This window comes from Oricola indica (assembly GCF_019966595.1).
Classification (GTDB): domain Bacteria; phylum Pseudomonadota; class Alphaproteobacteria; order Rhizobiales; family Rhizobiaceae; genus Oricola; species Oricola indica.
Window position 1 is genome coordinate 192,402 of the sequence record NZ_JAINFJ010000002.1, and the last position, 115,343, is coordinate 307,744.

Here is a 115,343-nt window from a genome sequence, read left to right on the forward strand (position 1 = left end):
TTTCTCCACCGCCACGTCGACCTTGGTGCGCAGCAGCGTGGCGGCACGCGCCAGCTTGAGTGACAGATTGGCCAGCCGATCCTCGACGGAACGGCATGTTCGCATGGCCGGCGCGATACGGCGGCCGAGAAATCCCCGCCAGGTCTCGAAACCGGTCACCGGCTCCTCGGAGAGCGCATCGAGCCGGTCTTGCACGATTTCGTCATAGGCGCGGCTGGCGCCGAAACGGTAGAGGCTCGACGCGGCGTCGGCCTCGAGGTCGGCCGCGAGCGAGGTGATGTCGTCGAGCAGCGGTTCCGCGTCCCCCGCCTCGACCGAGCGCATGCGATCGGTCAGGGCGGCAAGCTGATCCTCCGCCTTGCGCATGCGCGGCGAAAGCCGCTGCGCCAGCGGCAGGCCGAGCATGGCCAGTGTTCGATAGATTTCGATGTCGAACAGCCGTTGAGCGAGCGCGCCCGTGCGCTGCGGTGTCATGCCCTTGTCGAGAACCAGTATTCGCGTCAGCCCGGAGGCATCCTGCCAGAAATCAGTAACGACGGTCGCCAGCCCGCCCTCCACGGAGGAACAGCAGATCGTCGCCTGGTCGAAATGGGCGATCAGATCCAGCGACGCCTGCGAATGCTCGCGGATTTCCATGCGCACACCGGCGATCAGCGTTCCCGGCGCCGGAAACTCCTCACCGAAGGGATGCCCCATGAGCGGCGCGCCGAATTCCGCGGGCAGCGGTCCCTGCCACAGATAGGTCGAGGCCTCGGTATGGCGCTCCCATTGCAGCGTGCCGTTTCCGGTCACGATCGTGTGGTGGCGCGCCGATTTTTCGGGCGGCGCTGCGCCGTGTCGGCGTGACAATTCCGACAAAACGGCATGATCGACGGTGGATCCGCCCTCGGTCATGAAACACAGCTTGACCAGCGCGCGCGGCGCGGAGACCGACGGTGCGGGGCGGGAATGGATTTCCCCGAGCGCGGCGGAACGGTTCACATGCAGCGGAAAACCGAATGCGCCGCGCCGTTCGACTCGCTGCGTTACATCGTCTCTTTCGGGTGTGGAGGAAGGCATGGTGGGGTCGTTCATAAGCAAGCCGTGACAAAATCGATCCGACTATACCGCGAGAACTTGCGAATGATACTGACGCAATGGCCGCACCCGGGACTTGCCGCGCGTTCCGCGGTTCATTCATCGGGATATCTGGCAGCGACATAATCCTTCAGGCCGGGTCGCGCTTCGTCGAGCGAGCCGAAAATCTCCGTTTCCGGCCAGCGGGCGTCCGTTTCCTTCTGCCATGTCATGTGAACCCATGCGACGCGCCCGTCACGCGCCAAGAACAGCACGTCATCCAACCCGTCGACACGTCCTATGGCGCGCCAGCGGCCGGGCCGAAGCCGGTGTTTCGGGGGAAGCTGGTCCTTGAGTGCGCCTGTAAAGATGGCCCCGGTCCAGGCGTCGATACCGATCCAGCCCTCGGCGGGATTCCGGTCGAAATCCTCGCGCGCACGGCGAACCCAGCGCGGCTCCATCCATGCCGCCAGCCTTTGCGTGAAACCCATCATTGCCTCGCCATTTGCCGCCCAGCGATTGTCATGACGCATGCCCGACATGCAAGTCCGCACATTGCTCACGCGGATTGGACAAGAAAATTGACCAATTAGCCCCACCCCCGCTACTTTGGTGGCCGTTGAGGAGCGCAGAGAATGTCCGAGGGCTTTTATTCGCCGATCGATCACGTGCGCACGGCTGACGAAGTCTGCGCCCAGATCGAAACGCTCGTGCTCGAAGGGGTGCTGCGCGTCGGCGACAAGCTGCCGGGAGAACGCGAATTGTCGCGCCGGTTCGACGTCTCCCGCCCGGTCCTGCGCGAGGCGATCAAGCAACTGGAAACGCGTGGCCTCGTCGTCACCCGCCACGGCGGCGGCACCTTCGTCGCCGACGTCATCGGCGACGTCTTCTCGCCGGTGATGCTCGAACTGATCGCGCGCCACCCCAAGGCGACACATGACTATCTCGAATATCGCCGCGACGTGGAGGGCATCGCCGCCGCATATGCGGCCGAACGCGCGACCGAACACGACAAGGCGCTGCTGGCCGACATCATGAGACGCATGGAGGCAGCCCACGCCGATGACGATACGCGCGAAGAAGCCGAGATCGACATCGAGTTCCACAACGCGATCTGCGAGAGCGCACATAACCTGCTTTTGATGCACGCGCTCCGGTCCTGCTATCGCGTGCTCGCGAACGGCGTGTTCTTCTCGCGCGCCCTCGTCTACGGCCTGCCGGGTGCGCGCGACGAACTGCTCAAACAGCATCGCGCCGTGCATGACGCGATCATGGCCGGCGATCCCGCCGCCGCGAAACGGGCGGCGGAGGCGCACATGGAATTCGTCGAGAAATACAGCCTCGAAGCCGAGCGCGCGAAATCGCGCGAGGCAGTCTCCCGCCTCCGCCGCGCGCAGCGGCTGGAGGGGGCGGACTAGCTCTCGGTTTTCTTGCTTGCCGGTTTGCGCCGCGCGGTTGTCCGTTTCGCGGTCGTTTTCGCGGCCGCGGCGGTTTTCGACTTCGCGGCAGCCGGCTTGGCCGCTGCTGGCTTGGCGCGCGGCTTTGCCGGTGCTTTCGCTTCCGGCTTGGCTTTCGGCACGAAGACCTTGCGGGCGGTTGCCGGCGGCGTCAGCAGGTTCTGGTAGCCGACTTCGTTGATGTCGGTCTCACCGGCCAGCGCCATGGTCAGGTCGAGTTCCTTCTTCAGCAACTGGAGCGCCTTGGTCACGCCGGCCTCGCCGGCAGCGCCGAGGCCATAGACGAAGGCGCGACCGATGAAGGTCGACTTCGCGCCGAGCGCGATTGCCTTGAAGATGTCCTGGCCCGACCGAATGCCCGAATCGAGATGGATTTCGATCTGGTCGCCGACCGCATCGACGATAGGCGGCAGCATGTCGATGGTCGCCGCCGCGCCGTCGAGCTGGCGTCCGCCGTGGTTCGACACGATTATCGCATCGGCGCCCAGCTTGGCGGCGATCTTCGCGTCCTCGACGTCGTTGACGCCTTTCAGGATCAGCTTGCCGTCCCAGTGCTTCTTGATCCACTCGACCGATTCCCAGTCGAGTGTCGGGTCGAACTGGCTGTTGGTCCAGTCGCCGAGCGAGGACATGTCCTCGACGCCCTTCACATGGCCGACGATGTTGCCGAAGCTGCGATTCTGCGTCTGCAGCATGCCGAGGCACCATGCCGGCTTGAAGGCCAGGTTGATCAGGTTCGCGATGGTGGGCTTGGGCGGCGCCGACAGGCCGTTCTTCACGTCCTTGTGGCGCTGGGCGAGAATCTGCAGGTCAAGCGTCAGCACCAGCGCGGAGCAGCCCGCCGCCTTGGCGCGGCCGATCAGATCGGCGGCGAAACCGCGATCGCGCATCACGTAGAGCTGGAACCAGAACGGCTTCGACGTCGCCTTGGCGACTTCCTCGATGGAGCAGATGCTCATGGTCGACAGGGTGAAGGGCACGCCGAATTTCTCGGCGGCGCGCGCGGCGTGGATTTCGCCGTCCGGATGCTGCATGCCGGTCATGCCCACCGGCGCGAGCGCGGTCGGGATCGAAACATCATGACCGATCATGGTGGTCGATACCGAGCGGTTGTCGATGTTGCGCGCAACACGCTGGCGCAGCTTGATCTTTTCGAACGCGTCGGTGTTGTCGCGATAGGTCGATTCGGTCCATGCACCGGAATCCGCGTAGTCATAGAACATGCGCGGCACGCGCCTGCGCGCGATCTTCTGCAGATCGTAGATGTCGGTAACCTTGTCGAGGGTCATGCGTGCGTGTCTCCAGCCTGGATGTTCGCACGGTCATAGCCGCAACGCGGCGCGAGGAAAAGACATCGCCCGGTCCGCGGATTGCGAAACGGGCGTAAAAGGAAACGAAATTTTGCGGAGGATGGCGTCAGTTGACGGAAACGAGTTCGCCCATCGAAACGCCGTAGCCATCGCTCGGAACCTTGCCGGCAAGCGCACCGTCCGTATAGACCGCGAGGCCCCAGAAAGAGATTGCAAGCAGCGTGGCCGCCGACAGGAATGCAGCGCGGACGGACATGTCGAACTCCTGAAAGTCTAATTTTCCTGGGGGCATGTAACCATGCCGGTCGGATAGGATCAGTGCTGTCCGTCACACATCAGAACCGCACGTGACTGCCTATAGGGATTACGTCGGGAAAACGCCATAGGCTTTTCAGCGTTCCATAAAAATTTCACAAAGGAAAAAACGAACGGTTAAGGGCCGCCTCATGCCACTGCAAAATCGTGTCACGCCCTTCGGCGAGATCGTCGCGCACCCCGCGCGCGGGCTCTTCACGGGCAATCGCGGCATCCTGCATGACGCCACCACCCGCACGCTTCATCCGCGCCGACGCTGGACGAACAAGGCGTGGATTTGCTGCTTGTGCGATTTTCGCGAGATCCGCCGCGACGTGATGGGGTTCAACGGACCGAACGGGCGTGAGGGATGGACGGAACTGTTCTTCCTCGATGAGGCGACCGCGCTGGCCGCCGGGCACCGCCCCTGTTTCTATTGCCGCCGCGCCGACGCGCTTCGCTTCCAGGCGGCGTGGGCCGCAGGCAATGGCGAGGATGCGCCGAAGGCCGTCCATATCGACGCCGTGCTGCACGCCGAGCGGCTCGACGGCCGCGCCAAGCGTCTGCATGACCTGTCGGTCCCCGCCGAATCGCTCCCGGACGGTGCGATGATCACCGATGGCGGTGATCCTTTCCTGCTCGCCGGGGGCAAGGCACGGCGCTGGTCGTTCGACGGCTATGGTCCGCCGGTTCGGCCGCCACGCTCCGGCCTGTCGCTCCTGACGCCGCCCTCGACCGTCGCGGCGCTCGGCGCCGGCTACAGGCCGGTGCTGCATCCATCGGCGCGCGACGATTGACCTTTCGGGCCTGTCGGGCCATGCCTTCGCCATGCGCGCCAACTACCGAATGCAACGCCTTTTCATTGACGCCCCGCTCGCCGCGGGCGCCACCGTCGAGCCCGACAAGGCACAGTCGAACTATCTTCTCAACGTCCTGCGCCTGTCCGAAGGCGCGGAACTGCTGATCTTCAACGGACGCGACGGCGAATGGCGCGCGACCCTGCGCCAGCCCGGCAAGAAACAGGCGGCGCTCGATCTCGCCGAACAGGTGCGCCCGCAGCCCGAACCGTCCGGTCTCGTCTACTGTTTCGCGCCGCTGAAATCCGGTCGGCTCGACTACATGGTCCAGAAGGCCGTCGAGATGGGCGCGGGCGTGCTGCAGCCGGTAATGACGCATCACACCCAGGTGCCGAAGATCAATGTCGAGCGCATGGCCGCCAATGCGCGCGAGGCCGCCGAGCAATGCGGCATCCTGTCGATCCCCGAATGCCGCGAGCCGCAGAAGCTGGACCGCCTCCTCGCCGACTGGGACCCGGAGCGCCGGCTGATCTTCTGCGACGAGGACGCCGCGACGAACAATCCGCTGGCGACCCTGCAAGGCATTCCCGACGCGCCGCTTGGCGTCATCATTGGCCCGGAGGGCGGTTTTTCGGATACCGAACGCGAGCAGCTGCATGCCCTGCCCTTTGTGACGGCGATTCCGCTCGGCCCGCGCATCCTGCGTGCCGACACCGCCGCCGTCGCCGCGCTCGCGGTCATACAGGCGACGGCGGGAGACTGGGATTGATTCAATATATCTTGACGCTGGATGCGAAAAAACGCGCTTGCCCGGAGCAGCGCGAATGTCCATCTAGGCGACCGGACCAATGCGAGGGGCGGCCCGATGGCGCGTGATACCACAGACGAAACACCGATTTCCTCCGTCGAGGAACTGGCCGACTATCTGGCTTCGGGCTGCAAGCCGAAGGACGATTGGCGTATCGGGACCGAGCACGAAAAATTTCCCTTTTTCGTCGAGGACAACAGCCCGGTTCCCTATGACGGCGAGCGCTCGATCCGCGCCCTGCTGGAGGGCATGAAGGAGACGCTCGGCTGGACGCCGATCATGGATGAGGGCCGCATCATCGGGCTCTACGAGCCGACCGGCATGGGTGCGATCAGCCTCGAACCCGGCGGCCAGTTCGAACTGTCGGGCGCACCGCTGGAGACGATCCACCAGACCTGTCGCGAGTCCAACGCGCATCTCGCCCAGCTTCGCCAGATCGCCGATCCGCTCGGCATCAAGTTCCTCGGCCTCGGCGCCAGCCCGAAATGGACGCTCGCCGAAACACCACGCATGCCCAAGTCGCGCTACGACATCATGCGCAACTACATGCCCAAGGTCGGCAAGGACGGCCTCGACATGATGCACCGGACCTCGACGATCCAGGTCAATCTCGACTTCGCGTCGGAAGCCGACATGCGCAAGAAGATGCAGGTCTCCTACCGGTTGCAGCCGATCGCCACCGCATTGTTCGCCAATTCGCCCTTCACCGAGGGCAAGCCGAACGGCCTCCTCTCCTGGCGCGCCGACATCTGGCGCGACACGGATAACGACCGGGCCGGTGTGCTGCCATTCGTCTTTTCCGACGATTTCGGCTTCATGGACTACACCCAGTGGGTGCTCGACGTGCCGATGTATTTCGTGCTGCGCGAAGGCAAGTACCGCGACTGCACCCATGTCACGTTCCGCCAGTTCATGGACGGCGCGCTGGAGGGCGAGATCCCGGATGCGCGGCCCAATCTTGGCGACTGGACCAACCATCTTTCCACCGTCTTCCCGGAAGTGCGGCTGAAGAAATTCATGGAGATGCGCGGCGCCGATGGCGGCCCCTGGCGCAAGATCTGTGCCCTGCCCGCGCTTTGGGTCGGGCTGACCTATGACGAGAATGCGCTGGAGGCGGCCGACGCGCTGACCCGCGACTGGACCTTCGAGGACGTCGTCGCCGCGCGTGACGCCGTGCCCCGCGAAGGGCTGAACGCCAGGATCAGAAACCGCACCGTGCGCGAGATCGGCTATGATGTCCTGCGCATAGCCCGCAACGGCCTGCAGTCGCGCGCACGGCCGAATTCCGAAGGGTTCGACGAGACGCATTTCCTCGCGCCGCTGGAGGAAATCGTCGCGCGCGGCACCACCACCGCCGAACAGATGGTCACCGAATACCACTCGGTGTGGGGCGGCTCCATCGAGCCCGTGTTCATGGAATACGCCTACTGAAGGCATCGGGAACCGGCCGACGCTTTCACGATCGCGCCAGGCCAGCGGCGTCCTTGCCGGATTGCCGCAAGCGCGCCGCGTGTTATGCTCGCCCCATAGCCACGGAGGAATGCCCATGCTGCCGCTGTTCGATATGTTCGCCAATGCCCAGAATGGCGATGCGATCAACCAGATGGCCCGCCAGTTCGGCCTGACGCAGAAACAGACCGAGGATGCGCTTGCCGCGTTGATGCCGGCCTTTTCGACCGGCCTGAAACGCAACGCTTCCGACCCGATGGGCGTCGGCAATTTCCTGCAGGCGGTGGCCGGCGGCGACCACGCGAAATATTTCGAGGACATGACCCGCGCCTTCTCGCCGACGGGCATCGACGAGGGTAACGGCATTCTCGGCCATCTGTTCGGATCCAAGGAGGTCAGCCGCGCCGTCGCGGCCCAGGCCGCGCAGGCCACGGGCATCGGGCAGGAAATCCTCAAGCAGATGCTGCCCGTTATCGCTTCGACCATGATGGGCGGGCTGTTCAAGCAGTCGACGGGCCAGATGAACGCCATGTCCGGCTACGGAGCGGCGCAGGGCAATGTCATCGGTCAGGTGATCGAGCAGATGATGCGCCAGCAGGCGGAGATGGCGGAACGCATGCAGCCGCGCCGGCAGGAGCCGGAACCGGCGGCAAACCCGTTCGAGAACCCCTTCGGCAAGGCGCTGGAACAGATGTTCGGCGGCGCGACGCAATCGAAACCGGAGCCGCAAAAGCGTGCGGAGCCGGATTTCGATCCGATGAACCCGATGAACAATCCGCTCGGCCGTATCTTCCAGGACATGATGAAGGGCGGTTTCGCACAGCCGCAGGCGCGGCAACCCGAACCGGAGCCGGAGCCTGAACCCGAAACGACATCAGGCAATCCCTATGGCGACCTGTTCGGCGAGATGTTCGAGGCCGGACGCAAGACGCAGTCGCAGTACCAGAAGTCGATGGAACAAATCTTCGACAGCTATCTGGACGGCATGAAACGGCGGTCGTGATCGCTCGCGACCGCCGCAAGTCGAGGCGTTACGGCTGACGCGGTTCCGGTGCGCCGGTCGCCATGTTGGTGCCGATATAGGGCAGGCCCGCAGCCTTCCAGCCGCCGAATCCGCCTTCCATGTGGGCGATATTGGAGAAGCCCGCCTCCAGGCACATCGTGGCGATTTTCTTCGAGCGCACGCCCGACCCGCAATAGAAGACCACCGGGCGCTTTTCGTTGTCGGGAATGTTCTTGACCTTCAGGAAGGACATCGGCGCAAGCATCGCGCCATCGACATGTTCGAACATGTACTCGGCCGGCGTGCGCACGTCGATCAGGACGATCTCGCCCTTGTCGTAGGCGTCCGCCACCTCGTTTGCGGTCCATGTGTCGAGCGTGCCATTGGCGAGTTTTTCGGTCTGCATGATGTCTTCCTCGGTTGGGGTCATATGTTGAAAACGACATATTCAAGAATGTTTATATAAAGAAGCTGCGCACGGTTTCCAGTCCCGCCGAAGGGAAAATCCGCAATCACGGCCGACCTTGACCGCGCGGCATCCGTCGGCGTTATTGGCGTCATGAACGATCAACCGGCACCCACCGATTCCCCACGCTCGAATGTCGCCGAATTTTCGGTCTCGGAAATCTCCTTCGCGGTCAAGCGGACGATCGAGGACCGGTTTGACCGCGTGCGGATTCGCGGCGAGGTGTCCGGCTGGCGCGGGCCGCATTCGTCGGGCCACGCCTATTTCACGCTCAAGGACGAAAAGGCGCGGATCGACGCGGTGATCTGGCGCGGCGCGTTTTCCAAGCTTTCCTTCCTGCCCGAGGAAGGGCTGGAGGTCATCGCCACCGGCAAGCTGACGACCTATCCGGGGTCCTCGAAATACCAGGTTGTCATCGACAATATCGAACCGGCCGGCGCCGGCGCGCTGATGGCGCTACTGGAGGAGCGGCGCAGGAAGCTCGCGGCCGAAGGCCTCTTCGCCGAGGAACGCAAACAGCTTCTGCCCTACATGCCGCGTGTCATCGGCGTCGTCACCTCGCCGACCGGCGCGGTGATCCGCGACATCATGCACCGGATCAACGACCGCTTTCCGCTGCATGTGATCGTCTGGCCCGTGCGCGTCCAGGGCGATACCTGCGGCGCGGAAGTCGCCAATGCGATCCGAGGCTTCAACGCGCTCGACGGCAGCCAGGGCATCGCGCGCCCGGATGTCCTGATCGTGGCGCGGGGTGGCGGAAGCCTGGAGGACCTCTGGGGGTTCAACGAGGAAGCCGTGGTGCGCGCGGCGGCGGAATCGATGATTCCGCTCGTCTCGGCTGTCGGCCACGAGACCGACTGGACCCTGATCGACCATGCGGCCGATGTCCGTGCGCCGACACCGACGGGCGCGGCCGAGATCGCCGTGCCGGTCAGGGCGGAACTCGAGGCCCACGTCGCCCAGCTCGGCGCGCGGCTCAAATCCGGGATCGGGCGTCTTGCAGACCGCAAGCGCGACGCACTGCGCGCGGCTTCGCGCGCCCTGCCCGCGCCGGACGGCCTGCTGGCGATGCCACGGCAGAATTTCGACAATCTGGAGCGCCGGCTCGCTCAGGGGCTCGGCACCAACGTTACCGCCAAGCGCAGCGCCTATGCGTTGGCCGCCGGACGGCTCAATCCGAACCGGCTCGCCGCGCTCGCCGATCGCGACCGGCGCTCGCTCGAGCGCTTCGAGCGCGACCTGCCGCGTGCTCTGCGCCGCGTCGCCGACCGCAAGGGCGAGGCGCTCAAGCTGCGCGCGTCGCGGCTGACCATATCGGGGATCGACAGGCAGCGGCGCCTGGGTTCCGACCGGCTGGGCGAGCTCTCCGCCCGGCTGTTCCGGGCGCTAGACCTGCGCCTGACGGACGCCCGCAACACGCTCGATCAGAAGGGGCGGCTGTTAAAAACGCTGTCCTACGAATCCGTTCTCGATCGCGGCTTCTCACTGGTGCGCGACGACAAGGACCAGCCGGTCAAACGGGCGTCGGGCGTGAAGAAAGGCGCGACGCTCACGATCGAATTCGCTGGCCGCGAGCGCGTCGGCGTTGTGGCAACGGAGGGGTCCGGATCGACGCCGCCGAAACCGAAGAAGAAACCGCCGCAGCAAGGCGACCTCTTCTGAACGCGAAAGTGTCCCGGTACACTTCAGGTCTTGATTGAATCATCACCAGAGACATGCGCGCTCGAGGCGGAGGCGAGTGGCAGTGCATTTCGATTCCACCGCAACCGGAAATGCACTCAGACAATCTGCCCGACATTGGCGATCGGCGCACCCGCGCGGGACACCTTTGTCGCAAGATCCTTCGAGATAGCCGCGTCGAGCGCCAGATTGAAACGCGGGCTGCGTTTTGCCTTGCGCCGGAGGGTATCGACATCCCACTCCAGGACATCGCTTCCGGCGGCGAGCTTCGTGGTCGCCGATGCGGCGTTGCTCGTCAGGTAGCCGATCTCGCCGACGAATATCCCGTCGGACAGCGAGAAACTCTGGCCGCGCTTGCAAGCCTCGACCTTGCCTTCGACCACGAAATAGAGCTTTCGGACCGGCGCGTCCTCCGCGGTCATCTCGATTTCGCTGTCCGCGACATACCGTTTCGACAGTCGCATCAGGGTGCGAAAGTCGCCGGGCTGGAGAACGGAAAATAGCGGATAAATGTCCCGGTATTGCTGCGGGATGATCAGCTTCGAGCCGCGCAGCAACAGCATTGCGAGACCGGTCGAATTCGCGAGAAAGATGGCAAAATTGCTGAAAATCGCCGCCCAGAGCGGCACGTCCGCGACGATGAAGTAGTACCAGACGTAGAAGACTGATCCCACCAGCAGGGTGATACGAAGGAAGATCTGGTTGATGATCAGGAAAGCGCATACGTAGATCACGCCGGCGCATGCAACCAAGTACTCGGGCGCTATTTCCACTCTGCCTCCAACACTCGGCAACCGCTGTTACGCTTCGCCCATGGCAGTCGCCGGGTTTCCGCGTGACGCGAATCCTTACCGTTTGGTCAATCCGCGCTCAACCATGCCGAGGGAAAAAATTGTATCGCCAGCATTGCCGCCGGGACGCGAAAAGCTCGAATTCGGGACGAGGGAGGAGATGGTACGAACGGGTGGATTTGAACCACCGACCTCTGGAGCCACAATCCAGCGCTCTAACCAACTGAGCTACGTTCGCATGGGATCAGCGATACCGGCGCGTCGAATACGCGTTCATCGGCCGTTTTGCAAGACCGGATCGTCCGGCGGGCACGCAATTGCCAAAAGAAAAAGGCCGGACGAATCCGGCCTTTCTCTTATGCACTGGCCGCCGGGAGGAGATGGCGGCGATGTGCGATGCCTCAGGCAGCCTTGATGGACGCCATGGCCTTTTCAGTCGCGGCCTTGACCGGCGCGGACATCGCATCGACGGCTTCCTTGGAAACGGTCTGCATTTCCTTGGCCTGGTCGACGGCCATCTCGGCCTGCTTGCGAACGAAGGCGGTCTGGATCTCGAAAGCTTCGGCAAGCGTCTTCACGCCGAAGAGCTTTTCGAGATGCGCGAAACCGGCTTCGGTGTTGGCGCGCATCGCGTTGAGAGCGGTGAGCGAAACCTTGGTGCCCTGCGTCTGGGCGGTTTCCATCGAGGTCTCGACAGCCTTCTGGGCCTCTTCCACGGATGTCTTCATGTTGTCGTAGGCTTCCTTGGATTTCGACATGCCCTGCTCAGCGAAGGTGCGGAACTGGTCGGCGAACGGAGCGGAGTCGATACCCGGAAAGGCAAAGACGTCGGCGGTTTCGGTTTTCGGAGCGGCTTTGGCCATAATCATAATTCCTTCGAATTCGTGTGACTTGAACTGTGAGGCGTATATAGCACTTTTTTTGTGCATTGCAACATTATATTGCACTGCACAATAAGCATGGCTGCCCTGCGCTTTCATGTTAACTACATATGGAACTTGAAACGGCCGACCTGCCCGGTGCGCTGGACGCGCCGGGGCCGAAATGGCAATTAATCTTTCATTAACCGGAGCCTTCCGGGCATTTGCCGAGAGTGACACCATGGCCGACGCCAGCACCCGCTATTCCTTTATCGACATCGCCACATGGGACGGCGTGAGAGAAAACTTCCTGTCCGGCAAACCGATCGCCGTCTTCTCCGGCGACATGGAAGACCTCCTGTGGGCGAATGGAAGCGCGGCATCGCTGTTCGGCTTTTCCTCCATCGGCGAATTCGAGGCGGAGGGGCCGTCCGGGCTCGGCACGGCGTTGCGCCAGATCAGGACCGCGGCATCCCGCGCCGCGGGAAATAGCGAGATTACAACGCATATTCGCGTGACATCGGGCATCAAGAGCAAGCTGCTTCCCGCGAAGGTCCGCCAGAGCCGCGGCAATGACGGCTCATCCTGCATCGTCACCGTCATCGAGACAGGCGAAACGGAAAGCGACGCGGACGATACAGCGCTTGCCGCGATTTCCGGTCTGGCGACGGAGGGCGCGGGCGCTGCCATCGTGGATGCCAATGGCATGCTCGTGGCCGCCGATCCGCTGTTCTCCGGCATTTCCTTTCCCGCCGATGCGATCAGCGCGCTCGTTCACGACGTGCGCGATGAGAAGGACCGGCTGGTCAAGCGTCTCGTCACGCCGCGGCCTGCCGTCCCGGTCGCCGTGGCGATCGCCCGCCTGACCGACACGCCACCGTTTCATCTGATCATGGCCGTCACCTCTGGCGATGCCGTCGACCAGCCTGAAAAAACGGCAATCGCTGCTCCCGAAACCAGTAACATCATCGACGAGGCTCCGGAACCGGCCGCTCCGGTTACGATCGAGGCACCCGTCGCACCGGACGAGGCGGAAGCCATTCCGGAAGCCGTCGCCGAGCCGGAAGTCGTGGAGATCGAGACGGAGACGGAAGAAACATCCCGTTTCGAAGAAGAGGCCACGGGTGCGGACGAGGCGGACGCCCATGCGGCCGCTGCGGAGGAACCGGAAATCGAAACGGCGCCGGCTCCGGCATTCGTTGCCGACTTCGAAAACGCCCATGGGCCTGTCCGCTTCGTCTGGAAGACCGACAGCGACGGCACCTTCAGCGACATCTCGCCCGAATTCGCCTCGGCGGTGGGGCCGCATGCGGCCGACATCGCCGGCCGGACTTTCGAGGAGGTTGCGCGCGTGTTCGAACTCGATCCCTCGGGTGAAATCAGCGCCTCGCTGAAACGCCACGACACCTGGTCCGGCAAGAGCGTGTTGTGGCCCGTCGAAGGGACCGCCTACCGCGTACCGGTCGATCTCGCCGCCCTGCCTTCCTACAACCGCCAGCGCGAATTCGAGGGCTATCGCGGCTTCGGTATCGTGCGCATGGGCGAACGCAAGCCGGATCCCGAGAAGCTCGGCCTGGCGCTCGTCGCTCAGGGCATGCCCGCCGCCCCCGAAGACCAGCCCGAGCCCGTGAACGACGACACCGTGAGCCCGGAAATCGAACAGGGACCCGATTCCGCGCCGACATCCGAAGCGGGCGAGACGACTCCGCCGGCCGATCCGTTCGGCGGCGAAGTCCCCGCCCTTTCCTCGGTCGCGCCCGTTCCCCTCCGGCGCGAAAGCGACAAGATCATCGATCTCCAAAGCAAGCGCCGCAGCCAGACGTCGATCGATGCGCTCAACGCCAACGAACAGGCCGCGTTCCGCCAGATCGGCGACGTTTTGGGATGGGCACGCAAGCAGGAGGGCGACGCGGAAGCTCCGGCCGGCCGTGAAATGCCGTCCGAAATCCGCGACGACCACATCAGCGAGGACGTTCCGGCCGAAAGCGCCATCGAAACGGATACGGTGGACGAACCGATCGCGGAACCGGAAAGCCCGGTCGAAAACATGATTGAAGAAGCCGACGCGGTTTCCGAAATCGATGAGGATACCGAAGCCGTTTCCGAGGACGAGAGCGAGACGGAGACGCTCCACGACTACATGCCCTCCGCCTTCGCGACCGGGCCGCATGACGAGCAGGATCGCGACGGACTGACGCCGGGCTTCCTCGACGCCCTGCCCCTGCCGATTCTCATACACCGCGACGACGTGGCGCTGTTCGCCAACGAGGCCTTCGTGGAGATGACCGGCTATCGCGATGCGGGCACGTTGAACGAAGCCGGCGGAATCGACGCGTTGTTCATGGGCGAGGCATCGGAAGACGGTGTGCTGGCGCTGCGCACCGCCAATGACGCCACCGTGTCGGCGCGGGCGCATATGCAGGCGGTGCCATGGCATGGCCGCACCGCGCTGATGTTCGCCTTCGAACCGCAGACCGATACGGACGACGACGCTGCGGATGCGACCGACAGCACCGTGTCGGAAGCCGAGGAACTGCGCGCCATACTCGACACCGCGACGGACGGCGTGGTGGTGCTCGCCAAGGATGGCGTCATCCGCTCGCTGAACGGCTCGGCGTCCGCCCTGTTCGGCTATTCGGGCGAGGAAATCGAAGGCAAGAGTTTCGGCACGCTGTTTGCCCAGGAGAGCCAGGCAGCGGCACTCGATTACATCAGCGGACTCGCCAATAACGGCGTGGCCAGCGTTCTCAACGAGGGGCTGGAAGTGCTCGGCCGCGAGAAGAATGGCGGCTTCCTGCCGCTGTTCATGACCATTGGTCGGCTGGAGACCTCGAACGGCTTCTGCGCGGTGGTACGCGACATCACCGCCTGGAAACAGACAGAGCAGGCGCTTCGCGACGCACAGCGCGAAGCCGAGAGTGCATCGAGCCACAAGAGCGAGTTCCTCGCCAAGATCAGCCACGAGATCCGGACCCCGCTCAACGCGATCATCGGCTTTTCGGAACTGATGGCCGAGGAGCGTTTCGGCCCGATCGGCAACGAGCGCTACAAGAGCTATCTCGTCGACATCAACAAGAGCGGCAAGCATGTGCTCGACCTGGTCAACGACCTGCTCGACATCTCCAAGATCGAGGCCGGCAAGCAGGAGCTCGAATTCGAGAGTGTGCCGCTCAACGAGGCGGTCAACGAGGCGATTGCGATGATCCAGCCGCAGGCCAACCGCAACAGGGTCATCATCCGCTCCTCGCTGGACGAGGATCTGCCGGATGTCGTCGCCGACATGCGCAGCCTCAAGCAGATTGTCCTGAACGTGCTGTCGAACTCGGTCCGGTTCACCCATTCGGGCGGACAGGTCATCGTCTCCACGACCTACAATGCGCGGGGCGAAGTGGTCCTGCGCATCAAGGACACCGGGATCGGCATGTCGACCAAGGAAATCGAGACGGCGCTACAACCGTTCCAGCAGGTCGCATCGCTCGGCCGGGCGCGCGGCGATGGCACCGGTCTCGGGCTGCCGCTGACCAAGGCGCTCGTCGAAGCGAACCGCGCGGAATTCGCGATCCAGTCGGAGCCGGGCCGCGGCACGGCAGTGGAAATCGTCTTCCCGCCTTCGCGCGTCCTCGCCAGCTGAACCGGCCAAAAAGAAAGGCGCCTCGCGGCGCCATAAAAGTTGTCTGCTGGAATTTCGAGCGGCTCAATCTGGAACGCGGACGTCTCCAAATCTGTTAGGAGACCATTAACGACCGCTCCTTAACAGACCGTTAACGGCCGCCCCGCCTGTCCGATACCGGAACGAAACATTTGCGTTTGGTTAACGCGCGAGGCCGGCCCATTCACGATACCGCTCAGCCCTGAAGTTCCGGCAAATCCGCGAACAGGGCCAGCGCTTCCGGGTTGGCCAGCGCCTCCTTGTTCTTGACCGGCCGGCCGTGAACCACCTCGCGCACGGCGAGTTCCACGATCTTGCCGGACTTGGTGCGCGGGATGTCCGTCACCGCCACGATGCGCGCCGGCACGTGGCGCGGCGAGGCGCCGGTGCGAACCCTTGTGCGGATCGCCTTTTGAAGATCGTCATCGAGCACGACGCCCTCGGCGAGGCGCACGAACAGGACGACGCGCACATCATTGTCCCAGTCCTGGCCGATGCAGAGCGCCTCCAGCACTTCCGGCATCTGTTCGACCTGATTGTAGATTTCCGCCGTCCCGATGCGTACGCCGCCGGGATTGAGCGTCGCGTCGGAGCGGCCATGGATGATCATGCCACCGCGCTCCGTCCACTCGGCGAAATCGCCATGGCACCAGACATTGTCGAAACGCTCGAAATAGGCGGCGCGGTATTTGGCGCCGTCCGGATCGTTCCAGAAACCGACGGGCATCGAGGTGAACGCCTTCGTGCAGACCAGTTCGCCCTTTTCGCCGACGACCGGCTTGCCTTCATCGTTCCAGACCTCGACTGCCATGCCGAGGCCGGGGCCCTGGATCTCTCCGGTGTAGACCGGCAGGATCGGCACGCCGAGAACGAAGCAGGAGACGATATCGGTGCCGCCGGAAATCGAGGCGAGGTGCACGTCTTTCTTGATCGCGTCGTAGACGAAGGCGAAGCATTCGGGCGACAGCGGCGAACCGGTGGAGGAAATGACGCGCACCTTCGACAGGTCATGCGTCTCCATCGGCCGCAGCCCCTCCTTGCGGACGGCGTCGATATATTTCGCCGAGGTGCCGAAATAGGTCATGCCTTCGTCGCGCGCGTAATCGAACAGCACATTGCCGTCCGGCGCGAAGGGCGAGCCGTCGAAGAGAAGCAGCGTCGCGCCGCTGGCGAGCGCGGAGACGAGCCAGTTCCACATCATCCAGCCGCAGGTGGTGAAGTAGAACACGCGGTCGCCCGCCTCGACGCCGGCATGGTAGCGGTGTTCCTTGAGATGCTGCAGAAGCGTTCCACCGGCCGAATGGACGATGCATTTCGGGATTCCGGTCGTGCCGGAGGAGAACAGGATATAGAGCGGGTGCTCGAAAGACAGACGCTCGAATTCCAGCGGCTTTTTCTCGTAGCTGCCGAGGACGGCGGCAAGCGGCTCGGCGTTGTCGAGGTCGGCCGCCAGGGCTTCCGCATTGCCAAGATAATCGACGATGATGGCGTTCTTCACGGTCGGCAGGCCCGGCAGGATCTCCGCCAGCTTGCCTGAAATGTCCTGCTTCTTGCCGTTGTACCAATAGCCGTCGCAGGCGATGAAAATCACCGGCTCGATCTGCGAGAACCGGTCCAGCACACCCTTCGGTCCGAAATCCGGCGAGCAGGACGACCAGACCGCGCCGATCGATGTCGCCGCCAGCATCGCGGCGACCGTTTCGGGCATGTTCGGCATCATCGCGGCGATCCGGTCGCCCTTGCCGATACCGAGCGCCCGGAAATGCTGCTGCAGGCGCGAGACCATCGCGTGCAGCTCCGCCCAGGAAACCCGCTTTTCGTGCTTGTCCTCGCCACGAAAGACCATGGCATCGCCCTCGCCCGCCTTGGCGAGCAGGTTTTCGGCGAAGTTCAGCCGCGCATCGGGAAAGAACCGCGCGCCGGGCATCCGATCACCATCGACCAGCACCCGGTCTCCCTTGTCGCCCACGACGCCGCAATCGTCCCAGACGAGCGACCAGAACGGCTCGCGGTTTTCGACGCTCCATTTGTGAAAGGACTGATAGTCACCCGACGGCGCGCCGTAGCGGGCCTCGGCCGCTTGCATCAGCCGCATCATCGCGGACGCGCGCACGGCGTCTTCGCTTGGCGTCCAAAGGGGGGCTGGCGTGGTCATTCGGGCCTCTTTCGATCTTTCAGTGGGCGCTCTCTGGTAAAATGTCCGTTTGCGGGCAGCAAGCCTTGAATTGACCTCACTTCCGTATAGGCTCCGGCGCAAAAAGGAAAACCGGGCGGTTTCGCACCGGCAGGATGGCGAATCAGGCATGACGGCAAGAGCGACGCGGATCGGTGTTTGGCTTGTCGGCCTTTCTGCACTCGGCTTTGTCGCGTTCTGGATGCTTCTGCCGGTCTTCGTCTCCAGCGAATTTGTCCGGACCGGCATCGAGCGGGAACTCGCCGACATCACCGGCCAGGAAATCCGTGTCGAAGGCCGCGTCGATATCGACCTTTTTCCCAATCCGGTCGCGCGCCTCAATGATTTGCGCATTCCGAGCGACACCCGACAACAAGGCGAAACCCCGTCCGATTTCCTCGTCGTCGACAGTGTCGAGGTGTCCATCCCCGTAACGAGCCTTTTGGCGCGCAAGCCGGAATTCACCCAGTTTCATTTCATTCGACCGGTCATGCGCGTGCTGGTGGACGATCACGGCCGGATCGATCTCGGCGCGATCGGGGGCCGGCTCGGCCGGGAAATAACGCGCGTGCGTGAAGAAATCAGCGAAGCGGAAGACGCCGGTGAAACCCCGCCGCCGCAATCCACGGCATCCGCGCGCCAACACCTCGGAACAGTGACCATCGACAACGGCATCGTGGAGTTCGTGACGCCCGCCGGCGAACAGCCGGAACGCATCACGGCCGTCAATGGCGTGGTCTCGTGGCCACGCCTCGACGACCGGCTGACCGCCACGCTGCAGGGCATCTGGCGCGGCGCGGCTTTCCAGCAGAAAGCCGAAATCGACAACGCCCTGATGTTCTTGTCCCGCCGGATCAGCGGCGTCCGGCAATCCATTACAAGCGATATCCTGACCTACTCCTTCGACGGCAGGCTCGGCATCGGCGAGGCTCCCTTCGCCGAAGGCGAGGTGTCGGTGAAAACGCCTTCGCTGCGGCAATTGCTCGAATGGGTCGGCGCGGACATCACCACGGGCGGTGCGGTCGGCAGTCTGGCGCTGACCGGCGCCATTCGCGGCGACGCCAAGAAGATCCGGTTCGAAAACCTCAGCGTCACCATGCAGGAAAGCACCGGCACAGGCGTTCTGGAACTCGCGCAGACGGAAACCGGCAAGCCTTTCGTCACCGCCACGCTGGATTTCGAGCAGATCGACATTCTCGCTTTCCTGTCCGCGTTCTCCGGGTTGCCGCGCACGCCGGAATCGATGGCGGAACCGGTCTACAAGGAAATCCTCGAACAGATGGATGTCGACTTGCGGCTGTCGGCGAAAAGCGCGGCGGCGGGCGCCCTGCAATTCACCGACATCGCGGCGGTGACCCAGATCCGAAATGGCGGCGCCGTCTTCGAACTGCCCGACGCGACGGCCTATGGCGGCCGGCTGCAGGCGCATCTCAAGCTCATGCCGGACGATGGGCAACTCGTCGGCATGCTCGGCGCGACCTTGACCGACGTGAATGGCGGCGCGGCTGCCGACGCGCTTCAACTCAACGGCCTGTTCCCGCGCGGCACGACATCGGGCAACGTGACTATCCAGTCGCCCATTTCGCACTGGAGCGACCTGTTCAGGCGCGCCAATGGCGAGATGTCGCTCGTCGTGACCGGCGGGCAGTTGAACGGCGTCGCGTTCCGCACTTTCGGCGGTGAGGGAGAGCGCCAGACCTTTTTCCGCCTTCAGGACAACACCGTGACGAGCGAGGTTTTCGACCGCCTCGAAATCAACGCCGCGATCCAGGAAGGCGTCATCATCGTCGATAAGGGTGCCATCGATTACCCCAGCGGAACGGTGCAGTTGAACGGCGTCATTCCCTACGGCACTGCGAGCCTGGCGCTCACAACCATCGCCGAGCCGCGCAGCGAGGCCGAAACCCGGATACCGCCCGTGCAGCATTTCATCGGCGGATCGTGGGACAACCCCTATGCGACGCCGGTTCTGATACCGCACGAGCCCTGATCGCGTGCTTAACGGGCGGTTAACGCGACGCGACGATTTTTAAACAGTTTTTAGGCGTTTGGCCTTTAGGTTGCCCCGGGGTTTTTCAGGGGCTCGGAGCTTCGTGTTTCATATTCTGTCGATGTCGATCAAGATCGCGCTCGCGTCGCTATTGTGCGGCGCGTTGCTGTCGGCCTTCGACATGTCGGCTGCCGAGATGCTCGCCAAGGTGGGCATGACACCCGAACACATCGCCGAACTCGCGCAGAAGGCGATAGCCTGGGCGCTTCCGAACATGGTCCTCGGATCGATGATCATTATCCCGCTTTGGGCGATCGCCTACATGCTGCGCCCGCCACGCGGCTAGCGCCGCCCTACTCGTTGTTGCCGAGAAACGCCCGGCGCTTTTGCAGGAGCGCCGCGATCAGCACGCCGGTCGTCACGATGGCAATCAGGATCGTACAGACCGCGTTGATCTCCGGGGTCACGCCAAGCCGGACCTGGCTGTAGATCTTCATCGGAAGCGTCGTCGCGCCCGGGCCCGAGGTGAAGGATGCGATCACCAGATCGTCCAGCGACAGGGTGAAGGCGAGCATCCAGCCGGAAATGACAGCCGGGAAGATCACCGGCAATGTGACCTTCATGAAGGCCTGGAAGGGCGGACAACCGAGATCCATCGCCGCCTCCTCCAGCGACTTGTCGAAACTGACCAGCCGCGACTGCACGACCACCGCGACGAAACACAGCGAGAAGGTGATGTGCGCCAGCGTGACGGTCCAGAAGCCGCGGGCGAAGTTGATCGCCACGAAGAGCAGCAGCAGCGACAGGCCGGTAATGACCTCCGGCATGACCAGCGGCGCATAGACCATGCCGGTGAAGACGGTGCGGCCGCGAAAACGCGTGTAGCGGACCAGCGCAACGGCGGCCAGCGTTCCGAGAACCGTCGCGACACTCGCCGAGATGAAGGCGACGCGCACGGTCACCCAGGCAGCATCGAGAATGCCCTGGTTCTGGAACAGCTCGCTATACCACTTGGTGGAAAAGCCGGCCCAGACCGTGACCAGCCGGGATTCATTGAAGGAATAGACGATCAGCAGGACGATCGGCAGGTAGAGGAAGGCAAAGCCGACGACGACCGACGATATGTTGAACCATGACCAGCGTGCCGTCATCCGCCCGCCTCCGTTGCTTTCGCCTGCGCGTTCTGGAACCAGACGATCGGCACGACCAGGACAATCAGCAGGATGATCGCGATGGCCGACGCCACGGTCCAGTCGCTGTTGTTGAAGAACTCGGTCCACAGGGTCTTGCCGATCATCAGCGTGCCGGACCCGCCGAGCAGATCGGGGATCACGAACTCGCCGACCGCCGGAATGAACACCAGGAGGCAGCCGGCCATGATACCGGGAACCGCAAGCCGGGCGGTCACCTTCCAGAAGGCGCCGATGCGCGTGCAGCCGAGATCGCGCGCCGCCTCGACAAGCGATTCATCCAGCTTCTCCAGCGTCGAATAGATCGGCAGCACCATGAAAGGCAGGTAGGAATAGACGATACCGATATAGACCGCCTTGTTGGTCGAGAGGATCTCAAGCGGCGCGTCGATGACGCCCAGCCAGAGCAGAAGCTGGTTGAGCAGGCCCTCCTGCTTGAGGATACCGATCCAGGCGTAGACGCGGATCAGGAAAGAGGTCCAGAACGGCAGGATCACCAACATCAGCAGGATCGGCCGCACTCCATCCGGCGCGCGCGCCATGCCATAGGCCAGCGGAAAACCGAGCAGAAGCGTGAGGAACGTGGAGACCAAAGCGATCTGCAGGCTCGACAGGTAGGAGTTGATGTAAAGCGAGTCGCTGGCGAGAAAGGAGAAATTCTCGAAATCGAGAGCGGACAGCTTCTCCCAGATCACGCTCCAGCCGTCGGAGAAGCTGAATTGCGGTGTATATGGCGGCGCGCCGTATTCGAGATCGGACAGCGATATGCGCAGCACGATCAGGAACGGCAGCAGGAAGAAGAACAGCAGCCAGACATAGGGGATCAGGATGACCAGCCGGTTGGTGAGCGCGCGCATCATGGTGCTCAGCGCTCCAGCATGATGCCGGAATCGGCGCTGAAGGAGAGCCAGATCCGCTCGTCATAGCCGATCGGGTCGTCGACGAGGCGCGACCGGTTGATCATCGCGGCCTGCACCACATTGCCGGATTCGAGCTTGACGTTGATGATCGTCATGTCGCCGAGATAGGCGACATCCCAGACCTCGCCTTCCAGCGCATTGGCGGCCTCCGCCGGCTTCTCCCGGCTGACCTGCATCTTCTCCGGCCGGATCGCGAACCATACGGTCTGGCCGTCGGCGGGGGCCTTGCTCCCCCTCAGCCCCCCAACGATCCGGCCGTCGGGCCCTTCGATGGTGACATGCGACTCATCCGAGGAAACGACCTTGCCCTCAAGGGTGTTCACCGACCCGATGAAGTCGGCGACGTAACGCGTATCCGGGGCCTCGTAGATTTCCGCCGGCGTGCCGATCTGCGCGATGATGCCCTTGTCCATCACCGCGATGCGGTCGGACATGGTCATCGCCTCTTCCTGGTCGTGGGTCACGATCATGAAGGTCAGGCCCAGTTCCTGCTGCAGGTCCATCAGTTCGAACTGGGTTTCCTCGCGCAGTTTCTTGTCGAGTGCACCGAGCGGCTCGTCGAGGATCAGGAGTTTCGGGCGCTTCGCGACAGCGCGGGCAAGCGCGACGCGCTGGCGCTGGCCGCCGGACAATTGATGTGGCTTGCGGCGGGCGAATTCCTCCAGCTTCACGAGCTTGAGCATCTGCGCCACGCGCTCGTCGCGGGCGCCTTTTTCCATGCCGTCCTGCTTCAGGCCGAAGGCGATGTTGTCGGCCACGCTCATATGCGGGAACAGCGCATAGGACTGGAACATCATGTTGACCGGCCGCTTGTGCGGCGGCACGCCCTTCAGCGGCTGGCCGTCGAGATAGAGTTCGCCCTCGGTCGGCTCCTCGAAGCCCGCCAGCATCCGCAGCAGCGTGGTCTTGCCGCAGCCGGACGGACCGAGCAGCGAGAAGAACTCGCGCTCGTAGACATCGAGCGAGAGATTGTCGACGGCGACGAAATCGCCGAACCGCTTGGTGACGTTCTTGAAGGAAATATACGGCTTCGCCGCGGGATCGTCCCAGGGCGCGAAAGAGCGCCGAATGCTTCCAAGCGATGGCATGATGTCCCCAATCCGCCGTTGAAGGAAAACGGCTCCGGCGCATGCGCCGGAGCCGATGAGGATTACTGGCCCGACTTCACCGCGGTCCAGGTCCGGTTGAGCATGCGCTTCTCGCGGGCGTTTTCCGGAGAAACCGTGTAGAGACGGTCGATCGTCTCGTCGCTCGGATAGATCGCCGGGTCGCCAATGACGTCCTCGGCGAGGAATTCCTTCGAGGCCGCATTGCCGTTGGCGTAGTAGACATAGTTCGACGCCTTCGCCATGACCTCCGGACGCATGATGTAGTTCAGGAACTCATGCGCTTCCTCGACATGCTGCGCATCGGACGGAATCGCCATGTTGTCGAACCACATCAGGGCGCCCTCTTTCGGGATGATGTATTCGACCGTCACGCCGGCATCGGCTTCGGCCGCACGATCGCGCGCCTGAAGGATATCGCCCGACCAGCCCATCGCCATGCAGATGTCGCCATTGGCGAGAGCGTTGATGTATTCCGATGAGTGGAACTTGCGGATGTCGGGCCGGATCTCGCTCAGCTTTTCCTTGGCCGCGTCGTAGCCTTCCTGCGTCTTCAGGTCCGGGTCCATGCCGAGATAATTCAACGTCGCCGGGATCGTTTCGGTCGGCGCGTCCAGCATGAAGATGCCGCAATCGGCCAGCTTGTCGGCCGTCTCCTTGTCGAACATCAGGTCCCATGTGTTCAGGACGGCGTCCTCGCCGAGGCGCTCCTTGACCATGTCGACATTGATGCCGAGACCTGTCGTGCCCCACATGTAGTTGATGGCATACTCGTTGCCCGGATCGTATTTCTCCAGGCGCTCGGAGATCGCCGGGTCCATGTTTTCCAGATTCGGCAGCTTCGACTTGTCGAGCTTCTGGAACACGCCCGCCTTGATCTGGTTGGCGAGGAAGGTCCCGGTCGGCACGACGATGTCGTAGCCGGTCGAGCCGGCGAGAAGCTTGGTTTCCAGGACCTCGTTGGAATCGAAAACGTCGTAGACGACCTTGATGCCGGTCTCTTCCGTGAACTCCTCGAGGATGGATTCATCGATGTAATCGGACCAGTTGTAGATGTTCACGACGCGGTCCTGAGCGTCGGCCGTCACGGCCATCGTCGCAATGGCGGCAACGGTCGCAAGTAGCATTTTCGAACGGATCATCTCATACTCCCTGATGTTCGAGACGGAGCGGCGTGGTGACTGCCCCATGATAGTCCCGCCGAAAGACTATTGGGGATTTCGCGGACGCACAAGGAATTTCCAATCTTCGAAACTGCCGTAAAAACAGGCATTTTTCAGAGAAGATCAGAGATAGGTGGTGCGTTCGAGAGGCGTGATCTCGGCCCAGAACGCGAGGATTTCCGCACGTTTGAGGTCCTTGTAGATCTTCGACAGTTCCGGCCCGAGCGCGCGGTCGCAAAACGCGCCCGCCTGGGTCAGCTGCAGCGCCTCGTCCATGTCGTCGGGCAACTGCTCCGCCTCCAGATTGTCGTAGGCGTTGCCCGTCACCGGAGGCGGCGGGGGAGCCAGTTTTTCCAGCCCGTCCATCATCGCCTGCAGGATCGCGCAGAGCACGATATACGGGTTGGCGTCGGCGCCGGCGATGCGGTGCTCGACCCGCCGGTTCGCATCCGTCGAGGCAGGAATGCGCAGCGCGACGGAGCGGTTGTTCTCCGCCCAGACCGCGCGTGTCGGCGCATAGGACCCCGGCTGGATGCGCCGGAAACCGTTCCACGTGTTGATGAACAGCAGCAAGGCCTGCGGCATGGTGCGGATCAGTTCGGAAATCACGCCACCGAGGTTCTTCTCACCCGCCTCACCCGAAAAGACGTTGTTGCCCTCGGCGTCCAGCACCGAAGCATGCACATGCATGCCGTTGCCCGCATATTCGATGAAGGGCTTGGCCATGAAGGTCGCCTGCAACCCGTGCTTTCGGGCGCAACCGAAGACGATGCGGCGCAGCATGATCACGTCGTCGGCCGCGCGCAGCGGGTCGTTACGATGCTTCAGATTGACCTCGAACTGGCCGGGAGCCGCCTCCTTGACGAGGGTGTCGATCGGCAGGTTCTGGTCCTCGGCCGCATTGCGGATATCTTCGAACAGCGCGCCATATTCGGCGAGATCGTCGAGACCGTACATGCGCTGGCGGTCCGGGCCGGAATTCGCGCCGACGGGTGCCGGCATGCCATCGTCCCAGTCGGTGCCCGGCTCCAGCAGGTAGAATTCCAGTTCGAAGGCGACGACCGGATAGAAGCCCCGCTTGGCGAGCGCCTTGGTGATGCGCCCCAGCGTGTTGCGGCAATCGAAGCGCAGCGGTTCGCCTTCCGGCGTGAAACCGCGCAGCAGCACCTGCGCCGTCGGGCGACCGGCCCAGGGCACGAGGCTCAATGTTCCCGGCACGGCGCGGAAATAGCCGTCGCGGTCGCCGCTTTCGATATGCAGCCCGGTCTCCGAGACCTCGCGGCCCCAGATGTCCAGCCCGTGGATCGACATCGGGAAGTTGACGCCCTCCTCGAAGGCCTTCTTCAGGCTGTCGGCGGGCGCCCATTTGCCGCGCATGACGCCGTTCGGGTCGACGAGCAGAAACTCGACAGCCTGCAAATCGGGATTTGCGGCCATGAAGGTCTCGTATTCTTCGATTGTCGGAGGTTGGTCGAAAGAGATGAGATCGGCGGGATCGAACGACGGCAATTTTGCACCGGCTGCTGTTGAAGTCGCGCCAAATTGGCGCGCCGTGTCGCGCAATGTCAACGTGGAGATGCGCGAAACATCCGACGGCTTAAGTCAATGTGCACCATTTCGTTAGAGCGGATCTTAACGCTGCGGGTGCTAGCGCTGTCGCGGGCCGCATGCAGGCCGGGCTCCCCGGTCATGAGGCCCGGCGCGTATAAAATCGAGAGCAAGCCGCATGACCGCTTCACCGGCCCATATCGATCCACGAAAGCTCAAGGCGCTTTCCCGCCTCTCACCATGGCGCACGGCGCTGGCGCTGGCGGCGGACTGGTCGGTCATCGCGCTTGCAATCGCCATCGCCGAATGGAGCGGCAGCTGGCTCGTCTATATCGCCATGATACCGGTCATCGCGGGCGGCATGCACGGCCTCGGCGCACTGATGCACGAATTTGCGCATTTCCGGTTCGTTGCGAACAAACGGTGGAGCGACGCGATCGGCGACGTCTTCGTCGCATGGCCACTCCTCGCGACGACGGCGGGCTACAGACGCAACCATCTCGACCACCATCGCTACACCAGCACCGACAAGGATCCGGACTGGATCCTCAAGGTCGGGACGCGGCAATTCACCTTTCCGCAGGAAATGCGCTTCGCAGTGCTGAACTTCCTCGGCTATTTCGTCGGCGTCAGCTCGGTACGCGACATGCGCGCGGCGCTGCACCGCATCCAGGCGGACAACCCCGCCAATCGCGGCTACAAGATCGCACGGCTGTCCTATTATCTCTGCCTGATCGCGGCATTTTTCGCGCTAGGCTGGTGGCAGGAGGCCCTGCTCTACTGGCTCGTCCCCTATTCCACCCTGTTCTTCCTGTTCCTCTATATCCGGGTCGTGGCGGAGCATTTCGGCCCGGGCCTGACCGGCGAAGGCGAACTGGGCAAGACACGCACGGTCATCCCGAATTTTCTCGAAGCCTGGTTCCTCGCCCCGCACGGGCTCAACTATCACATCGAGCACCACCTCTATCCGAGCGTACCGTTCTACCGGCTGGGCGACCTGCACCGGACCCTGATGCAGGACGAACACTTCGCCGCACGCGCCCACATCACACGCGGCTATCTGACAGGGCTGCTCGGCGAGATCTGGCTGGACGGCTGGAGACGCCAATCCGGGCAAACCGGCCGGGCGATCCCGGCGGAGTGAAGCCGGGCTCGGCGTGGCATATCCGCCACACACGATTGTTACCTTACGTAAGTTTCTTGCAGCAAATCCCCGTTCATGCTGTCTTGAACCAGATATGACGCTATGGAATATTTCGGGCGAAGGCTTGTTACTGTCAGGATGCAGTCACCCGTTTGCCTGTGTGCCGCCCGGTTGCGATCACGCGCCGGGCGGTTTTATTTGCCGCCGTGACAGCATCACGAAATCAACAGAAAAATATCTGCGGCACCGCCAAACTTGTTTAAATGGCTGCTGTCATCTACGGTCAGGTACCAAGGTTGTGCTTCAGGGGGAACTGATCTTTTGGTGAGCAATGCGAGACGGGTTACTTTTCGCGCACGGATCTGGCCTCTTATCAGCCGATGCTTTCTCCAATTCCTGCTCATCGTCGCCATCTCGCTCTCGGCAACAGCGACAATCAGGGCGGCTTTGTCTGAGCAATTAAGTGGACAATTGTCGCCGGCTACGATCCAGCAAGTTGAAGGCGGCACGGTCAACGTGACCATCGATTTCACCGACATGGGGGGTAACGCAGACTATTACGAGGTGTCGGACCAACTCCTCGGTGTGGCCCCCGGATCATCGATCAGCAATGTCTCGCAAAATTGCGTAGCTGATGCCGATTTTGATTCAAGCACATCATCGTGGCCGGCCATCTTTATCTTCAGGACCGGCTCTTTTTTGAGCGCTTCCTGCAGCATCACATACACGCTTACCGTTCCTGCGAACCAGTCGTTCTACGGAACCTATGATTGGACGGTCGATCTCTTTGGATGGCGGTCCGATCCTTACGAAAGAACCGTTGATACGATCTCGTCTCCCGTTCCGTTCGAGGTTGTCGAAAGTCCGTCGATTGCTGTGACCGTGTCCGCCGACCCGACCGAGTTTGCTCCGTCGGGTACCAGCATTGAGCGCACAGTGAAGGTCGAAAATACCGGTGGCTCGGAAATTTCCCTCACGTCTCTCACGAGTGACCTTATCGGTGACGTCACCACAGCCGATTCAAGCACGTGTTCGCTTCCGCAGACGATCAGTGTGGGCGCCAGTTACCAATGTTCGTACTCCAGGTCGGAAAGCGGCACGAGCACGATCGAAGAAGAGATTACGGCATCTGGAAACAACCCGGGCAATTTTCCGGTCGAAGACAGTGATGTCGTGACGCTGACGGTTCAGGAGACCGACCTTTCCGTCTCCCTCGTCGCCAATCCGACCGAAGCCATCCCGGGCGACACCGTGGAGTTCATCGCGACGGTGTCCAATGACGGCGAAGTCGACGCGGCCAATGTCGTCGTCGATATCCCGACGCCTGCCGGCTACACGGTGACCGCCGTCAGCACCGACAAGCCGTCCGGCGCATCCGACTCGATCGTCAGCGGCGACGCGCAGGCGACCATCGACGAGATGGCGCCGGACGAGGTCGTGACAGTGACGGTGACGGCGACTATCGACAACGACGCCGGCGGGCCGATTACCGCCACCGTCGAGGTGACGTCCGACAACGAAGACCGGAACATCAACAACAATACAGACAGCGCGACCGTCACCGTGCTGGGCGCTGTCGATGCAGCGACGGGTTTGATCGGCGCGATGCAGGAGCTTCGGGCGAAGCTGATCCTGCAGCACGGTCCGGACGCGCAGCGGAGGCTGAACAGGCTGAAGGGCATCTACTCCAACAATGGCGGCGTCAGCGGCTTCGGGCTCGCCTATCGCAACGAGACCCTGCCCTTCGCCGTCACGCTCGGCAGGGACAACGCCGCTTTCGCCTACAGCCTGCGCAATTCGCGCGCCGAAGCCGCAAAGCAGGGCATGTCCGGCACTGTCGGCAGCGTCGCGACCAGCCTTCTCGGCGCGCCAGAGGATTACCGCTCGGCATCGGCGAATGGCTCCAATCCGGGCGGGACGCAGGCGCTGGCCTATTCGGGTGCGCTGTCGGCCTCGGAGAAGCGTGAACTCGGCGTGGATGCCGATGTCGCGCCCCTCGCCATGTTCGGTGAAGACGACGATACGGCCGCGGCCGATCCGATGGACCAACGCTACGACATCTGGGCCGAAGGCCAGTATTCGAAGTTCGATGCGACCGCAGGCGACGGCACCTTCGCCATCCTGCATGCCGGCGCCGACTATCTCGTGACGAAGGACCTGCTGGTGGGTCTCGGAACCCAGTTCGACTGGATCGACATGGACGCGGCGTCCGGCCCCGGCACGGCGGACGGATGGGGCTTCATGGTCGGACCCTATATGACGGCGAAGCTGACCGACGGGCTTTACCTCGACGCGCGCGGCGCCTGGGGGCAGTCCTACAACCATGTCAGCCCGTTCGGCACCTACGAGGATCCGTTCGACGGCACGCGCTGGCTGGCAACCGCGGCGCTGATCGGCGACTTCGAGGCGGGCGACTTCAGCATCAGCCCGACGGCGCGGCTGTCATGGTTCCGCGAGCGGTCGGAGGCCTATGTCGACAGCCTGCTGGTCCCGATCCCGTCGGTGACGACGGAGACCGGGATATTCGAGTTCGGCCCGACCATCAGCCGCAAGATGGTGATGGAGGACGGTACAGTGTTCATGCCGTTCACGACGGTCACCGGCATCTGGACCTTCGAGCAGACGAACACGGCGACGGCGCTCTCGAGCCAGCCGGGTCTCGCCGAGGAAGGCATCCGCGCCCGTGTCGAGGCAGGCTTCGACGTCGCCAACGACAAAGGTCTCAGCCTGTCGCTGTCCGGACATTATGACGGTATCGGCGATGAGGGCTTCGAGTCCTATGGCGGAAGGGCCAGGATCGGACAGAAGTTCTGACAGGAAGGCTCGGCGCGCCCGGCCTCCCGCCCTTCACGATCCGAAAAACCCGAACGCCGATTAGAAACGGCGCGCGGATCCAGCGCGGCAGCGGCTCGGCGTGGCCCTCGTAAAAAGCTTCTTCCTCTCGCCGGGTCATTGTCGTGGTCTGTCTCGCGGGTCGGATCAGGACGGGCATCGGATAGGTCATTTCCGCCTCCAGGGCTTTCACTGCTTCAGAAATGAACTATAATTCGGCACAATCCGCATTTATTCCGTCCAAGAACGCAATTTGAATTTCAGAAATGAAAAACCTTCGATGGGATGACCTGCAGGTTTTCGCGCGAGTCGCACAGAGTGGCGGACTCTCCGGCGCGGCCGACGCGCTGGACATGAGCGCTCCGACCGTCGGTCGCCGCATGCTGGCTCTCGAGCAGGCGACCGGAAAGTCACTCTTCGTGCGATCGCGGACAGGCTACGAACTGACCGACGACGGCCGCGCGTTGCTGCGCAAGGTGCGGACCATGGAAGCCGGCGCCAGACCGATCGAGGAATGGATCTCGGCCGATGGCGAACGACCGATCATCCGCCTGTCGGCGGGGACATGGACCGCCAATTTCATGGCGGAGAACATCCCGCGCATCTGGACGCCGGATGATCCCTACCGGATATGCTTCAAGACAACCGAGGCGCGGCTGGACATCTCGCACCGCGAAATCGAGATCGGGGTGCGCAACCGCCCAGCGGAAAGCGGCAACCTGGCCTCGCGGCGAACGGTTGATCTCGGCTTTGCGCCGTATATCGTGCGCAGTCACCCGAACCCGCGGGAAAGCGAATGGGTCGCCATCGATCCCGACGAAGCAATCACGCGGTCGGCGCGCTGGCTGTCGGCGCAGGATAGCGCGTCCGTTTGCGCCTGGGCGAACACACCCTACACGCTGCGGGATCTCGTAAGGGCCGGCGCCGGCAAGGGCGTGATGCCGTGTTTCGCGGGCGACCGCGACCCACGCCTTATGCGCGCCGGACCGCTGATTACGGACCTCGCCGAAACGCAATATCTCGTCATGCACAATGACGATCGGCACCGGCCGGAAGTTCGCCTCGCGATCGACCGTCTCCACACTCTTTTCCGTGACCATGCCGCACTTTTTCGCGGCGACCGGCCAATCGGCTCGTCGGAGATGGCGGAGGAGCCGATTGCTTAACCGAAATCGAAGGCGCTCAAGCCGGTCACCATCTCGTCGAGGCCGAGGGGGCGTGTGATCGGGGGTTCAGCGCGGGCAAGGCAACCCGCCCTCTCGCAGACCCGGCAGGCGGGCCCGACCGGCACCGTGACAGGCTCGTCGGTTGGGCCGGCCAGCGCCGTTCCGTAGATCACCCGATCGCGGTGGGCGATATCGCAGCCGAGCAGCATCGCAGTGCGCCGCGGCCGCTCGTGAAACGCGCCCTGCGGGCCTTCCAGCGTGCGCGCGATCACGAGGAAGCGGGCTCCGTCCGGCATCTCCACTGCGTCAACGGCGATATGGCCGGGTTGCGAGAAAACCGAATGGACCGGCAGCTTCGGGCAGCCACCGCCGAAGCGCGCCTGCGGGTAGCCGGTCGCGCCCGCCCGGCGGAAGCGGTTTCCGGCATGATCGACCTCCAGCATGAAGAACGGGATGCCGGCCGCGCCCTGGCGCTGCATCATGGTCAGGCGGTTCGCCGCCTGTTCGAAGGACACGTTGAACCGCGAGCGCAGGACATCGACGTCATATTGCGTGCGCTCGCAGGCCGTCAGGAAAGGCTGGTAGGGCATCATCAGCGCATGCGCCGCATAGCGGGCGAGTTCGAAGCGGGCGATACGGCGCGCCTCGTCGCCGGAGAGTTTCAGCGCGGCCACCTCGGCATCGATGGCGACGCGCATGCGCAGCAGCGCGGCTTCCATGGCGACCTCGCGCAACTGGTCGTGCGAGGACAGCCGCTCGGAGATGAAAAGGCGGTTGGAATGGCGGTCGTAGCGGCGGCGCCATTGCGGCATGGTGGCGACCGGCAGAACCTTGACCGCGATGCCGTGATCGGCGCGCAGCCAGGACTTCAGCGCGCCGAGAAGGTCGTCGCCCGGCGAAAGCAGCTTGACGAAGGCCTCAGCCTCTTCCTCGATCCCGGCGAAATGATTGGCGCGTTTCTCGAACGCCTCCCGCGCCTCGTCCACTGGCAGCCGCGCGCCCGACAGGCGGGTCTCGTGCCCTTCCCGCGCCAGCAGGTCGGAAAGGTCCGTCAGCCGATCCTGTCCTTCCCGATAGGCGCGGTAGAGCTTCAGCATCGCGGAGGCCACATTGGGCGCGGCGTCGGTGACTTCGACGAGCTCCTGATCGCCGGGCAGTTCGCCGACGAGAAGCGGATCGGCAAACATCTCCTTGAGCTGCGGCAGATGCGAATCGCCGCCGGCCTGCAGTTCCTCGAGATCGATCTTGTAGACCGAGGCCAGCTTGAGAAGGAGTTGCACCGTCAGCGGGCGCTGGTTGCGCTCGATCAGGTTCAGGTAAGACGGCGATATGCCGAGATCGGCTGCCATCGCGGTCTGGGTGAGCCCGGCCTGATTGCGAATCCGGCGCACGCGCGGCCCGGCGAATATCTTCTGTTCACTCATGAATTTGTCGTATTTTTTACACGTTTTTCCCAGTTCCGGCGATTAGCCCGTTTTTACAAGATTTACAATCTCACAAGCCAAACCTGTGGCCGCATTGACAAGAATACCTCGTTTTTCGGGCTGAATCGCGCTTTGCGGTGGATTTTCCGCAGCGCAATGTCAAAGTCGTTAAAGACTGAGGAAGGAATACGCCCTTCACAGCATCGTCGGAAACCGGATCGGGAGAAGCAGGATACTGAGCATGACAGGGATTTACAAACCCGCATGGCGACAGTGCGTCGCTGACATGCTCGACATATCCCCGGCGCATGATCCGGCGCAGGCGTGAACAAACGAAAACAGGCGCGAACGGCCATTGGCCCAAGCGAAGAAAACAAAGCGGAGAAGACCATGACGGCGCATGAAAGACCCAAAACCCATGTCAAGGAACGCGCCGAGGAGCAGTCCTCGGCGATGAGCACCGACCAGCAGGCCGCGATCCGGATGCTGGCCAACGATCTGCACCGGCTCAACCAGTCGGTCATGCGCGCGGTCGAGGCCGGGGTGTCGGTGGAACTGATCCGCTCCGCGCGCCATCACGGCGGCGACGGGACATGGGGCGACCTGCTGATCCCGGTCATCGTCACCAAGGGCGACTGATTGCGACAGAAACTCGCGGCGCATTTGCCGGACACCGATCCTCTCCCGTTCGCGGGGGAGGATTTTTTTGTCCATCTTCCGGCGGCGACGCGCATATCCCCAACAAAACACAGGCAAACAATCAGTCGGATAATCCATTGAAAAGCTAAATTTTTCGGGATTTTTCCAACCGCGCGCACACCCTCGGCGAACCATTGTCCTGCGAATTTGCACTCCAACATCCTTTAGGCTTCCAAATAATTGGGTAAGCGTTACAATCCCCCCATATGAGGGGGTTGGACGGATTTCGCCCATTTGGGGTTCACGTTCGACATGGACGCCCAAGTAATAAGAACGAAAACCGGCTTTCGATGGAAGATAAACCAGATTTGCTGAAGTCCGCCTACACGATCGTGGAGGACACGGAAGATGTCCAAAGCGTCATCGACCAGATTCGCGCCTTGTACGGACTTCATCACTGCGTGTTTCATCTCGGGCAGACACAGATCGACACGCTCGATCGCCCGTTCGTCAAAACGACCTATCCCGACAGCTGGATATCGCGCTATCTCCTCAAGGGTTACGTGAATGTCGATCCGGTCGCCAAGGAAGGCTTCCTGCGGATGCTGCCCTTCGAATGGCAGGATCTCGAAATCGACGAGTCGGCCATCGAAATGATGATGGACGCCGCGCAGCACGATGTCGGCCGGAGCGGCTATTCCATTCCCATCATCGACCGGCAGGCACGGCGATCGCTGTTTTCCGTCACCTCCAACATTGCCGGCGAAGAATGGCGCGAGTTCATCGAGGAACGCGGCGCCGACCTGCAGGAAATCGCGCACCGGGTCCACCGCAAGGCGCTGGCCGAGATCTTCGGCGAGATCGATCCGATGCCGCCGCTGGGGCCGCGCGAAATCGAGTGCCTGACATGGACGGCGCGCGGCAAGGACTACGCCGTCATCGCGGAAATCCTCAACCTTTCCGGGCATACGGTGCGCGGCTACCTGAAGAGCGCGCGCTTCAAGCTGGAGTGCGCAACGCTGCCCCAGGCGGTGGCGAAGGCGGTATCGCTGAAGATCATTTCCCCTTGATTTTCATCGGCTTTTTTACACTTCGATAAGGTTATCGATCCCCACCCCCCCAGATGGGCCGGCCCATCTGGCGGAATTGTCCGGATTGTCTGCTCGAACATACTGAACCCCGCACACACAACCACAAGCGGGGTACCCAGATGTTCTTTCTCGTACAGGCAACCGACTATCACCGTCATCGGAATCTGCTCGATCGCATGTACCGTCTGCGCAAGCGGGTCTTCCACGACGAGCTCGAATGGGACGTGCCGGTCATCGGCGAATTCGAGCGCGACGCCTATGACGATCTGAGCCCGGCCTACCTGCTGTGGACGGACGAGGAGCGCACGACGGTATACGGTTCGCTGCGGCTGCTGCCGACGACGGGGCCGACGCTTCTCAACGACGTGTTCCGCAGGACCTATCCAAAGGACCTCGATCTCTGCCACCCGACGATCTGGGAAGGCACGCGGATGTGCATCGACGCCGACGAAATCGCGCAGGACATGCCCGAGATCGACCCGCAGCAGGCGATGTGCATGATGCTGCTGGCGCTGGCCGAATGCGGACTGGACAACGGCATCCATACGCTGATCTCCAATTACGAACCGCATATGAAGCGCATCTACAAGCGGGCCGGCGCGCCGCTGACGGAAGTCGGCAAGGCCGACGGCTACGGACGCCGCCCGGTGTGCTGCGGCCTGTTCGAGGTCAGCCGCCGGACGATTGCGCAGATGCGCGAGAAGATGGAGTTGTCGGGCCTTTACGTGCGTGACGGCGCCAAGCGGCCGTCGGGCGCGGCGAATGCGGCCTGGATGTCGGGCGGCGCGGGGGACCAGCGCTCCAGCTGGATCAATGCGGCATGACTTTCGCGGTTAGACCCATGTCCAATCCCGTCCAGATGCGGGACATCGCCCCGCAGTGGATGGTCGAGGCGCCCGACCGGGACGCCGTGACCGCTTCCATCGAGACCCTGTGCGAGCAATTCGGCGGAAGCAGCGCGGTCCTGTTCAGGATCAACATCGACCAGGCCGCGCCGAAAACCAAGCTGATCGCATCGACCGGCATCGAGGACCAGTTCCGCGACGCCTTCATCGACAGGGCGGCCGGTTCGGTCGCCGGTGGCGGCTACACCGAGATCCTCCCGCTGATGATCCCGGCCTGGAAAGTCGGCGGCGCGTCGGCCTTCATCTACGCCTTTCCGGGGTTCCCGCGCGCCCATGGACAGCTGGTCACGGCCATCCTGTCCATCGAGCAGAAGGGCTTCCAGAGCATAGCCACCACGGATCTCGCGTGCCGGTGCATCATGGAAGGGCTCGACCGCAAGCCCGTCGGCGAAATGGCCCCGCAGGACCAGCCGCGCATCACGGCGCGCGAACAATCCTGCCTGGCATGGACGGCGGAGGGAAAGACCTCGGACGAGATCGGGATCATTCTCGACCTGTCGCCGCACACGGTGAACCACTATCTGGGCAGCGCGGCGCGCAAGCTCGGGGCGACCAACAGGATGCATGCCGTCGCCAAGGCGCTGCGCATGGGCCTGATCGAGCGCCCGGTCTGACCCCGACCGGGCGGAGACGGCAAGGCCGCCTCCCCACATACCGACCGGCGGGCAGGCCACGCATGCCCGCGCAACGCGATATCGCCGGCAAGCGCCGGTTGATCGCGGTCAATGAAAGCCCGCCGCCGACCCGCAGAATGGCCCCGGACGCAAGGCGCGAGCGCGCTGCGAAAGGGAGGCGACATTGGCGATATCGGACCGGCTCTTCATCCTGCTGTTCTTTCCCTCCCTGTTCATCAGCCTCGGGGTGTTCTTCTGGGGCGTCGGGCAGGTGTGGCGGGTCTCTATCGAGGACCGCGAATTGAAGAAGAAGCGAAGCTAGTGCATTTCAGGTTGCAATAGCGCATGCGTCACCGCTTCCGCGCTTCACCGCGAAACCGGCGTTTCAGAACGTTTCTGGCTTCGTTCAAGAGGTGTCGGCGCAGGCCATGGCGTGACGCGCCAGGGCGTGGCACTCTTCCAGCACCCTATCGACCTCGAAACGCGGCCGCTTGCGGCGGCCGGGCGGACGGCCGGGCCGCATCGCCGAGAGGCGGATCGTCTTTCCCTGCGAGCGTCCTTCCCGCAATGCCTCGAGGGCCAGATCGCGCCGCGCCCGCCAGCGGGCAAGACGACGCGCCTGCGCGTCGAGATCGTCCAGCACCCGCTTCAGGACAGCCATGCGGCGGCAAAGGCCGGCCGCATCGACCGTGTCGTCGGGCAGCGCGGGGTCGGGAACGGGACAGGGTTCGGAAAATCCGATCGCGGTGATGCGCGGAAAGGACCGCGAATAGCGCCGGACCGGCCCGAGCGGGATCGCGGGCATCGGGTCGATCACCGGAAATGACGGCATCCGCGCGGCTTCGCCGTTACGGCCCCGCGCCTTTCCGGCACGCGCCGGCGCATCGCTGCGCGCCGCCGGCAGCGCATATTTCAGGTTCCGCGCGACGATCACGACCAGCCGCCGGACGGCGGATTCGGCGGGACGCAGCATGCGCAACAGATGATTGCGCATGTGGCGCGGCAGCGTGGCGACCGCCCCGTTTCCGTCGATCCCGGCCAGGGTGAACAGCATCGCGACAATGCGCAGCAACGCATCACGATTCCGCTCGATCGCCAGTGGCCAGTTCATGGTCGATTGTGCCACCCGTTCGTTCCTTGCCGAGACCCCTTGACGCGTTTGCGAGGATGGTAAGGGCGGTGGCAGCAACGGTGGATAAAAATTGCGACCTATACTCGCATTTGCGATAGAGATCGGAAAAGGCGATCGGGGGCGATGAGCGAATTACCTCAGGAAAACAGGGAAAAGCTTGAGAAGCTGATTGCCGATGCGACGGCGTCGGGCGGTTCCGAACTCGCCAATTACGGGATTTTCATCGAGCGGCTCTGTATCGCGCTGGACCTGCCGGCGCCGGAATTCGCCACTGCCGAGAACCAGTTCAACGACTATGTGTTCGAACGCCGGGTCGACTTCAAGCATCCGGACGGCTCGCGCACGGCGGGGCGGATCGACTGCTACAAGCGCGGCTGTTTCGTTCTCGAAGCCAAGCAATCGGTCAAACGCGGCGCGAAGAAACCGAGTGCGGACCAGCTTCACCTGCTGCCGGAGGATGCGCTCCAGCACAAGGCCGGGCATGCCAGGCAGGGCACCAAGCAATGGGACCAGATCATGCTGGCCGCCCGCAAGCAGGCCGAGGACTATGCGCGCGCCCTGCCCGTCGAACACGGCTATCCGCCCTTCCTGCTGATCGCCGATATCGGCAATGTGATCGAGGTCTATGCGGATTTTTCCGGACAGGGAAAGAACTATGCCCATTTCCCCGACCGGCGGTCCTATCGGATCGCGATGGAGGATTTGCGGCAGGAGGAAATCCAGAAACGCCTGAGGGCGATCTGGACCGACCCGCATTCACTCGATCCGGCGAAACGGTCGGCGGAAGTGACGCGCGATATCGCAGAGCGGCTGGCGCGGATCGCCAAGCGGCTGGAGGGCAAGCACGACCCGAGGGACGTGGCCGAGTTTCTGATGCGTTGCCTTTTCACCATGTTCGCCGAGGATGTGGAACTGATCCCGAAACATTCCTTCGAAGAGCTGCTGGAAGGACTCAAGGACAGGCCGGATGCTTTCGTTCCGGCGCTGGAAAACCTCTGGAAGGTGATGGACGAAGGCGGCTACGAGCCGCGCATGATGACGCCGCTGAAGCGGTTCAACGGCTCGCTGTTCAAACGGCGCACGGCCCTGCCCCTCGATGCGGAAGGCATTCACGAATTGCGCGTGGCGGCGTCACGCGACTGGTCGGACGTGGAACCGGCGATCTTCGGCACGCTGCTGGAGCGCGCGCTCGACCCGCGCGAACGCTCCAAGCTCGGCGCGCATTACACACCGCGCGCCTATGTCGAGCGGCTCGTCGTGCCAACGATCATCGAGCCGCTGCGTGAAGAATGGGAGACCGTGCAGGAAACTGCTCAGGAGAAGCTGGCGGCGAAGAAGTTCAACGATGCCCGGCAACTGATCGACGATTTCCATCACAAGCTCTGCACGATCCGCGTGCTGGACCCGGCCTGCGAACCGGAAACTTCCTCTATGTCTCGCTGGAACTGCTGAAGAAGCTGGAAGGCGAGACGCTGGAGGCGCTGGAAAACATCGAGGGCGATGTGGGCCTCGGCTTTCAGGGCGAAACCGTCAATCCGAGCCAGTTTTTCGGGCTGGAGATCAATCCGCGTGCCGTGGCAATTGCCGATCTCGTGCTGTGGATCGGCTTCATCAAGTGGCAGTTGAAGACAAGCGGGCTGAACGCGATCTCGGAGCCGATCCTGCACGCCTACGGGACGATCCGGCACCAGGACGCTATCCTCGCCTATGACAAGAAGGCGTTGCGGCGCGACGCGCAAGGCAAGCCGCTTTCGCGCTGGGACGGAGTGACGAGGAAGCTTCACCCGATCACCGGCGAGGACATTCCCGATCCGGATGCGACGGTAGAACTCTACGATTACGTCAATCCGCGCATCGCCGACTGGCCGGAGGCGGAATTCATCGTCGGCAACCCGCCCTTTATCGGCGGCAAGGACATGCGCGCCGAACTCGGCGACGGTTACGCGGAAGCCTGCTGGAAGGCGCGGCCGCACATGCCGGGCGGCGCGGATTTCGTCATGCATTTCTGGGACGAGGCCGCACGCAGGCTGGCGCGCAAGGGCACGGCGAAGCAGCCGAACCCGCTCAAGCGCTTCGGCTTCATCACCACCAACTCGATCACGCAGACCTTCTCGCGCCGGGTGATCGAGAAATACCTTTCGGCGAAAGAACCGATCTCGCTCGTCTTCGCCGTGCCGGACCATCCGTGGATGAAAGCCGCCGACAAGGCGGCGGTGCGCATCGCGATGACGGTGGCGGAAAAGGGCGAGCATGAGGGCGTGCTGGCAGAGACGGTGCGCGAGGACGGGCTGAACACGGATACGCCGCGCGTCGATCTGGAAAAGCGTGCAGGGAAGATCACGGCGAAGCTGACGGTTGGGGCGGATTTGGCGCTTGCGCGTCCATTGTTTGCAAATGACATGATCTCAAGCAGGGGCGTCGTTTTGCACGGTGCGGGTTTCTTGATCGCACAGTCCAAAGCAAAGACACTAGGCCTTGGTTCGGTACTAGGTATCGAGAAGGTTATTCGAGAATACCGAAACGGACGTGATATCGCTCAACGTCCGCGTGGGGTTATGGCCATCGACCTTTTTGGGCTCGAATCCAAGGAGGTTTTAAACCAGTTTCCCGCTGTTTATCAGCATGTTTTGGAACACGTTAAACCTGAAAGGGATCAAAACAAGCGTCCATCGCGGCGCGATAAGTGGTGGCTATACGGCGAGAACATACCCACAATGCGCCCAGTTCTATTCTCACAAGAGAAATATATTTCAACTATTGAAACATCACGTCATCGATTTTTCCTTTTTCTCAAATCCTCTATATTACCCGACAATAAACTCGTAAATATCGGTCTAGATGACGACGGTATTATTGCCGTTCTATCTTCTCGCTTGCACGTTACTTGGTCCATCTCCAAAGGCGGCTGGATGGGTGTGGGAAATGACCCGACATACCTGAAAACCCAAACGTTCGACCCCTTCCCCTTCCCGGCCTGCGTCACCGACGACAGCAATCCGGCGCTAAGAAAGAGGCTCGCCGAGCTCGGCGAGCGGCTCGACGCGTTCCGAAAGGAACGGCTGGAAAAGCATGATTTCCTGACCATGACCGGGATTTACAATGTGCTGGAGCGGGTGCGCGAGCTGGAATGGGCCGATGCGGCGCGGCGGATGCCGGAGACAGTCGCACATGATGACGAGGACCGGGCTGGAGAGAGTACCCCCACCCTTCATCCCTCCCCTCAAGGGGGAGGGAAGACAGCGGCATCACCCGAAAGCGTTGAGACCGAACCGCGCGTGCCGCCGCTGACGGCTTCCGAGCGGGACATCTACGATGCCGGGCTGATCGCGGTGCTGAAGGATATTCACGACGAGATCGACCGCGCGGTGTTCGAGGCCTATGGCTGGAGCGATCTCGGCCAAAGGCTGATCGGCCGGCCCGGCGCGACCCTGCCCTCGCCGCACAAGAGCGAAGACCAGGAAGCAGCGGAGGAAGAGCTTCTGTCGCGGCTGGTGGCGCTCAACCTCGAACGCCAGGCGGAGGAACGGCGCGGACAGGTGCGCTGGCTGCGGCCCGACTACCAGATCGCCAAGCTCGGTCACAAGGTTTCGAAGGCGGAAGAGCAGATCGAGGCCGATATCGCCATCGCGGCGGCGGCCGCCGAGAAGCCGAAATGGCCTTCGCAGCCCTTCGACCAGATCCGCATCGTCAAGGACGTGCTGGCCAAGGCCGCCGCGCCCGCCTCGCCCGCCGAAGTGGCGGCGACTTTCGACGGGCGCAACACGCCCAAGCGCAAAGGCCGCGTCGACGAGGTGTTGAAGCTGCTCGCCGAAACAGGCGGCGCGCGAACCGGCGAACTGGACGGCGAGACGCGTTATTTCGTGGCGCGGTGAGGCGCATGCGGGGCGAAAGCCTTGTGCGCAAAGCCTCACATTCCTTCCCCGTCCTTCGGTAACCCCCAAATCCCCCCGATTTAATTCAAATGCGTTGAATGCGGGAAGCACTGCTTAACCACGGATTCGGATTTCCCTTACGTCAGGCTGAAGATTCAGACTTTGTTCGCCAAGTGACGGCAAGATTTTGCAGAACAAGAACTAGGGGGCAGACCATGCGTCTCGTCAAAATGATCGCAGCGATGGCGTTCTTCGCCGTCATTTTCGCTTTCGGCCCGGCTTCGGCCGCCGATTGGACCGTTAACCGCGTAAGCCAGCCGGCCAAATATACCGCTGACGGCAATACGTGGCATTTCATCAAGCGCGGAACGACGATTCCGAACGCGTCATGGATCAGCACAGGCAGGGGCGGGCGCGTGGCGCTGCAGCGCGGCGACGATACCATGATGATCACCGGCTATTCGCTGATCGCCGCCGTGGAGCGGGGCACCGACGCCCGCCCGAAGACGACGCTGATCCAGCGTTACGGCAAGATGACCGTGGATGTCGAGAAACGCGGCTATGACCAGATGACGGTCAAGACGCCCTTCATGGCCGCCGTGGTCAAGGGCACCAAGTTCACCGTGACCGGCACCAAGCTGGCCTCCGACATCCGCGTCGCGCGCGGCCTTGTCGAGGTCGCCAACGTCAAGAGCGGGCACAAGGCCTATGTGGGCGCGGGCGGCAAGGCCGAGATCGGCGAAGACGATCAGTCCATCGAGATCTCCGGTCGCAACACCGAGATGCTCACCTCCTCGATCGCGGGCAGCAAGAACAATGCCGCCGAAGGCGCAGGCGCGAACGGTGCCGCCAATTCCGGCAATGCCAATGCGGGCCCGGGCAACAACAATGCCGGCGGGAACGGCAAAGGCAACGGCAACGGCAACAACTAGCCGGCGCCACGCCTGACGAACCGCGAAAAGCCGGGGCGCCTGCCGATGCGGTGGACAGCAATCAGACGACGTGACCTGGTCTGCGCGGCGATGCTCGCGCTGATCCTCGCAGCCCAGGCACTGTCCCTGCTGGCCCCGCTCGACCGGTTCCTCGCGGACAAGCGGTTCGGCTTTTCCGACCGCCCGGTCTCGGGCGAGATCGCCTTCGTGGCGATCGACAAGAAGAGCCTCGACGCCGTCGGTGTCTGGCCGTGGCCGCGCAGCATCCATGCCGACATGACCGACCGGCTGCGGTCGCTCGGCGCGCGCGACATCGTTTTCGACATCGACTTCTCGACACCCTCGACGCCGGAAAACGACGCCGCATTCGCGGCCGCCATAAAGCGCGCCGGCGGCACGGTGACGCTGCCGGTCTTCCTGCAGCATGACGACGCGGCATCGCACGAGGCGGGCGGGCTGATCACAGCGCCGATCCCCGAACTGGCGGAATATGCCTGGCTCGCATCGGTGAATGTGTTTCCGGATGCGGACGGCAGGGTGCGGCAGTTCCCGACCGGACTGCAGCTCGGCGAGGACCGTATCGACTCCATCCCCGCGAGCATCGCCGGGACGGCGGCAATCGACGACCCGGTCATCACCATCGATTTCGGCATCGACGCGGCCGGTTTCGACACGATCAGCGCGATCGACCTGCTGAACGGCACGATCGACAAGACGCGGATCGAGGGGCGAACGGTGGTGATCGGCGCGTTCGCGACCGAGTTGCGCGACTTCTACGCCGTTCCGAAATCCGAATTCATCGCCGGGGCGGTGTTGCAGGGCGTGGCGGCGGAGACATTGCTGGCGGGCCGCAACCTGACATCGCTCCACCCGATGGCCATCGCGCTGCCGGTGTTCCTGCTGTTGCTCGCGCTGCAATTCGGCCTGCCGCGCATGACGCCGGTGCAGGCCGTGCTCGCCTATGCCGCGCTTCCGCTGATCGCGGAGCCGACGGCGGTCGGCTTCTATCTTCTCCAGGGCCTGATGGTGCCGACGGCCTTCGTGCATGTCTCCGCGCTGACGGCGCTCGGCATGCGCTCGCTGGCGATGACGGCCTTCTTCCGCAGGCTGTCGAACGAGGCGAGGACGGACGCCGGCAATATGCGGCAGGTGCTGCAGCACGTCGTGCGCGAGAATTTCGACGCGATCATCGTCACCGACGAAAACGGGCGGGCGCTGCAGGTCAGCGACGCGGTGCAAGGGGTCTTCGGCCTCGACGACTTGCCAAGGAACGGCGCGGCGATGTCGGATTTCCTGCCGCCGGAGCTTTGCCGGGCCATCGGCAGGGCGATCGCGCGGGCGCGCGAGGATGACAGCCACCGGGCGGAGACCAGGACGCTTACCATGCCGATGGCGGGCGACGGATCGCTGCGCACCATCGAATACACGATCGGCATCTCGGAACTGCGCAAGGCGACCGAGGGCCGCCGCAAGGCGAACAGCGCGGGGCGCGGCCCGATTGTCGCCTGCCTGACGGCGCGCGACATCTCCGAGCGCCTCTCCTACGAGGAGAAACTGCGCTGGCTGTCCGACCGCGACGACCTGACCGGCGTATGGCGCCGCCACGCCTTTCTGCGGATCATCGACAGTGAGACGGCCAACACCGCGAAGGGCGGGTTCGCGATCGTCGCGTTCAACCTCCACCGGTTCAAGACGATCAATGTCACGCTCGGGCGCAATACCGGCAATGCCGTGCTGCGCAGCTTCGCGGAACGGCTGCAGGCAGCGGGTGGCCATGTGCTGGGCACGGCGCGCCTCGGCGGCGACACGTTCGCGGTTCTTCTCGGCGGCATCGAGAACGAGGCGGCGGCCTACGCCGCGGCGGAGACACTCGCCGATGCGGTCAACGCGCCCTACCCCGTCGACCGCGGCAACGCCCGCATCGGCGTGCAGGGCGGCGTCGTCCTGTGCGATGTCGGGCATGGCGAACCGGTCGCGGCGGAAATCCTGCTCGACCGTGCCGAGATCGCGCTCGACAAGGCGCGCATGACGGGCGGCTCGCGGATCGTCGCGTTCGACGAGGCGCTCGCGGCGCAGCGCATGCGCAGCCGGATCATCGAGCGCGACCTCTGGCATGCGATCGACCGCGGCCAGATCCACATCGCCTACCAGTTGCAGGTCGGGCTCTCCACCGGAGCGCCGCACGGCGCGGAGGCGCTGGCGCGCTGGACACATCCGCATCTCGGCAACGTGGCGCCGGACGAGTTCATCGCGGTCGCGGAGGCGAACGGCTTCATCGGCGAACTCGGGCGCTGGATCCTGTTCACGGCCTGCCGCGAGGCGGCATCGTGGCCGGTCGGGATTCCGATCTCGATCAACGTCGCGCCGCAGCAGATCGCGAACGATGCCTTTCTCGACCATGTGCGCGCGGCCCTGGACGAAACGGGGCTGGCGCCGGAACGCCTGACCATCGAACTAATCGAAAGCGAGATGCTGGAAGGCGACGCCGGCCTGCTCGACCGCATCAAGACGCTGAAAGCGCTCGGCGTTTCGATCTCGCTCGACGATTTCGGCACCGGCTATTCGGGCATCGGCTATCTCTCCTGGCTGCGCTTCGACGAAATCAAGATCGACAAGCAGTTCATCAAGAACCTGACGACCAGCGTCGAGGCGCAGGGCATCGTCCGCGCTGTCGCCATGCTCGGCGACGCCTTCAACCTGAAGATCGTGTGCGAAGGCGTGGAGACCTACGAGCAGGAGGCATTCCTGCGGCTGATCGGATGCGATGTCGGCCAGGGCTATTACTATTCCCGCCCGGTCGATGCGGACACGTTCCGCGCATTGCTGGAAAAGAAGGACGGCCACGCGGCGATCGCCGTACCGGCCTGACAGCTCGGCGGGGCAAAACGCCCCCTTTCCCGCTCCGTTCGCCCGGCTTATAAGCAAACATCCGCAACCAACCGGTGATTGATGGCCAAGGACACGACGAAGACCGGCGGAGCAAAGCGCTCGGCCAAGGTGAAGACCACGCGCGCGAAGCTGCCCGCATTTATCGACAACAAATACGGCGTCGCCAACTGGAAGCAGGCCGAGGAATGGCTTTCCTGGCGCTCCATCGAGGATATCGAGTGCATTACGCCCGACCTCGCCGGCGTGCCGCGCGGCAAGATGATGCCGTCGAAGAAATTCACCTCTCAGACCTCGCTGGCGCTGCCCTCGGCGCTGTTCCGGCAGACGATCTCGGGCGAGTATCCCGAGGAAACGGGCGATTTCCGCTACGATCCGCATGACGGCGACCTGAAGCTGATGCCGGATCTCTCGACGCTTTCGGCCGTGCCTTGGGAGAGCGACCCGACGGCGCAGGTGATCTGCGACCTCGTGGGCGCCGACGGCAAGGACATCGCCTATACGCCGCGCAACGTGCTGAAACGCGTCGTCGCGGCCTATGCGGAGAAGGGCTGGAGGCCGGTCGTGGCGCCGGAGGTCGAGTTCTATCTCGTCGCGCGCAACAACGATCCGGACTACCAGTTGCAGCCGCCGGTCGGACGCTCCGGCCGGCCGATCGCCGGCGGGCAGGCCTATTCGATCGCCGGGGTCAACGAATTCGACGAGCTGATCGACGACATCTACCATTTCTGCGAGGCGCAGGGGCTGGAGATCGACACGCTGATCCACGAGGAAGGCCCGTCGCAGCTCGAGATCAATCTGCGTCACGGCGACCCGGTTCAACTTGCCGACCAGGTGTTCCTGATGAAACGCGCCATCCGCGAGGCGGCGCTGAAATCCGACATGTTCGCCACCTTCATGGCAAAGCCGATGCAGGGCGAATCCGGCAGCGCGATGCATATCCACCAGTCGGTGGTCGATGCGAAGACCGGCGCGAACATCTTCTCCGCCGAGGACGGCTCGGAAACGGAACTGTTCCGCGCCTTCATCGGCGGCATGCAGCACTATGTGCCCAAGGCGCTGGTGATGATGGCGCCCTATGTGAACTCCTACCGGCGGCTGACGCCGGAGATGGCCGCCCCGGTCAACACCGCATGGGGCTATGACAACCGCACCACCGCCTTCCGCATTCCGACCTCGAACGCCGCCGGGCGGCGCGTGGAGAACCGGCTGCCGTCATCGGACGCAAACCCCTATCTGGCGCTAGCCGCCTCGCTTGCCTGCGGCTATCTCGGCATGGTCAACGGCATCGTGCCGACAAGCCCGACGGCGGAAACGGCGAATGAAGGGGCGATCTCGCTGCCGCGCGACCTGCTGTCGGCGGTGTCGCTGATGGAGGCGGAACGCGATTTCGACGATATCCTTGGCCGCGAATTCACCGCGACGCTGGCCGGCGTGAAACGCGGCGAGTTCGAGACCTTCATGCGGGTGATCAGCCCGTGGGAGCGGGAATTTCTGCTTCTGAACGTGTGAGTGAGTAGCGAGTATGCTGATTCCGATATTCTGAGCAGAACAAGCCTGGACCACCCCTGTCTACAACACCCCATATGCCATTCGCCGGACTGCCATGACCTACCAATCTCCTATCTCTCCCGGCATTTCCTGGTACGAGGCGACGGCCGGCGAGCGGCCGGAATACCCGGCGCTCGACGGTGACCGCGCCTGCGACGTCGTCGTCATCGGCGGCGGGTTCACCGGCCTTTCGGCGGCGGCGCATTTGGCGAAGGCCGGCGTCAACGTGGTGCTGATCGAGCAGGCGCGCTTCGGCGACGGCGCGTCGGGACGCAATGGCGGGCAGATGGGGACCGGCCTGCGCGCATGGCCGGAGGACCAGGAAGGCGAGATCGGCTTCGAGCGCGCGAAGGCCCTGTTCGATATCGCCGAGGACGCCAAGCGGCACATGCACGATTTCGCGGCCGAACACGGCATCGATATCGGCTACAGCGCCGGCCAGATATCGGCGGTCCACAAGAAGCGCTATGTCTCGGAGTATCACCGCCATGCCGAGATCATGGCGGAACGCTACGACTATCCGCACCTGACCTATATGGAGCGCGACGAGACCGCACAAAGCGTCGGCTCGACATTCTTTCATGGCGCGCTGCGCGACACGCATACGGGCCATATCCACCCGCTGCGGCTGGTCATCGGCACGGCGCGTGTGGCGGCGGAAGCCGGCGCACAGCTTTTCGAGACGACGCCGGCCACGGCGCTCGGCCAATCCGGCGGCAAGGTGACCGTGACAACGCCGCGCGGCACGATCACCGCCGACCGCGCGCTGATCGCCGTCAACGCCTATGGCAATGCCGGGCTGGAGCCGGTGTCGGCGGCGCATGTGATGCCGATCCGCTCCTTCATCGGTGCGACGGCGCCGCTTGGCGCGCTTTCGCGCAAGATCATTCCGGGTGGCGAGTCGATCGACGATTCGCGCTTCGTGGTGCGCTATTTCCGCAAATATGGCGACGACCGGCTGCTGTTCGGCGGGCGCGAGGCCTATACGGCGGACAATCCGCGCGACATCAGCACGCATATCCGCAAGCAGATCGCGGAGATTTATCCGGAACTGGCCGAGGTGGAGATCACCCATGCCTGGGGCGGGTCGGTCGGCATCACCATGCCGCGCGAGCCCTTTGTGCGCGACGTGAAGCCCGGCGTGACCGCGATCGGCGGCTTTTCCGGGCACGGGGTGATGCTGTCCAACTTCACCGGGAAGCTCTATGCCGAAGCGGTCACGGGCAATCGCGACCGGCTGCAGTATTTCCGCGATCTCAAGGTTCCCGCCTTCCCCGGCGGACGGCGTTTCCGCAAGCCGATGCTGACGCTGGCGCTGACCTGGTACGCCATGCTGGACAAGCTCTGACGCGTCCGGCCGGTATCTCGCCACGAGACGATTCGTGATCGGCCGGCGGAACGATTGCCGCAATTGCGCATTCTGATCGACCAGACCCGCGCATCCGCGCGGGGCGCGAAGGGACGCGCTAACAGAGAAAAATGATGACCAAGAAACGATTCTACCAGAATTCCACGGCCATCGCGCTTGCGTTGGCCATCACGCTGCCGGCACCGGCGCAGATCGCTTTCGCACAGGACGGCACGCCGCCGGTCAATTGCGAGGAGACCCCCGATCACCCGGACTGCGCGGTAGCACCCGAGGCCCCCGCGGAGGAACCGGCGGCGGAGGAACCGGCGGCGGAAGAACCCGCGCCCGAGCAACCCGCAGCAGAGGAAGCGCAGCCCGCGCCTGAACCGGAGCAGCCGGCCGCCGAGGAGCCCGCACCGGAACAGCCGGCCGCAGAAGAGCCCGCGCCCGAGCAGCCCGCTGCCGAAGAGGTTCCGCAGGAGGCCCCAGAGCAGCCGGCGGCGGAGGAACCGCAAGCAGAACAACCCGCAGCGGAACAGCCTGCCGCCGAGGAGCCGGCCGCAGCGGAGCCCGCTGCCGAGGAACCGGCACCGGAAGAGCCCACCGTGGAAGAAGAGCCCGCCATGGAGGAGGCACAGCCGGAAGAACCGGCCGCCGAGCAACCCATGGAAGAGCCGAAGGCCATGGAACCGTCAGCCGAGCCCGAGCAGCCGGCGATGGAGGAAGGCGCGGCCGAGCAGCCTGAAATGCAGGACATGCAGTCCGGCGAGCGCAAGCGTCGCGGCGACGATCAAGACGAGACACGCCGCAAGGGCGACCGTCGCGACGGCAAGAAGCGCGACCGCGCCGATGCCGAGCAGGTCGAGGAGCCCACGATCGTCGTGCCCGACGATGTGACCGAGGAACAGCGGGGCCGTATTCGCGCCGACGAAAAAGAACGACGCGAGGAAGCGCGCCGCAATCGCGGCGAAACAATCGGCGCGGCCGCCGTCGGCGCCATTCTGGGCGCTGTCATTCCCGCTCTCGGCGGACGTGTGATCCAGGACGAAGGCGACCGCATCATCGTCGAGCGTGACGGCGAATATTACGTTCGCAAGGACGAGAGCAGCTTGCTGCGCGATGGCGACGCCGAAGTGACCGTGCAGCGGCTTCGCGGCGGACGGACGCTGGAAACCGTCACGCGGCGCAACGGCGTGCGCATCGAGACCGTCCGCGACGAGGGTGGTTACATCCTCAAGCGGACCCGTATCCTGCCGAACGGGCGCGAAATTGTGCTGATCGACAATCGCGGCCGCGACGACCGCCGTCGGGTGGATTACGAGCGCAGGCTGCCGCCGATCCGCGTCGATATCCCGCGCGACCGCTACATCATGCCGGCGCGCCGGGCGAGCCGCCAGGATATCTTCGACACGATCACCGCGCCGCCGGTCGAGCGGGTCGAGAACGACTACACGCTGCGCGAGGTCCGCGAGAGCGAACGTCTGCGCGCCAAGGTCCGGCGTGTCGATCTCGACACGATCACCTTCGAGACCGGGTCGGCGATCGTGCGCGAAAGCCAGGTCCCGCTTCTCGAGGATATGGCGCGTGCCGTTCTTGCCCTGATCGAGCAGGATCCTTCAACCGTGATCCTCGTCGAAGGACACACCGACGCGATCGGATCGGATGTTTCGAACCTGGCGCTGTCGGACCGTCGCGCGGAAACGGTGGCGCGCATCATGGTCGACCGCTACGGCGTGCCGCCCGAGAACCTGGTGACGCAGGGCTATGGCGAGCAGTTCCTGAAGATCGACACCGAGCGGGCCGAGGCGCAGAACAGGCGGGCAACGATCCGAAACATCACGCCTCTTCTCACGGCCAATAATCGCTAAGGCCCCGGACCGGAAACAACCATCCCGCGCGGCCTCGCGCGGGATGTGCCATGCGCAAAAGAACCGGATTTCCCGAACGTAAGAGAAGTCAAATGCGGCGCGGGTGACGGCGTTTACTTGAAAATTATTGCCGGCCGACCGAGAACCGGGTTAAATCGCCTTTTTAATGGCGGATATAACAGGTATGGTCCCCCTGCTTGAACAGGGGCGCGCAAGCAAAAATGGATCTCTCGTCACTCATCGACGATTATCGGCACTGTGAAACCGCGCTCTCGCGCGCCATTCAGGTCGAGGACAGCGCGGCAATTCGCGAACTCGATATCCGTATGCGGTGGTTTCGCAATTCGATTCGCGATGCGTCCTCCAAATGCATGTTCGAACGGCGCATGCAGATCGACTTCTTCATGGATCTCGTCTCCAAGACGACAGACCATTCGGCCGACAAGCCGCCGCTTTCAGACCTGCACGCCGTGATCGACCGCTATGTCGCAGACGGTGCGAAATCCCGAGGCAACGATCGGAACGCGACGCCCGCGCTCGATGCAGAGCTTGGACGCCGCATCTTCGAAGACGGACTGCCGGACCGGGAGGCGATGAGCATGATCGAGTTGACCAACCTTCGGATATCGACGGTCGGAACGGATTGGCGCATCGGCTACACCTCGCCGGCCAACGGGCGCTTCCACGGAAAGCCGCCGGACGCGATCCACGACCGGCACATCGTCGAGCTGATCGGCGACCGGCGTTTCGAAAAGCGTGCCAGAGCCTATCTCGAACGCTGTTTCGGCGGCGAAGACCTGAGCTATTGCTATTATCTCGACACCGAGGATCACGGCAGGCTTCTGCTCGAATGCCAGATGCTGACGCAGCGCAGGAGCGATGACGCGGTCGGCGGCGCGATCATCGTGATGCGCGACCTGACCGAGGATTTTCGCGATCCGATCCGTTCCGCCGAGGAAAACCGCGTCTAGCGCCGGTCTCCACGCAAAATCTCGAGCATTTCTACCCGCAAGAGGTTCCGGCGGCTTTCCGGGCGCTTCGCAGGGTTCTCGGCGAAGACGGCTTCGCGGCGATCACCTGCCATAAGCTGAGGCGCACCCGCTCAGGCAGCCTTGCGGACGATCACGCTGCCTGCCGAATAGCCCGCGCCGAAGGAGCAGATGACGCCGAGCGCGCCCGGTTCTAGATCGTCGGAATATTTCGAGAAGGCGATGATCGAGCCGGCGGAGGAGGTGTTGGCGTAGTCCTGCAGGATGTTGGGCTGCTCGCCCTTTTCCGGTGTCCGGCCGAGCACGCGCGCGCCGATCATGTCATTCATGCCCTTGTTGGCCTGATGCAGCCACAGCCGTTCGAGATCGCCCGGTTTCAAATCCTCGTCGGCGAGATGGCCGAGGATCAGGTCGATGACGATGGGCACGACCTGCTTGAAGACCTTGCGGCCCTCCTGGCGAAACAGCATGTCGCGGCGGTCCTGCATGTGGCCTTCGCGGGTGCGGCGCAGGAAGCCGTTGTTGTTTCGGATGTTGTTGGAAAATTGCGTCAGGCAGCGCGTCGAGACGATTTCGAACCGGCCCGGCGCGGTGGCGAGGTCCGCGCGTTCGAGGACTACGGCGGTGCAGACATCGCCGAAAATGAAATGGCAGTCGCGGTCGCGCCATTCCAGATGCGCGGAGCAGATCTCCGGGTTGACCATCAGGATGGCGCGCGCGGAACCGGAGCGGATCATGTCGGCGGCGGCCTGGATGCCGAAGGTCGCCGAGGAACAGGCGACATTCATGTCGAAGGCGAAACCGTTAATGCCAAGCGCCTGCTGGACCTCGATGGCGATGGCCGGATAGGCGCGCTCGTGGTTCGACGCGGCGCAGATGACGGCGTCGATATCGGCGGCGGTGCGGCCGGATTTTTCCAGCGCGACCGTCGCGGCCTTCAGCGCCATCTCGGCCATGACCGAGAGTTCGTCGTCGGACCGTTCGGGCAGCACGGGGTGCATGATTTCCGGATCGAGCGTGCCCGTCTTGTCTAGGACGTAGCGGCTTTCGATGCCCGACGCCTTGACGATGAAGCCCTCGTCGGACTGCGGGATCGGCTCGCGCTCGCCGCGTTCGATCTCGTCGGCGTGCAGCGCGTTCTGCCGGTCGGCATAGGCGTTGAAGGCGGCGACGAGCTCGGCGTTGGAAATCGTCTGTTCCGGTGTGAAGACGCCGGTTCCGGATATCGAGACTGCGTGCATTCGAAATGCCCTGGAAAATTCGAGGTGGCGAGGGCATAAGCCTTCCGACCCGGCAATTCAATGATGAGCGTCGCCGAAGCCGCGGACCGGTCTGCCGGGCAAACGTCCGCGCATTACTTCAGCGAGGCGAGAAAATAGTCGACCATGGCGTCGAGCGATTCCGGACTTCGCTTCAAACGGCTGCGCAGCGCAGCGCCTTCCCAGCAATCGACCAGCAATTCCGCCATCTGCTGCGTATCGCAACCGCCGCGGATATCACCTTCGCGCTGTGCTTCGTCCAGGCAGATGGCAAGCCGTTCGGCAATCGAGGAGAAGCAGGCGTCGATCTTGCGGCGAAACGGCTCGCTCATGCCCGACAATTCCTGACCGAGTGCGCCCATGAGGCAGCCCAGATATCCGTCGGACTTGTAGCTTTCCTGTACGAGACCGAAGAAATGGCGAACACGATCCAGCGGGGGGAGTTCCTTCGCCTCGACGCACTGGTCGAGAACGGTGTGGACATTCGCCAGATAGGTGTCGATCACCGTGAGCGCGAAATCCTCCTTGTCGCGGAAGTGATGGTAGAAGGATCCCTTCGGGATGCCCGTCTCGTCCAGAAGCTCCTTGATGCCAAGGCTGCCATAGCCCTGCTCCAGCAACATCCGCAAACCCGCTTCTATCAGGCGTTGCTTGGTCGAATGCACGTTCTGGCTTCTCGCGACTGGCGGGGTGATCAGCCGCCGGGAGGCGTGTCCTCCCCGCGACAGAGCGGATTGTTACCGGGTTTTCTCGATCATGTGATCGATGACCTCGGTATGTTCATGCTGCGGACTGAACATAACGATCTCGGCATCGTCGTCCACATGGACATTGTGACCGGGCGGCCAGTGGAAAAGGTCATTGGCGCTGACGGTTTCCTGTAATCCGTCGACATCCGTGGTCGTGATCCTGCCGCTCAGCACGTAACCCCAATGGGGGCATTGGCAGAGGTTGCCCTCCAGTCCCTGGAAGAGCGGCGTGGTGTCGACGCCGGCCGCCAGGGTGAAATACTCACCGCTGATCCGTCCGTATCCTCCCACATCACCGAAGTCCCGGTGCTGGCGCACGACCACGCCCGGCAGTTCCAGCTTGATCTCGACATCTTCCTTGGCGACACGCATGACGTCCTCCTTGCTTTAAACTAGACCGATCAGTCTAATCGGAGGGTATGCCTAATCCCCGGACAGTCAAGCTGTTTATGGACGCGCCCTTTCCAGGGCTGTTGGCGGGAGATGTCGCGCCGCCCTGGGGCAGCGCGACAGGATCAGAACGGATTGACCGCGTCGGCGACGCGCTTGACGCCGACGATGACCGCGCCGCCGACCTTGGCGGCACCGTCGGCGGCGACATCGATGGGCTTGGTCAGGGTTTCCTTGTCGGGCGTAAGCGCGCCGATCGCCGTGGCGACGCGGGCGAGCAGACCCGGTTCCTTTTCGGGCTCCGCCGGCGGCTCGGGATAGGGCTGGGCGAGATCCCCGGCCGGCAAGGCTTCGTCACCGACTTCGGCGGGCGTTTCCGGAGGAATCGGAACGGGAACCGGTTCGCCGGTTTCGGCGGTCTGCTGCATCGGCACGGAGCTTTGCGGCGAGCACACGGCGACGACCGTCGGATAATCGGCCTCGACGCTCGCCTGCAAGAGCGGCTCGGAGGCGGCGCGACAGGCTTCGACGGTCTCGAAATGCTCGGTGCCGACGCGCACGAAATCGCATTGCGTGCCGCTGTCGTCGCAGCCGAGTAGGCTCAGAACTATAAGGGCTTCAGCGCCAGCCATGGATTACACTCCTTTTCGGGTGGCCGGACAGGCCACGATGTTGCGTGCTTGCGACGGCAATCCGACGAAGATGGGGCAATAACGGAGAATTCGGCAAGCGGCCATCACGCGGGGGCGAAATAACCGTGTACGCGGAATTTGCCGCGCAGAGTTTTCATGTTACGTTACGTAATGTAACGAGAAGCACCCAACCCCCATCCCGATGCGGACCGTTACCAAGGCCGGGCTTTCGAGGGGGAGCCCGGCCGTTTTTCAGGCCTGCCGAAAAGCCCGTCTTCCCGTTTCAGAAGACTATAACGGCCACACCAGCAGAATCGTCGGGATCGCAACGACCAGCACGAGCACTTCCAGGAAAATGCCCATGCGCCAGTAGTCGCCGAAGGCGTAGCCGCCCGGCCCCATGATGATGGTGTTGTTCTTGTGGCCGATGGGCGTGAGGAAGGCGCAGGAGGCAGCCACCGCGACGCCGATCAGGAAGGGATCGGGATTGACGTTGAAGGAATTGGCGACGCCGACGGCAATGGGGGCGGCGATCAGCGTGGTCGCGACGTTGTTGAGGAAGTCAGACAGCGTCATGGTGACGACCATCAGCACGGCGAGCACGACCCAGACCGGCGCGCCGCTGGTGGCCGACACGATGGTCTCGGCGATCAGTTGCGTTCCGCCGCTGTCTTCCAGAGCGAGGCCGAGCGGGATCAGCGAGCCGAGCAGGACGATCACCCGCCAATCGACGGCCTCGTAGACCTCGGTGCCGTTCAGAAGGCCCATCAGCACATAGGATACGACGACGAGGCCAAGCGCGATGTCGAGCGTGACGAACCCCATAACGGAGGCTGCGATGGCGGCGGCGAAGGCGCCGATCGCCATGGTCGCCTTGCCGCGCTGGAGCATTTGCGTCTTGCCCTCGGCGAGCGGCAGGACATTGAGCCAGCCGGCGATCTCGCTGATGCGTTCCTCCGCGCCGAGCAGGAGCAGCACGTCGCCCGGCTGGATCTTGACGTGACGCACGCGCTCGCGGAACCGCTTGCCGTTGCGCGAGACGCCGAGAAGCGTGATCGCGTGACGGTATTGCAGCCGCAAATCCATCGCGGAACGGCCGACGATGCGCGAGCCGTCCGGAACGATGGCCTCGATAAGGGTCAGCGACGGGCCGGCGACGCCGCCCTCGTGTTTCTCGGAGCCGGAGAAATCGAACTCGGCGGCGCCCATGAAGGTCTCGATCGACTTCGGATCGCCCTCGAGGACCACGAAATCGCCCTTGGTGAGCGTCTCGTTGCGCGAGAAGCCCGGCAGGCGGCGGCCCCGGCGGACAAGGCCGATGACGGCGATGTCGTTGTCATTGGCGAGCGGGTAGAGCTCGTGCACCTTCATGTCGATGAATTTCGAGCCCTCCTTGACGCGAGCCTCGGCGACGTAGAGCCCGGCCTCCTCGCCGCTCTTGACCTGGGACGGCCTGTCGCGCGCCGGGATCAGCCGCCAGCCGACAAGCGCGACGAAGGCGATGCCGGCGATCGACACGGCCAGGCCGACCGGCGCGAAATCGAACATCGAGAACGGTTCGCCGAGCGCGCGGTCGCGATATTGCGCGATGACGATGTTGGGCGGCGTGCCGATCAGCGTGATCATGCCGCCGAGGATGGTGGCGAAGGAGAGCGGCATCAGGGTGAGTGCGGCCGCGCGCTTCGCCTTGGCGGACGCTTCGAGGTCGAGCGGCATCAGGAGCGCCAGCGCCGCGACATTGTTGATGACCGCCGAAAGCGCCGCGCCGACGACCGACATGACGCCGATATGCATCGGCACCGAGCGCTCCGGCGCGACGACGAGGCGGGCGATGCGCTCGACCGCGCCGGAATTGACCAATCCGCGCGAGACGATCAGCACGAGGCCGATGATGACGACGGCCGGATGACCGAATCCCTCGAAGGCCGCCTCCGGCTCGACATGGCCGGCGACGACCGCGATGAGGAGCGCCGAAAAGGCGACGAGATCGTAGCGGACCTTGTCCCACACGAAGAACACGAAGGCCGCCCCGAAGAGCGCGAAGAGAAAAATCTGGTCGCCGGTCATGGCTCTTCCGTATCAGAGGATTGCGGCAAGGCAAGAACGGCGCCCGGCCTTCCGGGTTCCCGTTGGCCGCTCAAATGCAACGGCCACCATCGACTTCCAGCGCCACCCCGGTGATGAATTCCGCCTCGTCGGAGGCGAGCCACAAGGCCGCATTGGCGATATCGAGCGGGGTCGACAGGCGGCCGAGCGGGATGGAGGCGCGGAACAAGGCCCGCTTTTCCGGCGTATCCTCGCCCATGAACTGCGCCAGCATGCCGGTTTCCCCGGCGACGGGGCAAAGGCAGTTGACGCGAATGTTCTTCGGCGCGAGCTCGACGGCCATCGACTTGGTGGCGGTGATCGCCCAGCCCTTGGACGCATTGTACCAGGTCAGGCCCGGACGGGGACGCAGACCGGCGGTGGATGCGGTGGTGATGATCGCGCCGCCACCCTGTTTTTCCATAACAGGCACAACGGCGAGCGCGGAGAGGTAGATCGCCTTCATGTTGACGTCGGCGATACGGTCGAAGGTTTCCTCGTCGACACCCAGCATGTCGCCGTTCGGATGCGTATAGCCGGCATTGTTGACCATGATGTCGATGCGGCCGAAACGCTCCAGGGCGGTCGCGGCCATGCGATCGACATCTTCCCTGCGCGCCACATCGACGGCCAGCGGAAGGGCCGCTGCGCCGATTTCGGATGCGACCCGTTCGGCGCCCTCACCGTTCAGATCGGCGACAAGGACATTCGCGCCCTCCTCGGCGAAGCGTTTCGCCATGCCTTCGCCGAAACCCGACGCCGCGCCGGTGACAATCGCGGATTTTCCTGCAAGCCTTGCCAATTCGCCTCTCCCTTCCCGTCGGACGCGCCTATTTCTTCGCGCCGGCGACCGGCTCGCCGATATGGTCGTGATCGACCAGGTTCCACTTCATTCCGGCATTGCGATAAATACGCTTCCTGAGCTTGGTATAGTCGCCCACGTCATGCGCCAGACGCTCGCCGACCACGATGCAGCGGAACGGCTCCGTGCCGGTATTGGTCATCGAATGTGCGAGCCCGCCCTTGCGATAACCGATGAAATCGCCGGCCTTTACCGGAAAGGACTCTTCGCCGATATGCGCCGTCGCCTCTCCGGAGAGGACGTAGACGCACTCATCCTCGTAGTAATGGACATGATGCTCCGTGGTATCGCGGCCGGGCTCGACCTCGATGATGTGAAAGCCGAACCCGGTCAGGCCCGTCTCGTCACCCAGCGACTTGTTTATGCGGATGGCGTTGGGATTGAGGAAATGGGTCTTCTTCAGGCCCGGCATTTCCTCGATCTCCTCGCGGGTCATCAGGTATTTCTCGTCCGACATGGATACCTCTCCGGAATGAATTGCCAAGCCGATGCAGATCAGCCGTGATTGAAAACGGTCGTCTTCGTCGCCGACATGTCCATCAGCGCCTCGAAGCCCTTTTCGCGGCCATGACCGGACCTGCCGAAGCCGCCGAAAGGCAATTCGATGCCCCCGCCCGCGCCATAGGCGTTGACATAGACCTGGCCGGCGCGAATGCGTTTTGCGACGCGGTGCTGGCGGCCGCCGTCGCGCGTCCAGACGCCCGCGACCAGCCCGTATTCCGTGCCGTTGGCGAGGCGAACCGCTTCCTCCTCGCCCTCGAAGGAAAAGGCGGCGAGAACCGGACCGAAGACCTCCTCCTGGCCGAGCGCCGACAGCGGATCGACCGCGCCGAACAGGACGGGCGCCTGATAGTGTCCGCCTTGCGGGGCGTCGTCGGCGACGCTGCCTTTTGCCAGAACCGGAAAGCCCGCGGCCTCCGCCTCGGCGATCATCGCGGCGACGCGTTCGGCCTGACGGGTATTGATCAGCGGGCCGAGATCGCCGTCGCGGTCGTGCGGTTCGGCGACAAGCGCCTCGAACCGCCGGGCGAGTTCGGCGGTGAATTCCTCGTGGATCGGCTTTTCGACCAGCACCCGGCTTCCGGCCGAACAGGTCTGGCCGCCATTCTGGATGATCGCGTTGACGACGACGGGTAGCGCCGCGTCGAGGTCCGCGTCGGCGAAGACGATCTGCGGCGACTTGCCGCCAAGCTCCATGGTCACGCCGCGATTGTTGCCGGCGGCGGCCTGCTGGATCGCCGTGCCCGTGCCGGGCGACCCGGTGAAGGTGACGTAATCGACGCCGGGATGGCCGGACAGTGCCGCACCGGCCTCCGCGCCATAGCCCGTAACGACGTTGAAGACGCCCGGCGGGCAGCCGGCCTCGAGCGCCAGTTCGGCGATGCGGACCGTGGTGAGCGAGGCGTCCTCGGCCGGTTTCACGACCAGCGTGTTGCCCATGGCAAGCGCCGCGCCCGCGACACGGGCGAGGATCTGCAGCGGGTAATTCCACGGAATAATGCCGGCGACGACACCATGCGGCTCGCGCGTGGTGATGGCGGTGTAGCCTTCAAGGAACGGGATCTGGCTGCCATGCGCCTTGTCGGCGGCGGCGCCGTAATATTCATAGTAGCGGATCGCCGCCGTGACATCGGCGACACCCTGACGGGCCGGTTTTCCGGTATCGCGCGATTCCAGCGCCGCGAGTTCGTCGGCGTGCTGCTCGACAAGTCCGGACAGGCGGGTCAGCACGCGGCCGCGTTCCGTGGCGGTCATGCGGCTCCACGGGCCGACCTCGAAAGCATGGCGGGCGGAGGCGACGGCGGCATCGATATCGGCGGTCTCTCCCCGCGGGATCGAGGCGAAGACGCGACCGTCGGACGGACAGGCGACCTCGATGCGCGCGCCGGATTTCGCACCGACCATCTTGCCGCCGATAACGTTCAACGCCGCGCGCTCCTCGGCCACCGTGCGCAGCAAAGTGGTGTCGGGCGTCTTGAGCATGTCGTCATTCCCTGCAAACATCGACGGATGCGACCGTCATCCTCCCACGGTCTAGCACACCGGAACCGCCAAGCGACAAAAATACATTTGCGATCTGGTCTTTTTAAATCGATTAGATTATAACGCCGCCGACTCCTCTCGCCAGACAGGAAACATCCATGTCCGCACAGATCATCCCCGTCGATCCCTTCGACTACATCGTATTCGGGGGTACCGGCGATCTCGCCGAGCGCAAGCTTCTTCCCGCACTGTATCACCGCCAGGTCGGTGGCCAGATCGTCGATCAGACCTGCATCATCGGCGCCTCGCGCACCGAGATGACCGACGACGAATATCGCGCATTCGCGCGCAAGGCGCTGGAACAGTTCATCAAGGAAGACCTCGACGAGGACGAACTGCAAAAATTCCTCGCAAAGCTGCGCTACGTCTCGGTGGACGCCAAGTCCGACAAGGGCTGGGACGACCTGAAGGCGAAGCTGGACGGCGATCCGCACAAGAAGCGGGCTTATTATCTCGCCGTCGGCCCATCGCTGTTCGGCGATTTCGCGACCAAGCTGCGCGAGCACGGGCTGATTACCGACGAGACGCGCATCGTCGTCGAAAAGCCGATCGGCCGCGACCTGGAATCGGCCGGCATCCTCAACGACACGCTGGGCGAGGTCTTCACCGAGGATCAGGTCTTCCGCATCGACCACTATCTCGGCAAGGAGACGGTGCAGAACCTGATGGCGCTGCGCTTTGCCAATGCGCTCTATGAGCCGCTATGGAATTCCGCGCATATCGATCACGTGCAGATCACCGTGGCGGAATCGGTCGGGCTCGAGGGGCGGGCCGGCTATTACGACCGCGCCGGCGCGCTGCGCGACATGGTGCAGAACCACATGCTGCAGCTTCTGTGCCTCGTGGCGATGGAACCGCCCTCTTCGATGGACGCGAATGCGGTGCGCGACGAGAAGCTGAAGGTGCTGCGCTCGCTCGGGCGGATCGACGAGAGCAATGTCGAGGAATTGACGGTTCGCGGACAGTACAGATCGGGCGCCTCGAATGGCGGTCCGGTGAAGGGCTATCTGGAAGAGCTGGAAGGCGGCGTCTCGAACACCGAGACCTTTGTCGCCATCAAGGCGGAAATCGGAAACTGGCGCTGGGCCGGCGTGCCCTTCTATCTGCGCACCGGCAAGCGGCTGGCGCAGCGCGTCTCCGAGATCGTCATCTCCTTCAAGCCGGTGCCGCACTCGATCTTCGGCAGCGCGGCGGGCCGGATGGTCGCCAACCAGCTGGTGATGCGGCTGCAGCCGGACGAAGGCGTCAAGCAATGGCTGATGATCAAGGACCCCGGACCGGGCGGCATGCGGCTGCGCCACGTGCCGCTGGACATGAGTTTCGCGGAGAGCTTCGGCGTGCGCAATCCGGACGCCTATGAGCGGCTCATCCTGGACGTGATCCGCGGCAACCAGACGCTGTTCATGCGCCGCGACGAGGTGGAGGCCGCGTGGCAGTGGATCGATCCGATCCTGAAGGCGTGGGAGGGGAGCGAGCAGCCGGTGCGGCAATACACGGCGGGCACATGGGGGCCTTCGGCCTCCATCGCCCTGATCGAGCGCGACGGACGGACATGGTATGAAAACTGATCCGGACGACAGGCTCCACCGGCACGATTATCCCGACCGCGAGGCGCTCGCCATCGCGCTGGCGGCGGGCATCGCGGCGAAACTGGCGGGCGCGATCGCCGAGCGCGGCGAGGCGTCGCTCGCGGTTTCCGGCGGCTCGACGCCGAAGCGGCTTTTCGCCGTGCTGTCGGAAACCGACATTTCCTGGGACCGGGTGACGGTCATCCTCGTCGATGAACGCATCTGCCCGCCCGATTCCGACCGCGCCAACCAGAAGCTGGTGCGCGAGACGCTGCTGCAAGGCAATGCCGCGAAAGCGCATTTCGTCGCCTACGAGACCGCGGCGGAGCTGCCGATCGCAAATGCCGAGAAGAGCGAGGCGCTGTTCGCCGGCCTTCCCTGGCCGCTCGACGCCGCGGTGCTCGGCATGGGCACGGACGGGCACACAGCCTCGTTCTTCCCGGGTGGCGACCGGCTTTCCGACGCGCTCGACACGGCCGGCGAAACCCGCGTTTTGCCGATGCAGGCAGACGGCGCGGGCGAACCGCGGCTGACGCTTACCCTGCCCGCCCTTCTGGACGCACGGTTCCTCGCGCTCCATATCGAAGGGGAAGAAAAGCGCGGCGTGTTCGACACGGCGCTTGCCGGAACCGACGCCAATGCCATGCCGGTGCGCGCCGTGCTGCACCAGGACAAGACGCCCGTACACGTGTTCTGGGCGCCGTAACCGCTCTATAAATTCACATCACAGGGAGCCCTGACCCATGAGTGACGTGCAGAAATCGGTGGCCGAGGTCACGGAACGCATTCGCGAACGTTCGCGCCTGACGCGCGAAACATATCTTGAACGGCTGCGCGCCCGGGCCGAGATGGGCCCGAAGCGCACGAAATTGTCCTGCGGCAACCTTGCCCACGGCTTCGCGGCCTGCGGACCGTCCGACAAGGAAGACCTGATGGGCGACACCGTGCCCAATCTCGGCATCATCACCGCCTATAACGACATGCTGTCGGCGCATCAGCCGTATGAGACCTTTCCCGCCCTGATCAAGCAGGCGGCGCGCGAGGCGGGCGGCGTGGCGCAGGTGGCGGGCGGCGTGCCGGCGATGTGCGACGGCGTCACGCAGGGCCAGGACGGCATGGAACTGTCGCTGTTCTCGCGCGACGTGATCGCGATGGCGGCGGGTATCGGCCTGTCGCACGACATGTTCGACGCGGCGGTCTTCCTCGGCGTCTGCGACAAGATCGTGCCCGGTCTGACCATCGCGGCGCTGACCTTCGGGCATCTTCCCGCGATCTTCGTGCCCGCAGGCCCGATGACCACCGGCATCTCCAATGACGAGAAGGCCAAGACCCGCCAGCTCTATGCCGAAGGCAAGGTCGGCCGCGACGAGTTGCTGAAATCGGAGAGCGCCTCCTATCACGGGCCGGGCACCTGCACCTTCTACGGCACGGCGAATTCCAACCAGATGCTGATGGAGATCATGGGCCTGCACATGCCGGGCTCTTCCTTCGTCAACCCGAACACGCCGCTGCGCGATGCCCTGACCAGGGAAGCCGCGAAACGCGCGCTCGCCATCACCGCGCTCGGCAACGAGTTTACCCCGGTCGGCGAGATGATCGACGAACGCTCGATCGTCAACGGCGTGGTGGGGCTGCACGCCACGGGCGGATCGACCAACCACACGATCCACCTGATCGCCATGGCGGCGGCGGCCGGCATCAAGCTGACATGGCAGGACATTTCCGACCTGTCCGACACGACGCCTCTCCTGGCGCGTGTCTATCCGAACGGACTGGCCGACGTGAACCATTTCCAGGCCGCCGGCGGGCTGGGTTTCATGATCCGCGAACTGGCGAGCGAGGGGCTGCTGCACAGCGACGTGCGCACCGTCTTCGGCCAGGGGCTGGAGCCCTATATGGTCGAGGCGAAGCTGGACGGCGACACGGTGGTGCGCGAACCGGCGCCCGCAAAATCGCATGACGACCAGGTGCTCGCGCCAATCACCGCGCCCTTCCAGACCAATGGCGGGCTGAAGATGCTGACCGGCAATCTCGGCAAGGCGGTCATCAAGATCTCCGCCGTCAAGCCGGAACGCCACGTCATCGAGGCGCCGGCCGTCGTGTTCCACAGCCAGGAAGCACTGCAGGAAGCCTTCCGCAAGGGCGAGCTGGAAAAGGATTTCGTCGCCGTTATCCGCTTCCAGGGGCCGAAGGCGAACGGCATGCCGGAACTGCACAAGCTGACGCCGTCGCTCGGCGTGCTGCAGGACCGCGGCTACAAGGTTGCGCTGGTGACGGACGGACGCATGTCCGGCGCGTCCGGCAAGGTTCCGGCGGCGATCCACGTGACGCCGGAAGCGCTGGACGGTGGCCCGATCGCCAAGGTGCAAAATGGCGACATGGTGCGTGTCGATGCGACCGAGGGCACGCTGGAAGTGCTGGTGCCGGCGGCGGAGTTCGACGCGCGCGAGGCGGTGATCGCCGATCTGTCAGCGAATGCTTACGGAACCGGACGCGAGTTGTTCGAGACCTTCCGCAATGTCGCGGGCCGCGCCGACGTGGGCGCAAGCGTCTTCGCCTGATGCCGCTGAAGCGCGCATTGCAGCCCATGCCCGCCTTCGTGGCGGCGGCGCTGGACGAATCCGGCCTGCGCGACGCCTATGAGGCGCGGCCGGATTACCAGCGCAACGACTATCTGGGCTGGATCAACACCGCCAAGCGCGAAACGACCAAGCACAAGCGGCTGACGCGAATGCTGGAGGAACTGCGCGAGGGCGACGTCTATATGGACATGCCGTGGGGCGGCTCCAGGCAGTAACGCCGCTCAGCCGCGCACCAGCATCTGCACCGTGATGGTGCGCTGCCATCGAAATCCGAGCGTTTCGTATAGCCTGATCGCCGACGCATTGGTCTCGTAAGCGTGCAGAAACGGGGTTTCGCCGTCGCGCAGGATGCGGGTCGCAACGATGCGCGACAGGAGACCCGCATAGCCACGCCCGCGAAAATCGGGATGCGTGCAGACGCCGCTGATTTCGCGATAGCCTTCCACATGCAGCCTTTCGCCTGCCATCGCGGCAAGCCGGCCATCGACACGAATGCCGACGAAGCGGCCGAGCCGGTACGTGTCGAGCAGGAAGGGGCCGGGCCGGGTCAGTGTCGCCAAAGCCAGCATTTCCTCCGCGTCGGCATCGCCGAGCGGGACGATCTCGTCGGCCGGATCGGCGGGAACGAGATCTTCCGCGTGCATCTGGACGATATTGGCCTCGGTCGCGATTTTCAGGCCGGGCGGGATTTCGCCGCCGCCCTTTCGGGCCAGGAGAATGCCGCCGCCTTCGGGCACGAGGGCGACGAGAGCACGCAGGCATTCCTCGCTATCGTCGCGCGACGCGGCGAAGGGCGAGACATTGGGCGGAAAGCGCATCGCGTCGGGTCCACCCTCGGCCCAATGTGCCTGTTTAGAGGTCAAAGCGGCCCAGACCGGCCGGTCGAGAACATGATCAGCCATCGTCGCGCTCCTGCATCTTGCGCGCGACGCGCCGGTCCAGCGGCAGGCTGTCGAGTTCCTCCTCGATCCGGTCGAGTTGCTGCAGGATCGGACCGTCGAGGGAGGCGCACATCTCGCGAACCGCCGCCTCGACATGGGGCCACAGGTCACGCATGCAGCGTTCGACGACGGATGCTCCCGTGTCGGTGAGCATGACCGGTTTGCGGCGCTGGTCTTCGCCCGCGGGCGCAGGCTTCACCATGCCATCGGCGGTGAGCTGGCGAAGGCTGCGCGTGACGCCGGGCTGGGATACGCCAAGCGCCGTGGCCAGCTCACCCACGGTCAGCGCGCCTTCGCCGTGAAGCGTCTGGAGAAGCGGCCAGATGCCGGGCGGCTGCTCGATCCCCTCGCTTGCGAGGAAGCGGGCGGTTTCGGCCTGCATGCGCTCGCCGACACGTTTCAGCCGGCTGCCGAGCGGGAGATATCCCAACTCCTTCGTGAAATCCCTGACCATGATCAACCTCACCCAATAACACGTTATATAACGTGTTATGTTAATATGGATTCGTCAAGCGGAAATCGGGATTCCAATCGGAAACATCGAAATCAGGCGGCCATGTCGAGGCGGTAGCGTGCGGGCGTCGTGCCGGTCAGTTGCTTGAAGGCTTTCGAGAAATGCGGCTGGTCGGCGAAGCCGGTGGCAAACGCGGCCTCGGCGGGCGCGAGGCCCGTCTCGAGCAGATGGCGCGCCTTCCGGATGCGGAACTGGCGAAGCCATGCATGCGGCGGCAGGCCTGTCGCCTTGCGGAAGGACCGGATCATGTGGCGCGGCGTGACGCCGGCGATGCGGGCGAGATCGTCGATCGTGACGCGCTCGCCGTAATGGGCTTCAAGGTGCCCAAGCGCGCGCGCCGCCGCGGCGGAACACGCCCGCTCCTCACGCCCCGGCCCGCGACTGGCGTGGCGGCCGAGACGGAACAGGCCTTCGAGCAGGTGCTCCTGCCCGGCGAGCGGATCGACGCCCGGCGCGGACGCCCGCAGCAGCAATTGCCAGCATTCCGGATCGGTCACGACGCCGGAGACGAACCATGCGTCGCTTCCGAGCCCCGCTTTTTCGAGGAAGGATTGCGGCGCATAGATCCCCGTATAGACCAGCCGGTCCTCGCCGAAGCGGCCGCCGGTGTGGACATCGCCGGGATTGATGACCGTGATGCCGCCGGGCTCGACCGTGTGGGTTCTGCCCTCGCGCATGAAGCGCATCACGCCGAAGCGCATGATACCGAGCATGAGGCCGTCATGGGTATGCGGGGCGAAATGGTGATCGTGAAACGACGCATCCATCAGGTCGACGGCGGAGAAGCCGGGCATGCGGCGGAACCGCGCCCGGTCACGCGGCGACTCGAAGACGGGTTCGGTCGATAGCGCCTGCATGTCCGTTTCCACCACCATGTCACTTTTCGACAAGACCGGACCGCCTCGCGGCGGCAGGATCGCGGCCCGATGAAAACGGAAAGCCCGCGATGACCGGTTTCGACCTTCTCGTGTCCTATGTCACCTTCTGCGCGATCATGGCAGGAACGCCCGGCCCGAACAACATGATGATGTTGGCGTCGGGCGTGCGGCACGGCACGCGACGCTCGCTGCCGCTCTCCGCCGGCGTGGCCGTCGGCATGGCGGTGCTGTTCGGCGCGACCGGTTCCGGCCTCGGCGCGGCGTTCTCCGCGCTGCCCCTGCTGGCGCTCGGGCTGCGCTTCGTGGCGGCGGCTTTCCTGTTGTGGCTGGCCTGGAAGATCGCGACCGCCGGCCCGCTCAGGCGCAATGACGACGATCTCGAAATTCTCGGCTTCGGCACGGGCGTCGCCTTCCAGTGGATCAATCCGAAGGCCTGGGCGGCGGCGATGAGCGCGGCGGCGACCTACCTGCCGGAGGGGGCCGGTTTCGGCACGGTTGGCGCGGGCGCTGCGATCATGGGGCTGGTGGCGCTTTGCGCGACGACGCTTTGGGTCGTCTTCGGGACATGGCTCAGCCGGTTCCTGCACGAACCGCGGCGCGCGCATGTCTTCAATGTCGCGATGGCCGCCCTGCTGCTCGTCTCGACGCTGCCGATCCTGTTTGGAAAGCTGGCGATCTGATCGACGCTCAGTGCTCGGTCTCGCAGCGGCCGTGATCGGCGAGAACCTGCATGATATTGCAGTCGCCGGCCTGATCGGCATGGCAGTTCGCCTCGACGCGGGTCAGTTCCTTCTCAAGCCGTTTCAGCCGGGCGATGCGTTCGCGGATCGCGGCGAGATGCGATGTGGCGATGCGGTGCGCCTCGTCATGAGGCATGGCGGGGTTCTCGCTCAGGCGGACCAGTTCGCGGATCGCCTCCAGCGACAGGCCGAGATCGCGGGCATGGCGAATGAAGGTCAGCCTGTCGAGCGCCGCGTGCGTGTAGCGCCGCTGGTTGCCGGCGGAACGCTCCGGCGCGTCGATCAGGTTCATCTGCTCGTAATAGCGGATGGTCGGCACCTTGACGCCGGACCGGCGCGACATCTCACCGATGGAGAGCATGAGCGTCATCCTTTCTCAAAAGCTTCAGTCTCTGGAGATATCTTGTCGGCGACGTCAGATTCAAGCCGCGGAAATCCGAACATTTCGTTGCCTCCGCACATGCCCGGTAACCGAATGCCGACCCTTGCCGCACCCGCATGAACCCAGCCGCCTGTCGCCGCGCGGGCAAGGTCAACGACGTCCGTCAGCACGGTGCACACCTGTTTCAAAACGGGACGCTGGCCTGAAAAGACACGCCGAGTCCCGCGATATTACAGCGCGTCGGAACACAACTTGACCGTTAACCACATCGCTTAAGCACACCTTATAAAAATAGCCGTAAGAGAACATGCATCGGAGCCAAAACGCGCCAATATCGAAGCGCGCTTCCAGAACAGGGAATCCAAGGCATGAACTCCACCATTCGCGACCTCCTGACCAAACATGGCCGCCTGCCGGTCTCCGTCGACACGATTGCCGACGACGCGGACCTTTACGAAGCAGGCCTTTCCTCTTTCGCTTCCGTCCAGCTGATGCTGGGCCTGGAAGAGGCCTTCGATATCGAGTTTCCGGAAACCCTCCTGAACCGCAAATCCTTCTCGTCGATCAACGCGATCGCCGCGTCCGTCAGCCAGATCACTGAAACGCAGCAGGTGGCCTAAATGAACGTCGCCAGCCCGATTACGGCTCTCTCGCTTGCAGAACGCGCCCAAAGGGCTGCGAAGGTTGCGGCGGAATTCGCCGATACAGTCGACCGGGAAGCCCGCTTCCCGAAAGAAGGCATGGATGCCGTCAAGGCCGAACGGCTGATGGGTATCCAGATCCCCGTCCAGCATGGCGGCGAAGGCGCGACGATGAGCGAAGTCGCCGAGGTCTGCTCGATCCTCGGCAAGGCTTGCGCGGCGACGGCCATGACCTACGCCATGCACCAGATCCAGATCGCCAGCCTGTCGGATCATGCACCGGACAGCGCCTGGCACGAGGCGTTCCTGAAACGCATCTGTGACGAGCAATTGCTGATCGGATCGGCGACCAGCGAGGCCGGCATCGGCGGCAATCTGCGCAATTCCGTCTGCGCCGTGGACGTCGAGGGCGACATCGTCCGGCTCGAAAAGAACGCCACCGTCATTTCCTATGGCGCCGATGCGGACGCCATCATGGTGACCTCGCGCCGTCACAAGGATTCGCCGCCGAGCGACCAGGTCGCGACGCTGTTCACGAAGGACCAGTACACGCTTGAGCACACGGCGGAGTGGGACACGCTCGGCATGCGCGGCACCTGCTCGGACGGCTACATCTTCCGCGGCGAAGCGCCGGCGGAACAGATCCTGCCCAAGCCCTTCGCGGAAATCGCGGCGCAATCCATGCTCGCGGTATCGCATCTTCTTTGGGGCGCGCTGTGGTTCGGCATCGCCGCCGACGCGGTGAACCGGGCACAGTCCTACGTGCGCGCTGCCGCACGCCGGTCTCCGGGCCAGACGCCTCCCGGCGCGCTGCGCCTCGCCGAGGCATCCAGCATGCTGCAGCAGGTGAAATCGAATGTCGTCGCCGGGCTGAAGCAGTTCGAAGCCGGCAAGGGCGATCCCGATGCGCTTTCGGCGATGGGCTTCGCGGTCGCGATGAACAACATCAAGATCGGCACGTCCCAGACCATTCTCGACATCATCAACCAGTGCATGCTGATCTGCGGCATCCAGGGCTACAAGAACGGAACGCCCTACAGTCTCGGCCGGCACCTGCGCGACGCGCATTCGGCGCAGTTGATGATTTCCAACGACCGCATTCTCGGCAATACGTCGACGATGCTTCTCGTCGGCAAACAAGAAACCAGCCTTCTGAGGTAAGCCATGGACAAGCAAGTCTCCTTTCTCGACCAGCTTTTCGATCAGGGCATCCTGCATGACAGCGGTGTCGATGGCCTCTATGCGCGCAGCGACCTCTTCGAGGAGGTCATCACCCGCTTCGAGGCATTGGCGAAGTCCTTCGGCAAGGACGAAACCAGCGAAGCGATGGTGTTTCCGCCGGGCATGCCGATCAAGGATTTCGAGACCAGCGGCTACATGAAGAACTTCCCGCATCTGGCGGGGACGGTTCACGCCTTTTGCGGCAATGATCACGACCATGCAGGGCTGCTGCAGTGTCTCGAAGTCGGCGAAGACTGGTCGGAGAACCAGAAGCCGACCGACGTGGCGCTGACCCCGGCTGCCTGCTATCCGCTCTACCCGATCCTCGCGCGGCGCGGCGCGCTGCCGGCGGAAGGCGCCTATGTGGCGCTGCAATCCTATTGCTTCCGCCACGAGCCCTCGCGCGATCCGGCCCGCATGCAGATGTTCCGCCAGCGCGAATTCGTGCGCGCCGGTTCCGCCGACCAGGCGATCGCGTTCCGCGAGACCTGGAAACAGCGCGGCCAGGACATCATGAAGCTGCTGGAACTGCCCTGCACGGTGGATGTCGCGAACGATCCGTTCTTCGGACGGGCCGGCAAGATGATGGGGTCCAGCCAGCGCGAACAGGAACTGAAATTCGAGCTGCTCGTGCCGGTCAATTCGGCCGCGAACCCGACCGCCTGCATGAGCTTCAACTACCACATGGACAATTTCGGCAAGGCCTGGGACATCCGCCAGCAGGACGGCTCGCACGCCCATACGGCATGCGTCGGCTTCGGGCTGGAACGCATCGCCCTGGCGCTTTTCCGCCATCACGGCATGGATGTGGAAAGCTGGCCGGCAGGTGTCCGCAAGGCGCTCTGGGGCTGACATCTTGGCATCGATGACCGACCTTCCGGCGATCTTCCCGGCGCTCGACCCGACCGACTACGCGCGGCATGCGCTGCATGCGGGGACGCGCGACTGGCCGGAGACGAACTGTTATCTCGACGTCTGGATCGAGGTGCTGCCGGCGCTCGGCCTGCCGCCGGAAGCCTGCCTTTCCTATGCGGTCACGCAGGATTTCGAAGGCGACCAGTTCACCTTCTTCAAGGTGCCGCTGGAAGACCTCGAACGCCTTTACGGCCTGCGGGTCACCGAACTGGCGATCTACGACCGGGTCGAAAACCATGTCGTCGAACAGATCGGACGCGGCCGGCTGTCGCTGGTGGAGGTGGACAGCTTCTACCTGCCCGACACGCAGGGCACGTCCTATCGCAAGGAACACGGCAAGACGACGATCGCGCCGAACCGGATCGACCTCGAAGGCCGGTGCATGGATTACTTCCACGGGCTGGGTCTGCATCGGCTCGAAGGCGAGGACTTCGAGGGCGTTTTCCACCTGAACGCCGCAGAGGGCGCCCTGCCCTTCCTGCCCTACACGGAATTCGTGAAGTTCCCCGACGCGTTGCCGTCGCGCGACGAGATTGTCGCGAATGCCGAAGGGTTGCTGCGTCTGCACCTTGGCCGCCGGCCGGCGAAAAATCCGGTGCGGGCCTTTGCCGAGGTGTTTCCCGGCCAGGTCGAGGCGATCGCGGAGCGCGATTTCGGCTTCTTCCATCTCTACGCCTTCAACACGCTGCGGCAACTCGGCGCGAATTTCGAGCTGTTCTCCAGCCATCTGGACTGGCTTGCCGAAAACGGCGTGACCGGCATCGGGGCGAGCGCCGACGAGGCGCGCAAGATCTCCTCGACCTGCAAGATCGTCCAGTTCCAGCTCGCGCGCGCAGTGATGCGCAAGAATTTCGACAAGCTGGCACCGGCGCTGATCCCGGCGATCGACGCCTGGGACGCAATGACGGAAAGCCTCGACACCATCGTCGGCAAGGCCACATCCAGGGCCGCCTGACCGATCAACATTCCCGCGGGACGCGCCATGAAACGCCGCATCATGTCATCCGACGGCCATGCATCACGGATCGAATCCGGCTGGTGGATGGCGCTGAGCGAGGCGGGCGCGGTCGCCGAACCTTCCGATCTGGGCGCTCTCAAGGACTGGATACAAGCCAAGGTTCCCGGAACGGCGGCCGGCGCGCTTGCCGCCGCCGGGCAGTTCAACGCCGAGGATCCGACACCGCTGCACGACAAGGATGCGTGGTTCATCGCCGGCATTCGCGAAGACGAACCGGGCGAACGCCTGCTCGTCTTCGAAGGACTCGCGACCATTGCGGAGGTCTGGTGGAACGGCGAAAAGATCCTCGACAGCGACAGCATGTTCCTCGGCCATGACGTACGGGTGACCGCGCGCGAGGACAATGCGCTGGCGATCTGCTTTCGGGCGCTCGAGCCGCACCTCGCGGCGAAAGGCCCGCGCGCGCGCTGGCGTCCGCAACTGGCGGTGTCGCAGGGGCTACGGCTGGTGCGCACGACGCTGCTCGGCCACATGCCCGGCTGGTGTCCCGAGGTTCACGCCGTCGGGCCGTGGCGGCCTGTCTCGCTTTTGAAACCCGACGCGCCGAGCGTCCGCATCGACACGATGACCGCGACGCTGGAAGACGACGGGACCGGCGTTCTGTCGCTGGCCTTCTCGCTCGACAACACGCCGGGCGTTCCCGTCATCCGCTGCGCCGGTGAAAGCGCTGAAGCGACGCGCGCGGATGATGGAAGCTGGCGCGCGCAACTGCGGATCGCCGATGTCGCGGCATGGTGGCCGCACACCCATGGCGACCCGGCGCTGCATGCCATTTACGTCGATGCCGGCGGCGACAGTTTCAGCCTCGGCAAGACCGGTTTCCGCCGTATCGAAGTCGAACGCGGCGCGGACGGCAAGGGATTCGCGCTGACCGTGAACGGAACGCCCGTCTTCTGCCGGGGCGCGGTGTGGACCAACGCGAATATCGTCAATTTGCCGGGCGACGCCGAGAGCTATCGCCCGTGGCTCGACCTTGCCGCCGAGGCGGGCATGAACATGCTGCGCGTCGGTGGAACGATGGTCTATGAGAGCCCGGATTTCTTCGCCTTGTGCGACGAACTCGGCCTGATGGTCTGGCAGGACTTCCAGTTCGCCAATTACGATTATCCGGTCGGCGACGACGCCTTTGCCGGGGCGGTGCGCGAAGAAGCGCGGCATTCCCTCGGTGCAACGATGGGAAGCCCGTCGCTCGCCGTTCTGTGCGGCGGAAGCGAGATCTACCAGCAGGGCGCGATGCTCGGCCTGCCAGAAAGCAAATGGCGCGGGCCGCTGACCGAGGAAATCCTGCCGGAAATCTGCGCCGAACTGCGCCCCGACGCGGTCTATGCCGCCAACTCGCCGGACGGTGGCGCGCTGCCGTTCTCGCCCGATTCCGGCATCGCGCATTATTACGGCGTCGGCGCCTATCGCCGCCCGCTGGACGATGCGCGGCGCGCCAATGTGCGGTTCGCAGGCGAGTGCCTCGCCTTCTCTCATGTGCCGCAGCAACGCACGCTCGATGCACACCTGCCGGTGATGCCGTGCCACGACCCGCGCTGGAAGGCCCGAGTCCCGCGGGACCGCGGCGCGGGCTGGGATTTCGAGGATGTGCGCGACCACTATTTCAAGCTGATCTACGGCGTCGACCCGATCGAGGTGCGCTACGGCGACCCGGCGCGCTATCTCGACATGTCGCGGGCGGTGACCGGCGAGGTGATGGAAGCGGTCTACGCCGAATGGCGGCGCGCCGCCTCGCCCTGCCAGGGGGCGCTGGTCTTTACCTACCAGGACCTGCTGCCCGGCGCAGGCTGGGGCCTGGTCGATTCCACCGGCGAACCAAAGCCGGCATGGTACGCGCTCAAGCGCGCGTTCCGTCCGTTGCAGGTGGCCCTGACCGACGAGGGCACCAACGGCCTTGCGGTGCATGTCGTCAACGAGACCGCGACGACGCGGGACGTGGAACTGACGATCGATTGCCTGCGCGACGGCGCGACACGGGTGGTCGGCGGCGAACGCACGCTGACGCTCGCGCCGCGCGAATCCCTCGAAATTCCGGCGACCGATCTGTTCGGAGCTTTCTTCGACACGACCAACGCCTATCGCTTCGGCCCGCCGGCCCACGACGTGACGGTTGCGCGGCTGCGCGAGCCGGATTCGCATGTCGTGCTCGCCGACGCGTTTCATTTCCCGGCGGGCTATCCCGCCGCCCGCGTGCCCCTGGCGATCGAGGCCAGCGCCGAACGCGACGAGCGGGGCAACTGGTGGCTGGCGCTTTCGACCGACCGTTTCGCGCAGTCGGTGCATGTGGACGACGCCAATTTCCGGCCCGCCGACGACTGGTTCCACCTTGCGCCGGGCGCGAACCGGCATGTCCGCCTGATCCGCAGGGTCGATGCCGCAGAAAGCGCCGTGCCGGCGGGAACGGTCACGGCGCTCAACGGGACGCGCGGTTTCGGGTTTGGGGGCTAGGCGCGGATGCTGGCGAACACACTCCTTCCAAGTTTTCAGGGGACCGGCGGCCCGAACCCCGGTTTCAAAGGCGCGCGCCCATGAATATCGCACCCGCACCCGGAACTATAAGCAACACGGCTCTCGACGCCTCGGCACCCGCCACGCCGCTCGTCTTCGACGGAATGGCCGGCTTCTTCCACGCGGCTGACGGCGATACGGCCGTATTGCTGCTGAGCCCGTGGGGCTATGAGGAACTGTGCACGCACAAGTCGATCCGGCTGCTCGCCGAGCGGCTTGCAGCGGCCGGTTTTCCCTGCCTGCGCTTCGACTATCCGGCGACTGGCCATTCGCTGGGTGCAAGCGCCGATCTTGACGACGAGACCGCCTGGCGAAAAAGCGTGAAGCGGGCACTGGAGGAACTGCGCCGGCTGACAGAGCCGCGCCGGATCATCGTCATCGGCCAGGGTCTCGGCGGCGCGCTGGCGGGAGACCTTGCCCGCGACACCGATCTCGACGGGCTGGTGCTGATGGCGCCGGTGATCCAGGGCCGGACGTATCTGCGCGAGCTCACGGCATGGACGGCGATGACCAAGCCATCCTTCCTGGTAAGCGCATCCGACGGTCCGGAAGGCGGGCTGATGGCCGGCGGTTTCGTGCTGTCGGCAGCGACGACGAAGGAAGTCCGCGCGCTTGACCTGACCAAGGACTGGACGCCTCGCGCGGGGAAAGTCCTGCTGGTCGCGCGCGACGACCATGGCGGCGATGACATGCTGGCCGAAATCCTGGCGGATCGCGGGTTAACACCGGACACGATCCCGTTCGAACGCTACGCGGATTATGTCAGCGACTCCGTCTTTTCGATCGTCATCGACGACATCATCGATAAGGTGGTCGCCTGGTGCTCGACGAATTTCCCTTTCGAGAGCGTCATGCCTCGCCCAGACAGGGACCTTCCTGCAGAGCTTTCGGGCCCGGACTTCCGGGAAACGCTGCTGCGCTTCGGTCCCGACCACGACATGTTTGGCGTGTTCACGGAGCCGACAAGAGCGCCCTCGGGAACGGCTTACCTGTTTCTCAATACGGGGCTGGACCACTCGATCGGCTGGGGCCGCATGGTGGTGGATTTCGCGAGAACGCTTGCCCGCGAGGGGCATGCCGGCTTCCGGATAGACGTCACCGGCATCGGCGAAACACGGCTCAGGCCGGGTCAGGCGCCTGAGGTGATGTACACCGATACTCATATCGGCGATGTCAAACAGGCCATCGACTGGCTGCTCGACGGACACGGGATCGAGAGAGTGATCCTCGTGGGCCGCTGCAGCGGCTCATATCTTGCCGGGATTTCCGCAGCGGCGGACGAACGGGTTTCGGGCACCGCGATCATCAATGCGCGACGGCTGGTCTGGGATACGCGCGCGGATTTCGAAAAGGAGTTCGGCCGGCCGGTTCGGGCGCTGGAAGCATACAAGCGCCGACTGTCTGACGGAAAATCGCTACGGAAGATCCTGACGGGGCAGGTGCCCGTTCGCAAGATCGTGGCAAAACTCACCGAGGGCGTCTATCGGGAGGCAGACCGGGCGTTGGCACCGCTGCTCGGCCGCCTCACCTGGCACGGGCAACTGGGCCACATATTGAACACCCGCTTCGCAACCCTGCGGGATCGCGGCACGGCCGTGGAGCTTATCTATTCGAACGAGGATGAAGGTCCGCGCGATCTGGAGATGTGGTTCGGCGACGCCTTCGACGGGCTTGCGAAATATCCGAATATCAAGCTGTCATTCATATCTCATGCAGACCATAACCTCACGCCGATCGACGCGCGGGATGCGGTGCTGGAGAAGCTGCGCGACATCGCGCGGCGCATCCGCGACTGACGCGGATCTGACGATTACTTCGCGCCGCCGCCGACATTGAGAAGCGAGAAACCCGCGGAACCGCGGGAATGGCGCGGCGACGGCGTTCCGCTCGCGGGCCGTTTCGCCTCGATGCGGTCGAACGCAGTGTCCACCCGGGCCGCCTTTTCGGGATCCGGTTCGACGTCCATCCGCTTGGGCCGATCGAATTCCGCGTAGACCGGGCTGTCTTCGATACGGGACGGCGGCAGCTCATAATCGGCGGCAGGTTCCGTCTCTTCGACCTCGGCGGTCTTGTTGCGCAGGATTGCAGCAAGCTGCCGGGCAACTTCGCCGCCGATGACCAGCGCCACGCCAACCATCACGCCGAAAAACCCGCCCAGTATCACCAGAAGCTTCTTTTTCGGCCAGACCGGGCTCTTGGCCGGCAGGCCGGGGCCGATGATCCGCGCAGAAGGAATGACGACTTCGTCAAGCGTCGATATCTGATTGGCGCGCGACAAGGCGCTTTCGTAGATCGTTCGCGATGCCTGGGCGTCCGACTCAAGCTCGCGCAGTCGGATCATCGCGGCGTCGCCGCTGTCGCTTCGGTCACGCGACATTTCGATTGCGCTTGAGAGATTCGCCACACGCACCCGCGCAATACCCAGTTCGACCTTCGCCGCATCGGCTGCATCCTGCGCTTCCGCCTGCAACAATCCCTCAAGCCTGCGAACCTCGGAGCGCGCACCGATCAGGCGGGGATGTTGCGGAAGCAACTCCGCTTCGAGATTGGCGACGGTGCGCACGGCGGTCGTATATTGCGACCGCAATTCGGCGACATTCGGCGAGGTGGAAATCTCGTTGATGGAGTTGGCGCTGACACCGCCCTTGACGAAGGCAGTGAGCTGGTCGTAGCGCGCCTGCTTCTCCGCTAGCATCGCCCTGGCCTCAGTCAGTTGCGTACTCAAGCCAGCCAGTTCCTGGCTCGTGAGCAGGCCGTCCTCGCCGGTGCTCTGAAGCCGGTTCGCCGCCTTGTATTCCTGCGCGGCGACCTCAGCGGTACGCATCCGGTCGCGAAGCTCGGCAAGTCGTTCCTGGATCTGCTCGTCGATACCGGCAGACGAGAGCTGCTTGTCGCGCTGCCGATCAGCGAGGTAGCTTTCGGCGATACCTTGCGCGAGCTTCGCGGATTTCTCGGCGCTCCCGCTTTCCACGGACACGCTGATGACACGGGTGGTGCCGACACGGCTGGCGGAGACCGCTTTTGACAACGCGCTGACCGCCGCGTTTTCGCGCGCGATTTCATCGGTCGGTCCGCTATCCGAGCTTCCGAAACCCAAAAGGTCGAGCAGAGAAGTGCTGGCGCCGCCATCGCCGAATTCGTCGTCGGCCTTGAGATTGAAATGTCGCACAACAGGCCGCAAGACCGAGTCCGATCCAATCACCGCGACCTGGCTTTCGATGTAGCTGCCCTCGTCGATCCCGCGCTTGGGTATATTCGGGTCGTCGAAAGGCTGACGCGCGTCCGGATCAATCAACAGGCTCGCGGTCGACACGTAGACCGGCGTCGCCATCAGCGCATAAATGATCGTCACGACAACGAACGCGGCCGCCGTCAGCACGACAAAGTGCAGACGCCGGCGCAGCACGGTCAGAATGGCCCAGATATCGAGCCCGACCGGTCCTAACGACATTTGGCGGGAAGCTTGCATACGCACGTCCTAGAGAGCACAAATTATTCCTAACGATCCGTACACAAGTCTGGTTATTACTTCGCTAACGACGCCAGCGGCTTATCTCGGCCGGCGCAGGCGAGCGCCCGCGTGCGGGGCCTGTTGACGGTAACTTAATCGGTTCGTGGTCCAATCCGTGTGGATCGCCAATCGATCCGTTCAGAAACAGCATCGGTCCAGGTGCAGGTGGGAAATCCCGAGATGAAGCCCAGTCGCATGCGACTTCACGCCGTTTGAAATATCCCGGCCAGGCAAGGTAATCCGCGTTGTTCTTCTTCAACATTCCCTTGAAGTCCCGAAAAGTCTCGAAAGACTGGGCGCTCGTCACCAGGTTTTTCGAGCAGACGCTGTCCTCGGTCTTCAACCAGAGCAACGACAGTTTCAGGGTCTTCGTGGCCTGCCACGACATTCCGGAAACGCGCTTCAACGATGATCCCCGGCTGACCTATGTACAGGTCGATTTTCCTCCGCCGCTCTACAAAGACGAATTCGTCGTCGACAAGCACAAGAAGCGCGAGGTTCTCGCCGCAAGGCTGCGCGCCGAAGGGGGTGGCTACGCGATGGATCTAGACGCCGACGACCTTGTAAGCCGCAGGCTTGTCGCTCATGTCCTGAATGACGCCAATCCCTACGGATATGTGGTCAAGGATGGATATGAATACGACTACGGTCGACAGCTCGTCAGGAAAGCCCCGCGCTTCAACAAATTGTCGGGAAGCTGCTCGGTGATCCGCTGGGAGGTGGAAGATCTGCCCGAGATTCCCTACCGCGACGAAACCACGCTCTTCAGGGAAACTATCAACAATTTTCACCCCACCCATGAAGCGCTGTTCGCCGGTAAGGGGCGTCCGTTGGCTCCGGTTCCATTTCGCGCCGTCGCCTACATGATGAACAATTCGGAAAACATCTCCGTACAGACCGGCAATGTCGGCTGGCGACGCGCATTGCTGCGAAGATTCACACCGGCCGGACCTGTCAGCAAGGAATTCGCCGAGGAATTCGGATTGAAACGGACCGGATAGGCGGCGCGGCGCCTTAAAAACGGCATCCGTCAATTTATAAAAGCGCTCAGCCCCGCGGTTTCGCGTTCGCCGCGCGGTCGAAATCGCCGGCTCGCGGAAGAAATGCCGCGAACAGAAACAGCAGCCAAGCCAGCGAGTAGCTGCGAAACAGGCTGCTCTCCAGCATGTTGTGGCTGACGACGATCAACACCAGCGTAATCGCCAGCCAACAAAGCGCCGGTTGCCGCTCAAGGGATTTCGCAGCCGACAGAAGAGTGGCGACGATCAGCGCAAGCAAGATGATGAGGCCGATCAGGCCGGTTTCGACGAACACGTCCAGAAAACCGTTATGCGCCTGCTGCAGCCGGGCGACCAGCGCCGGCGCTTCAGTATCAACGATCGATCCCGCCCCGACGCCCCAGAATGCAGCGTATCCCTGTCCGACCAGCGGACTGCGTGAAATCACATCCAGCACGAATTCCCAGATAATCGTACGCCCAGTGAAGGTGGTATCGCCGAAGAGCAACATCGACATGTCGGCGAAGGTGTAGCCCGTGAGGGCAGAAATGTAGAACCACGCCGCGATGGCGAAAACGGCAGCAAAAAGAACAAACGCGGCTACGTTCATTCGCACCGGCCTCGCGATCGCGATTGCCATGAAGGTCAGGGCCGGCATCATGACTGCCAGGCCGAGCGAGGTTTTCGACCGACTTTCCACAAGCGCGACGAATGCCATGACGACGCACGCGAGAAACACGATGCGCAAAGTCCCGCGCCGGGTCGCCGCGCCATAGAGACAAAGGCAGATCGCGAACATCATCATTGAGCCTAGCGTGTTCTTGTGGTCGTAGATGCCCTCATGCCCGAGCGGACCGGGCGGAGTGGCCAGCACCACGACGAAATTGAGCACGACAGCCATTACGATTACCGACAGAATACGCTCGAGCATCCGGTCACGGTCCGTCGCCAGCGCGCTCGGCAGGATGACGGACAGCACGACGATGGCCTGCAGGACGAGCCTGCGAAAACTGATCGTGGGGGCGTAGGACCAAAGCAGGCTCATCGCGGCAAATGCGAGATAGGCGACGACGAGAACAACGACTGGATCACGGAGCAAGCGGAACGCAGCACCAAAGTCCCGCCTCACCGCGATCAGGGTCAGAGCGAGCATGCCGATCCAGAACAGCTGGTTGGCTGGGTTCGATTGCGCGCCAGCCACGTTGACGTTGGTCGACTCCGACGGCGCCATCGCCTGAACGATCAAGGGCGAAAGCAGGAAGACATAGGCGAAGATGATTGCGGGTATCCAGTGCAACAGACGGCGCGAGTCCGCATCCGTAGCCGCTTCTGTCACCCTGGAGTAGTAGTCGTCCGCCATGCGACCCTTTCAAGTGATTGGCGTCACGGCCGGGGCCGCGAGTCGCCCGAAACGATAGCATCGTTTTCGATTCGCGGCAGAGCCCTCCGCCGACTGTGCCAAACGGTTTGACGCAAGAAACGGCGTTCGTCAGTCAAAGGTGCTCGGCAGTCAAAATTCTTTGCATTTGAATTTTAGTCAAATATCGGATTTTTCCGTTAATCATAAATTTCCCATAGGGCCAATTTATATTGTCTTAGCCATATCTGTTCAGTACCTGACATCTCCGATATTTATAAACAAGAGTTCCGACTTGCTCGGAGGGGAAGCCGCAAGAGATACCCGAAATACGGAATGAAAATCATCACCGCGACAGCGATCCGGATCACCGGGGAGCCGACACCGCCCATTGACGGAATCGCCACGGATTACAGACGCGGCTGATTGGCATGAAGGACAATCCCTGCCCGCTCACGGGCACAATCGGACGAAGAAGACCATATGATAGAGTTCGACCGCTACAAGCGCATCCTCAACGAGGATTTCCCCGTCTATCTGAAAGCCCGCGACCGAAAGCCAGTCATTCGACAGGCGATGGAGATCTACCGGCTGATGCGGATGTACCGATATCTTCCATATCAGTACCTCAAGCACGGACTGTATCGACGCGGTTTCGACAAGGAAATCTACCGCTACATTCCGCCGGAATTGCTGCACCTCACCCGCAACAATCTGAACGCCCGAGGCGACAAGGAAGCGCTCCACGACAAGTTGCAACAGGAGAAAATGTTGTGCGACGGCGGGGTACCCACCACAAAGACCCTGTTTCGGTTGCAAAAGTCCGGCATCGTTGACCTCGAGGGCAATCAGGTCGAATTCAAGGATTTCATCGACAGGGTCGGCGAGATGGCACTGCCGAGAGGCATGATCGTGAAGCCGCGCGATGGCGGATCGGGAGCCGCGGTCTTCAAGATGGATGTCGAGGACGGCATCCTCATCCACGAGGGTGAGCCCCTCGATTTCGAAGCCTTTCGAACACTCGTGTACACGACGCGCCACGGCGAATTCTGGGAAGAGTTCGTCATCCAGGAAACGATCGTCCAACATCCGGATCTCGACCGCCTCAACGCATCGTCCGTGAACACCGTCCGCATCGACACATTCATCGACGACGACGGCAAGGTGTCGTTCAATGCCGCCGCACTGAAGATCGGCGTGCCGGGCAGCGTCACGGACAACGGTTCGAGCGGCGGGTACATGGCCGGTCTCGATCTCGCTACGGGACATTTTACCAGCGGCGCAAGGCGCTATGCCCATGACAGCGGCAAGAATTACGACATGAGAGAGCTGTACGGAATCGATCCCGATACGTTCGCGGTTCCGTACTGGCAGGATCTGCTGACGACCGCGCGTAGGGCCGCGAAGTGCGTGGCCCCTTTCCGGTCGCTGGGTTGGGATATCGCGGTCGCCAAGGACGGACCCGTGGTCATCGAAGCAAACCACGACTATGGTGTCTATGTGCTGCAGGATCTGGCCGGCGGCTATGCAGATCAGCCGCTGGGACGCGCGTTCCTGGAGCAATTCCCCAATCGGGACAAGGTACTCGCAGCCTTGTAAGAGTTTCTCTGCGGCACGGCTGCTAGGCCGTGAACCCATAAACGGCTGAGAAAGCGGTCTCAGATTGAACGGGATCGGTCGGGGCTATATCGTCAGGGGATGGGCATCTTCGATCAGCGACGAAAATGGCGGGAGTTGGCTCGCTTGCTGGATAGCGCCTTGGAGATTGAGCGGCATAGGCTTGGAGTGGAGCAAGCGCACATCGTAACAGATTTCATAGCCCACAATGAATTTGGGTTGGCCCACGATGAACTTGTTGATGCATTGTCCGAACTTGACCTTGTTCCGCTTGAGCCGACGAGCGCGTTGTTGGAGCAGGCCGATGCCCTGATGCGTGGTGAGGCGAAGCCATAGCTTCACTTTTTCGCGATGATCTGATTCAGCGCCGGCATGAGCCGATATGATCTGACCGACTTCGAGTGGCGCTTGATTGAACCGCTCCTGCCTAACAAACCACGAGGTGTGCCGCGTGTCGATGACCGCCGTGTGCTGAATGGCATCTTCTGGGTGCTGCGATCCGGTGCACCGTGGCGTGACCTGCCCGAGCGCTATGGCCCCGCGCACCACCTGCTACAACCGCTTCGTCCGATGGCGGAAGGCTGGCGTCTGGGACCGGATGATGGATGCCATCACAGCTGCGCATGAAGGCGACATCCAGATGATCGACAGCACTTCCATCCGGGCGCACCAACAGGCCGCGACGGCAAAAAGGGGGGTCGAGATCATTGTCTCGGTCGTTCCCGAGGCGGCCTCACGACCAAAATCCATGCGGTCGTCGATGGGCAAGGCCTACCGATCCGGCTGCGCCTGACCGCCGGGCAAAGCCACGACGGACAGGCCGCCGACGATCTGCTCGATCATGTTCGCGCAGGGACAATCGTACTGGCAGACAAAGCCTATGACGCCGGCCGTATCCGTGTATCTCTCCGGGAGAAAGGCGCGTTCGCCAACATCCCACCCAAAGCTAACCGGAGGTCGAAACCATACTTCAGCACGTGGCTCTACCGCGAGCGGAACCTCATCGAACGGTTCTTCTCCAAGCTGAAACACTTCCGTCGGGTCGCCACCCGTTACGACAAGCTTGCCGAGAACTTCCTCGCCATGATCCAACTCGCCTCAATGCGGCTGTGGCTCCGTGTTTATGAGTCTACGGCCTAGTTGCTCGGCGACGAGAATGCGCTAAATGTCCGACTTCGACGAATTGAGAGCAGAGGCGCCGGCCTTCCGCTCCCGATGCGTACGGTCGCGCGCAAGTCGGGATCGGGGGAAGCGGCAAGAGTCCGCTGATGATCGCAAAGCCGGATCGCCGTTCATCGTGGATGCCGCCGAAGCGAGTAACCCGTCATGTCGAAATTCGACCGTTACAAACGCGTGCTGACCGAGGATTTTCCGGTCTATCTCAGGGCGCGCGACAAGAAGTCGATTCTGCGCCAGTCCATCGAGCTTTATCGACTGATGCGGCTCTACCGCTACCTTCCCTACCAGTATCTCAAGCACGGGCTTTACAGCCGGCAAGTCGGCGACGAAATATTCCGCTACCTGCCGACGGAATTGCTGCATGAGACCCGCGACCGCGCCAATGCCGATGGCGATCGCGGCAGGCTGCAGGACAAGCTGCAGATGGAAGACATGCTTATCGGGGGAGGCATTGCGGGCACCAATACGCTGTTCCGGCTCGACCGCGAGAAGCTGATGGATCGTGACGGGAACATGGTGGCTTTTCCGGACTTCCTTGCCCGGGTCGAAGCGATGAACCTGCCGCGCGGCATAATCGTCAAGCCGCGCAGCGGCGGTTCCGGCGCGGCAGTATTCAAGATGGCGGTAGAGGACGGCGCGCTTGTGCATGAGGGAGAAACGCTCGATCTCAGCGCGTTCCGAATGCTTGTTTTCACCACTCGCTTCGGAGAATTCTGGGACGAGTTCCTGATCCAGGAAACGATCGTCCAGCACCCGGATCTCGACCGCTTCAATCCGACTTCCGTCAATTCGGTCCGCATCGACAGTTTTATCGGCGACGACGGCGTCACGCGGTTCAACGCCGCAGCCCTCAAGATCGGTCCGCCGGGAAGCGTTACCGACAACTCGACCGGCGGCGGATACATGGCGGGGATCGATCTGGAGACCGGCAAGTTCTCGAGCGATGCGAAACAGGAAGCGCGCTACGGCGGACGCTACCACGACCTCGAGGACCTGTTCGGGATCGATCCGCAAACATTCGTCATCCCTTTTTGGGACGAGGTCATTTCCACGGCAAGCAAGGCGGCGGAATGCATGGCCCCGTTCCGCGCCCTCGGGTGGGATATCGCGCTGTCGGAGAACGGCCCGCTCGTGATCGAAACCAACTACGATTACGGCATAGATGTGCTGCAGGAAGTCGCGAGGGGCTACGCCGAAAAGCCGCTGGGACGCGCCTTCCTCGACCGGTTCCCCAATCGGGACGCCGTGCTGAAGGCCCTGCAGTAATCCCCTATTCCGCCGGCTGGACGGCGCGTTTCTCCTGCAACAGGAACAGCCAGGTCGCCGCGATGAGCCCGACCTGCAACACGAGACGCGCCACCGCCGCGCCGACGAGACCGCCGAGAACCGCACCGGTCCAGATCGCCGGCACCATCATGAGCGCCGTGACAACCAGCAGGAGGATCCGGATATGCTGCTTTCCGACCGCACGCAGAATGTCCGCGCCGATCCCGGAGATGCCGTGCAGCAGCGGATAGAGCGCGAACAGCTTGATGATCTGCGGCGTGCCGTCGAAGTCGTGACCGATCACATAGGGCACGTAGTCTGCGCCAACGAACAGGACGACTGCGATGGCCAGCGACATCGCGAGCGAGAAGGGCAGCAGCTTCACACCGAAGCCGACACTGTCGGCACGGCTGGCCGCTGCATTGCGGAAATGCCGCGTATAGGTCGCGTAGAGGAGCGCCCTGATCGGAGCCGATGCGGCATCGACGATCTTCAGACCGGCGGCGTATGCACCTGCCGCGCCAGGGCCGAGGAAGTGTGAAACGGTCGGTTTGTCCAGATCGCCGACGCTGTTGATCGCCATGAACTCCAGGCAGAATTGCAGTCCGAGTGGCAAGTCCGCCCGTATGATGTTCAGACGCGGCGCACCGCAAACCACGAGCACCAATATTATCGCGACAACCGCGCTGATCGCCGAGGCGGCCAGATACCACCACGCCCAGATTTCGAGGGTCAGCTGGTCATGCAAGAGGATCGCCAGCAACAGGAAGGACGCGCGCATGACCGCCAGGCCGACATTGACCAGCATTTGCAACCGGGCCCGGTCAAAGGCCATGAAGATGCTGGAGCACAGCGAAGCGAGCCTGCCGCAAACGAGATGTGCGGATATGATCGCGAGAAACGCGGGAAAGGCGAGATGGTCACCAATGATCGAATGACCGATCACCATCACGGCAGCGGCCACGAGAGGCAAAGTCCCGCCCAGCAGCACCAGAGCGTGCCCGAAATATCTCGCGAAATTCGAGGGGGTGACCGCAACCCGCTGGATCAGAACATGATCGCTGCCAAGGCCCGTGATCGTGTTGGCGATACCGCTGACCGCCGACAAGGTGACAAAGACGCCATAACTCACCGGTCCCAGATATCGGGAAATCATCATGAAATAGGTGAACTGAATAACCAGTTGGAGACCGAAATTGAACGTATAGGTCACCGTATTCCGCACGAGCGCGGAAGATCGGTACCGGTTTGCCAATTCAAATAGACGTCTCATTCTCGTTTTCTGTTCAGCCTCGCGGGCGAGTTCATTTCGCGCGGACCAGGCCGCATTCCTTGCCGACAAAGTTCAACTGGCCGCGTCGTAGCGCAATTTCGTTACGAATTGGCCCAACACCCCGACAGGTTCACTGGATCGCGCCGACCGTGCCGCGCAATTCCCATTGAGCCGTCGGGGCAGCGTCGAGGCCAAGTGCCTTTACCGATCCGATGTCGATCTCGCGCGTATCGTTGTCGAGAACGAGACCGAAGCCCGGATAGCCATTGCCGCGCGTGTACTCCCAGAACGCCCAGCCGAAACCCGCTTCCTCGGCGACCCGCCTGACATCCTCCAGCCAGACGTAACGATCCGGATTGTCCGGCATACCGCGCACCGGCCATGCAGTGCCGAACTCTCCGATCAGGAGACGACCGGGATCAACGCCATGACTGCTGGCCCAGTCGCTCACGCCGCTGAAATGACCAGCGATAAAGTCCCGATCGATAGCGGGCGCAGCCTCGTAATAGGCGCGGATGCGCTTCTCGAGACGTTCGAACGCGCCGTCGGGAATGTCACGCCCACCCGAGATCAGCAGATCAATCAGTTGCCGCGATTGATCAAGTGTGGCTTGCGCGCTGTGGCCAGTTCCCGGATACCGGACCCCCGACATGTACGGCATCGGATCGCCGGCGAAGGGTAGCCCCTGATGCGTGAATGAAATCGGCGAATAGAAATGCAGGTCGACGATCGTGTTGTCGTCGAAACCGGCCATGTCGAGATATTTCAGGCCGTCGAACCCGGACCAGCAGCCGGTGGTGAGCACCACTGTCAGGTCCGGTGCGATATCGCGGACAGTCGCATAGAGAAGCGGCTGGACGTCCGTCCAGTCGGTGCCGAACTGTATATGGCAATCGCGTTGCGGTTCGTTCATCAGGCCGAGCGCCAGTTTCCGGTCATCGAGGCTCGCAAGCCTTTTCGCCATGTCCGCGAGCCAGTCCTTGTAGGCCAGGAACTGGTCGCCATCCGTCGACGCCGTGATTGATTCAGCGGTCCAGCGGGCTTTGCCGTGGACGGGGTGCGGATCGACGAGGACACCAAGGCCGGTCGCGCGAATGCGGCTGACCGACTCCATGAGCGTATCCATGAGGACGGCTCTCCTCGCCTCATCGATCTCGAGGAACGGAGCCGGGGCAACCGTCAGGCGCACGAAATCGAAGCCAAGCGCATGGAGGCGCTGCAATTCGATGTCGCTCACCTTTGACAGCTCTCCGCGAAAGGGCGGCCAGAGGAACTTGCCCGGGTTGTCGGCGTCCCTTGCCGGCGATCCATACATGCGACCGATATTGATGCCCCGCTTGAACCCAGGATCCGCGAATGCGGAAGGGGATGCCGACAGGAGGGCCACGAGCATGGCGAACCCGAGGACGGATTGAAGCGCGCGGCGGATCACAGCAGCACCAGTTCGGTTGAATGAACCCGTCCCGGGGTCAGTTTGCCCTCGAAGCGCAGTTGCCACGCCGGCAGTTTCACGCCGAAGCGCGGCGACAGCCAGCCGAGTTTTTCATCCTCGTCGCCGCGGACAAGGCGCGGGGCAAGTCCGCCCGTACCCGACAGCCGCATGAGTGCGGTATCGCCGGAGACGAACTCGAAAACGCCCTCGCCGGCCTGCCGGATCGATACGCCCTCGCCCGCGAGAAATCCGATCGCCACGTCCAGCGCTTTTCCGTGTTCGCCTTCCAGACGATCCTCGACGACGAAGCGGTCCGGCGACACGCGCTTGAGAGCGCGGTGATGGCGGACGGCGAAGCGTTCGAGATAGCCGTCATGGCTGGCCTTGCAGGCGAAGCGATCAACCGCCGTTTCCACGTCGTCGAGGGTGGAGACGGCTTTCGTCTTCCAGTTGAATGCGCCGGCGATCCGGCTGGAATCGACGCCCTCGACAGTCATGGTGTTGTGAAGGGCCGTTCCCCGGAACGCGTCGCGCCAGGCACCACCCGAATGGTAGAGATAGGTGCCGGCGTCGGCCAGGAGCGGCTCGCCGCCGTAACGCATCCACAAGGCGAGCGCATCGGCGTGGCCGTGAGCCGCGATGGAGAGATAGCCGAGCGGACCATGATCCATGGCCAGGATCAGTTCCTTGCCATGCACCGTGTCGCGCAGAACCGTGTAACCGCCATCGTTCAGGGTCCGAACGCCCCGCGGCGCGTTTTCCGCCACGAGCCGACCGAGCAGCAATCCGCGCAGGTTCGCCGGCGCGACCGGCGGCGCGATATCCTCGCGGTCGCAGATCGCGGCGACAGAAGCGAGGACGGATGCGGCGTAGAACGGCTCGCTTTCGGGATCTTCGCCGACGACGCGGCCTTCGTCGTCATCGCCGATCCGCAGGGCATGGCCGTTTTCGTCGATGAAGAGACGCAGCGCCTCACCTGCCTTGGCAAGCCGGTCGTAGACGGCGGGCGAGAACGGCTTTTCGAGCGCCTCGGCCGCCCTGACGGCGACAAGGTAAAGTTCCAGCGTGAAGGAGGTGTAGGTCGGGGACTGTTCGGCTCCGACGCCGTCGGCGAATATCTGCTTGCCGATTTCCCTTTCAAGCACCGCGCGGCCACGCGCCTGCCATTGGGCCGAACGCGGATGGTCTGCATAGGCGGCGCCGATGACAAACAGGCCGACCGCCTCGGCGACGAGGTGGTTGTTGGCGGAGGAAAAGCCCGACGGGTAGCGCTGAAGCCATTCGGCGCTCGCTGCGAGAAAGGCCCTGATCGGGCTTCGGGCCCTGTCCGAAAAGGCATTCGGGCCGAGCATTCGCGTGACCGTCAGCACCGAGACGGCGCGCAACGCCAGTTCTATTCCCGACGTCCAGTTGATGCCGAGATATGGCGGGTTGGCTTCAATCCAATCCATGATCTCGGCGGCGGCGAAATCAGCGAGTTCCTGATTTGCGGTGGCTTTCGCCAGCGCCGCGACGGTCTGGATATGCTGGAGGCGGTTAACCTCCCAGACATATTTCACGTCGCCATAATCGGCCGTGTGGCGGTATTCGATGGCGAAGCAATAGCGGTCGCTCGGCCAGAGACGGCCCGATACCGGATCGAGATGCCAGTCGAAGCGGTCGCCGGGCCATTCGACGCCGAGGCAGGAAAACCGGCGCGCCATCGCCCGGTCGGCAACGTCGCGCCATCGCGCCAGCACGTCCTCGTCCGCGTCGGAAACGTCGCATTCGGCCGGAAGAACTGGCAGCGGCCCATCCGGTTGCGCATGGGATGCCCAGCCCGGACTCCAGCGGCTCGCGGCGCGCTTCTTCCAGGATTCACCGACCCGATGGACGATCTCCGGGCCGCTCATCGCCGAAAGGCGATTGGCGTACCAGGCAACGCGCCCCAATGCGCCCTGTGTTGCCATCAATGGGACTTCTCCACGGTCTTACGATAGAGCGGGCGCTCCGGCGTCACCACGGAGGGGGCGGGATTGTCCTTTGCGCGTGCGCCCGGGCGGACCTTCTGTCCGATTTTCTCGAACATTCGATCATAGGCAGCGAGCAGCATCGGGACCGAGTGATCCCAGGAATACATGTCGATGATGCGCTTGCGGCCGATTTCGCCCATGGCCCGGCGGCGCTCGGGATCGTCGATCAACTCGACGATCTTGTCACCGAAATCGCGGGGGTCGTTCTTTGCGGCATAGACGGAAGCCTCGCCGGCGGAGACGCGGCCCTCATGCATGTCGAACTGCACGATCGGCTTCTTCAGCGTCATGTATTCGAGGATCTTGTTCATCGTCGACAGGTCGTTCATCGGCGTGACCCGGTCCGGATTGACGCAGATGTCGGCCGTGTTCAGCATGTCGAGCAGAAGATCGTCAGGGGCCCGCCCCGTGAAGGTGAAATATTTCTCCAGTCCGCGCTGACGCACATCCGTCTGGATGGTTTCGAGCTCGGGCCCGCCGCCGACGATCCCGAACTGGATGTCGTCACGGCCCAGGTCGCGCACGACATGCTCCGCCGCGTCGATCAGGAGGTCCATGCCCTCCTGCGCCCCGATTACACCGACATAGCCGACGAGATGCTTGAAGCCCTTCTTCAGTTCCGGCTTCGGCTCGCGGATCTGCAGCTTCTCGATCTTCGGTCCGGAACGGACCACGAAAACATCGTCGGGCTCCATGCCGCCGCGCCGCACAGCGATATCCTTGTAGGAATCGTTGGTGGCGATGGAGACCATCGCGGATTTGAAGGTCAGTTTCTCGAAGAAACGGGTCACACGGTAGAGCAGGCCGCGCTTGCCGAACTTCGCCTCGAAAAGCTCCGGGCTGATGTCGTGGTGATCGAACAGAAAACGCACGCCGAACGGCCGAAACAGCCACGCGACCAGGAAGATGAGATCAGGCGGGTTGCAGCCGTGAATGACATCGAAGCCGTGCCGGCGCTTCACCTTGAAGGCCAGCCGCGCCTCATGGAAGAGCGCGGAGGAATATTCGCGCAGATAGCCAAGCGCACCGCGCGCATCGAGCGGAAGCGTATGGCGATAGATATGGATACCGTCGATTTCCTCGTAAGGCGCGTCGAAGCCCTTGCCGGTCGGACAGATGACCGACACGGTGTAGCCGGCCGCGCGCAAGGTCGTTGCTTCCGACCAGACCCTTCGGTCGAACGGGACGGGAAGGTTCTCGACGACGATCAGTACCCGGCGATCGAATGACCTGTCGGTTGTCGCTTCCAGTTCTTTGCTGGTAATATATTTCACGGTTGCACCTGTTGAACGATCCGGTTAGGCGCTCCCCACTGCGCTCGCATTCCACCCGTCCGCCACGCCGGCGTTCGGGCTGTCTGGACATCAAGGATTTCCCGGTCTTTATTCAACGAGAGCCCCCCAAATACGCGGGTTGCGCCACCGAATTCGGTTACCGAAACGTTAAGCGGATCATTAAAATTGAAGGCAGTCCCGCCGCGGGATAGGAAGCGGCCGGGATGCCCGGCGACTACCAATTGACACCCTCATATTGCGCATCGGCGTGCATGCGTTTTTTCAGACGCACGAGGTCGTAAATCCGCTGCTCCGGCGCGACGCGGTCGGGCAGTTCCTCGAACTCCGGCGAGGCATTGCCGATGACCAGAGTCTCGCCATGGGCGAGCACGGCATCGAAATCGTCGAGCAGGATCGAGGAGATGTGCGGGATCTTGTTGAGGATGAAATCGCGGTTCGCGCCGTAGAGGCGGGCGAAGTTCACGTAGCGGTCGTAGATGCGGACATCCATGCCCTTTCCGAGAAGCTTCTCGACCAGCGTCACCTGTGGGCTTTCGCGAAGATCGTCCGTGCCGGCCTTGAAGGAAATGCCGAAGACGGAAATCTTGCGGTTGCCATAGGCCATGATGTCCTCGAAGGCCCGGTCGATCTGGTTCTCGTTGGAGCGCATCACGCTTTCGAGCATCGGCAAATCGAGATCGAGCGAGCGGCCCTTGTAGGACAAGGCGCGCACATCCTTCGGCAGGCACGATCCGCCGAAGGCGAAGCCCGGCATCAGGTAGCGGGGCGAGATGTTGAGCTTTTCGTCCTTGCAGAAGATACGCATCACATCGTGGCTGTCGACGCCAACCGCCTTCGAGATGTTTCCGATCTCGTTGCCGAAGACGACCTTCACTGCATGCCAGGCGTTGTCGGCATATTTCACGAGTTCGGCGACCTCGACGGAGGTCAGGAAAAGCGGCGCGTCGATGTGTTCGTATATCTCGGCGATCGCGGCGGCGTCTTCTTCCGTCTCCGACCCGACGACGATCTTCGGGGGATTGTCGTAGTCATAGACAGCCGTCGCCTCGCGCAGGAATTCCGGGTTGTTGCCGATGACCAGTCCCGGCGCGTTTCCGGCGTGCTCGCGCAAGGTCGGGATCACGATGTCGCGCATCGTGCCCGGCAGCACCGTCGAGCGCAGGACGACCGCGTGCGGCCGGTTCTTCTTCGCGATGGCAGCGCCGATCTCCTCGCAGACGCGCATCACCGCATCCGTATCGAGCGAACCGTTCCTGCGGCTCGGCGTGCCAACACAGATCAGCGACATGTCCGTCGCGTCGATGGCTTCCTGCGTGTCGGTGGTCGCGCGCAGCTTGCCGCTGGCGACGCCGTTGCCGATCAGTTCTCCGACATAGTCCTCGACGACCGGCGACTTGCCGCCATTGACGATGTCCACCTTGACCTGCTGCCGGTCCACGCCGACGACAAGGTGGCCGTCGCGTGAAAGGCACGCGGCCGTAACGGCGCCGACATAGCCAAGTCCGAACACTGAAATTTTCATTCGTCTGCCACTTCCGATCCCTGTTTCGGTTTCACGGCGAGGATGGGGACTGCGTTTCACCCCCGCCGCGTGTTTCTGCGTCACTCAAAGGTCCGCGCTGCGCACCACAAATGGCTGCTTGCCCCCCGGCTGGCGGGGAATGGCATCGCAGAATTCAACATCCACGCGCATGCCCTCAGGCAGGCGCGACGTGACCCGTTCGGCGATTTCCCGGCCCAGCGCTTCGCCGGGCTTCGCGCGCGGCACGGCCAGAACGCGGATATGATCGGGCGCGTCCTGGCGAAGCTGCATCTGGAGAAGGCCTTCGATGCCGCGCGGTATGTGGTTCATGCCGATCAGCCGGGTGCCGTCGGGGGCGAGGAGATAGTCGTTCTCACGCCCCTCGATGCGGGCGAACGATCTCAGCCCAAGGGCGACTTCCTCACGCTCGCGGCGGCCTGTCGCGCCGTCGAGAACGGCGACGTCGCCGATGCGGTAGCGCACGAGAGGCTGCGCCGCATTGCGCAGATTGGTTGCCGAAATGGCGAACCGCGCGCCGGAGTACCCGTCCAGCGCATCAAGTTCGACGGCCCCGTAAGCGGGCATGAAGCGATACTGGCCAGCTTCGAGCGCGTAGGCGAAGCAGACGCGCTCGGCCTGGCCGTAATAATCCGCCACCCGCGCCTGAAACAGGCTTTCCGCGCGGGCGCGCAAGTCGTCGGTCAGCACTTCGGAGGAGGTCAGGATGACAGGAACCGTCAGGCGGCTTCCATTGTCCTCCATGATGTTCACGAGCAGTTCGAGCGCCGAGGGATAGGCCCAGAGCACGCCCGGACGAAATTCGCGCAAGGTATCGAGAAACAGGCCCGCGCGGTCGCGATGGAGATGAGCCACCGAGAAATTCATGACACGGCCGCCGCTTTGGACCCGCCAGAAGGGCGGTTCGTTATCGGACGGATCCTTGATCGCCTCACCGCGGAAGACCGCCACACGGTCGCGCGCGAAATCCCCTCCCGCCAGCGAGACGACGTGATCGATGGCAGCCTGCTCGAAGACGACGGAGGCGAAGCTGCGCCGGACCGAGAGCGGCACGCCGGACGAGCCGCTGGTCTGGGCGTTCGTCGCGAACAACCCGCCGGCACTTTCGAAATCCGCCTGCCCGGACTGGAGCATCGTCTTGTCGACATGCGACCATTCGCAAAGCGGCAACCCGTCAAAGCGCGCATAGCCCGGAAGCCTTGCCGCGCCGGCGAGCGTCTCGTCGATCAGGCGCTGCTGGAGGCGGCTGCGTTCTTCGAAACCGGCGCGGTCGAACAGTTCGAGTTCGCGGCGGAAACCGGAATAGAGCGGCGCAAAGCGGCGGACGAACCGGTCGCCGAGGCCGGCACTCTTCAGGTGGGCGGTCACGGCGTTCATCGCGCACCTCCCGGCGCCGGGACGATCCGGCTCACGAAACCGTCAAAGGCTTCGACCATCTGCCCGATGCGCAGGCTCTCGCGCGTCTTGCCGGCATTGGCCGCGAGACGGGCCTGTTCGTCGGGCGATGCCGCGAAGGCGGCAAGACCTTCGCAAAACGCTTCTTCGTCGCCGCCGATCAGCAGGGCGTCGTAGTCTTCCGTCAGATACTCGATCTCCGGGCTGTGGAAATCATGCTTTTGCGTGACGACGGGGCGGGCATGGGCGAAGGCGTGATTGATCGCCAGACCCAGATATCCGGGAATGACGACGGCGCAGGCGACCTTCATCGCTTTCGCGATCCGAATGTCGGACGGGTCGATGGCGCCCGTGAAGTGAACATTGTCCGTTCCGCTGGCCTGCTCACGGAGCTTCGGCATCTCTTCGCCGTCGCCGACGACTAGAACCTCGACGGGCTTGCCGCCGACATCGGGAAAGCGTTTCGCGAAATCGATCAGCAGGTCGACGCGCTTCCGGGGCACGAGGCGGCCGACATAGAGAAACACGGTCGAATCCGGCTTCAGGCCGAATTCCGCCCTGATCTCCCGATCCGGCACGTCTGCGACTGCCTGAGCCAGCTTCACCTGCTCTTCGACATCGATCGTGTTGCGGACGACCTGGATACGGTCCTCGGCCATGCCGATGGACAGGAGATGGTCGCGACCCTTTTCCGTGTAAGCGAGATAGCCGTCGCCAAAACGCGCCAGACGGTCAGCCGCCCAGATGGCGAGACGGTCCTTCAGTCCCGGTCCGCCACCGCCCTGCCAGGAGCCGTAGGCCTTGCGATAGCCGAACCCCCACCAGATGACTGGCCTGCGCAGAACCCTGGAACAGGCGACCATGACGAGGCTGGACAGGAACTTGAACTCGTGGCCAACGATGAGGCCGTCATATCCGCCCGTGAGATATCGCCAGACAGCCGGCTGCCAGACGGCGATGCTGCCACCGATCTTCAGCTCGCGATTGTTCAGCCCGACATTCTCGAAGGCGAAGGGCGGCTTCGCGGCCTGGAGGGAAATGTTGGAGGGCGGCGCGCCGTGAAAGACCGTGTAGCGGTTTGCGGACATGCGCGACAGGTGCTCGAAGAAGCCGCGCCGATAGACGGGCACACAGCCCTGGTGGAAGACCGCGATACGGCGCGGTTCCGGATGATTTCCGGTCATGCGCCCGCCTCTCCCGCACCGCCGTAATAGCGCGCGCGCTTCCAGTAGGTGATCTTGCCGAGGGCCGACATGACATGCATGCGGAAACGCGCGGAAGGTTGACGGCCAAATGGCGCGCTCAATGCGGCCAGCGGGGCAAAAATGGCGAGTTGTACGAGCGCCTTCGCGCCGATGCGCAGAGTCGCGATCAGCGGATTGCGATCGTTGACGATATGGACATAGGTGGAGTTGCGCGCCGAAATCAGCTTGCGATGCAAGAAGGCCGGCAGCATAGCCTTGGCGTTCGGCCAGAATTCATGAACGACCGCATCGGCGACCCAGATGATCTTGCGCCCCTGCAGATGCAGGCGGTAGATCAGCTGCGTATCCTCACCACCGGATAATCCCAGCTCCGGATCAAAAGGCGGCGCGACGTCGAAGCAGCGGTCAGGGCGAAACATCACGTTTCCGCCACGGGCGAATTGAACCCTGTGCCCGGTCGGCATCGCCTTATGCGTGCTGAAAATGAAGGGTTCGGGGTCCCAACCGAGCGTCTCGCGATCCTCGAATACCGGAAAGACCGGACCTGTCGCGACATCTGCATCGTGCTCGATCATCGCCCGGTAGAGATTTTTCAACCAGTCCGGCTTGGCCACCTCGTCGTCGTCGATAAAGGCGACATAGGCTCCCCTCGCCGCTGCAATACCAGCATTGCGCGCATGGGAGATACCGGCCGCCCGCTCGTGGACATAACGCAGCTTTTCGCCGAAGGCCGGATGAGCGGATACCCAGGGATGGGCCGATTCCCCGCCGGAGTTGTCGACGACGACGATCTCCATTCCGGTTTCACTGTCGAGAGACTGTCCAAGGACGGAATCGACGGTCTTTCGCGCCATCTCCTCGCGATCGACGGTGCATATGACGACCGAGATCAGCACCACCGGATCGAGCCTCCGCACGGCGTGAAGTCGTCGCTAGACGTATCGTTTCGATATGCCGACATGCTGGCGAATATCCCCGGTCCAATCGACTACCGATCGGCGCTAACGCGCTGACTTCGTTCAACTCAAGTCGCCGATCACGCCAGATCCGGGCATGACAATTCGCATCCGGCCTTACCCGGGAAATGTCGCCGATACCCTGAACACTCACGGCAAGGGGGACGCTAGCAGGGATGCTTTAAGGGCCGTTTACAGGAACCCAGAAAATTTGAACAAAAAACGCTTCAACCAGCCCCGCCTGTCTGTCGAAAGCGGTCACAACCGCTTGAATTTCCGCTCTTTTCAGGTGTATCGTGCGGCGACAGGGATTGTCTCGCACCGGGAAGACCCGGAACTGACAACGTGCCATAAATAGAACGGCTAAACATCGGATCCCGCAATTAACGAAGCGTAAACCATAGTTTCGCTCGTGGCGTCTTCCTAAGGGATGTGTTCATTGATCAGGGCACATTGATCACGTTGATTATCCGGTATGGCCGGCTTGCCAGGCAATCAGGCATGCCATCGCGAAAGGTCGAGGAGAGGCCAGTATGAAAATCACGATGATCGGGGCGGGCTATGTCGGACTGGTGTCCGGCGCATGTTTCGCCGATATCGGCCATGATGTGATCTGCGTCGACCGCGACGAGACCAAGCTCGACGCGCTGCGCGCAGGATCGATCCCGATCTACGAGCCGGGGCTGGAACAGATCGTCACCGATAATGTCCGCGCGGAGCGGCTCTCCTTCAGCGCCGATCTCGAAGCCTCGGTAAAAGACGCCGATGCAGTCTTCATCGCCGTCGGCACCCCGTCGCGCGCGGGTGACGGCCTCGCCGACCTGACGCATGTCTACACGGTCGCCCGGACGCTCGCGCCAATGCTCGCCGACGGCACCATCGTGGTGACGAAATCGACGGTGCCGGTGGGAACCGGCGACGAGATCGAGCATCTCATCCGCAGCGGAAACCCGACGGCCGACATTGCGGTCGTGTCCAATCCGGAATTCCTGCGCGAGGGATCGGCCATCGCCGACTTCAAGGAACCGGACCGGATCGTGATCGGTACCGACGACGTGAACGCGCGCGGCGTCATGCGCGATCTCTATGCGCCGCTGGGCCTCGACAAGGACCGCATTCTGATGACCGGCCGTCGCACGGCCGAGCTGACCAAATACGCCGCCAATTCCTTCCTCGCCATGAAGGTCACCTATATCAACGAGATCGCGGATCTTTGCGAGAAAGTCGGCGCCGACGTCCTCGACGTGGCGCAAGGCATCGGCATGGACAACCGCATCGGCCGCAAGTTCCTCAATGCCGGTCCGGGGATCGGCGGTTCATGCTTTCCGAAGGACACGCTGGCGCTCGTCAGGACGGCGCATGACGCCGACAGCCCGATGCGCCTCGTCGAGACCACGGTCACCATCAACGACCAGCGCAAGCGCTCCATCTCCAAGAAGGTGATCCGCGGCTGCGGCGGGTCGGTGCGCGGCAAGACGATCGCGGTCTTGGGTCTGACCTTCAAGCCGGATACGGACGATGTCCGCGAATCTCCGGCACTGCCGCTGATCAGGGCACTTCAGGATGCCGGCGCGCGCATTCGTGCCTTCGATCCGGAAGGAACCGAACAGGCGCGCGACCTGCTCTCCAACGTGACCTATTGCGACGATGCCTATCACGCCGCCGAGGGCACGGATGCCGTGGTCATCGTCACGGAATGGGCGATCTTCCGCAATCTCGACCTGACGCGGCTCAAGGAAACCATGGCCACTCCGGTCATGGTTGACCTGCGCAACATCCAGAACCCCGACGTGGTTCGCATGGCCGGGTTCAGCTACCACGGCGTCGGCCGGGGGGAGAGCGGCGACGGTCTCTCACCGCTGCTCGTCCAGGCGGCGGAGTAGGTTCGATCGGTGCCGTGACCGCCGTGGAGGGCGGACCCAGCATGCTGAGGGAAGCTTTCCTGGACGCGATGAGCCTGACAGCGGCCACGGTGACCGTGGTCACGACGGACGGACCGGCGGGCCGCGCCGGCGTGACCGTTTCCGCGATGACACCCGTCGCCGCCGATGGCGACAGCCCGACCATCCTCGTCTGCATCAACGCGGCGAGCCGCTCTGTCCAGTCCATTCTCGAAAACGGGCGCTTCTGCCTGAACATCCTGCGCGAAGACCAGCAGGCAGTCGCGGACGCCTTCGCGGGGCGGCTACCGGAGTTCAGCGAAGACAAGTTCGCCTGCGCGCACTGGCTGGACACACCGACCGGCTCTCCGCGCCTGAAAGGCGCCCTCGCCGCATTGGACTGCCATGTCGGAAGCGCGCATCGCCAGGACACGCATCACGTCATTTTCGGCAGCGTCGGCACGATCACCCGCGGCGCGCATGGCGACCCGCTGGTACACTGCAACCGCGCCTATCGCACGCTCGGCGGCCACGGCGCCGGGATCGCGCGGCGCAAGGCGTCGTGAGACGCCTCGCGCGTTGATCGAACGCAATCAGTGTTGCATGTCCATCTTGAGCTTGTCGGGCGTGACGACGCTGAAATCGACCTCGACCTCACCCGCTTTCTCGAAGACGAGCGTTGCCTTGCGGCTGGTCTCGGGCTGGAGCTGTTCCTTCATCTGCATGAACATGACGTGGTAGCCGCCGGGCTTCAGCACGACCTCGCCGCCGGGCGGGATTTCGAGCCCGTTTGCCAGCTGGCGCATCTTCATGACGTCACCGTCCATGGCCATTTCATGGATTTCGACCTTGCCAGCGAAGTCCGCTGACCCGCCGATCAGCCGGTCGGCTTCCCCGCCGGTGTTGCGAAGCGTCATGTAGCCGCCGGAGACCGGCGCGCCGGGCGGCGTGGCGCGCGCCAACGGATGGACGATTTCCAGGTCGCCGGCTTTATAGTCATGCGCATTGGCCACGAGCGTGGCGGTGAAGAGCGCGGCGCCGGCCGCAGCAGCGGTGAGCAGTTTTTTCATGTCTGTTTTCCCATCTGATCGAACCGCGACGCCTAAGCGCGCGGCCATTTTCTGTTTTCGGAATTCGATTGCGCCCGAAGGCGTCAGACAGAAATCGACGGGGGCCCGCGTTTCGACGCGGTGGCAAGTTCAACGGCTGCGATCGGCGGTGCGGTCTTCACCGGCATCATGACGGCCAGCAAAAGGGGAAGAGGCCGTGAGAGTGCCGAGACCGCAGGCTGTGCCGGCGCGGATGCCCCGGCGATCAGGCAGAAATCGCAAAACGCATGCTCGTGAACCGGCGCGCCGTCCTGATCCGTCGCGCAGAGATCGGGCAATGTGCCATCGGGCAGGACATATTGCGCCAATTCGTAGGAGGACGGTGCGTTGACGGCCGGACGGTGCGCAAACGCCGATAGGATCACCGCCGCCAGAACGAACAGGCGTAGCCAGAGGCCGCGAACCGGCCGGATTTCGATGCGCGAAACCGTCATGACGTCCACTTGGCAATTCCGTGGAGAATGGTCAAGCGACGGCTTGCCGCATGCGATCAGAAGCTGGTGCGGCGCTCGTCGCTGGGCGCGCGGCCGAATTGCAGCCGGTAGCTCTGCGCGAAATAGCTGTGCGAGGTGAAGCCCGTGGACAGCGCGACTTCGAGGATCGGAATGTTGGTCTGGCGCAGCAACTGCCGCGCGCGCTCCAGCCGCAACGTCATGTAGTAGCGGCCCGGCGTCGAGTTGAGATGGCGCAGGAACAGGCGCTCGACCTGGCGCACGGAAAGATGGACCGAGCCCGCCAGTTCACCGGCCGTCAGCGGGAGTTCGAGGTTCTCCGCCATCAGCTCCGTGACCTTGCGCAGCTTGTCCGACTTGCCGGTCAGGTCCGGTTCCTGGCCGACGCGCTGGCGGTCCTCGTGGCTGCGGATGCGTTCATGCTGGAACTGGTTGGCGACCTTGTGGGCGAGGTCCGGCCCGAAATCGGAGCGCACGATCTCCAGCATCAGGTCGACGGAGGTGGTGCCGCCCGCCGAAGTGTAGCGGTTGCGGTCGATCTCGTAGACATTGCCGGTGCATTCGATATGCGGGAAGGCCTCGCGGAACGAGGCGCGGTTTTCCCAGTGGATCGTGCAGCGGCGACCCTCCAGCTGACCGGCCTCCGCGAGCGTGTAACTGCCGATGGAAATGCCGCCCAGACCGACGCCGCGCCGCCCGAGCGACCGCAACGCCGCGACGATGCGCGCCTTGCCGGGGAACTCCGTGGTCAGGCCCGCCACGACGAAGACGATATCGCTTTGCGGGATGTCGTTGACGCCATAGGCCGCCTTGATCGCCAGCCTGTTGGAAGCATCGACCGGCTGGCCGTCATGCGACACGGTCGACCAGCCGTAATACTGGGTGTCGGACAGCCGGTTCGCCGAGCGCAGCACATCGATCGCCGCCGCCAGGCAGAACATCGGGAAGAACTCCGCCAGGATGAATGAGAAATGGCGCTTGGGCGTCTCGTCGTCCGCGATCATGACGGCGCGCTATAGCCCAGCCGGTACGCCGCGAAAAGCGAAATCAAAAGCGCGGCGGCTGCTCGCCGGCACTGCGATAGGCGGAGGTCACGGCGTTCGCCATCAGCATGGCGATGGTCATCTTGCCGACGCCGCCGGGAACCGGCGTGATGGCGGATGCGACCTTCTCGGCCTCCTCGTAATCGACATCGCCGACGAGTCGGGTCTTGCCCTCGCCCTTCTCGGGCGCGGGAACGCGGTTGATCCCGACATCGATGACAACGGCGCCGGGTTTCACCCAGTCGCCCTTGATCATGAGCGGGCGGCCGACAGCGGCGACCAGGATATCGGCGGTGCGGCAGAGCGCCGGCAGGTCGGCGGTGCGCGAATGGGCGACGGTCACAGTGGCGTTGGCGGCCAGAAGAAGATTGAACATCGGCTTGCCGACGATGTTGGAGCGGCCGACGACGACGGCGTTCTTCCCGGACAGGTCCTTGCCGAGAACGCGCTCGATCATCAGCATGGAGCCGGCCGGCGTGCAGGGCACGAAAGCGTCGCCGACCTGACCCGTTCCGAGCTTGCCGACATTGATGAAGGAAAAGCCGTCGACATCCTTGTCCGGATCGATCGCCTGGATGACCTTGCCTTCGTCGATGTGTCCCGGCAGCGGAAGCTGGACGAGGATGCCGTGGATCGTGTCGTCGGCGTTGAGATCGTCGATCAGGCCGAGCAAGTCCGCCTCCGACGTGTCTTCGGCAAGCTTGTGGGTGACGGATTTGAAGCCGCATTCATTGGCTCGCAGGCCCTTCGAACGGACATAGGCCTGGCTTGCCGGATCCTCGCCGACAATGACGACGGCAAGGCCGGTCTGCACGCCCTTTTGGTCTTTCAGCCTGTCGGCCGCCGCCTTGACCTCTTCGAGGACTTCGCCGGCAAGCACCGCGCCATCGATCCGTTCCGCCATGTGATTTGTCTCCCGCTGCGAGATTGCGGGCGGACATTTGCACGGCTTGCGCGCGAAAGAAAACCTCGGATGCGCCGATTTCTGGCGGAATCGGATAAGTTTTTCGCGATGTCCGCGACGGGCGTCAGGCCACCCGGCGCAGGTGCCCGGAACGGCGGGTGATCAGCCCTTCCAGAGTCTCCCGGATTTCGCGAACCTGCTGGCGCAGTTCCTCCAGTTCCCGGGGATCCTCAGGCGTGAAGGCCGGCGCCTCGACGGCATGGATCGGTGCGGGTTGTTGCGCCACGGGCTGCGGCGGCGGGATTTGCGCCGGCGCGGGCTGAGCGTACGCGGACGGCGCATGGGGCCAGCCGGGGGCCTGCGGTGCGGGCCAGGCGTACCAGGAGGGGGCCGGCGGATAAGCCATCTGCGGCATCGGAGGGGCCGGCCAATAGGCAATCGGCTGCGGCTGCGGCTGCGCAACGGCCTGTTGCGGCGCGACCGGATAGGGCGCGGGCTGCATGGCAGCGGGTTCTTGCGGCTGAATGAACGGATAGTAGGCCGGATAGGGATGCATCGGGTTCTCGCTTTCGTTTTGTTCCGGACCGGATCGGGCCATGCCGGGCACAGTCTCCGGCCCGGTTGCCTTGCGGACGGCATCGACCGCCTTGCGGAAGTCATCGGGTTTGTCGGCCACTGCATTCGGGGCATCGCGCTCCGCGCGTCCGGCGTTTTGCCGTGCAACACCGAATACGATGCTGCGAAGCAGAGCCGCGAGGGACAGGACGATCCCGAGCGCGAGACCCGCGAAACCGAACTGCGCGACAATGGCGACGGGCGATATGGAGGATGGCGCGTCAGGGATACGCGCCGGGGTGATCAGTTCTATTTCGGCTTTCGCGAGCGACGGCTCTTCGACCGTCGATCGACCGGTGTCGCGACGGGACATCGAGGCGCTGGTCGCCGCTTCCGCCTTCTCGCGTTTCAATTGCTCGACCAAGGCGCCGGCAAGCGCATTGGCGAGCGTTGCCGATTTCTCGGCGTCGCGCGTGGTCACGCCGACATCGACGATGAAATTCGCCGAGGTCCGTTCCGCATGAAGGCTTTCGCGCAGGCGGCGGACAACGGTACGGTCCTGCACCGCGTCACCCGGCGAGAACAGGGACAGGAAGCCCCGGATCGATCCGATCAGCCCCAAAGCGCCGTAGTCGCCGCGAAATTCGGGATCCTGATCCAGTTTGGCGCGTTCGATCACCCGTTCCAGAACCACCGGGGACCGGACGATGCCGATTTCGCCGTCGACAATATCGAAAGCACGCTGGCGAAGAATGAAATCGGCCGCGGCGTCACCGGTCTCGCCGCCGGCCGGCCTCGGATCGAACAGGATTTCAGCCTGCGCGGTGTAGAGTTTCGGCATCCACGCGGCAGCCACACCGCCGATCAGAAGTCCGCCGACGGTCAGCGCGATGACGGGCATTCGCCAGGCTTTGAAGGTCGAGCCAACGGCAGCGGACAGGCGATCCAGTTCCTTGCCGAACAAGGCCGCGTTCTCGTCGCGCGCGGCTCTCGCCGGGCGTCCGGCGGAAGCGCCGGCCCGCGATGGCGACGCCTTTTCGAGACGTCCCGGGCGATTGTGATCGGCTTCGTACATCGGCCACCAGGCTGGATTTGCACGTCTCGCGACAGTCGCGAGTGGTAAAGAGAGACTAAAATTTCATGGGTAACAAAAGGTTAATTTCGGGCTGCCGGATCGCTGAATTTCGCCGGGAAGAGCGTGATGTCAGCCGGAAAACCGGGCCAGAGCATCGGCGATCACACGATCCGCCCGCGCCTGACGCTCCGCATGGAAGGTGGCACCGTCCGCGTCGGTCAGACTCTCCGTGCGCTGGCTGACGACAAGATCGTGCAGGGCGGCGGCGAAGGCCTTCGGCTCCTCCGCGCGGACGATGCTGCCCGGCAGATCCGACATTCCGCGCAGCGCCTGCGGCGTGGCGACGGCGGGCAGGCCAAGCTCGCAAACGCGCAGCGTCGCGGGATAGAGGCCTTCCCGGCCCCGCGCGGTCAGCGCCACAATCCGGCACTGGCGCAGGAACTCGTCATTGTCCATCACCGGCCCGAGAAACAGAACCCGCCGGGACCGCCGCGCAAGGCCGCGCGGCATCTTGCCGGCGACGGCGATGGAGACCTCCGGGCGCAGCAGGGGCACGATTTCCGTCAGGAACCACTCCAGCCCGGCGCGCATACGCGGATGCGTCCAGTCCCCGAGCATGCCGACATCGAAGGCCGGGAGGCGCAGACCCGACGGCTCGGGCGGCGCGCCGACGGGCGGCAGAATGCCGGAACGGTCCGCATCGAGACCGAGACGCTCGCCGTCTTCCCCGGACGGGGGCAATACATATCGCGCGTCGGCGGCCAGTTTTCGTTCGAGCGCGTCCAGAGTCCGCGCTTCACGGGCGACAAGGAGACGGCGGAGAAAAGCCGGAACGGCGTTTTCCTCACCGAAGAAAGGTCGTTCCCCGACATCGCCCGGCAGCAACAGGAAGGGCTTTTTCGCGAGCAGCGGATACGCGCCGGCAAGAGCGACGCCGTCGAGGACGATACCGTCGGAGGGGCCCAGGGCCTCCAGCGCGGCGCGCAGCTCGGTGTCAGGCGCGATCCGCAATGCGGCGGAGGAAAGCGGCATGCCGCGAGACATCGCGGTCAGGAGCGTGTCCGGGCGCAGGGAAAGCTCGTCGATCCCGCCGATTTCGCCAAGACTGACCGCATCGTCTCCGGGCGAGGACGCGCCGGCCCTTGAATAGCCGAGCCGCGTGACCCGGACGCCCGTGCGCCGCAGGCCGTCGATGATCGTGCGACCGGCCATGCCGGAGATGCTGTCGGGCGAAGCGGCGGGCAGGACAGGCGTGGCGAAGACAAGATGCATGACGGTTCCCGTTGACCGGCGAGCGATAACACGGTTGGCGCGCGACCGCACCCGCCGGATTTGCCGATAAAGCCAGCTTGCGCGCGCACGACAGCGCCGTTATCCCGGACACAGGAAAAGGGACGAGAGATCATGTCGACAAACGGACGCGTCGTGCTCGCCGGCTGCGGAAACATGGGTTTCGCCATGCTTCAGGGCTGGCTTCAATCGAAGAAACTGGCGGCCGACGATGCGCTTGTCGTCGAACCCAACGATGCGCTTCGCGACCGCGCGGCCGGGCTCGGCGCGATTGCCGTCGCATCGGCCGAGGATCTGCCGGACAACCTCGCGCCGGCGCTGATCATCATGGCGGTCAAGCCACAGGTCATGGATTCCGTACTGCCGGCCTATGCCGGCCTCGCCGCCGAGGGCGCGGCGATCGTCAGCGTTGCAGCGGGCATCACCATCAACCGGTTCGAAAAGGCCTTCGGTCCGCAAACTGCCGTCATCCGCGTCATGCCGAACACGCCGGCCGCCGTCGGCGCGGGCATGATGGTCATCTGCGCCAACAAGGCGACGAGCGCGGAGCAGCTCGATTTCGCGCAAAACCTGATGGCGGCAAGCGGCGAGACGGCGGTGGTCGAAGACGAGGCGCTGATGGATGCGGTGACGGCCGTTTCCGGCTCGGGCCCCGCCTATCTGTTCCACATGATCGAGGCGCTGACCGAGGCGGCGAAGACCGCCGGATTGCCGGACGACCTGGCCGCCCTTCTCGCCGGACAGACGATCTACGGCGCGGCCGTCTACCAGAAGCAGAGCGGCGTGGAACCGGGCACGCTGCGCGAACAGGTAACCAGCCCGGGCGGCACCACCGCCGCGGCCCTCTCCGTCCTGATGGGCGAAGACAGGCTGACAAAGCTCATGACCGAAGCGGTCGAGGCCGCGCGCAAGCGTTCGGTGGAACTCGGAGGCTGACGGTGATCGTGCAGGCTTGCCTCAACGGAGCGCGCCCGGCCGATTTTCACCCGAAACTGCCATTCGACGCTTCGGCGGTCGCGCGCGACGCCGTGCAATGCATAGACGCCGGCGCGGCGGAACTTCATGTCCATCCGCGCGATGCAAACGGGCTGGAAAGCCTGTTCGCGATCGACGAGACCGTGGCCGCGCTGCGCGCCGCCTGCCCCGGCACGCTTATCGGCGTATCGACCGGAGAATGGATCGAGCAGGACCGTGACCGAACGCGTGCCGCACTCGAAAGCTGGACGGTGTTGCCGGACTACGCCTCCGTCAATCTGAGCGAACCGGATGCGCCGGACATCATGCGAATCCTGGCAAGCCGCGGTGTCGGTATCGAGGCCGGACTGGCGACAGCCGAGGATGCCGAGCGCCTCGTCGGCCTGCGCGCTCAGCCGCCTGTTCTGCGCGTCCTGATCGAGATCGAAGAACAGGAAGCCAGCCCCGCCTTCGCCGCCACCGATCGGATTTCGGATATCCTCGACAGGAACGGCGTTGGCAAGCCGATCCTGCTGCATGGTATCGACGCGATGATGTGGCCGCTTGCCGAACATGCGTTCAAGCGCCGCTGGTCGACACGGATCGGCCTCGAGGACGGGAGGCTCCTCCCCGACGGCCGGATGACACCGGACAACGCCGAACTCGTCCGTCACGCCGTCGCCCTGCGCGCCGGTTCGGCCCGATGACGCGCAGAATCCGGTAAAACGGTCGGTTCTATTGATCTTTGCGGGCAAAACCGGCGTGAAACGCAGGAGAATATTGCCTTTCGCGATTGGAAGTGCTTGAGACGCCGGAAATCAGTGGTCCGGGACGTCATGATCGAAGTCAAATCCGTGTACAAGCTGTTCGGTGGCGTTCGCGCCGTCGACAACGCGTCGCTGAAAATCGAAAAAGGGTCGATCACCGGCTTGATCGGTCCGAACGGCGCCGGCAAGACGACGCTCTTCAACATCATTGCCGGAAACCTGTCTCCGACGAGCGGACAGATCCTTCTCGACGGCGAGGACGTTTCGGGCCTGCCGCCGCATCTGCTGTTCAAGAAGGGCCTGCTGCGCACCTTCCAGCTGGCGCATGAGTTCTCGACGCTGACCGTGCTGGAAAACCTGATGATGGTTCCCGACCATCAGCTCGGCGAGAGCCTGGTTTCGAGCTGGTTCAGCTATGGCGAGGTCAAGCGTCAGGAAATCGAGATCCGCCAGCGCGCGATGGAAGTGATCGACTTCCTCAATCTCGGCCATGTCGCGCAGGAACTGGCGGGCAACCTCTCGGGCGGGCAGAAGAAGCTCATCGAACTCGGCCGCACCATGATGGCGGACGCCAAGGTGGTGCTGCTCGACGAGGTGGGCGCCGGCGTCAACCGCACCCTGCTGGCGGAGATCGGCGACGCCATCGTGCGGCTCAACCGCGAACGCGGCTACACGTTCTGCATGATCGAGCACGACATGGATTTCATCGGCAGGCTCTGCGACCCGGTAATCGTGATGGCCGAGGGCACCGTGCTGGCCGAAGGAACGGCGGAAGAGGTCAAGAACAACGAGGCGGTGATCGAGGCCTATCTGGGCCGCGGCCTCAAGAACAAGACGCCGGGCCAGACGCAGGCGCTTGAAACCGGTGACACGGAGGCCGACGCCTGATGTATCTCATCGGAGAAAGCATGACCGGCGGCTATGGCGGCGCGGACATTCTCAAGGACTGTACGGTCGGGGTCGAGAAAGGCGAGATCGCCGTTATCGTCGGCCCCAATGGTGCCGGCAAATCGACCGCGATGAAGGCGATGCTGGGCATGCTGCAGCTGCGGCTCGGCCGGGTCGTGCTCGACGGCAAGGACATCACGAAGCTGACTCCGCAGGCGCGCGTCGCCGAGGGCATCGCCTTCGTGCCGCAGACCAACAATGTCTTCACCTCGATGAGCGTCGAGGAAAACCTCGAAATGGGCGCCTATCTGCGCCGCGACGACATTCGCGCGACAATGGAACAGGTCTACACGCTGTTCCCGATCCTCAAGGAAAAGCGGCGGCAGCCGGCCGGCGAATTGTCGGGCGGCCAGCGCCAGCAGGTGGCGGTGGGCCGCGCGCTGATGACCCGGCCGACCGTGCTGATGCTCGACGAACCGACGGCGGGCGTTTCGCCGATCGTCATGGACGAACTGTTCGACCGTATCCTCGAAGTGCGCGACACCGGCCTCGCCATCCTGATGGTGGAGCAGAACGCGCGCCAGGCGCTCAATATCGCCGATCGCGGCTATGTGCTGGTCGGCGGCGAAAACTGGCGCACCGGTACCGGCCACGAATTGCTGGCCAATCCCGAAGTGCGCAAATCATTCCTGGGTGGATAGGTCATGCCGGAGACAATCGACATTCTCAACGCGCTGACCCTGATGACGAATTTCGTCTTCGTGCCTGCCCTTGCCTATGGCTCGCAGCTGGCGCTGGGCGCGCTCGGCGTGACGCTCGTGTTCGGCATCCTGCGCTTCGCCAATTTCGCCCATGGCGACCTGATGGCCTTCGGCACGACGATGACCATCCTGCTCACCTGGGCGCTGCAGGCGCAAGGCATCACCTTCGGCGTGCTGCCGACGGCGCTGCTGGCGCTGGTGCCGGCGATCATCGTCACCGCTGTGGCGGCGATCCTGATCGACAAGTCGGTGTTCTCCTTCTACCGCAAGCGGAAGGCCGCGCCGGTGGTGCTCGTCATCGCGTCGGTGGGCGTGATGTTCATGCTCAGCGCCATCGTGCGTTTCATCATGGGCACCGAGGACCGCCGCTTCACGGACGGCGAACGCTTCGTAGTGCGGGCGCTCGATTTCAAGAAATGGAGCGGGCTCGACGAAGGACTGGCGATCCAGACGACGCAGGCGATCACCGTCGTCGTCACGCTGGTCGTGGTCACGGCACTGTTCATCTTCCTGAACCGGACACGCACCGGCAAGGCGATGCGCGCCTATTCCGACAATGAGGACCTTGCGCTGCTGTCCGGCATCAACCCGGACCGCATCGTGATGATCACCTGGATCATCGCGGCGGTGCTCGCCACCATCGCCGGCACGCTCTATGGCCTCGACAAGAGCTTCAAGCCGTTCACCTATCTGCAATTGCTGCTGCCGATCTTCGCGTCGGCGATCGTCGGCGGTATCGGCCAGCCGATCGGCGCGGTGGTGGGCGGCTACATCATCGCCTTTTCCGAGGTGATGCTGACCTACGCCTACAAGAAGTTCGGCACCTATCTGCTGCCCGACGATCTTGCGCCTTCGGGTCTCGTGCAGTTCCTCGGAACGGACTACAAATTCGCCATTTCCTTCATCATCCTGGTCGTCGTGCTGCTGATCCGCCCGACCGGTATCTTCAAGGGGAAGGTGCTATGACCGACACAAGCCTGAACACCGGACCCGAAAAGACCGAGGCGGAAAAGACCTCCGCGCCGATGCCGACCGCCATCGTGCAAAAACGGCAGAGCCCGTGGCGCGCACCGCTGGTCTTCCTCGCCATGGCTGTGGCGATTGCCGCGGTGGGGTTCGGACAGTCCTGGTCGGTCGCGCTCGCCATCGTGAACATGAGCCTGGTCTCGGCGCTGATGGCGATGGGGCTGAACCTGCAATGGGGCTATGCGGGCCTCTTCAATGCGGGCGTGATGGCGTTTACCGCACTGGGCGGCCTCGCCGCCGTGGTGGTGTCGCATCCGCCGGTCTGGGAAGCGCTGAACGCGGGCGGGCGCGGGCTGACGCTCTCGGCGGTCATCGTGGTTGCGATCATCGCGACGACCGCATTCGTCGCGGCGAACTTGAAGGGCAAGCTGCGCTCTTTCACGATCTTCGTCATCGTGGTCGCGGGCTACATCATCCTGCGTCCGGTTTTCGGCGAGGCCGTGTCGGCCGTGGAAGCGGTGGATCCGGCACGAACCGGCTTCATCGGCGGGCTGGGCCTGCCGATCATGGCATCGTGGATCGTAGGCGGAATCTTTGCGGCGGCCGTCGCCTGGCTGATCGGCAAGGTGGCGCTCGGGCTCAGGTCCGATTATCTCGCCATCGCGACGCTGGGCATCTCGGAGATCGTGATCGCCGTCCTGAAGAACGAGGACTGGCTGGCGCGGGGCGTCAAAAACGTCACCGGGTTGAAGCGCCCTGTCCCCTACGAGATCGACCTGCAGCAGACGCCGTGGTTCATCGACCTCGTCAGCCGGTTTCATGCGGATACGCTGGCGACGGCGGCCGACGCGGCGGCGCGCGAATCGATGCTGCGCCAGTTGCTGATCGAGGCGTCCAGCGCCTTCGTGAAAATCGCCTATGCGGGGCTTTTCACCGTCGTTCTGCTGATCATCCTGGCGCTGTGCGTGCGGGCCCTGAACTCGCCCTGGGGGCGGATGATGCGCGCCATTCGCGACAACGAGGAAGCGGCCGCGGCGATGGGCAAGGACATCAAGGCGCGCCATCTGCAGATTTTCGTTCTGGGATCCGCGATCATCGGGATCGCCGGCGCGATGATGACGACACTGGACGGTCAGTTCACGCCGGGCACCTACAACCCGCTGCGCTTCACCTTCCTGGTCTGGGTGATGGTGATCGTCGGCGGCTCGGGCAACAATCTGGGCGCGGTGATCGGCGGCTTCCTGATCTGGTTCATCTGGGTCGAGGCGGAACCGGCCGGGCGCTTTATCGTCGAGATGCTCAGCGCCAACATGGATCCGGAGACGCCGCTCTACAGGCATCTGCAGGACATCGCCGCGCCTTTCCGGCTGTTCGTGATGGGCCTTGTGCTGCTGATCGTGATGCGGTTCTCGCCGCGCGGGATCCTGCCGGAGAAGGTGCGCCACAGCTAGCGCTTCCCGATCGAACAAGGCCGGCGGATGCGCCGGCCTTTTCGTTTCATCTCAAAGGCGTGCCCCCGCCCGCCAGCGTTCCGGCAGGACGAACCGTCCCTGCCACATGCCGCGCGAACGGGCCTCGGCTTCCATTTCGTCCCAGACGTAGTCGAGACCGATCGAGCGGTCGGGCAGCGCCCATCCAGCGGAAATCAGGCGCGAGCCGATGTCGCGGCCGGCGAAGTCATGGCAGCGGACCGGGCCGCCATCGGCTGCATCGCTTCCCACCAGATCGCAGGTGAGTATGCCGTCGACCATGCCGGCGAGCGCGGTTCGGGCCTGCTCGCCGCAGGAGTATTCCGCGCCGTCGGCACCGAGGCATTGCTGTTCGAGGTCAGGCGCATCGATCGCGTGCAGTTGGAAGCGCCTGCCGTCTTCCGCGACGATCGTCCTGCCGTCGATGACCTCGGGATGGGAGAGAACGACATAATCGCCGCCTGCCCGGGCCACGCCTGTCAGCGAGAGCGCAATGGCGACGCCCGCAAATGTCATCAGAGTGTGCTTCATGTTCTTCTTCGATGCCCTCCTTGCCTGTCCAAGCAGTCATGCGCGAAGCGAAAGCGAGCCGGCCCGTGTTAGGTTTTCGCGGCGCATCCAGCAGTCCGAAACGCTCCGATCCACAACCAAAACTCGAAGGTTTTCGGACCTCGGCATTGTGAGCCGGCTACACAAAAGCTAGCAAATCTTTTGCAGTTTTTCCACAGGGTGGGCAGGCAGAAAATGCGAGATGCCGACGCGTTTCGGGCTCATAGAGGGCGGCAAGTCAGGTTGCCGATGAACCGCGATGCATTCATTTTGGCATTATTTTCAAAGATTTATCTCTCGCAATCGGCAATTCGGCCTAGTGCCCCAATCAGCTGATTTCAATCTCACGAAAAATTGCCTTTTGCGGAGCAAAAATGCTTCAGAGGATTATGAAAGCCATATGACAGGTGCAAAAAGCGAATCGACGGCGCCGATTCAGGCACGGCGGCGGACGACCTGGGCTGATTAGCGGCAAAGAAAAGCCCCGGACCGCGATGCGGCCCGGGGCTTCGTTTCGTTTGTGACCGTGAGGCGGCTTAGTGCATTTCAGGTTGCAAAAGAATCACAATTCGCTGCCTCTCGCCTTCAGCTCGAACGCGCATTCCGATTCTGATGTTTCAACCAAAACCTGAATTGCACTAGCGTACGGCGACCGTCTTCCAGGCACCGTCTTCGATGGCCAGTTCCTTGTAGGAACCAAGCGCCTCGCCGACATCGGTGAACTCGACGCCGGTTGCGCCCTGGTAGTCGATATCGGTGCCGGCTGCGACGAGTTCGAGCGCCTTGCCGAGTTCGCCGGGGCCGATCTGTTCGCCCGGCGCGTTCGCGATGTCCATGATGTTGCCGGCAAGCGCGCCTCGGTCGGCGGAACCGGCCTTCTGGATCGCGAGGATCATCAGCGCCGCGGCATCATAGCTCTCGCCCTGGTAGGGGCCGCTTCCCGTGACGCCCGCCGCTGCGGCCATCTCGGCGTATTTGCCTGCCGCGTCGGACTCGGAACCAGCGGCGGTGCCGAACACCTTGGCGGCGTCGAGGCCCGGCAGGTCGAGCAGCGAGTCGCCGATCATGCCGTCGCCAAGCGCGAACGTGTCGAATGCGCCGGTGTCGATAGCGGCCTGCATGATACCACGGCCACCCTGGTCGACATAGCCGAGAACCGCGAGGGCATCGCCGCCGGCAGACGCCAGGGCGCCGACTTCAGCCGAGTAGTCGCCCTTGCCGTCCTCATGGGGAGCGGAAATCGTGACTTCGCCGCCAATCGCCTCGAAGGCGGCCTTGAAGGCATCGGACAGACCCTTGCCGTAGTCGTTGTTGGTGTAGGTGATGGCGATCGACTTGATCCCCTGCTCCATCGCGACATCGGCGAGGACCTCGCCCTGACGGGCATCGGACGGCGCAGTGCGGAAGAACAGGCCGTTATCGTCGATCGTCGAAAGCGCCGGCGAGGTCGCGGACGGCGAAATGAGCAACACGCCGTTCGGAATGGCGACATTGTTCGCCACGGCGGTGGTCACGCCCGAGCAATCCGGGCCCATCAGCGAGACAACGCCGTCGGAGGTGATGAGGCGCTCGGCGGCGGCGGAAGCGGCGGCGGCGTCGATGCAGGTGGAGTCGGCACGCACTGCGGTGACCGTCTCACCATCGAGGAACTTGCCGGAATCGGAAGCCTCCTTCATCGCGATTTCCGCGCCGGCGGCCATGTCGGGCGTCAGCGATTCGATCGGCCCGGTGAAACCGAGGATGACGCCCATTTTCACTTCGGCCTGAGCGGTCGCGGACAGAGCCAGAATGCTTGCCGCGGCAAGAAGAGTCTTTCTCATTGTAATATTACTCCCTAACTTTCGCAGTTCCGGCGGTGCGGTGGTTCCGCAACCTTTGCCCGGAAAGCTGACGGGTTTTAAAGCCTACTCCGCAAGCGCGCGCAAGCGGTTTGGAGGCCGGCGGTTAAGTGTCAGGATTAACGCGGCGCCGTCGGTTCGCTGGTGAACTCGAAATCGGGCAACGAGTTGAGCGCCTGCGTCAGGGCCTCGCCCCAACTGGTCGAAATCGTCTGGTAATACGGGTCGTCCGCGGTGATGCGCTCACTTTTGCCAAGGCGAAAGCTGCCGGCCTCGTAGACCTGCAAATCGAGCGGCAGGCCGACCGACAGGTTGGCCTTGACGGTGGAATCGAAGGACACGAGAAGCAGCTTGGCGGCGTCCTCGAAGGAAAGATCGGGATCATAGGCGCGAACAAGGATCGGGCGGCCGTATTTGGTCTCGCCGATCTGGAAATACGGGGTGTCGCCATTGGCCTCGATGAAATTGCCTTCCGGGTAGATCATGAACAGGCGCGGTTCCGACCCGCGGATCTGGCCGCCGAGGATCAGCGTGGCGTTGAAGGACGAATCGGCCGTCTGGCCGGTCATCGCATTGGCCTGGATCACCTCGCGCAGCGTCTCACCGACCTGACGCGCGGTCTGGAACATGGACGGCGTTTCGAGGATCGAGGGATTTCGGTCCTGCGGCGCCTTGGACCGCTCGTCGAGCAGGCTGACCACCGACTGGGTGGTAGCGAGGTTGCCCGCCGTCATGAGCATCAGCACACGCTCGCCCGGGACTGACCAGGAAAACATCTTCCGAAAAATGGAGACGTTGTCGACGCCCGCATTGGTGCGGGTGTCGGACATGAAGACGAGGCCTTTCGAAAGGCGCAGGCCGACGCAATAGGTCATGTGGCAGGTTCCAGCCCGAATCGACTGAAATCTATTGCTGCACCTGCAGACTTACAACCATGCTTTCATCGCCATGCCCAAGTCTCATGCCCGAAACGGGCGCAGCCTCGAAATAATCGAGGCCCGTGGCGACGCGAACATAGCGTTCGTCGGGCGAAATTCCGTTGGAGATATCGAAACCGACCCAACCCACTCCGTCGATATGCGCCTCTGCCCAGGCGTGACTGGCGTCCTGGTCGATGCGATCGTCCATCAACAGATATCCGCTGACATAGCGCGCGGGATATCCCATGGAGCGCGCGGCCGCGATGAAGATATGAGCGTGGTCCTGGCAGACGCCGTGCCCCGCATCGAGCGATTCTTCCGCCGTGGTGGCGGAATGCGATGTGCCGATCTCGTAGGTCACGGTCTCCGCGATCGTGGACGACAGGGCGTGCAGCCGTTCGATATCACCCTCGAAATCGCCGCCGGCCGCCTTGACCAGCTTGCGCACATTGTTGCCGGCGCGCGTCAGCGGCGTCGGCCGCATGAACAGCCAGAGCGGCGCAAAGCCGCCATGCGTTCCGATGATGCCGGACATGTCGGTGGTTTCGACCACACCGTTGCAGCGAATGGTCACCTCGGTTCGCCCGTCATCGAAGCCGATCAGCGACACGTGATTGTTGTGCTGGTCGTCATATTCCAGCTGCTTCGTGCCGCCATCGATGTCGATGTCCCACGCCACGATCTTCTGACCGGCGCGCGATTTGGGCGTCAGGCGCAGTTGCTGGAGCGCATAGTGGACCGGCTCCTCGTAGTGATATCGGGTCGTATGGGAGATCGTCAGCCGCATGGTCTATCCGTAAAAACGGTAATCCTGCTCGATCTGTCCGGCCAGCGCGTTGTTGTCACGGATGAACTCCTCCAGAAATTCGTGCAATCCCTGCTCGAATATCGTTTCGATCGTATGCCCGCGCAGACGCCCCAGGACCTCGTCCGCCTTGACGTGACACTCTTCGCGCACGCCGTAATCCTCGGCGAGATAGGCCAGGTTGTCGACGATCTTCGTATAGCAGAACACGAGCGAGCGCGGCAGGCGGCGGTCGCTGATAAGGAACTCTGCGATTCCGCGCGAATTGATGTCTCCGCCATGCAGCCAGCGATAGGCGCGTTGCGCGGAGACGGATCGCAGGATCGTTTCCCACTGCACATTGTCGAGCGACGAGCCGACATGCATGACCGAGGGCAGCAGGACGTAGTATTTCACGTCCAGAATGCGGGCGGTGTTGTCGGCGCGTTCCAGGAACGTGCCGATGCGGGCGAAATCGTAGATGTCGTTGCGCAGCATCGTGCCATGAAGCGCGGCGCGCACGAGCGCGCTCTGCTGGCGGATGAGGCCAAGGACTTCGGGCAATTCGCGATCGCGAACGGGGCGAGCCAGCGCGTCTTTCAGCGTCAGCCAGCATTCGTTGGTCGCTTCCCAGACCTCCCGCGTCAGCGCGGTGCGCACGAGGCGGGCATTGTTGCGCGATGCTTCGATCACCGAAATGACGCTCGACGGGTTGGTCTTGTCGCGCAAAAGGTAGTCGGTGACGGTCGAGGAGTCGGCCGTATCGTGGCGTTCGAGAAAACCTGTCTGCACACCCGCCGTCTGGATGACGGACATCCATTCGTCCTCGGCGGCCGCCGAGCGGGTGAGCGCGATTCGAAAACCCGCCTCCAAGAGGCGCGCATTGTTTTCGCTGCGCTCCAGGTAGCGGAACATCCAGTACAGTCCGCCAGCGGTCTTACCGAGCATGCTCTCCCTACTCCTCCAACACCCAGGTGTCCTTGGTGCCGCCCCCCTGGCTCGAATTGACGACCAGCGAGCCCTTCTTGAGCGCCACGCGAGTCAACCCGCCGGGCGTGATGTTGATGCCGAGCGGCGATACCAGCACGAAGGGCCGGAGATCGACGTGGCGCGGCGCCAGTCCCTTCTTGGTCAGGATCGGTACCGTCGAGAGAGACAATGTCGGCTGGGCGATATAGTTGCCCGGTTTTGCCTTGAGCTTGTCACGGAACGCCGCGATCTCGCGTTTCGAGGCCGCCGGACCGACCAGCATGCCGTAGCCGCCCGACCCGTGAACCTCTTTCACGACGAGTTCGTGGAGATGCTCGAGCACATAGGCCAGGGAATCCTCGTCGGAACAGCGCCAGGTCGGCACGTTCTTCAGGATTGCACTCTCGCCGGTGTAGAACTCGACGATATCGGGCATGTAGGAATAGATCGCCTTGTCGTCGGCGATGCCGGTGCCCGGCGCATTGGCGATGGTGATGCCGCCGGAGCGATAGACATCCATGATGCCCGGCACGCCGAGAAGCGATTGCGGGTTGAAATTCAGCGGATCGAGGAAATCGTCGTCGATGCGTCTATAGATGACGTCGATCGGGGTGTAGCCGCGCGTGGTGCGCATCGCGATGCGTCCGTCGATCACGCGCAGATCGTGCCCCTCGACGAGTTCCGCGCCCATCTGGTCGGCGAGGAAGGCGTGTTCGAAATAGGCCGAATTGTGGATGCCGGGCGTCAGGACGGCGATTACCGGCTTGCCGGAACAGGCCGGCGGCGCGCAGGCCGCCAAGGAGCGGCGCAGGTTTTTCGGGTAGTCGCTGACCGGCTGGACCCGGATACGGGAGAACAGTTCCGGGAACATCTGCAGCATCGATTCCCGGTTTTCCAGCATGTAGGAAACGCCGGACGGCGTGCGTGCATTGTCTTCCAGCACGTAGAACTGGTCTTCGCCGGTGCGCACGATGTCCGTGCCGACGATGTGGGTGTAGATATTCGCCGGCGGCGCGACACCGATCATCTTCGGCAGGAACGCGTCGTTCTGGGCGATCAGTTCGGCCGGAACGCGCCCGGCGCGCAGGATCTCCTGGCGGTGATAGATATCGTAGAGAAAGGCGTTGATGGCGCGCACGCGCTGCTCGATGCCGCGCGACAGGCGCGCCCATTCACGCCCCGAAATAATTCGCGGCACGATGTCGAAGGGGATCAGCCGCTCGGCAGCCTCTTCCTGACCGTAAACGTTGAAGGTGATGCCGGTCCGGCGGAAAAACGTCTCAGCTTCCCGGGACTTGTGATGCAGCCGAGTCGGGTCTTCGGCTACAAACCAGTCGTGATATTCGCCATAGGGTGATCGCGCATTGTCGTCACCGAGCAGCATCTCATCGAAGATACTTTCCGCTTTATCCATTCTTCCAAGACTATGTTTTTGCGCATAATACGCAAGTGGGCATCTGCATGGCCAACGGGCAAGGCGCAAAAAAGGTTGCGTAAATTATCGGCAAACAGCTCGTTTGCGCGCCAGAGGGTGGAAGCAGCACACCGAAAGGGACCCGGCGAAACGGGTCCCGCAAACAGGAGGACTTCATGATCTGCGAAATCGTCACCTTTCCGTCGCCGGCAGGCGCGAGCCGGGAGGCGGTCATCGAAGATGCGCGCCATGTCGTGGCCCGCTGGCAGGCCGAAAAGGAATTGGTTCGCAAGCACTTCGTGTGGAGCGACGACCGCACCACGCTGAAGGGTATCTATTTCTGGACCTCGCGCGCCGCCGCCGAAGCGGCCCACAACGAAGAGTGGCTGCAGCAGGCGGAAAAGCGCATCGGCACGCGCCCCACCATCGACTATTTCGACGCCTTCATGATCATCGACAACGCGGCGGGCACGGTGACGGAATATCCGGAGGACGGCGCGGGCGCCTGATACGCCTCGGCCGGCGACGCCTTATGCAGCCTGCTGGCAGGCGTGGCATAAGCCGCGCATCTCGACGGTCGTCTTGCGCGGCTTGAAACCGGCATTTCGGGTGATGGTGTCGAGCGCACCGGCAAGGGATTCGTCGGTAATTTCGGCGACGGAGCCGCAATTATCGCAGATCGCGAAGGCGACGGTCGCGTGGCCTTCGCAGCCGGGATGGGTGCAGGCCACGAAGGCGTTCAGGCTTTCGAGGCGATGGACAATGCCGAGATCAAGCAGCTTTTCGAGCGCGCGGTAGACCTGAAGCGGCGCGCGCAGGCCCTCGCCGTTGAGGCGGTCGAGAATGTTGTAGGCGGTGAGCGGTCCGTCCGCCGTCTCCAGCGCACCGAAGACAAGCGCCTGATTGCGCGTCAGATCCGGCTTGTCGCCATGATGGTGATGGTGTCCGCTCATTTTCCGCCGCCCCCACGCGTCGCCAGTGTCGCGATCGGCGTCAGGCCCAGGATGAACAGGACCATTGCCGCGACCACGATCGTCGGTCCGGACGGCGTATCCCATTTCAACGAGCCGAACAAACCGCCGATGACCGCAAGGATGCCGAAGACCGCCGAAAGCGCGGCCATCTGTTCGGGTCCGGATGCAAAACGACGGGCCGTGGCGGCCGGCACGATCAGCAGCGCGGTGATCAGCAAGACGCCGACGATCTTCATGGCGATCGCCACGACGATCGCCAGCAACAGCATGAAAACCAGATTGGCGCGCGCCGGGTGCATGCCCTCGGCGGCGGCCAGTTCCGGACTAACGGTCGCGGCGAAAAGCGGTTTCCAGATCACGGCCAGCACCGCGAGGACGAACGCCCCGCCGGCGTAGATCGCGGCGATGTCCGACCGGGAAACGGCGAGGATGTCGCCGAAGAGCAGCCCCATCAGGTCGATGCGCACCCATGTCATGAAGGCGAGCGCGACGAGTCCGAGCGCCAGCGCCGAGTGCGACAGCAGGCCGAGCAGCGCGTCGGAGGACAGGCCGGCGCGGCGCTGCAGCCACAGAAGCGACAGCGCGACGAGGACAGAGACGACGAAGACCGCGAGCGTGACGTCGATTTCGAGCAGGAAGGCCATGGCGACGCCGAGCAGCGCGGCGTGCGAGAGCGTATCGCCGAAATAGGCGAGCCGCCGCCAGACGATGAAGC

At 63.5% G+C, this 115,343-nt stretch carries 101 protein-coding genes, 1 tRNA gene and 2 pseudogenes (2 of these 104 cut by a window edge); 50 read left to right on the forward strand and 54 right to left on the reverse strand.

From position 1 onward, the window contains the following. Nucleotides 1-1,059, reverse strand: the 5' portion of a protein-coding gene (locus LC343_RS06455) for a DUF3422 family protein (RefSeq protein WP_223476291.1). Its footprint begins 261 nt before the window's first position; only the first 1,059 of its 1,320 coding nucleotides appear in the window; the start codon lies at nucleotides 1,057-1,059; the stop codon falls past the left edge of the window. A gap of 113 nt (nucleotides 1,060-1,172) precedes the next feature. Next, a complete protein-coding gene (locus LC343_RS06460; protein ID WP_223476292.1) occupies nucleotides 1,173-1,598 on the reverse strand; it encodes a hypothetical protein in 426 nt (141 codons plus the stop codon). Nucleotides 1,599-1,691: 93 nt separating this feature from the next. Between LC343_RS06460 and LC343_RS06465 the strand changes: the two genes are divergently transcribed. Then, a complete protein-coding gene (locus tag LC343_RS06465; protein WP_223476293.1) occupies nucleotides 1,692-2,474 on the forward strand; it encodes a FadR/GntR family transcriptional regulator in 783 nt (260 codons plus the stop codon). 194 nt (nucleotides 2,475-2,668) lie between these two features. Here the strand turns inward: LC343_RS06465 and LC343_RS06470 are convergent. Together LC343_RS06470 and LC343_RS06475 are read right to left on the reverse strand one after the other, a co-directional pair. Then, nucleotides 2,669-3,802: pseudogene (locus tag LC343_RS06470) on the reverse strand (alpha-hydroxy acid oxidase); the annotation flags it as partial. Nucleotides 3,803-3,929: 127 nt separating this feature from the next. Continuing rightward, nucleotides 3,930-4,079, reverse strand: coding sequence for a hypothetical protein (locus tag LC343_RS06475; protein WP_223476294.1), 150 nt, complete (start codon nucleotides 4,077-4,079; stop codon nucleotides 3,930-3,932). Nucleotides 4,080-4,269: 190 nt separating this feature from the next. Here LC343_RS06475 and LC343_RS06480 point away from each other — a divergent pair, with 190 nt between their 5' ends. The 4 genes from LC343_RS06480 to LC343_RS06495 all read left to right on the forward strand — a co-directional run bounded on the left by LC343_RS06480 (nucleotide 4,270) and on the right by LC343_RS06495 (nucleotide 8,174). Continuing rightward, the gene (locus LC343_RS06480; protein WP_223476295.1) at nucleotides 4,270-4,914 is read left to right on the forward strand and encodes a hypothetical protein; all 645 of its coding nucleotides are present in this window, start codon (nucleotides 4,270-4,272) and stop codon (nucleotides 4,912-4,914) included. A gap of 31 nt (nucleotides 4,915-4,945) precedes the next feature. Continuing rightward, nucleotides 4,946-5,683: a 16S rRNA (uracil(1498)-N(3))-methyltransferase gene (locus LC343_RS06485; protein ID WP_223476296.1), complete on the forward strand. Its 738-nt coding sequence runs from the start codon at nucleotides 4,946-4,948 to the stop codon at nucleotides 5,681-5,683. Between the two features lie 96 nt (nucleotides 5,684-5,779). Further along, nucleotides 5,780-7,153, forward strand: coding sequence for a glutamate--cysteine ligase (locus LC343_RS06490; RefSeq protein WP_223476297.1), 1,374 nt, complete (start codon nucleotides 5,780-5,782; stop codon nucleotides 7,151-7,153). 115 nt (nucleotides 7,154-7,268) lie between these two features. Beyond that, nucleotides 7,269-8,174 (forward strand): DUF937 domain-containing protein, encoded by a 906-nt coding sequence (locus LC343_RS06495; RefSeq protein ID WP_223476298.1) that lies wholly within the window; start codon nucleotides 7,269-7,271, stop codon nucleotides 8,172-8,174. Nucleotides 8,175-8,202: 28 nt separating this feature from the next. Here LC343_RS06495 and LC343_RS06500 read toward each other — a convergent pair whose 3' ends face one another. Then, on the reverse strand, nucleotides 8,203-8,580 hold the full coding sequence (locus LC343_RS06500) for a rhodanese-like domain-containing protein (RefSeq protein ID WP_223476299.1): 378 nt from the start codon (nucleotides 8,578-8,580) through the stop codon (nucleotides 8,203-8,205). 153 nt (nucleotides 8,581-8,733) lie between these two features. Here LC343_RS06500 and xseA point away from each other — a divergent pair, with 153 nt between their 5' ends. After that, nucleotides 8,734-10,302 carry an exodeoxyribonuclease VII large subunit gene (gene xseA / locus LC343_RS06505; protein ID WP_223476300.1) on the forward strand — a complete coding sequence of 523 codons (1,569 nt, stop codon included), beginning with the start codon at nucleotides 8,734-8,736 and terminating at the stop codon, nucleotides 10,300-10,302. Nucleotides 10,303-10,418: 116 nt separating this feature from the next. On the opposite strand, the gene LC343_RS06510 is transcribed toward xseA, so the two are convergent. The 3 genes from LC343_RS06510 to LC343_RS06520 all read right to left on the reverse strand — a co-directional run bounded on the left by LC343_RS06510 (nucleotide 10,419) and on the right by LC343_RS06520 (nucleotide 11,974). Continuing rightward, nucleotides 10,419-11,093, reverse strand: coding sequence for a cyclic nucleotide-binding domain-containing protein (locus tag LC343_RS06510; protein WP_223476301.1), 675 nt, complete (start codon nucleotides 11,091-11,093; stop codon nucleotides 10,419-10,421). Nucleotides 11,094-11,272: 179 nt separating this feature from the next. Continuing rightward, nucleotides 11,273-11,349: transfer RNA gene (locus LC343_RS06515), tRNA-His, on the reverse strand. Nucleotides 11,350-11,512: 163 nt separating this feature from the next. Continuing rightward, the gene (locus LC343_RS06520) at nucleotides 11,513-11,974 is read right to left on the reverse strand and encodes a phasin (RefSeq protein ID WP_223476302.1); all 462 of its coding nucleotides are present in this window, start codon (nucleotides 11,972-11,974) and stop codon (nucleotides 11,513-11,515) included. A 238-nt stretch (nucleotides 11,975-12,212) separates the two neighbouring features. Here LC343_RS06520 and LC343_RS06525 point away from each other — a divergent pair, with 238 nt between their 5' ends. Beyond that, a complete protein-coding gene (locus tag LC343_RS06525) occupies nucleotides 12,213-15,602 on the forward strand; it encodes a sensor histidine kinase (protein WP_223476303.1) in 3,390 nt (1,129 codons plus the stop codon). Nucleotides 15,603-15,816: 214 nt separating this feature from the next. Here LC343_RS06525 and LC343_RS06530 read toward each other — a convergent pair whose 3' ends face one another. Continuing rightward, entirely contained in the window at nucleotides 15,817-17,775 is a 1,959-nt protein-coding gene (locus tag LC343_RS06530; RefSeq protein WP_223476304.1) for an acetoacetate--CoA ligase, read from the reverse strand. Between the two features lie 148 nt (nucleotides 17,776-17,923). Here LC343_RS06530 and LC343_RS06535 point away from each other — a divergent pair, with 148 nt between their 5' ends. Together LC343_RS06535 and LC343_RS06540 are read left to right on the forward strand one after the other, a co-directional pair. Continuing rightward, the gene (locus LC343_RS06535) at nucleotides 17,924-19,783 is read left to right on the forward strand and encodes an AsmA family protein (RefSeq protein WP_223476305.1); all 1,860 of its coding nucleotides are present in this window, start codon (nucleotides 17,924-17,926) and stop codon (nucleotides 19,781-19,783) included. Nucleotides 19,784-19,886: 103 nt separating this feature from the next. Further along, a complete protein-coding gene (locus LC343_RS06540; protein WP_223476306.1) occupies nucleotides 19,887-20,129 on the forward strand; it encodes a DUF6460 domain-containing protein in 243 nt (80 codons plus the stop codon). Nucleotides 20,130-20,136: 7 nt separating this feature from the next. On the opposite strand, the gene LC343_RS06545 is transcribed toward LC343_RS06540, so the two are convergent. The 5 genes from LC343_RS06545 to LC343_RS06565 form a co-directional block, all read right to left on the reverse strand. Continuing rightward, the gene (locus tag LC343_RS06545) at nucleotides 20,137-20,934 is read right to left on the reverse strand and encodes an ABC transporter permease (RefSeq protein ID WP_223476307.1); all 798 of its coding nucleotides are present in this window, start codon (nucleotides 20,932-20,934) and stop codon (nucleotides 20,137-20,139) included. Further along, on the reverse strand, nucleotides 20,931-21,833 hold the full coding sequence (locus LC343_RS06550; protein ID WP_425419535.1) for an ABC transporter permease subunit: 903 nt from the start codon (nucleotides 21,831-21,833) through the stop codon (nucleotides 20,931-20,933). Before LC343_RS06550 ends, LC343_RS06545 begins: the two co-directional genes overlap by 4 nt. Before the next feature lie 5 nt (nucleotides 21,834-21,838). Beyond that, nucleotides 21,839-22,981, reverse strand: a complete 1,143-nt coding sequence (locus LC343_RS06555) for an ABC transporter ATP-binding protein (protein ID WP_223476308.1) — start codon at nucleotides 22,979-22,981, stop codon at nucleotides 21,839-21,841. A gap of 62 nt (nucleotides 22,982-23,043) precedes the next feature. Then, complete coding sequence (locus LC343_RS06560; protein WP_223476309.1) at nucleotides 23,044-24,141, reverse strand: polyamine ABC transporter substrate-binding protein; 1,098 nt, start codon at nucleotides 24,139-24,141, stop codon at nucleotides 23,044-23,046. 144 nt (nucleotides 24,142-24,285) lie between these two features. After that, nucleotides 24,286-25,599, reverse strand: coding sequence for a glutamine synthetase family protein (locus LC343_RS06565; protein ID WP_223476310.1), 1,314 nt, complete (start codon nucleotides 25,597-25,599; stop codon nucleotides 24,286-24,288). A 289-nt stretch (nucleotides 25,600-25,888) separates the two neighbouring features. Between LC343_RS06565 and LC343_RS06570 the strand changes: the two genes are divergently transcribed. Next, nucleotides 25,889-26,854 (forward strand): fatty acid desaturase family protein, encoded by a 966-nt coding sequence (locus LC343_RS06570; protein WP_223476311.1) that lies wholly within the window; start codon nucleotides 25,889-25,891, stop codon nucleotides 26,852-26,854. Between the two features lie 215 nt (nucleotides 26,855-27,069). On the opposite strand, the gene LC343_RS06575 is transcribed toward LC343_RS06570, so the two are convergent. Together LC343_RS06575 and LC343_RS06580 are read right to left on the reverse strand one after the other, a co-directional pair. Beyond that, nucleotides 27,070-27,378 (reverse strand): hypothetical protein, encoded by a 309-nt coding sequence (locus LC343_RS06575; RefSeq protein ID WP_223476312.1) that lies wholly within the window; start codon nucleotides 27,376-27,378, stop codon nucleotides 27,070-27,072. 33 nt (nucleotides 27,379-27,411) lie between these two features. After that, nucleotides 27,412-27,582 (reverse strand): hypothetical protein, encoded by a 171-nt coding sequence (locus LC343_RS06580; protein WP_223476313.1) that lies wholly within the window; start codon nucleotides 27,580-27,582, stop codon nucleotides 27,412-27,414. A 445-nt stretch (nucleotides 27,583-28,027) separates the two neighbouring features. Here LC343_RS06580 and LC343_RS06585 point away from each other — a divergent pair, with 445 nt between their 5' ends. Both LC343_RS06585 and LC343_RS06590 read left to right on the forward strand, forming a co-directional pair. Continuing rightward, entirely contained in the window at nucleotides 28,028-29,668 is a 1,641-nt protein-coding gene (locus LC343_RS06585; RefSeq protein ID WP_223476314.1) for an autotransporter domain-containing protein, read from the forward strand. Between the two features lie 284 nt (nucleotides 29,669-29,952). Continuing rightward, nucleotides 29,953-30,852: a LysR family transcriptional regulator gene (locus LC343_RS06590; protein ID WP_223476315.1), complete on the forward strand. Its 900-nt coding sequence runs from the start codon at nucleotides 29,953-29,955 to the stop codon at nucleotides 30,850-30,852. On the opposite strand, the gene LC343_RS06595 is transcribed toward LC343_RS06590, so the two are convergent. Beyond that, a complete protein-coding gene (locus LC343_RS06595; RefSeq protein ID WP_223476316.1) occupies nucleotides 30,849-32,276 on the reverse strand; it encodes a helix-turn-helix domain-containing protein in 1,428 nt (475 codons plus the stop codon). The genes LC343_RS06590 and LC343_RS06595 overlap by 4 nt on opposite strands. A 390-nt stretch (nucleotides 32,277-32,666) precedes the next feature. Between LC343_RS06595 and LC343_RS06600 the strand changes: the two genes are divergently transcribed. The 5 genes from LC343_RS06600 to LC343_RS06620 all read left to right on the forward strand — a co-directional run bounded on the left by LC343_RS06600 (nucleotide 32,667) and on the right by LC343_RS06620 (nucleotide 35,847). Beyond that, nucleotides 32,667-32,915: an SMc00767 family acetate metabolism repressor gene (locus tag LC343_RS06600; RefSeq protein WP_193177156.1), complete on the forward strand. Its 249-nt coding sequence runs from the start codon at nucleotides 32,667-32,669 to the stop codon at nucleotides 32,913-32,915. 350 nt (nucleotides 32,916-33,265) lie between these two features. Next, nucleotides 33,266-33,985, forward strand: a complete 720-nt coding sequence (locus LC343_RS06605; RefSeq protein WP_223476317.1) for a LuxR family transcriptional regulator — start codon at nucleotides 33,266-33,268, stop codon at nucleotides 33,983-33,985. Between the two features lie 140 nt (nucleotides 33,986-34,125). Next, entirely contained in the window at nucleotides 34,126-34,830 is a 705-nt protein-coding gene (locus tag LC343_RS06610; protein WP_223476318.1) for an acyl-homoserine-lactone synthase, read from the forward strand. Between the two features lie 17 nt (nucleotides 34,831-34,847). Next, nucleotides 34,848-35,525, forward strand: a complete 678-nt coding sequence (locus LC343_RS06615; RefSeq protein WP_223476319.1) for a helix-turn-helix transcriptional regulator — start codon at nucleotides 34,848-34,850, stop codon at nucleotides 35,523-35,525. Between the two features lie 184 nt (nucleotides 35,526-35,709). Then, the gene (locus LC343_RS06620; protein WP_223476320.1) at nucleotides 35,710-35,847 is read left to right on the forward strand and encodes a hypothetical protein; all 138 of its coding nucleotides are present in this window, start codon (nucleotides 35,710-35,712) and stop codon (nucleotides 35,845-35,847) included. 84 nt (nucleotides 35,848-35,931) lie between these two features. On the opposite strand, the gene LC343_RS06625 is transcribed toward LC343_RS06620, so the two are convergent. Then, the gene (locus tag LC343_RS06625; RefSeq protein WP_223476321.1) at nucleotides 35,932-36,651 is read right to left on the reverse strand and encodes a hypothetical protein; all 720 of its coding nucleotides are present in this window, start codon (nucleotides 36,649-36,651) and stop codon (nucleotides 35,932-35,934) included. Nucleotides 36,652-36,780: 129 nt separating this feature from the next. Between LC343_RS06625 and LC343_RS25230 the strand changes: the two genes are divergently transcribed. The 8 genes from LC343_RS25230 (at nucleotide 36,781) to LC343_RS06660 (ending at nucleotide 50,085) form a co-directional block, all read left to right on the forward strand. Beyond that, the gene (locus tag LC343_RS25230) at nucleotides 36,781-38,109 is read left to right on the forward strand and encodes a type IIL restriction-modification enzyme MmeI (protein ID WP_338018570.1); all 1,329 of its coding nucleotides are present in this window, start codon (nucleotides 36,781-36,783) and stop codon (nucleotides 38,107-38,109) included. Further along, the gene (locus LC343_RS06630) at nucleotides 38,067-40,529 is read left to right on the forward strand and encodes a DNA methyltransferase (protein ID WP_338018576.1); all 2,463 of its coding nucleotides are present in this window, start codon (nucleotides 38,067-38,069) and stop codon (nucleotides 40,527-40,529) included. Before LC343_RS25230 ends, LC343_RS06630 begins: the two co-directional genes overlap by 43 nt. Nucleotides 40,530-40,744: 215 nt before the next feature. Then, nucleotides 40,745-41,461 (forward strand): FecR domain-containing protein, encoded by a 717-nt coding sequence (locus tag LC343_RS06635; RefSeq protein WP_223476323.1) that lies wholly within the window; start codon nucleotides 40,745-40,747, stop codon nucleotides 41,459-41,461. Between the two features lie 45 nt (nucleotides 41,462-41,506). Next, a complete protein-coding gene (locus LC343_RS06640) occupies nucleotides 41,507-44,329 on the forward strand; it encodes an EAL domain-containing protein (RefSeq protein ID WP_223476324.1) in 2,823 nt (940 codons plus the stop codon). Nucleotides 44,330-44,410: 81 nt separating this feature from the next. Next, a complete protein-coding gene (locus LC343_RS06645) occupies nucleotides 44,411-45,859 on the forward strand; it encodes a glutamine synthetase family protein (protein ID WP_223476325.1) in 1,449 nt (482 codons plus the stop codon). A gap of 94 nt (nucleotides 45,860-45,953) precedes the next feature. Then, entirely contained in the window at nucleotides 45,954-47,246 is a 1,293-nt protein-coding gene (locus LC343_RS06650) for an NAD(P)/FAD-dependent oxidoreductase (RefSeq protein ID WP_223476326.1), read from the forward strand. Between the two features lie 134 nt (nucleotides 47,247-47,380). Beyond that, complete coding sequence (locus tag LC343_RS06655; RefSeq protein ID WP_223476327.1) at nucleotides 47,381-49,114, forward strand: OmpA family protein; 1,734 nt, start codon at nucleotides 47,381-47,383, stop codon at nucleotides 49,112-49,114. Nucleotides 49,115-49,335: 221 nt separating this feature from the next. Then, nucleotides 49,336-50,085 carry a PAS domain-containing protein gene (locus LC343_RS06660; protein ID WP_223476328.1) on the forward strand — a complete coding sequence of 250 codons (750 nt, stop codon included), beginning with the start codon at nucleotides 49,336-49,338 and terminating at the stop codon, nucleotides 50,083-50,085. Between the two features lie 131 nt (nucleotides 50,086-50,216). Here the strand turns inward: LC343_RS06660 and LC343_RS06665 are convergent, their stop codons facing one another. The 8 genes from LC343_RS06665 to LC343_RS06700 all read right to left on the reverse strand — a co-directional run bounded on the left by LC343_RS06665 (nucleotide 50,217) and on the right by LC343_RS06700 (nucleotide 58,063). Continuing rightward, the gene (locus LC343_RS06665) at nucleotides 50,217-51,344 is read right to left on the reverse strand and encodes a beta-ketoacyl-ACP synthase III (protein WP_223476329.1); all 1,128 of its coding nucleotides are present in this window, start codon (nucleotides 51,342-51,344) and stop codon (nucleotides 50,217-50,219) included. A gap of 113 nt (nucleotides 51,345-51,457) precedes the next feature. Next, a complete protein-coding gene (locus LC343_RS06670; RefSeq protein WP_223476330.1) occupies nucleotides 51,458-52,027 on the reverse strand; it encodes a TetR/AcrR family transcriptional regulator in 570 nt (189 codons plus the stop codon). Nucleotides 52,028-52,099: 72 nt separating this feature from the next. Further along, complete coding sequence (locus LC343_RS06675) at nucleotides 52,100-52,483, reverse strand: cupin domain-containing protein (RefSeq protein ID WP_223476331.1); 384 nt, start codon at nucleotides 52,481-52,483, stop codon at nucleotides 52,100-52,102. 143 nt (nucleotides 52,484-52,626) lie between these two features. Next, nucleotides 52,627-53,133, reverse strand: a complete 507-nt coding sequence (locus LC343_RS06680; protein ID WP_223476332.1) for a hypothetical protein — start codon at nucleotides 53,131-53,133, stop codon at nucleotides 52,627-52,629. 291 nt (nucleotides 53,134-53,424) lie between these two features. After that, the gene (locus LC343_RS06685) at nucleotides 53,425-55,200 is read right to left on the reverse strand and encodes an SLC13 family permease (protein ID WP_223476333.1); all 1,776 of its coding nucleotides are present in this window, start codon (nucleotides 55,198-55,200) and stop codon (nucleotides 53,425-53,427) included. A 70-nt stretch (nucleotides 55,201-55,270) separates the two neighbouring features. Continuing rightward, nucleotides 55,271-56,020, reverse strand: coding sequence for an SDR family oxidoreductase (locus tag LC343_RS06690; RefSeq protein ID WP_223476334.1), 750 nt, complete (start codon nucleotides 56,018-56,020; stop codon nucleotides 55,271-55,273). 28 nt (nucleotides 56,021-56,048) lie between these two features. Then, nucleotides 56,049-56,537 carry a cupin domain-containing protein gene (locus tag LC343_RS06695; protein WP_223476335.1) on the reverse strand — a complete coding sequence of 163 codons (489 nt, stop codon included), beginning with the start codon at nucleotides 56,535-56,537 and terminating at the stop codon, nucleotides 56,049-56,051. Nucleotides 56,538-56,575: 38 nt separating this feature from the next. Beyond that, nucleotides 56,576-58,063: an aldehyde dehydrogenase family protein gene (locus LC343_RS06700; RefSeq protein ID WP_223476336.1), complete on the reverse strand. Its 1,488-nt coding sequence runs from the start codon at nucleotides 58,061-58,063 to the stop codon at nucleotides 56,576-56,578. A gap of 158 nt (nucleotides 58,064-58,221) precedes the next feature. Here LC343_RS06700 and zwf point away from each other — a divergent pair, with 158 nt between their 5' ends. Genes zwf through LC343_RS06720 form a run of 4 tightly spaced genes read left to right on the forward strand, consistent with a single transcriptional unit; the run spans nucleotide 58,222 to nucleotide 62,488 of the window. Then, complete coding sequence (zwf, locus tag LC343_RS06705; RefSeq protein WP_223476337.1) at nucleotides 58,222-59,691, forward strand: glucose-6-phosphate dehydrogenase; 1,470 nt, start codon at nucleotides 58,222-58,224, stop codon at nucleotides 59,689-59,691. Beyond that, nucleotides 59,681-60,397 carry a 6-phosphogluconolactonase gene (gene pgl, locus LC343_RS06710; protein ID WP_223476338.1) on the forward strand — a complete coding sequence of 239 codons (717 nt, stop codon included), beginning with the start codon at nucleotides 59,681-59,683 and terminating at the stop codon, nucleotides 60,395-60,397. Before zwf ends, pgl begins: the two co-directional genes overlap by 11 nt. Before the next feature lie 37 nt (nucleotides 60,398-60,434). Continuing rightward, nucleotides 60,435-62,252, forward strand: coding sequence for a phosphogluconate dehydratase (edd, locus tag LC343_RS06715; protein ID WP_223476339.1), 1,818 nt, complete (start codon nucleotides 60,435-60,437; stop codon nucleotides 62,250-62,252). Continuing rightward, nucleotides 62,252-62,488, forward strand: a complete 237-nt coding sequence (locus LC343_RS06720) for a YdeI/OmpD-associated family protein (protein WP_223476340.1) — start codon at nucleotides 62,252-62,254, stop codon at nucleotides 62,486-62,488. Before edd ends, LC343_RS06720 begins: the two co-directional genes overlap by 1 nt. A gap of 6 nt (nucleotides 62,489-62,494) precedes the next feature. Here the strand turns inward: LC343_RS06720 and LC343_RS06725 are convergent, their stop codons facing one another. The 3 genes from LC343_RS06725 to LC343_RS06735 all read right to left on the reverse strand — a co-directional run bounded on the left by LC343_RS06725 (nucleotide 62,495) and on the right by LC343_RS06735 (nucleotide 64,618). Continuing rightward, the gene (locus LC343_RS06725) at nucleotides 62,495-63,175 is read right to left on the reverse strand and encodes a GNAT family N-acetyltransferase (RefSeq protein ID WP_223476341.1); all 681 of its coding nucleotides are present in this window, start codon (nucleotides 63,173-63,175) and stop codon (nucleotides 62,495-62,497) included. Further along, nucleotides 63,168-63,668, reverse strand: a complete 501-nt coding sequence (locus LC343_RS06730; RefSeq protein WP_223476342.1) for a MarR family winged helix-turn-helix transcriptional regulator — start codon at nucleotides 63,666-63,668, stop codon at nucleotides 63,168-63,170. The genes LC343_RS06725 and LC343_RS06730 overlap by 8 nt, the downstream gene beginning before the upstream one ends. 92 nt (nucleotides 63,669-63,760) lie before the next feature. Next, nucleotides 63,761-64,618: an AraC family transcriptional regulator gene (locus LC343_RS06735; protein WP_223476343.1), complete on the reverse strand. Its 858-nt coding sequence runs from the start codon at nucleotides 64,616-64,618 to the stop codon at nucleotides 63,761-63,763. Nucleotides 64,619-64,674: 56 nt separating this feature from the next. Here LC343_RS06735 and LC343_RS06740 point away from each other — a divergent pair, with 56 nt between their 5' ends. Next, nucleotides 64,675-65,286 carry a LysE family translocator gene (locus tag LC343_RS06740; RefSeq protein WP_223476344.1) on the forward strand — a complete coding sequence of 204 codons (612 nt, stop codon included), beginning with the start codon at nucleotides 64,675-64,677 and terminating at the stop codon, nucleotides 65,284-65,286. A gap of 7 nt (nucleotides 65,287-65,293) precedes the next feature. On the opposite strand, the gene LC343_RS06745 is transcribed toward LC343_RS06740, so the two are convergent. Then, nucleotides 65,294-65,707, reverse strand: a complete 414-nt coding sequence (locus LC343_RS06745) for a MerR family transcriptional regulator (RefSeq protein WP_223476345.1) — start codon at nucleotides 65,705-65,707, stop codon at nucleotides 65,294-65,296. Between the two features lie 389 nt (nucleotides 65,708-66,096). Between LC343_RS06745 and LC343_RS06750 the strand changes: the two genes are divergently transcribed. The 6 genes from LC343_RS06750 to LC343_RS06775 all read left to right on the forward strand — a co-directional run bounded on the left by LC343_RS06750 (nucleotide 66,097) and on the right by LC343_RS06775 (nucleotide 73,827). Next, the gene (locus tag LC343_RS06750) at nucleotides 66,097-66,348 is read left to right on the forward strand and encodes an acyl carrier protein (RefSeq protein ID WP_223476346.1); all 252 of its coding nucleotides are present in this window, start codon (nucleotides 66,097-66,099) and stop codon (nucleotides 66,346-66,348) included. After that, a complete protein-coding gene (locus LC343_RS06755) occupies nucleotides 66,349-67,530 on the forward strand; it encodes an acyl-CoA dehydrogenase family protein (protein ID WP_223476347.1) in 1,182 nt (393 codons plus the stop codon). Between the two features lie 3 nt (nucleotides 67,531-67,533). Further along, a complete protein-coding gene (locus LC343_RS06760; RefSeq protein WP_223476348.1) occupies nucleotides 67,534-68,442 on the forward strand; it encodes an amino acid--[acyl-carrier-protein] ligase in 909 nt (302 codons plus the stop codon). A gap of 13 nt (nucleotides 68,443-68,455) precedes the next feature. Continuing rightward, a complete protein-coding gene (locus LC343_RS06765) occupies nucleotides 68,456-69,460 on the forward strand; it encodes a DUF1839 family protein (protein ID WP_223476729.1) in 1,005 nt (334 codons plus the stop codon). Nucleotides 69,461-69,487: 27 nt separating this feature from the next. Beyond that, entirely contained in the window at nucleotides 69,488-71,971 is a 2,484-nt protein-coding gene (locus tag LC343_RS06770; protein WP_223476349.1) for a glycosyl hydrolase 2 galactose-binding domain-containing protein, read from the forward strand. 80 nt (nucleotides 71,972-72,051) lie between these two features. Then, the gene (locus LC343_RS06775; RefSeq protein ID WP_223476350.1) at nucleotides 72,052-73,827 is read left to right on the forward strand and encodes an alpha/beta hydrolase; all 1,776 of its coding nucleotides are present in this window, start codon (nucleotides 72,052-72,054) and stop codon (nucleotides 73,825-73,827) included. A 14-nt stretch (nucleotides 73,828-73,841) separates the two neighbouring features. Here the strand turns inward: LC343_RS06775 and LC343_RS06780 are convergent, their stop codons facing one another. Further along, nucleotides 73,842-75,500: a GumC family protein gene (locus LC343_RS06780; protein ID WP_223476351.1), complete on the reverse strand. Its 1,659-nt coding sequence runs from the start codon at nucleotides 75,498-75,500 to the stop codon at nucleotides 73,842-73,844. A gap of 308 nt (nucleotides 75,501-75,808) precedes the next feature. Here LC343_RS06780 and LC343_RS06785 point away from each other — a divergent pair, with 308 nt between their 5' ends. Then, nucleotides 75,809-76,543: a hypothetical protein gene (locus tag LC343_RS06785; RefSeq protein ID WP_223476352.1), complete on the forward strand. Its 735-nt coding sequence runs from the start codon at nucleotides 75,809-75,811 to the stop codon at nucleotides 76,541-76,543. Between the two features lie 46 nt (nucleotides 76,544-76,589). Here LC343_RS06785 and LC343_RS06790 read toward each other — a convergent pair whose 3' ends face one another. After that, entirely contained in the window at nucleotides 76,590-77,900 is a 1,311-nt protein-coding gene (locus LC343_RS06790; protein ID WP_223476353.1) for an O-antigen ligase family protein, read from the reverse strand. Between the two features lie 480 nt (nucleotides 77,901-78,380). On the opposite strand from LC343_RS06790, the gene LC343_RS06795 reads away from it, so the two are divergent. The 4 genes and pseudogenes from LC343_RS06795 (at nucleotide 78,381) to LC343_RS06810 (ending at nucleotide 81,959) form a co-directional block, all read left to right on the forward strand. Beyond that, nucleotides 78,381-79,496 (forward strand): sugar-transfer associated ATP-grasp domain-containing protein, encoded by a 1,116-nt coding sequence (locus LC343_RS06795; RefSeq protein ID WP_223476354.1) that lies wholly within the window; start codon nucleotides 78,381-78,383, stop codon nucleotides 79,494-79,496. Nucleotides 79,497-79,640: 144 nt separating this feature from the next. Then, complete coding sequence (locus LC343_RS06800) at nucleotides 79,641-79,850, forward strand: hypothetical protein (RefSeq protein ID WP_223476355.1); 210 nt, start codon at nucleotides 79,641-79,643, stop codon at nucleotides 79,848-79,850. 36 nt (nucleotides 79,851-79,886) lie between these two features. Further along, a pseudogene (locus LC343_RS06805) lies at nucleotides 79,887-80,654 on the forward strand (IS5 family transposase). A gap of 186 nt (nucleotides 80,655-80,840) precedes the next feature. Continuing rightward, nucleotides 80,841-81,959 carry a sugar-transfer associated ATP-grasp domain-containing protein gene (locus tag LC343_RS06810; protein ID WP_223476356.1) on the forward strand — a complete coding sequence of 373 codons (1,119 nt, stop codon included), beginning with the start codon at nucleotides 80,841-80,843 and terminating at the stop codon, nucleotides 81,957-81,959. Between the two features lie 4 nt (nucleotides 81,960-81,963). Here the strand turns inward: LC343_RS06810 and LC343_RS06815 are convergent, their stop codons facing one another. From LC343_RS06815 to LC343_RS06850, 8 genes are all read right to left on the reverse strand, one after another. Next, nucleotides 81,964-83,232: a lipopolysaccharide biosynthesis protein gene (locus tag LC343_RS06815; RefSeq protein WP_223476357.1), complete on the reverse strand. Its 1,269-nt coding sequence runs from the start codon at nucleotides 83,230-83,232 to the stop codon at nucleotides 81,964-81,966. 130 nt (nucleotides 83,233-83,362) lie between these two features. Next, nucleotides 83,363-84,469 (reverse strand): glycoside hydrolase family 5 protein, encoded by a 1,107-nt coding sequence (locus LC343_RS06820; RefSeq protein ID WP_223476358.1) that lies wholly within the window; start codon nucleotides 84,467-84,469, stop codon nucleotides 83,363-83,365. Between the two features lie 191 nt (nucleotides 84,470-84,660). Continuing rightward, entirely contained in the window at nucleotides 84,661-86,613 is a 1,953-nt protein-coding gene (locus LC343_RS06825) for a heparinase II/III family protein (RefSeq protein ID WP_223476730.1), read from the reverse strand. Beyond that, nucleotides 86,613-87,950 carry a glycosyltransferase family 4 protein gene (locus tag LC343_RS06830; RefSeq protein WP_223476359.1) on the reverse strand — a complete coding sequence of 446 codons (1,338 nt, stop codon included), beginning with the start codon at nucleotides 87,948-87,950 and terminating at the stop codon, nucleotides 86,613-86,615. The genes LC343_RS06825 and LC343_RS06830 overlap by 1 nt, the downstream gene beginning before the upstream one ends. 235 nt (nucleotides 87,951-88,185) lie before the next feature. Further along, entirely contained in the window at nucleotides 88,186-89,493 is a 1,308-nt protein-coding gene (locus LC343_RS06835) for a nucleotide sugar dehydrogenase (protein WP_223476360.1), read from the reverse strand. An 84-nt stretch (nucleotides 89,494-89,577) separates the two neighbouring features. After that, nucleotides 89,578-90,888, reverse strand: coding sequence for a phenylacetate--CoA ligase family protein (locus tag LC343_RS06840; protein ID WP_223476361.1), 1,311 nt, complete (start codon nucleotides 90,886-90,888; stop codon nucleotides 89,578-89,580). After that, the gene (locus tag LC343_RS06845) at nucleotides 90,885-92,090 is read right to left on the reverse strand and encodes a glycosyltransferase family 4 protein (protein ID WP_223476362.1); all 1,206 of its coding nucleotides are present in this window, start codon (nucleotides 92,088-92,090) and stop codon (nucleotides 90,885-90,887) included. The genes LC343_RS06840 and LC343_RS06845 overlap by 4 nt, the downstream gene beginning before the upstream one ends. Next, nucleotides 92,087-93,028, reverse strand: coding sequence for a glycosyltransferase family 2 protein (locus LC343_RS06850; RefSeq protein WP_223476363.1), 942 nt, complete (start codon nucleotides 93,026-93,028; stop codon nucleotides 92,087-92,089). Before LC343_RS06850 ends, LC343_RS06845 begins: the two co-directional genes overlap by 4 nt. A 572-nt stretch (nucleotides 93,029-93,600) precedes the next feature. Between LC343_RS06850 and LC343_RS06855 the strand changes: the two genes are divergently transcribed. Beyond that, nucleotides 93,601-94,950 (forward strand): UDP-glucose dehydrogenase family protein, encoded by a 1,350-nt coding sequence (locus LC343_RS06855; RefSeq protein ID WP_223476364.1) that lies wholly within the window; start codon nucleotides 93,601-93,603, stop codon nucleotides 94,948-94,950. 41 nt (nucleotides 94,951-94,991) lie between these two features. Next, a complete protein-coding gene (locus LC343_RS06860; protein ID WP_223476365.1) occupies nucleotides 94,992-95,513 on the forward strand; it encodes a flavin reductase family protein in 522 nt (173 codons plus the stop codon). 27 nt (nucleotides 95,514-95,540) lie between these two features. Here the strand turns inward: LC343_RS06860 and LC343_RS06865 are convergent, their stop codons facing one another. From LC343_RS06865 to LC343_RS06890, 6 genes are all read right to left on the reverse strand, one after another. Then, nucleotides 95,541-96,017 (reverse strand): copper chaperone PCu(A)C, encoded by a 477-nt coding sequence (locus LC343_RS06865; RefSeq protein WP_223476366.1) that lies wholly within the window; start codon nucleotides 96,015-96,017, stop codon nucleotides 95,541-95,543. A gap of 83 nt (nucleotides 96,018-96,100) precedes the next feature. Beyond that, nucleotides 96,101-96,499, reverse strand: a complete 399-nt coding sequence (locus LC343_RS06870; RefSeq protein ID WP_223476367.1) for a hypothetical protein — start codon at nucleotides 96,497-96,499, stop codon at nucleotides 96,101-96,103. A 47-nt stretch (nucleotides 96,500-96,546) separates the two neighbouring features. Beyond that, nucleotides 96,547-97,512, reverse strand: coding sequence for a GlxA family transcriptional regulator (locus tag LC343_RS06875; protein ID WP_223476368.1), 966 nt, complete (start codon nucleotides 97,510-97,512; stop codon nucleotides 96,547-96,549). Between the two features lie 43 nt (nucleotides 97,513-97,555). Continuing rightward, entirely contained in the window at nucleotides 97,556-98,455 is a 900-nt protein-coding gene (locus LC343_RS06880; protein ID WP_223476369.1) for a bifunctional methylenetetrahydrofolate dehydrogenase/methenyltetrahydrofolate cyclohydrolase, read from the reverse strand. Nucleotides 98,456-98,579: 124 nt separating this feature from the next. Beyond that, nucleotides 98,580-100,085: a GumC domain-containing protein gene (locus LC343_RS06885; RefSeq protein WP_223476370.1), complete on the reverse strand. Its 1,506-nt coding sequence runs from the start codon at nucleotides 100,083-100,085 to the stop codon at nucleotides 98,580-98,582. Nucleotides 100,086-100,214: 129 nt separating this feature from the next. Further along, entirely contained in the window at nucleotides 100,215-101,357 is a 1,143-nt protein-coding gene (locus LC343_RS06890; protein ID WP_223476371.1) for a glycosyltransferase family 4 protein, read from the reverse strand. Nucleotides 101,358-101,489: 132 nt separating this feature from the next. Between LC343_RS06890 and proC the strand changes: the two genes are divergently transcribed. The 6 genes from proC (at nucleotide 101,490) to LC343_RS06920 (ending at nucleotide 107,162) form a co-directional block, all read left to right on the forward strand. Further along, the gene (gene proC, locus LC343_RS06895) at nucleotides 101,490-102,311 is read left to right on the forward strand and encodes a pyrroline-5-carboxylate reductase (protein WP_223476372.1); all 822 of its coding nucleotides are present in this window, start codon (nucleotides 101,490-101,492) and stop codon (nucleotides 102,309-102,311) included. A 2-nt stretch (nucleotides 102,312-102,313) separates the two neighbouring features. Beyond that, nucleotides 102,314-103,036 carry a 3-keto-5-aminohexanoate cleavage protein gene (locus tag LC343_RS06900; protein ID WP_223476373.1) on the forward strand — a complete coding sequence of 241 codons (723 nt, stop codon included), beginning with the start codon at nucleotides 102,314-102,316 and terminating at the stop codon, nucleotides 103,034-103,036. A 129-nt stretch (nucleotides 103,037-103,165) separates the two neighbouring features. After that, nucleotides 103,166-103,984: an ABC transporter ATP-binding protein gene (locus tag LC343_RS06905; protein WP_223476374.1), complete on the forward strand. Its 819-nt coding sequence runs from the start codon at nucleotides 103,166-103,168 to the stop codon at nucleotides 103,982-103,984. Then, nucleotides 103,984-104,685, forward strand: a complete 702-nt coding sequence (locus LC343_RS06910; protein ID WP_223476375.1) for an ABC transporter ATP-binding protein — start codon at nucleotides 103,984-103,986, stop codon at nucleotides 104,683-104,685. Before LC343_RS06905 ends, LC343_RS06910 begins: the two co-directional genes overlap by 1 nt. 3 nt (nucleotides 104,686-104,688) lie before the next feature. Beyond that, on the forward strand, nucleotides 104,689-105,711 hold the full coding sequence (locus LC343_RS06915) for a branched-chain amino acid ABC transporter permease (RefSeq protein ID WP_223476376.1): 1,023 nt from the start codon (nucleotides 104,689-104,691) through the stop codon (nucleotides 105,709-105,711). Beyond that, entirely contained in the window at nucleotides 105,708-107,162 is a 1,455-nt protein-coding gene (locus LC343_RS06920) for a branched-chain amino acid ABC transporter permease (protein WP_223476377.1), read from the forward strand. The genes LC343_RS06915 and LC343_RS06920 overlap by 4 nt, the downstream gene beginning before the upstream one ends. 51 nt (nucleotides 107,163-107,213) lie before the next feature. Here the strand turns inward: LC343_RS06920 and LC343_RS06925 are convergent, their stop codons facing one another. The 6 genes from LC343_RS06925 to LC343_RS06950 all read right to left on the reverse strand — a co-directional run bounded on the left by LC343_RS06925 (nucleotide 107,214) and on the right by LC343_RS06950 (nucleotide 113,654). Then, nucleotides 107,214-107,711, reverse strand: a complete 498-nt coding sequence (locus tag LC343_RS06925) for a thermonuclease family protein (protein ID WP_223476378.1) — start codon at nucleotides 107,709-107,711, stop codon at nucleotides 107,214-107,216. A 656-nt stretch (nucleotides 107,712-108,367) separates the two neighbouring features. Next, nucleotides 108,368-109,549, reverse strand: coding sequence for an ABC transporter substrate-binding protein (locus LC343_RS06930; protein ID WP_223476379.1), 1,182 nt, complete (start codon nucleotides 109,547-109,549; stop codon nucleotides 108,368-108,370). A 137-nt stretch (nucleotides 109,550-109,686) separates the two neighbouring features. Then, nucleotides 109,687-110,442, reverse strand: coding sequence for a proteasome-type protease (locus tag LC343_RS06935; RefSeq protein ID WP_223476380.1), 756 nt, complete (start codon nucleotides 110,440-110,442; stop codon nucleotides 109,687-109,689). Between the two features lie 31 nt (nucleotides 110,443-110,473). Beyond that, nucleotides 110,474-111,274, reverse strand: coding sequence for a transglutaminase family protein (locus LC343_RS06940; protein ID WP_223476381.1), 801 nt, complete (start codon nucleotides 111,272-111,274; stop codon nucleotides 110,474-110,476). 3 nt (nucleotides 111,275-111,277) lie between these two features. Continuing rightward, nucleotides 111,278-112,219 (reverse strand): alpha-E domain-containing protein, encoded by a 942-nt coding sequence (locus LC343_RS06945; protein ID WP_223476382.1) that lies wholly within the window; start codon nucleotides 112,217-112,219, stop codon nucleotides 111,278-111,280. 7 nt (nucleotides 112,220-112,226) lie between these two features. Continuing rightward, complete coding sequence (locus tag LC343_RS06950; RefSeq protein ID WP_223476383.1) at nucleotides 112,227-113,654, reverse strand: circularly permuted type 2 ATP-grasp protein; 1,428 nt, start codon at nucleotides 113,652-113,654, stop codon at nucleotides 112,227-112,229. Nucleotides 113,655-113,830: 176 nt separating this feature from the next. Here LC343_RS06950 and LC343_RS06955 point away from each other — a divergent pair, with 176 nt between their 5' ends. Then, on the forward strand, nucleotides 113,831-114,163 hold the full coding sequence (locus tag LC343_RS06955; RefSeq protein WP_223476384.1) for a hypothetical protein: 333 nt from the start codon (nucleotides 113,831-113,833) through the stop codon (nucleotides 114,161-114,163). Between the two features lie 21 nt (nucleotides 114,164-114,184). Here the strand turns inward: LC343_RS06955 and LC343_RS06960 are convergent, their stop codons facing one another. Together LC343_RS06960 and LC343_RS06965 are read right to left on the reverse strand one after the other, a co-directional pair. Next, nucleotides 114,185-114,607, reverse strand: coding sequence for a Fur family transcriptional regulator (locus tag LC343_RS06960; RefSeq protein WP_223476385.1), 423 nt, complete (start codon nucleotides 114,605-114,607; stop codon nucleotides 114,185-114,187). Beyond that, nucleotides 114,604-115,343 carry the 3' portion of a metal ABC transporter permease gene (locus tag LC343_RS06965; protein WP_428982525.1) on the reverse strand. It continues 133 nt past the right edge of the window, so 740 of the gene's 873 nt are visible here — the last part of the coding sequence; the start codon falls outside the window, past its right edge — the gene reads right to left on this strand; it ends in the stop codon at nucleotides 114,604-114,606. The genes LC343_RS06960 and LC343_RS06965 overlap by 4 nt, the downstream gene beginning before the upstream one ends.

Excerpts from the sequence above, each read along its gene's own strand:
- LC343_RS06535 (WP_223476305.1), top strand. The coding sequence starts at position 17,924 with ATGACGGCAAGAGCGACGCGGATCGGTGTTTGGCTTGTCGGCCTTTCT.
- LC343_RS06890 (WP_223476371.1), bottom strand. The coding sequence starts at position 101,357 with ATGCATCTTGTCTTCGCCACGCCTGTCCTGCCCGCCGCTTCGCCCGAC.
- LC343_RS06595 (WP_223476316.1), bottom strand. The coding sequence starts at position 32,276 with ATGAGTGAACAGAAGATATTCGCCGGGCCGCGCGTGCGCCGGATTCGC.
- LC343_RS06790 (WP_223476353.1), bottom strand. The coding sequence starts at position 77,900 with ATGGCGGACGACTACTACTCCAGGGTGACAGAAGCGGCTACGGATGCG.
- LC343_RS06660 (WP_223476328.1), top strand. The coding sequence starts at position 49,336 with ATGGATCTCTCGTCACTCATCGACGATTATCGGCACTGTGAAACCGCG.
- LC343_RS06780 (WP_223476351.1), bottom strand. The coding sequence starts at position 75,500 with ATGCAAGCTTCCCGCCAAATGTCGTTAGGACCGGTCGGGCTCGATATC.
- LC343_RS25230 (WP_338018570.1), top strand. The coding sequence starts at position 36,781 with ATGAGCGAATTACCTCAGGAAAACAGGGAAAAGCTTGAGAAGCTGATT.
- LC343_RS06500 (WP_223476299.1), bottom strand. The coding sequence starts at position 8,580 with ATGCAGACCGAAAAACTCGCCAATGGCACGCTCGACACATGGACCGCA.
- LC343_RS06950 (WP_223476383.1), bottom strand. The coding sequence starts at position 113,654 with ATGGATAAAGCGGAAAGTATCTTCGATGAGATGCTGCTCGGTGACGAC.
- LC343_RS06480 (WP_223476295.1), top strand. The coding sequence starts at position 4,270 with ATGCCACTGCAAAATCGTGTCACGCCCTTCGGCGAGATCGTCGCGCAC.
- LC343_RS06525 (WP_223476303.1), top strand. The coding sequence starts at position 12,213 with ATGGCCGACGCCAGCACCCGCTATTCCTTTATCGACATCGCCACATGG.
- proC (WP_223476372.1), top strand. The coding sequence starts at position 101,490 with ATGTCGACAAACGGACGCGTCGTGCTCGCCGGCTGCGGAAACATGGGT.
- LC343_RS06570 (WP_223476311.1), top strand. The coding sequence starts at position 25,889 with ATGACCGCTTCACCGGCCCATATCGATCCACGAAAGCTCAAGGCGCTT.
- LC343_RS06880 (WP_223476369.1), bottom strand. The coding sequence starts at position 98,455 with ATGGCGGAACGGATCGATGGCGCGGTGCTTGCCGGCGAAGTCCTCGAA.
- LC343_RS06840 (WP_223476361.1), bottom strand. The coding sequence starts at position 90,888 with ATGAACGCCGTGACCGCCCACCTGAAGAGTGCCGGCCTCGGCGACCGG.
- LC343_RS06655 (WP_223476327.1), top strand. The coding sequence starts at position 47,381 with ATGACCAAGAAACGATTCTACCAGAATTCCACGGCCATCGCGCTTGCG.
- LC343_RS06755 (WP_223476347.1), top strand. The coding sequence starts at position 66,349 with ATGAACGTCGCCAGCCCGATTACGGCTCTCTCGCTTGCAGAACGCGCC.
- LC343_RS06685 (WP_223476333.1), bottom strand. The coding sequence starts at position 55,200 with ATGACCGGCGACCAGATTTTTCTCTTCGCGCTCTTCGGGGCGGCCTTC.
- LC343_RS06730 (WP_223476342.1), bottom strand. The coding sequence starts at position 63,668 with ATGGTCAGGGATTTCACGAAGGAGTTGGGATATCTCCCGCTCGGCAGC.
- LC343_RS06725 (WP_223476341.1), bottom strand. The coding sequence starts at position 63,175 with ATGGCTGATCATGTTCTCGACCGGCCGGTCTGGGCCGCTTTGACCTCT.
- LC343_RS06770 (WP_223476349.1), top strand. The coding sequence starts at position 69,488 with ATGAAACGCCGCATCATGTCATCCGACGGCCATGCATCACGGATCGAA.
- LC343_RS06860 (WP_223476365.1), top strand. The coding sequence starts at position 94,992 with ATGCTGAGGGAAGCTTTCCTGGACGCGATGAGCCTGACAGCGGCCACG.
- LC343_RS06810 (WP_223476356.1), top strand. The coding sequence starts at position 80,841 with ATGTCGAAATTCGACCGTTACAAACGCGTGCTGACCGAGGATTTTCCG.
- LC343_RS06635 (WP_223476323.1), top strand. The coding sequence starts at position 40,745 with ATGCGTCTCGTCAAAATGATCGCAGCGATGGCGTTCTTCGCCGTCATT.
- LC343_RS06765 (WP_223476729.1), top strand. The coding sequence starts at position 68,456 with ATGACCGACCTTCCGGCGATCTTCCCGGCGCTCGACCCGACCGACTAC.
- LC343_RS06700 (WP_223476336.1), bottom strand. The coding sequence starts at position 58,063 with ATGCTCAAGACGCCCGACACCACTTTGCTGCGCACGGTGGCCGAGGAG.
- LC343_RS06905 (WP_223476374.1), top strand. The coding sequence starts at position 103,166 with ATGATCGAAGTCAAATCCGTGTACAAGCTGTTCGGTGGCGTTCGCGCC.
- LC343_RS06465 (WP_223476293.1), top strand. The coding sequence starts at position 1,692 with ATGTCCGAGGGCTTTTATTCGCCGATCGATCACGTGCGCACGGCTGAC.
- LC343_RS06590 (WP_223476315.1), top strand. The coding sequence starts at position 29,953 with ATGAAAAACCTTCGATGGGATGACCTGCAGGTTTTCGCGCGAGTCGCA.
- LC343_RS06915 (WP_223476376.1), top strand. The coding sequence starts at position 104,689 with ATGCCGGAGACAATCGACATTCTCAACGCGCTGACCCTGATGACGAAT.
- LC343_RS06550 (WP_425419535.1), bottom strand. The coding sequence starts at position 21,833 with ATGATGCGCGCGCTCACCAACCGGCTGGTCATCCTGATCCCCTATGTC.
- LC343_RS06855 (WP_223476364.1), top strand. The coding sequence starts at position 93,601 with ATGAAAATCACGATGATCGGGGCGGGCTATGTCGGACTGGTGTCCGGC.
- LC343_RS06555 (WP_223476308.1), bottom strand. The coding sequence starts at position 22,981 with ATGCCATCGCTTGGAAGCATTCGGCGCTCTTTCGCGCCCTGGGACGAT.
- LC343_RS06925 (WP_223476378.1), bottom strand. The coding sequence starts at position 107,711 with ATGAAGCACACTCTGATGACATTTGCGGGCGTCGCCATTGCGCTCTCG.
- LC343_RS06955 (WP_223476384.1), top strand. The coding sequence starts at position 113,831 with ATGATCTGCGAAATCGTCACCTTTCCGTCGCCGGCAGGCGCGAGCCGG.
- LC343_RS06640 (WP_223476324.1), top strand. The coding sequence starts at position 41,507 with ATGCGGTGGACAGCAATCAGACGACGTGACCTGGTCTGCGCGGCGATG.
- LC343_RS06875 (WP_223476368.1), bottom strand. The coding sequence starts at position 97,512 with ATGATCGCGGACGACGAGACGCCCAAGCGCCATTTCTCATTCATCCTG.
- LC343_RS06565 (WP_223476310.1), bottom strand. The coding sequence starts at position 25,599 with ATGGCCGCAAATCCCGATTTGCAGGCTGTCGAGTTTCTGCTCGTCGAC.
- zwf (WP_223476337.1), top strand. The coding sequence starts at position 58,222 with ATGTCCGCACAGATCATCCCCGTCGATCCCTTCGACTACATCGTATTC.
- LC343_RS06910 (WP_223476375.1), top strand. The coding sequence starts at position 103,984 with ATGTATCTCATCGGAGAAAGCATGACCGGCGGCTATGGCGGCGCGGAC.
- LC343_RS06845 (WP_223476362.1), bottom strand. The coding sequence starts at position 92,090 with ATGACCGGAAATCATCCGGAACCGCGCCGTATCGCGGTCTTCCACCAG.
- LC343_RS06485 (WP_223476296.1), top strand. The coding sequence starts at position 4,946 with ATGCGCGCCAACTACCGAATGCAACGCCTTTTCATTGACGCCCCGCTC.
- LC343_RS06575 (WP_223476312.1), bottom strand. The coding sequence starts at position 27,378 with ATGGTCACGTTGACCGTGCCGCCTTCAACTTGCTGGATCGTAGCCGGC.
- LC343_RS06615 (WP_223476319.1), top strand. The coding sequence starts at position 34,848 with ATGTCCAATCCCGTCCAGATGCGGGACATCGCCCCGCAGTGGATGGTC.
- LC343_RS06920 (WP_223476377.1), top strand. The coding sequence starts at position 105,708 with ATGACCGACACAAGCCTGAACACCGGACCCGAAAAGACCGAGGCGGAA.
- LC343_RS06520 (WP_223476302.1), bottom strand. The coding sequence starts at position 11,974 with ATGGCCAAAGCCGCTCCGAAAACCGAAACCGCCGACGTCTTTGCCTTT.
- LC343_RS06490 (WP_223476297.1), top strand. The coding sequence starts at position 5,780 with ATGGCGCGTGATACCACAGACGAAACACCGATTTCCTCCGTCGAGGAA.
- LC343_RS06885 (WP_223476370.1), bottom strand. The coding sequence starts at position 100,085 with ATGTACGAAGCCGATCACAATCGCCCGGGACGTCTCGAAAAGGCGTCG.
- LC343_RS06460 (WP_223476292.1), bottom strand. The coding sequence starts at position 1,598 with ATGTCGGGCATGCGTCATGACAATCGCTGGGCGGCAAATGGCGAGGCA.
- LC343_RS06935 (WP_223476380.1), bottom strand. The coding sequence starts at position 110,442 with ATGACCTATTGCGTCGGCCTGCGCCTTTCGAAAGGCCTCGTCTTCATG.
- LC343_RS06940 (WP_223476381.1), bottom strand. The coding sequence starts at position 111,274 with ATGCGGCTGACGATCTCCCATACGACCCGATATCACTACGAGGAGCCG.
- LC343_RS06720 (WP_223476340.1), top strand. The coding sequence starts at position 62,252 with ATGCCGCTGAAGCGCGCATTGCAGCCCATGCCCGCCTTCGTGGCGGCG.
- LC343_RS06610 (WP_223476318.1), top strand. The coding sequence starts at position 34,126 with ATGTTCTTTCTCGTACAGGCAACCGACTATCACCGTCATCGGAATCTG.
- edd (WP_223476339.1), top strand. The coding sequence starts at position 60,435 with ATGAGTGACGTGCAGAAATCGGTGGCCGAGGTCACGGAACGCATTCGC.
- LC343_RS06605 (WP_223476317.1), top strand. The coding sequence starts at position 33,266 with ATGGAAGATAAACCAGATTTGCTGAAGTCCGCCTACACGATCGTGGAG.
- LC343_RS06495 (WP_223476298.1), top strand. The coding sequence starts at position 7,269 with ATGCTGCCGCTGTTCGATATGTTCGCCAATGCCCAGAATGGCGATGCG.
- LC343_RS06945 (WP_223476382.1), bottom strand. The coding sequence starts at position 112,219 with ATGCTCGGTAAGACCGCTGGCGGACTGTACTGGATGTTCCGCTACCTG.
- xseA (WP_223476300.1), top strand. The coding sequence starts at position 8,734 with ATGAACGATCAACCGGCACCCACCGATTCCCCACGCTCGAATGTCGCC.
- LC343_RS06835 (WP_223476360.1), bottom strand. The coding sequence starts at position 89,493 with ATGAAAATTTCAGTGTTCGGACTTGGCTATGTCGGCGCCGTTACGGCC.
- LC343_RS06750 (WP_223476346.1), top strand. The coding sequence starts at position 66,097 with ATGAACTCCACCATTCGCGACCTCCTGACCAAACATGGCCGCCTGCCG.
- pgl (WP_223476338.1), top strand. The coding sequence starts at position 59,681 with ATGAAAACTGATCCGGACGACAGGCTCCACCGGCACGATTATCCCGAC.
- LC343_RS06545 (WP_223476307.1), bottom strand. The coding sequence starts at position 20,934 with ATGACGGCACGCTGGTCATGGTTCAACATATCGTCGGTCGTCGTCGGC.
- LC343_RS06930 (WP_223476379.1), bottom strand. The coding sequence starts at position 109,549 with ATGAGAAAGACTCTTCTTGCCGCGGCAAGCATTCTGGCTCTGTCCGCG.
- LC343_RS06680 (WP_223476332.1), bottom strand. The coding sequence starts at position 53,133 with ATGGCTGGCGCTGAAGCCCTTATAGTTCTGAGCCTACTCGGCTGCGAC.
- LC343_RS06665 (WP_223476329.1), bottom strand. The coding sequence starts at position 51,344 with ATGCACGCAGTCTCGATATCCGGAACCGGCGTCTTCACACCGGAACAG.
- LC343_RS06745 (WP_223476345.1), bottom strand. The coding sequence starts at position 65,707 with ATGCTCTCCATCGGTGAGATGTCGCGCCGGTCCGGCGTCAAGGTGCCG.
- LC343_RS06650 (WP_223476326.1), top strand. The coding sequence starts at position 45,954 with ATGACCTACCAATCTCCTATCTCTCCCGGCATTTCCTGGTACGAGGCG.
- LC343_RS06695 (WP_223476335.1), bottom strand. The coding sequence starts at position 56,537 with ATGTCGGACGAGAAATACCTGATGACCCGCGAGGAGATCGAGGAAATG.
- LC343_RS06740 (WP_223476344.1), top strand. The coding sequence starts at position 64,675 with ATGACCGGTTTCGACCTTCTCGTGTCCTATGTCACCTTCTGCGCGATC.
- LC343_RS06825 (WP_223476730.1), bottom strand. The coding sequence starts at position 86,613 with ATGGCAACACAGGGCGCATTGGGGCGCGTTGCCTGGTACGCCAATCGC.
- LC343_RS06530 (WP_223476304.1), bottom strand. The coding sequence starts at position 17,775 with ATGACCACGCCAGCCCCCCTTTGGACGCCAAGCGAAGACGCCGTGCGC.
- LC343_RS06775 (WP_223476350.1), top strand. The coding sequence starts at position 72,052 with ATGAATATCGCACCCGCACCCGGAACTATAAGCAACACGGCTCTCGAC.
- LC343_RS06475 (WP_223476294.1), bottom strand. The coding sequence starts at position 4,079 with ATGTCCGTCCGCGCTGCATTCCTGTCGGCGGCCACGCTGCTTGCAATC.
- LC343_RS06600 (WP_193177156.1), top strand. The coding sequence starts at position 32,667 with ATGACGGCGCATGAAAGACCCAAAACCCATGTCAAGGAACGCGCCGAG.
- LC343_RS06760 (WP_223476348.1), top strand. The coding sequence starts at position 67,534 with ATGGACAAGCAAGTCTCCTTTCTCGACCAGCTTTTCGATCAGGGCATC.
- LC343_RS06645 (WP_223476325.1), top strand. The coding sequence starts at position 44,411 with ATGGCCAAGGACACGACGAAGACCGGCGGAGCAAAGCGCTCGGCCAAG.
- LC343_RS06960 (WP_223476385.1), bottom strand. The coding sequence starts at position 114,607 with ATGAGCGGACACCATCACCATCATGGCGACAAGCCGGATCTGACGCGC.
- LC343_RS06795 (WP_223476354.1), top strand. The coding sequence starts at position 78,381 with ATGATAGAGTTCGACCGCTACAAGCGCATCCTCAACGAGGATTTCCCC.
- LC343_RS06865 (WP_223476366.1), bottom strand. The coding sequence starts at position 96,017 with ATGAAAAAACTGCTCACCGCTGCTGCGGCCGGCGCCGCGCTCTTCACC.
- LC343_RS06815 (WP_223476357.1), bottom strand. The coding sequence starts at position 83,232 with ATGAGACGTCTATTTGAATTGGCAAACCGGTACCGATCTTCCGCGCTC.
- LC343_RS06675 (WP_223476331.1), bottom strand. The coding sequence starts at position 52,483 with ATGCGTGTCGCCAAGGAAGATGTCGAGATCAAGCTGGAACTGCCGGGC.
- LC343_RS06560 (WP_223476309.1), bottom strand. The coding sequence starts at position 24,141 with ATGATCCGTTCGAAAATGCTACTTGCGACCGTTGCCGCCATTGCGACG.